At 38.3% G+C, this 115,343-nt stretch carries 104 protein-coding genes and 1 other annotated feature (1 of these 105 cut by a window edge); of the genes, 75 read left to right on the top strand and 29 right to left on the bottom strand.

The features are described 5' to 3' along the window. The 11 genes from AB1I62_RS14215 to AB1I62_RS14165 form a co-directional block, all read right to left on the bottom strand. Positions 1-212 carry the beginning of an NADP-dependent malic enzyme gene (locus tag AB1I62_RS14215; RefSeq protein ID WP_367019365.1) on the bottom strand. The gene continues 961 nt to the left of window position 1, outside the view, so 212 of the gene's 1,173 nt are visible here — the first part of the coding sequence; it begins with the start codon at positions 210-212; its stop codon lies beyond the left edge, outside the window. A gap of 117 nt (positions 213-329) precedes the next feature. Then, positions 330-1,727 (bottom strand): oxaloacetate decarboxylase subunit alpha, encoded by a 1,398-nt coding sequence (locus AB1I62_RS14210; RefSeq protein ID WP_002359205.1) that lies wholly within the window; start codon positions 1,725-1,727, stop codon positions 330-332. After that, complete coding sequence (gene citX, locus AB1I62_RS14205; RefSeq protein ID WP_137274359.1) at positions 1,720-2,256, bottom strand: citrate lyase holo-[acyl-carrier protein] synthase; 537 nt, start codon at positions 2,254-2,256, stop codon at positions 1,720-1,722. The genes AB1I62_RS14210 and citX overlap by 8 nt, the downstream gene beginning before the upstream one ends. Further along, positions 2,249-3,781: a citrate lyase subunit alpha gene (citF, locus tag AB1I62_RS14200; RefSeq protein ID WP_002355996.1), complete on the bottom strand. Its 1,533-nt coding sequence runs from the start codon at positions 3,779-3,781 to the stop codon at positions 2,249-2,251. Before citF ends, citX begins: the two co-directional genes overlap by 8 nt. 2 nt (positions 3,782-3,783) lie before the next feature. Further along, positions 3,784-4,671 carry a citrate (pro-3S)-lyase subunit beta gene (gene citE / locus AB1I62_RS14195; RefSeq protein WP_367019364.1) on the bottom strand — a complete coding sequence of 296 codons (888 nt, stop codon included), beginning with the start codon at positions 4,669-4,671 and terminating at the stop codon, positions 3,784-3,786. Continuing rightward, positions 4,659-4,967 (bottom strand): citrate lyase acyl carrier protein, encoded by a 309-nt coding sequence (gene citD, locus AB1I62_RS14190; protein WP_002355999.1) that lies wholly within the window; start codon positions 4,965-4,967, stop codon positions 4,659-4,661. The genes citE and citD overlap by 13 nt, the downstream gene beginning before the upstream one ends. A 5-nt stretch (positions 4,968-4,972) precedes the next feature. Next, a complete protein-coding gene (gene citC, locus AB1I62_RS14185; RefSeq protein WP_367019434.1) occupies positions 4,973-5,965 on the bottom strand; it encodes a [citrate (pro-3S)-lyase] ligase in 993 nt (330 codons plus the stop codon). Between the two features lie 32 nt (positions 5,966-5,997). Beyond that, positions 5,998-6,132: an OadG-related small transporter subunit gene (locus tag AB1I62_RS14180; protein ID WP_002356001.1), complete on the bottom strand. Its 135-nt coding sequence runs from the start codon at positions 6,130-6,132 to the stop codon at positions 5,998-6,000. Between the two features lie 21 nt (positions 6,133-6,153). Then, a complete protein-coding gene (locus AB1I62_RS14175) occupies positions 6,154-7,269 on the bottom strand; it encodes a sodium ion-translocating decarboxylase subunit beta (RefSeq protein WP_002383526.1) in 1,116 nt (371 codons plus the stop codon). Positions 7,270-7,298: 29 nt separating this feature from the next. Then, a complete protein-coding gene (locus AB1I62_RS14170) occupies positions 7,299-7,700 on the bottom strand; it encodes an acetyl-CoA carboxylase biotin carboxyl carrier protein subunit (RefSeq protein WP_104859379.1) in 402 nt (133 codons plus the stop codon). Next, positions 7,684-8,046, bottom strand: coding sequence for a hypothetical protein (locus AB1I62_RS14165; protein WP_002356004.1), 363 nt, complete (start codon positions 8,044-8,046; stop codon positions 7,684-7,686). The genes AB1I62_RS14170 and AB1I62_RS14165 overlap by 17 nt, the downstream gene beginning before the upstream one ends. Before the next feature lie 404 nt (positions 8,047-8,450). Between AB1I62_RS14165 and AB1I62_RS14160 the strand changes: the two genes are divergently transcribed. Both AB1I62_RS14160 and AB1I62_RS14155 read left to right on the top strand, forming a co-directional pair. Further along, on the top strand, positions 8,451-9,848 hold the full coding sequence (locus tag AB1I62_RS14160) for a citrate:proton symporter (protein WP_104859380.1): 1,398 nt from the start codon (positions 8,451-8,453) through the stop codon (positions 9,846-9,848). 133 nt (positions 9,849-9,981) lie between these two features. Beyond that, on the top strand, positions 9,982-10,677 hold the full coding sequence (locus AB1I62_RS14155) for a GntR family transcriptional regulator (RefSeq protein ID WP_002356006.1): 696 nt from the start codon (positions 9,982-9,984) through the stop codon (positions 10,675-10,677). A gap of 43 nt (positions 10,678-10,720) precedes the next feature. Here AB1I62_RS14155 and AB1I62_RS14150 read toward each other — a convergent pair whose 3' ends face one another. From AB1I62_RS14150 to rpmH, 5 genes are all read right to left on the bottom strand, one after another. Further along, positions 10,721-11,443 (bottom strand): response regulator transcription factor, encoded by a 723-nt coding sequence (locus tag AB1I62_RS14150; RefSeq protein ID WP_010824887.1) that lies wholly within the window; start codon positions 11,441-11,443, stop codon positions 10,721-10,723. A gap of 177 nt (positions 11,444-11,620) precedes the next feature. Continuing rightward, on the bottom strand, positions 11,621-12,397 hold the full coding sequence (jag, locus tag AB1I62_RS14145; protein WP_048738024.1) for an RNA-binding cell elongation regulator Jag/EloR: 777 nt from the start codon (positions 12,395-12,397) through the stop codon (positions 11,621-11,623). A gap of 14 nt (positions 12,398-12,411) precedes the next feature. After that, positions 12,412-13,239 carry a YidC/Oxa1 family membrane protein insertase gene (locus AB1I62_RS14140; RefSeq protein WP_002356010.1) on the bottom strand — a complete coding sequence of 276 codons (828 nt, stop codon included), beginning with the start codon at positions 13,237-13,239 and terminating at the stop codon, positions 12,412-12,414. Next, entirely contained in the window at positions 13,239-13,595 is a 357-nt protein-coding gene (gene rnpA, locus AB1I62_RS14135) for a ribonuclease P protein component (protein WP_048738026.1), read from the bottom strand. The genes AB1I62_RS14140 and rnpA overlap by 1 nt, the downstream gene beginning before the upstream one ends. Positions 13,596-13,798: 203 nt before the next feature. Further along, positions 13,799-13,933, bottom strand: a complete 135-nt coding sequence (gene rpmH, locus AB1I62_RS14130; protein WP_002356012.1) for a 50S ribosomal protein L34 — start codon at positions 13,931-13,933, stop codon at positions 13,799-13,801. A gap of 522 nt (positions 13,934-14,455) precedes the next feature. On the opposite strand from rpmH, the gene dnaA reads away from it, so the two are divergent. From dnaA to AB1I62_RS14060, 14 genes are all read left to right on the top strand, one after another. Beyond that, positions 14,456-15,799, top strand: a complete 1,344-nt coding sequence (gene dnaA / locus AB1I62_RS14125) for a chromosomal replication initiator protein DnaA (protein ID WP_002356013.1) — start codon at positions 14,456-14,458, stop codon at positions 15,797-15,799. Between the two features lie 201 nt (positions 15,800-16,000). Beyond that, the gene (gene dnaN, locus AB1I62_RS14120; protein WP_202495188.1) at positions 16,001-17,131 is read left to right on the top strand and encodes a DNA polymerase III subunit beta; all 1,131 of its coding nucleotides are present in this window, start codon (positions 16,001-16,003) and stop codon (positions 17,129-17,131) included. Between the two features lie 579 nt (positions 17,132-17,710). Then, on the top strand, positions 17,711-17,956 hold the full coding sequence (gene yaaA, locus AB1I62_RS14115; RefSeq protein ID WP_002356015.1) for a S4 domain-containing protein YaaA: 246 nt from the start codon (positions 17,711-17,713) through the stop codon (positions 17,954-17,956). Then, positions 17,943-19,070, top strand: coding sequence for a DNA replication/repair protein RecF (recF, locus tag AB1I62_RS14110; protein ID WP_367019362.1), 1,128 nt, complete (start codon positions 17,943-17,945; stop codon positions 19,068-19,070). The genes yaaA and recF overlap by 14 nt, the downstream gene beginning before the upstream one ends. Further along, entirely contained in the window at positions 19,067-21,016 is a 1,950-nt protein-coding gene (gene gyrB, locus AB1I62_RS14105) for a DNA topoisomerase (ATP-hydrolyzing) subunit B (protein ID WP_002359210.1), read from the top strand. Before recF ends, gyrB begins: the two co-directional genes overlap by 4 nt. 55 nt (positions 21,017-21,071) lie before the next feature. Continuing rightward, the gene (gyrA, locus tag AB1I62_RS14100; protein ID WP_002361457.1) at positions 21,072-23,573 is read left to right on the top strand and encodes a DNA gyrase subunit A; all 2,502 of its coding nucleotides are present in this window, start codon (positions 21,072-21,074) and stop codon (positions 23,571-23,573) included. Between the two features lie 174 nt (positions 23,574-23,747). Continuing rightward, complete coding sequence (gene rpsF / locus AB1I62_RS14095; RefSeq protein ID WP_002356019.1) at positions 23,748-24,050, top strand: 30S ribosomal protein S6; 303 nt, start codon at positions 23,748-23,750, stop codon at positions 24,048-24,050. 44 nt (positions 24,051-24,094) lie between these two features. Next, complete coding sequence (gene ssb, locus AB1I62_RS14090) at positions 24,095-24,661, top strand: single-stranded DNA-binding protein (protein ID WP_002364599.1); 567 nt, start codon at positions 24,095-24,097, stop codon at positions 24,659-24,661. 25 nt (positions 24,662-24,686) lie between these two features. Further along, the gene (gene rpsR, locus AB1I62_RS14085) at positions 24,687-24,926 is read left to right on the top strand and encodes a 30S ribosomal protein S18 (protein WP_002356021.1); all 240 of its coding nucleotides are present in this window, start codon (positions 24,687-24,689) and stop codon (positions 24,924-24,926) included. Between the two features lie 156 nt (positions 24,927-25,082). Further along, positions 25,083-27,107 (top strand): DHH family phosphoesterase, encoded by a 2,025-nt coding sequence (locus tag AB1I62_RS14080; protein ID WP_025192086.1) that lies wholly within the window; start codon positions 25,083-25,085, stop codon positions 27,105-27,107. Positions 27,108-27,112: 5 nt separating this feature from the next. Continuing rightward, positions 27,113-27,565 (top strand): 50S ribosomal protein L9, encoded by a 453-nt coding sequence (gene rplI / locus AB1I62_RS14075; RefSeq protein ID WP_002356023.1) that lies wholly within the window; start codon positions 27,113-27,115, stop codon positions 27,563-27,565. A 273-nt stretch (positions 27,566-27,838) separates the two neighbouring features. Beyond that, positions 27,839-29,206 carry a replicative DNA helicase gene (dnaB, locus tag AB1I62_RS14070; RefSeq protein ID WP_002381331.1) on the top strand — a complete coding sequence of 456 codons (1,368 nt, stop codon included), beginning with the start codon at positions 27,839-27,841 and terminating at the stop codon, positions 29,204-29,206. Between the two features lie 237 nt (positions 29,207-29,443). Next, entirely contained in the window at positions 29,444-30,736 is a 1,293-nt protein-coding gene (locus AB1I62_RS14065) for an adenylosuccinate synthase (RefSeq protein ID WP_002359213.1), read from the top strand. A 124-nt stretch (positions 30,737-30,860) separates the two neighbouring features. Next, positions 30,861-31,730 (top strand): DegV family protein, encoded by an 870-nt coding sequence (locus tag AB1I62_RS14060; RefSeq protein ID WP_367019361.1) that lies wholly within the window; start codon positions 30,861-30,863, stop codon positions 31,728-31,730. 39 nt (positions 31,731-31,769) lie between these two features. Here AB1I62_RS14060 and AB1I62_RS14055 read toward each other — a convergent pair whose 3' ends face one another. Further along, the gene (locus AB1I62_RS14055; RefSeq protein ID WP_002359215.1) at positions 31,770-33,401 is read right to left on the bottom strand and encodes an ABC-F family ATP-binding cassette domain-containing protein; all 1,632 of its coding nucleotides are present in this window, start codon (positions 33,399-33,401) and stop codon (positions 31,770-31,772) included. A 253-nt stretch (positions 33,402-33,654) separates the two neighbouring features. On the opposite strand from AB1I62_RS14055, the gene AB1I62_RS14050 reads away from it, so the two are divergent. The 7 genes from AB1I62_RS14050 (at position 33,655) to AB1I62_RS14020 (ending at position 41,568) form a co-directional block, all read left to right on the top strand. Beyond that, on the top strand, positions 33,655-36,540 hold the full coding sequence (locus AB1I62_RS14050; RefSeq protein ID WP_002370598.1) for a sigma 54-interacting transcriptional regulator: 2,886 nt from the start codon (positions 33,655-33,657) through the stop codon (positions 36,538-36,540). 202 nt (positions 36,541-36,742) lie between these two features. Further along, the gene (locus AB1I62_RS14045) at positions 36,743-37,255 is read left to right on the top strand and encodes a mannose/fructose/sorbose PTS transporter subunit IIB (RefSeq protein WP_002385473.1); all 513 of its coding nucleotides are present in this window, start codon (positions 36,743-36,745) and stop codon (positions 37,253-37,255) included. Between the two features lie 234 nt (positions 37,256-37,489). After that, positions 37,490-38,482 (top strand): mannose/fructose/sorbose PTS transporter subunit IIA, encoded by a 993-nt coding sequence (locus AB1I62_RS14040; protein ID WP_002356030.1) that lies wholly within the window; start codon positions 37,490-37,492, stop codon positions 38,480-38,482. A 34-nt stretch (positions 38,483-38,516) separates the two neighbouring features. Then, positions 38,517-39,320, top strand: a complete 804-nt coding sequence (locus AB1I62_RS14035; RefSeq protein ID WP_002356031.1) for a PTS mannose/fructose/sorbose transporter subunit IIC — start codon at positions 38,517-38,519, stop codon at positions 39,318-39,320. A 22-nt stretch (positions 39,321-39,342) separates the two neighbouring features. After that, positions 39,343-40,254, top strand: a complete 912-nt coding sequence (locus tag AB1I62_RS14030) for a PTS system mannose/fructose/sorbose family transporter subunit IID (protein ID WP_002356032.1) — start codon at positions 39,343-39,345, stop codon at positions 40,252-40,254. Between the two features lie 161 nt (positions 40,255-40,415). Next, positions 40,416-40,793 carry a DUF956 family protein gene (locus AB1I62_RS14025; RefSeq protein ID WP_002356033.1) on the top strand — a complete coding sequence of 126 codons (378 nt, stop codon included), beginning with the start codon at positions 40,416-40,418 and terminating at the stop codon, positions 40,791-40,793. Positions 40,794-41,040: 247 nt separating this feature from the next. After that, on the top strand, positions 41,041-41,568 hold the full coding sequence (locus tag AB1I62_RS14020) for an HdeD family acid-resistance protein (protein WP_002356034.1): 528 nt from the start codon (positions 41,041-41,043) through the stop codon (positions 41,566-41,568). A 46-nt stretch (positions 41,569-41,614) separates the two neighbouring features. Here AB1I62_RS14020 and AB1I62_RS14015 read toward each other — a convergent pair whose 3' ends face one another. Next, entirely contained in the window at positions 41,615-41,818 is a 204-nt protein-coding gene (locus AB1I62_RS14015; RefSeq protein ID WP_002383512.1) for a hypothetical protein, read from the bottom strand. 197 nt (positions 41,819-42,015) lie between these two features. On the opposite strand from AB1I62_RS14015, the gene AB1I62_RS14010 reads away from it, so the two are divergent. The 5 genes from AB1I62_RS14010 (at position 42,016) to mprF (ending at position 48,996) form a co-directional block, all read left to right on the top strand. Continuing rightward, the gene (locus AB1I62_RS14010) at positions 42,016-42,786 is read left to right on the top strand and encodes a MurR/RpiR family transcriptional regulator (protein WP_010773878.1); all 771 of its coding nucleotides are present in this window, start codon (positions 42,016-42,018) and stop codon (positions 42,784-42,786) included. A 148-nt stretch (positions 42,787-42,934) separates the two neighbouring features. Then, complete coding sequence (malX, locus tag AB1I62_RS14005) at positions 42,935-44,503, top strand: maltose/glucose-specific PTS transporter subunit IIBC (RefSeq protein WP_010818093.1); 1,569 nt, start codon at positions 42,935-42,937, stop codon at positions 44,501-44,503. Positions 44,504-44,517: 14 nt separating this feature from the next. Beyond that, positions 44,518-45,732 (top strand): MalY/PatB family protein, encoded by a 1,215-nt coding sequence (locus tag AB1I62_RS14000; protein ID WP_104859528.1) that lies wholly within the window; start codon positions 44,518-44,520, stop codon positions 45,730-45,732. Positions 45,733-45,831: 99 nt separating this feature from the next. After that, the gene (locus AB1I62_RS13995) at positions 45,832-46,212 is read left to right on the top strand and encodes a RidA family protein (RefSeq protein WP_002356039.1); all 381 of its coding nucleotides are present in this window, start codon (positions 45,832-45,834) and stop codon (positions 46,210-46,212) included. A gap of 192 nt (positions 46,213-46,404) precedes the next feature. After that, a complete protein-coding gene (gene mprF / locus AB1I62_RS13990; protein ID WP_002378676.1) occupies positions 46,405-48,996 on the top strand; it encodes a bifunctional lysylphosphatidylglycerol flippase/synthetase MprF in 2,592 nt (863 codons plus the stop codon). A gap of 35 nt (positions 48,997-49,031) precedes the next feature. On the opposite strand, the gene AB1I62_RS13985 is transcribed toward mprF, so the two are convergent. The 3 genes from AB1I62_RS13985 to AB1I62_RS13975 all read right to left on the bottom strand — a co-directional run bounded on the left by AB1I62_RS13985 (position 49,032) and on the right by AB1I62_RS13975 (position 53,175). Then, positions 49,032-51,647, bottom strand: a complete 2,616-nt coding sequence (locus AB1I62_RS13985) for a YfhO family protein (protein WP_367019360.1) — start codon at positions 51,645-51,647, stop codon at positions 49,032-49,034. Positions 51,648-52,190: 543 nt separating this feature from the next. Beyond that, positions 52,191-52,700, bottom strand: a complete 510-nt coding sequence (locus AB1I62_RS13980; protein WP_104859523.1) for a ClbS/DfsB family four-helix bundle protein — start codon at positions 52,698-52,700, stop codon at positions 52,191-52,193. Positions 52,701-52,707: 7 nt separating this feature from the next. Next, on the bottom strand, positions 52,708-53,175 hold the full coding sequence (locus AB1I62_RS13975; RefSeq protein WP_104859522.1) for a VOC family protein: 468 nt from the start codon (positions 53,173-53,175) through the stop codon (positions 52,708-52,710). A gap of 64 nt (positions 53,176-53,239) precedes the next feature. Between AB1I62_RS13975 and AB1I62_RS13970 the strand changes: the two genes are divergently transcribed. Continuing rightward, the gene (locus tag AB1I62_RS13970) at positions 53,240-54,187 is read left to right on the top strand and encodes a YafY family protein (protein WP_002389777.1); all 948 of its coding nucleotides are present in this window, start codon (positions 53,240-53,242) and stop codon (positions 54,185-54,187) included. A 91-nt stretch (positions 54,188-54,278) separates the two neighbouring features. Here the strand turns inward: AB1I62_RS13970 and AB1I62_RS13965 are convergent, their stop codons facing one another. Then, positions 54,279-55,532 (bottom strand): glutamate-5-semialdehyde dehydrogenase, encoded by a 1,254-nt coding sequence (locus tag AB1I62_RS13965; protein WP_025186428.1) that lies wholly within the window; start codon positions 55,530-55,532, stop codon positions 54,279-54,281. Continuing rightward, positions 55,519-56,334: a glutamate 5-kinase gene (proB, locus tag AB1I62_RS13960; protein ID WP_002389550.1), complete on the bottom strand. Its 816-nt coding sequence runs from the start codon at positions 56,332-56,334 to the stop codon at positions 55,519-55,521. The genes AB1I62_RS13965 and proB overlap by 14 nt, the downstream gene beginning before the upstream one ends. A gap of 319 nt (positions 56,335-56,653) precedes the next feature. Here proB and AB1I62_RS13955 point away from each other — a divergent pair, with 319 nt between their 5' ends. The 20 genes from AB1I62_RS13955 to AB1I62_RS13860 all read left to right on the top strand — a co-directional run bounded on the left by AB1I62_RS13955 (position 56,654) and on the right by AB1I62_RS13860 (position 79,489). After that, positions 56,654-57,139 carry a dUTP diphosphatase gene (locus AB1I62_RS13955; protein ID WP_002359232.1) on the top strand — a complete coding sequence of 162 codons (486 nt, stop codon included), beginning with the start codon at positions 56,654-56,656 and terminating at the stop codon, positions 57,137-57,139. A gap of 78 nt (positions 57,140-57,217) precedes the next feature. Further along, positions 57,218-58,588 (top strand): DNA repair protein RadA, encoded by a 1,371-nt coding sequence (radA, locus tag AB1I62_RS13950; protein WP_002356050.1) that lies wholly within the window; start codon positions 57,218-57,220, stop codon positions 58,586-58,588. A 100-nt stretch (positions 58,589-58,688) separates the two neighbouring features. Continuing rightward, a complete protein-coding gene (locus AB1I62_RS13945) occupies positions 58,689-59,834 on the top strand; it encodes a PIN/TRAM domain-containing protein (RefSeq protein WP_002368622.1) in 1,146 nt (381 codons plus the stop codon). Between the two features lie 18 nt (positions 59,835-59,852). Next, positions 59,853-60,326, top strand: coding sequence for a 2-C-methyl-D-erythritol 2,4-cyclodiphosphate synthase (gene ispF, locus AB1I62_RS13940; RefSeq protein ID WP_104859592.1), 474 nt, complete (start codon positions 59,853-59,855; stop codon positions 60,324-60,326). Positions 60,327-60,378: 52 nt separating this feature from the next. Continuing rightward, on the top strand, positions 60,379-61,836 hold the full coding sequence (gene gltX / locus AB1I62_RS13935) for a glutamate--tRNA ligase (RefSeq protein WP_010707928.1): 1,458 nt from the start codon (positions 60,379-60,381) through the stop codon (positions 61,834-61,836). Beyond that, positions 61,835-62,041, top strand: a binding site (T-box leader). Its footprint overlaps the gene before it by 2 nt. Before the next feature lie 64 nt (positions 62,042-62,105). Further along, on the top strand, positions 62,106-62,645 hold the full coding sequence (gene epsC, locus AB1I62_RS13930; RefSeq protein ID WP_002356054.1) for a serine O-acetyltransferase EpsC: 540 nt from the start codon (positions 62,106-62,108) through the stop codon (positions 62,643-62,645). Beyond that, positions 62,638-64,050, top strand: coding sequence for a cysteine--tRNA ligase (cysS, locus tag AB1I62_RS13925; protein WP_010709112.1), 1,413 nt, complete (start codon positions 62,638-62,640; stop codon positions 64,048-64,050). The genes epsC and cysS overlap by 8 nt, the downstream gene beginning before the upstream one ends. Beyond that, positions 64,047-64,445, top strand: coding sequence for a Mini-ribonuclease 3 (locus tag AB1I62_RS13920; protein WP_002356056.1), 399 nt, complete (start codon positions 64,047-64,049; stop codon positions 64,443-64,445). Before cysS ends, AB1I62_RS13920 begins: the two co-directional genes overlap by 4 nt. After that, positions 64,435-65,292 (top strand): 23S rRNA (guanosine(2251)-2'-O)-methyltransferase RlmB, encoded by an 858-nt coding sequence (gene rlmB, locus AB1I62_RS13915; RefSeq protein WP_048738038.1) that lies wholly within the window; start codon positions 64,435-64,437, stop codon positions 65,290-65,292. The genes AB1I62_RS13920 and rlmB overlap by 11 nt, the downstream gene beginning before the upstream one ends. Positions 65,293-65,306: 14 nt before the next feature. After that, positions 65,307-65,837: an NYN domain-containing protein gene (locus AB1I62_RS13910; protein ID WP_002356058.1), complete on the top strand. Its 531-nt coding sequence runs from the start codon at positions 65,307-65,309 to the stop codon at positions 65,835-65,837. Positions 65,838-65,922: 85 nt separating this feature from the next. After that, positions 65,923-66,489, top strand: a complete 567-nt coding sequence (locus AB1I62_RS13905; RefSeq protein ID WP_002356059.1) for a sigma-70 family RNA polymerase sigma factor — start codon at positions 65,923-65,925, stop codon at positions 66,487-66,489. Between the two features lie 57 nt (positions 66,490-66,546). Next, positions 66,547-66,849, top strand: coding sequence for a Veg family protein (locus tag AB1I62_RS13900; RefSeq protein WP_002383497.1), 303 nt, complete (start codon positions 66,547-66,549; stop codon positions 66,847-66,849). 180 nt (positions 66,850-67,029) lie between these two features. Beyond that, positions 67,030-67,881 carry a 4-(cytidine 5'-diphospho)-2-C-methyl-D-erythritol kinase gene (ispE, locus tag AB1I62_RS13895; RefSeq protein ID WP_002379846.1) on the top strand — a complete coding sequence of 284 codons (852 nt, stop codon included), beginning with the start codon at positions 67,030-67,032 and terminating at the stop codon, positions 67,879-67,881. 166 nt (positions 67,882-68,047) lie between these two features. Further along, positions 68,048-69,001 (top strand): metal ABC transporter substrate-binding protein, encoded by a 954-nt coding sequence (locus AB1I62_RS13890; protein ID WP_367019358.1) that lies wholly within the window; start codon positions 68,048-68,050, stop codon positions 68,999-69,001. A 25-nt stretch (positions 69,002-69,026) separates the two neighbouring features. Continuing rightward, positions 69,027-69,719 (top strand): metal ABC transporter ATP-binding protein, encoded by a 693-nt coding sequence (locus tag AB1I62_RS13885; RefSeq protein WP_002356064.1) that lies wholly within the window; start codon positions 69,027-69,029, stop codon positions 69,717-69,719. A gap of 161 nt (positions 69,720-69,880) precedes the next feature. Then, positions 69,881-70,720 carry a metal ABC transporter permease gene (locus AB1I62_RS13880; RefSeq protein WP_002383493.1) on the top strand — a complete coding sequence of 280 codons (840 nt, stop codon included), beginning with the start codon at positions 69,881-69,883 and terminating at the stop codon, positions 70,718-70,720. A gap of 143 nt (positions 70,721-70,863) precedes the next feature. Beyond that, positions 70,864-71,685: a pur operon repressor gene (gene purR, locus AB1I62_RS13875; RefSeq protein ID WP_002381336.1), complete on the top strand. Its 822-nt coding sequence runs from the start codon at positions 70,864-70,866 to the stop codon at positions 71,683-71,685. Between the two features lie 201 nt (positions 71,686-71,886). After that, positions 71,887-73,272 (top strand): bifunctional UDP-N-acetylglucosamine diphosphorylase/glucosamine-1-phosphate N-acetyltransferase GlmU, encoded by a 1,386-nt coding sequence (glmU, locus tag AB1I62_RS13870; protein ID WP_002356067.1) that lies wholly within the window; start codon positions 71,887-71,889, stop codon positions 73,270-73,272. 440 nt (positions 73,273-73,712) lie between these two features. Continuing rightward, positions 73,713-77,675, top strand: a complete 3,963-nt coding sequence (locus AB1I62_RS13865) for a 5'-nucleotidase C-terminal domain-containing protein (protein ID WP_104859593.1) — start codon at positions 73,713-73,715, stop codon at positions 77,673-77,675. Positions 77,676-77,809: 134 nt separating this feature from the next. Then, positions 77,810-79,489 carry a peptide ABC transporter substrate-binding protein gene (locus AB1I62_RS13860; RefSeq protein ID WP_367019356.1) on the top strand — a complete coding sequence of 560 codons (1,680 nt, stop codon included), beginning with the start codon at positions 77,810-77,812 and terminating at the stop codon, positions 79,487-79,489. Between the two features lie 46 nt (positions 79,490-79,535). On the opposite strand, the gene AB1I62_RS13855 is transcribed toward AB1I62_RS13860, so the two are convergent. Then, on the bottom strand, positions 79,536-79,760 hold the full coding sequence (locus AB1I62_RS13855; RefSeq protein ID WP_002386409.1) for a DUF896 domain-containing protein: 225 nt from the start codon (positions 79,758-79,760) through the stop codon (positions 79,536-79,538). Between the two features lie 14 nt (positions 79,761-79,774). Beyond that, the gene (locus AB1I62_RS13850) at positions 79,775-80,761 is read right to left on the bottom strand and encodes an LLM class flavin-dependent oxidoreductase (RefSeq protein ID WP_002386408.1); all 987 of its coding nucleotides are present in this window, start codon (positions 80,759-80,761) and stop codon (positions 79,775-79,777) included. A gap of 218 nt (positions 80,762-80,979) precedes the next feature. Here AB1I62_RS13850 and ruvA point away from each other — a divergent pair, with 218 nt between their 5' ends. Both ruvA and ruvB read left to right on the top strand, forming a co-directional pair. Next, on the top strand, positions 80,980-81,594 hold the full coding sequence (gene ruvA / locus AB1I62_RS13845) for a Holliday junction branch migration protein RuvA (RefSeq protein WP_002359241.1): 615 nt from the start codon (positions 80,980-80,982) through the stop codon (positions 81,592-81,594). Between the two features lie 12 nt (positions 81,595-81,606). After that, positions 81,607-82,623 (top strand): Holliday junction branch migration DNA helicase RuvB, encoded by a 1,017-nt coding sequence (gene ruvB / locus AB1I62_RS13840; protein WP_002381340.1) that lies wholly within the window; start codon positions 81,607-81,609, stop codon positions 82,621-82,623. Between the two features lie 122 nt (positions 82,624-82,745). Here ruvB and AB1I62_RS13835 read toward each other — a convergent pair whose 3' ends face one another. Continuing rightward, positions 82,746-83,183 (bottom strand): hypothetical protein, encoded by a 438-nt coding sequence (locus AB1I62_RS13835; RefSeq protein WP_104859594.1) that lies wholly within the window; start codon positions 83,181-83,183, stop codon positions 82,746-82,748. Positions 83,184-83,395: 212 nt separating this feature from the next. Between AB1I62_RS13835 and AB1I62_RS13830 the strand changes: the two genes are divergently transcribed. The 3 genes from AB1I62_RS13830 to AB1I62_RS13820 all read left to right on the top strand — a co-directional run bounded on the left by AB1I62_RS13830 (position 83,396) and on the right by AB1I62_RS13820 (position 88,072). Then, positions 83,396-84,094 carry an N-acetylmannosamine-6-phosphate 2-epimerase gene (locus tag AB1I62_RS13830; RefSeq protein WP_002370615.1) on the top strand — a complete coding sequence of 233 codons (699 nt, stop codon included), beginning with the start codon at positions 83,396-83,398 and terminating at the stop codon, positions 84,092-84,094. 176 nt (positions 84,095-84,270) lie between these two features. Next, entirely contained in the window at positions 84,271-86,610 is a 2,340-nt protein-coding gene (gene ygjK, locus AB1I62_RS13825; RefSeq protein WP_367019355.1) for an alpha-glucosidase, read from the top strand. A gap of 544 nt (positions 86,611-87,154) precedes the next feature. Continuing rightward, complete coding sequence (locus AB1I62_RS13820) at positions 87,155-88,072, top strand: helix-turn-helix transcriptional regulator (protein WP_104859596.1); 918 nt, start codon at positions 87,155-87,157, stop codon at positions 88,070-88,072. 41 nt (positions 88,073-88,113) lie between these two features. Here the strand turns inward: AB1I62_RS13820 and AB1I62_RS13815 are convergent, their stop codons facing one another. Further along, entirely contained in the window at positions 88,114-88,767 is a 654-nt protein-coding gene (locus tag AB1I62_RS13815) for a Crp/Fnr family transcriptional regulator (RefSeq protein ID WP_002356081.1), read from the bottom strand. Positions 88,768-89,040: 273 nt separating this feature from the next. Here AB1I62_RS13815 and AB1I62_RS13810 point away from each other — a divergent pair, with 273 nt between their 5' ends. The 15 genes from AB1I62_RS13810 (at position 89,041) to AB1I62_RS13740 (ending at position 98,295) form a co-directional block, all read left to right on the top strand. Then, positions 89,041-89,934, top strand: coding sequence for an SDR family oxidoreductase (locus AB1I62_RS13810; RefSeq protein ID WP_002356084.1), 894 nt, complete (start codon positions 89,041-89,043; stop codon positions 89,932-89,934). A gap of 12 nt (positions 89,935-89,946) precedes the next feature. Then, positions 89,947-90,519 (top strand): alkaline shock response membrane anchor protein AmaP, encoded by a 573-nt coding sequence (gene amaP / locus AB1I62_RS13805; RefSeq protein ID WP_104859597.1) that lies wholly within the window; start codon positions 89,947-89,949, stop codon positions 90,517-90,519. A gap of 12 nt (positions 90,520-90,531) precedes the next feature. Continuing rightward, positions 90,532-90,723, top strand: a complete 192-nt coding sequence (locus tag AB1I62_RS13800) for a DUF2273 domain-containing protein (protein WP_002356087.1) — start codon at positions 90,532-90,534, stop codon at positions 90,721-90,723. 12 nt (positions 90,724-90,735) lie between these two features. Beyond that, on the top strand, positions 90,736-91,248 hold the full coding sequence (locus AB1I62_RS13795) for an Asp23/Gls24 family envelope stress response protein (protein WP_002383483.1): 513 nt from the start codon (positions 90,736-90,738) through the stop codon (positions 91,246-91,248). A gap of 58 nt (positions 91,249-91,306) precedes the next feature. Further along, complete coding sequence (locus AB1I62_RS13790) at positions 91,307-91,867, top strand: Asp23/Gls24 family envelope stress response protein (protein ID WP_002356090.1); 561 nt, start codon at positions 91,307-91,309, stop codon at positions 91,865-91,867. Between the two features lie 23 nt (positions 91,868-91,890). Further along, complete coding sequence (locus tag AB1I62_RS13785) at positions 91,891-92,133, top strand: GlsB/YeaQ/YmgE family stress response membrane protein (protein ID WP_002356092.1); 243 nt, start codon at positions 91,891-91,893, stop codon at positions 92,131-92,133. A gap of 165 nt (positions 92,134-92,298) precedes the next feature. Continuing rightward, complete coding sequence (locus AB1I62_RS13780) at positions 92,299-92,814, top strand: hypothetical protein (protein WP_104859598.1); 516 nt, start codon at positions 92,299-92,301, stop codon at positions 92,812-92,814. A gap of 39 nt (positions 92,815-92,853) precedes the next feature. Beyond that, complete coding sequence (locus tag AB1I62_RS13775; protein WP_048738072.1) at positions 92,854-93,369, top strand: hypothetical protein; 516 nt, start codon at positions 92,854-92,856, stop codon at positions 93,367-93,369. A gap of 39 nt (positions 93,370-93,408) precedes the next feature. Further along, positions 93,409-93,924: a hypothetical protein gene (locus AB1I62_RS13770; RefSeq protein ID WP_016626247.1), complete on the top strand. Its 516-nt coding sequence runs from the start codon at positions 93,409-93,411 to the stop codon at positions 93,922-93,924. A 154-nt stretch (positions 93,925-94,078) separates the two neighbouring features. After that, a complete protein-coding gene (locus AB1I62_RS13765; protein ID WP_048738075.1) occupies positions 94,079-94,594 on the top strand; it encodes a hypothetical protein in 516 nt (171 codons plus the stop codon). Next, the gene (locus tag AB1I62_RS13760) at positions 94,594-95,985 is read left to right on the top strand and encodes a DUF2974 domain-containing protein (protein ID WP_202574146.1); all 1,392 of its coding nucleotides are present in this window, start codon (positions 94,594-94,596) and stop codon (positions 95,983-95,985) included. The genes AB1I62_RS13765 and AB1I62_RS13760 overlap by 1 nt, the downstream gene beginning before the upstream one ends. Further along, entirely contained in the window at positions 95,982-96,287 is a 306-nt protein-coding gene (locus tag AB1I62_RS13755; protein WP_016630651.1) for a hypothetical protein, read from the top strand. The genes AB1I62_RS13760 and AB1I62_RS13755 overlap by 4 nt, the downstream gene beginning before the upstream one ends. Positions 96,288-96,296: 9 nt before the next feature. Further along, a complete protein-coding gene (locus AB1I62_RS13750) occupies positions 96,297-96,563 on the top strand; it encodes a hypothetical protein (RefSeq protein ID WP_025189271.1) in 267 nt (88 codons plus the stop codon). A 296-nt stretch (positions 96,564-96,859) separates the two neighbouring features. Further along, positions 96,860-98,095 (top strand): MFS transporter, encoded by a 1,236-nt coding sequence (locus AB1I62_RS13745; protein ID WP_002356101.1) that lies wholly within the window; start codon positions 96,860-96,862, stop codon positions 98,093-98,095. 20 nt (positions 98,096-98,115) lie between these two features. Beyond that, on the top strand, positions 98,116-98,295 hold the full coding sequence (locus AB1I62_RS13740; RefSeq protein WP_002381345.1) for a hypothetical protein: 180 nt from the start codon (positions 98,116-98,118) through the stop codon (positions 98,293-98,295). A gap of 155 nt (positions 98,296-98,450) precedes the next feature. Here AB1I62_RS13740 and AB1I62_RS13735 read toward each other — a convergent pair whose 3' ends face one another. After that, complete coding sequence (locus AB1I62_RS13735; protein WP_367019352.1) at positions 98,451-99,935, bottom strand: helix-turn-helix domain-containing protein; 1,485 nt, start codon at positions 99,933-99,935, stop codon at positions 98,451-98,453. Next, on the bottom strand, positions 99,929-101,416 hold the full coding sequence (locus AB1I62_RS13730) for a helix-turn-helix domain-containing protein (RefSeq protein ID WP_048738082.1): 1,488 nt from the start codon (positions 101,414-101,416) through the stop codon (positions 99,929-99,931). The genes AB1I62_RS13735 and AB1I62_RS13730 overlap by 7 nt, the downstream gene beginning before the upstream one ends. A gap of 710 nt (positions 101,417-102,126) precedes the next feature. On the opposite strand from AB1I62_RS13730, the gene fss1 reads away from it, so the two are divergent. The 6 genes from fss1 to AB1I62_RS13700 all read left to right on the top strand — a co-directional run bounded on the left by fss1 (position 102,127) and on the right by AB1I62_RS13700 (position 115,309). Beyond that, positions 102,127-108,225, top strand: a complete 6,099-nt coding sequence (fss1, locus tag AB1I62_RS13725; protein ID WP_367019351.1) for a fibrinogen-binding MSCRAMM adhesin Fss1 — start codon at positions 102,127-102,129, stop codon at positions 108,223-108,225. 273 nt (positions 108,226-108,498) lie between these two features. Next, entirely contained in the window at positions 108,499-109,413 is a 915-nt protein-coding gene (locus AB1I62_RS13720) for a diacylglycerol kinase family protein (protein ID WP_002407569.1), read from the top strand. Positions 109,414-109,495: 82 nt separating this feature from the next. Further along, positions 109,496-111,001, top strand: coding sequence for a helix-turn-helix domain-containing protein (locus AB1I62_RS13715; protein WP_367019349.1), 1,506 nt, complete (start codon positions 109,496-109,498; stop codon positions 110,999-111,001). A 344-nt stretch (positions 111,002-111,345) separates the two neighbouring features. Next, a complete protein-coding gene (locus AB1I62_RS13710) occupies positions 111,346-111,585 on the top strand; it encodes a hypothetical protein (protein WP_104859475.1) in 240 nt (79 codons plus the stop codon). Beyond that, positions 111,582-114,371, top strand: coding sequence for a glycosyl hydrolase family 28-related protein (locus AB1I62_RS13705; RefSeq protein ID WP_367019348.1), 2,790 nt, complete (start codon positions 111,582-111,584; stop codon positions 114,369-114,371). Before AB1I62_RS13710 ends, AB1I62_RS13705 begins: the two co-directional genes overlap by 4 nt. Before the next feature lie 176 nt (positions 114,372-114,547). After that, on the top strand, positions 114,548-115,309 hold the full coding sequence (locus AB1I62_RS13700) for a formate/nitrite transporter family protein (protein ID WP_164978401.1): 762 nt from the start codon (positions 114,548-114,550) through the stop codon (positions 115,307-115,309). Positions 115,310-115,343 lie beyond the last annotated feature (34 nt).

Raw genomic sequence — 115,343 nt, 5'->3', positions numbered from 1 at the left:
ACAGCTGACCCATCTGTAATAACCGCAATTAACTTACCACTAATGGTCCACTCGCGCGCTAATTCATGATTTTGGGCAATCATTAAACTCAATTCTGCGACACCAGGTGTATACATTTTGGCTAAATCATGATGGTTTAACACCGCTTCTGTTGCTTCAAGACTTAGTACACCAATATTTTTTTGATGAATTGCTAGAACTTCTTCTAACACATTGTCACTTCCTTTCACGGGCTGCCTTTTTTCTATTTGATGAAGCAAGGGTTTGAACAACCGTTATCGTCGCTCAAACCCTTGCTTCTTTATACATTTGCGGAGCACTTGCCCGTTCTATTCTGGCAAGTCAAGTTTGACTGTCACTTTCTGTAACGGTACATCGTAAAAAGGATCTTCACGACGTCCTAAAAAGTCTTTTCCTTGTTGTGGGAACATCGCATATAATAGGACATCCTCTTCAGATTTTGCATATTGTTGGATTTCATTTTCTAAACTATGCAACTCTGGTTTCAATAAATCCGCTGGTCGACAAGTGATTACCTCTTCATCCCCAATGATTTTTTGCTTAATCTCTTCTGCGATAGGTGCTGGTGATTTGCCATATTCTCCGCGCACATAATCTTTGATTTCATTCGGTATTAAGGAATATCTTTCCCCAGAAATCACATTCATTAAGGCTTGTGTTCCAACCATTTGTGAAAGCGGCGTAACTAGTGGTGGATACCCTAAATCTGCTCTTACTTTAGGTACTTCAGCTAAAACTTCTTCATATTTGTCTTGTAAGCCTTGCTCCGTTAATTGACTTAATAAGTTTGATAACATACCACCAGGCACTTGATAAATCAAGGTTTTCGGTTCCGTATCTTTAACTTTAGGGTTTAAAATGCCTTCACTTCTAAAACGATCACGAATCGGATTGAAATAGTCAGCAATCTCTGTTACTTTTTCCATATTTAAACCTGTTTCAAAGCCTAAATCTTCTAACGCAATGGCTACAGATTCTGTGGCTGGTTGACTCGTACCACCAGCGAAAGAAGAGATAGCTGTATCGATGATATCCGCACCTGCTTCAGCAACTTTTAAATAGGTCATCTCAGAAATACCACTAGTCGCATGCGTATGCACCTCTAAAGGTAAATCAATGGCATCTTTCATTTTGCTCACTAATTCAAAACCAGTTTGTGGCGTCAAAACGCCTGCCATATCCTTAATACAAATGGAATCCGCTCCTGTTTGACTTAATTCTTTGGCTAATTTTACAAAGTAATCGATGGTATGAATTTCACTCGTAGTATAAGAAATCGCTGCTTGACAGTGTCCGCCAGCTTCTTTTGTTGTTTGAATTGCTGTTTGTAAATTACGGACATCATTCAAGGCATCGAAAATACGAATAATATCAATCCCATTTTCAACTGATTTTTCGACAAAGGCCCGCACCACATCATCAGCGTAATGACGATATCCTAGTAAATTTTGTCCTCGTAATAACATTTGAAGTTTGGTATTTTTAACTTCTTTGCGAATTTGGCGAAGACGTTCCCAAGGATCCTCGTTTAAATAGCGGACACAGGAATCAAACGTTGCCCCGCCCCACATTTCTAATGCATGAAATCCTGCCTCGTCCATTGTTTTAATAATCGGCAGCATATCTGAGGTTGGCATCCGTGTTGCAATTAAACTTTGTTGTCCATCCCGTAGCACCGTTTCTGTAAAACGAATTTTTTTACTCACTTGGCTGCTCCTTTCGTGTCAAAATTATTTCTGTTATTTTTTCTTGCATTGCTTCAAGACTGTGACGTCGATTTCGTCCACAGACTTTCGCCTCTTCTTGGCAAATAAAACAGCGCCGTGGTGGCAAGCCTAAATCTCCTCGATGAAGGCTTTTTAGTTCCTCATTTCCCCATAAAACATCTAGGTCCACTAAACGACCATAAGGATGTGTTTCTTCAATTTTGACCATTCTTTGTTTTAACTCTTGCGGGGCTAACGAAACCGCCAAATAATATTCAGGCCCTGTCTTTTCATTCCGGTAAAAATTAACAATCGGTACTTGATCCAGCAATTGTTGCTCGACTTCGTCAATTACTTCTAAAAAAACAGCCGTTAAGGTGGGCGAATTTTTTACTTCTCCAGGAATATTCATTGTGGCAGATAAGAGACTAGCTTCTGGTGCTGTTTCTAACAATTCCTTCTGTGTGGTAGCTCTTTGTTCGCGAGCATCCAACATCTCTAAAAGTGTTACTTTTTCCCCATTAAACATTGCGTACCACATCAATTAGACTACCATCTCGGTATTCAATTAACGCAACGACTTTGTCTCCATATTTAATTGGTTCCGGGGTGCCAACAATGTTGTAGGCTTTGTCTTTCAACTCTTCTAACGTAAACTGAGGAACATCTAAGGTTTTAAAACAATCAATTAAGTCTGTTCTTTTTGGATTGATTGCAATGCCGACTTCCGTTACTACGACATCGACACTCGTACCTGGTGTAACGACTGTATTTACTTGCTCAACGATTGTTGGAATCCGTCCACGAACAAGTGGTGCAATCACTAGACTCATTTTACAAGCCATACTTGTATCGGAATGTCCGCCAGAAGCACCACGGATGACACCATCTGAACCAGTAATGACATTTACATTAAAATCTGTGTCCACTTCTAAAGCAGATAAAATAGCTGTGTCTAATTGATTAATAACCGCCCCTTTGCTAAGCGGTGAAGCATACATATTGGCATCAATTTCATAATGATTGGCATTTTCCCCTAAAGAAATAGCTGATGGATGATCAAAGTCTTGGACGTCAATAATTTTTTCTACTAAGCCTTCTTCCAAAAGTTCCACCATTGCATTCGTAATTCCGCCTAAAGCGAAACTTGCTTTAATGCCATCTTTAAGCATTTGTTCTCTCATGAACCGCGTAACTGCTAGTGAAGAGCCACCTGTTCCTGTTTGGAATGAGAAGCCTTCTTTGTAGTAAGGAGAATGTGTAATTATTTTTGCGGCATATTCAGCAATCAATAATTCTTTAGGATTCTTTGTAAAACGTGTCGCGCCTTTGGCAATTCCATCTGGATCACCAATTGCATCAATTTCTACCACATAATCAACATCTGTTTGTGGAATACTAATAGGGGTATTAGGATATGGTACTAATGTGTCAGTAATGATGACCACTTGATCCGCATATTTTGCATCGACCATCGCATATCCAAGAGAACCACAGGTAGCTTTTCCTTTGGTTCCATTCGCATTTCCATAAGCGTCTGAACTTGGTGCACCTAAGAAAGCTACATCAATATGGATATCACCTGCTGCTACTGCCCGTGCCCGGCCACCATGTGAACGAATCACCACAGGATTTTCCATGATACCTGCTGAAATAGCGGCGCCTACTTTATCTCTCAAACCAGAAGAAGTAATGTTGGTGACTACTCCATTTTTAATGTGTTCGATCAAAGGTTCATGAACATTTGCAATTGAACTAGGTGCAATCGAAATGTTTTTCAGCCCCATGGCGGCAATCTCGGCTAAAACTAAATTCATCACATAGTCTCCTTCACGGAAATGGTGATGGAAAGAGATGGTCATGCCATCTTTTAAACCTGTTTTTTCAATTGCTTCACGAATACTTCCTAAAAGTTTTGTCTCCCGAGGTTTCACTGGTTTAATTGCTCGGCTCGCTTCTTGATAAGCATCAATGTGTGCTAATTCTCCTTCATAAATGCCATATTGCTCTGCATAAGATTGAGGAATGTCTTTGCCTACTTTATTTACTACCATGTCTATATTTCCTCCTTGGTAATTAATTTAGCCGCCAATGCTAACGCAATGACCCGTTCAGCTCGTTCAACAATTGGTTTATCAACCATTTTTCCATTTACGGAGATAACACCGGAACCTTTTGCTTCGGCTTCCCGAATGCCCCAGATTACTTCCTTAGCATTCTGGATTTCTTTTTCTGTTGGCGCATAAATAGTATTAACTAATGGGATTTGACGAGGGTTAATCACCGATTTCCCATCGAAACCTAGCTGTTTAATCAAACGAACTTCGGCTTCAAAGCCTTCCGTATTGTCTACATCTGAATAGACCGTATCAATAGCTGCAATCCCAGCTGCTCGAGCGGCATGTAAAATCATGCTACGAGCAAAGAATAGTTCTTGGCCATCTGGATGGCGCCGTGTTTTCATATTGGTAACATAGTCTTCGGCGCCTAACGCGATGCCAATCAAGCGAGCTGAACTTTTGGCAATCGCGGGCGCATTTAGAACACCTTCAGCCGATTCGATGGCAGCCATCATTTTCGTTGTTCCTACGGGAATGTCATTTTGCTGTTCTACTTCTGTAATGACTGCCTCGACATCAATGATATCTTGGGCTGTTTCTGTTTTTGGTAAACGAATCACATCGACACCAGCTAAGACCATTGCTTCAATATCTTCTGCGCCACCGGCATCTAAAGCATTGATTCGAACAACAATTTCAATATTGCCATAATCGAAAGTTTTCAAAGCAGAATGGACTAAAACACGGGCAGAGTCTTTTTCTTTTAATGAAACTGCATCTTCTAAATCAAACATGATTGAATCTGCCCCATACAAAGGTGCATCTCTTAGCATTGCTGCGTTCGCTCCAGGGACAAACATCATTGTTCTTCTTAAACGTTCCATGAGTCCAACTCCTTCCAATCATACGTTTCTTTTTCAGCGCCTCGATGTAAAACTGTAATCATCCGAGCTTTGATTGTACAATCTAATGCCCCTTTATCAATCGCCTTGACCGCAACGCCTTGGACATCTAAATGTTCCAAAGTTGTCGTAATCACCTGACGAATTTGATTGCCAAATTGTTTTTCGACACTACTTTCTAATTCAATGGTATTTTCTGTTGATTCAATGGGTTGGACGGTAATCATAATATCACTTGATTCTACTGTCCCTGCAGTAGCATTTTTGATAATCTTCACTTTCTTCACCTCATTAGTTTCTTGTGTTCTACTAAGTATTGATAACTTGTTGCTGGTAAAAACTTCTTGAGTGTCTCTTTGTCGCCTTCAGCCATCGCTTTGCGAACTTTCGTCGCACTAATCAGCTCTCCATCAATCGCTAATCGCGGGACAATGGTTAGCGTTATCGTTTGTCCGAAAACTTGTTGCATTGCTTGATTGTAGACATCGGTCACTTCTGAATAAGGCTCTTCTCCCACATAACGTTGCTGAATTTCAAGTATTGGCGCAATTCTTTCTTTAAATAACGTTGCATCAAGCGTTGCTTGAATTGCAGCTACCTCTAATGGCGCTTTTTCTTTCAAAAAATAGGTAGGAAAAGTCGCAGACGAAACTAAGTAATCTTCTGTAGATAGGACTGTCACATTGGGTAAATGGGCTACCCCTTTTTGCACCATTGCGAAACGTGCTTCTTTTGAAAACAGCGATTTATCTTCAGATAAAACAAACACATAAACGTGCGGACTTTCTTTGGCTGCTTTTTCGACTAAGTACTGATGGCCTTTCGTAAAAGGATTTGCATTCATGACAATGCTACTGGCTGGCCCTGCTTTTTTATGCTGTGTCAGGTAATCAAGATAATCGGCAAAATCTGGTTTGCCTTGCTCCATAAATAGCACCTCTTGATTCGCAACCACTTTTTGAAAGCTTAGCGACTGAAAAATTTGTTCATTTTTTGGTTTTGTATACAAAAAACTGTGTAATTGGTTTTCTTCTCTCAGTTTTTCAAGTAGATGAACCACCAATTGGGTTAACAAATTTTCAGATTGATATTTTTTACAAACGGCCACGCACTTAATCGTTTTGCCTGAAAGCGAGCCAGAGGCGATTAATGCTGTGTCATCATATATGCCAACGGTGTAATCAAGTGCTTCTGTCGTTTGCAATTCGGCTTTTTCCATTAATTCGCGCCAAGCTTGATAAGCTTTTTTATCTTTTTGCAACCAGATTCTTTTCATTGTATATACGCTGCTCACAGCAATAACCTCCTTTATTTTTTAATTGGAAATAATTTTGTTAGTAATTTAGATGCTAGATAAATGATAAATAAAACAACGAAAACGCCGCCCCAACCAAAACCTAACAGTTCAAAAGCAATTTTTAAATCTTCCATGTTAACAGACATGTATTCGTTCTCCTTTCCGTCCTATGTTAAAAAGGCTAATAGTAAGCCACCAGCAATTACAGAAGCGATTTGTCCTGAAACGTTGGCACCAGCAGCATGCATTAAAATAAAGTTTTGTGGGTCTTCATCTGTAGCCATTTTTTGAATGACCCGACTAGACATTGGGAAAGCGGAAATACCCGCAGCACCAATCATGGGATTGATTTTTTCTTTTCTAAATAAATTCAAGAATTTAGCAAAAAGCACGCCGCCGACTGAGTCCATAATAAAGGCGACTAACCCTAAGCCAATAACCATCAATGTATCGACTTTTAAGAACTCTGCATAGTTCATGCTAACGGAAATAGATAATCCTAGCAAGATACTAATAATATTTACCAATTCATTTTGAGCTGTAATGGATAAACGATCCAAAACGCCACATTCTCTTAATAAGTTCCCAAACATTAAGAAACCAACTAATGGTAATGACACCGGCGCAATTAACCCTGCGACAATCGTAATAACAACCGGGAAAAGAATTTTCGCTGTTTGAGAAACTTCACCGGCCCGATAAGTCATACGGATACGACGTTCGGCTTTCGTCGTCACTGCTTTAATCGCTACTGGTTGAATAATCGGAACTAACGCCATGTAGGAGTAAGCGGCAACCATTATGGCCCCCATGTATTTTGAATGTAAGGTATTTGCTACGAAAATAGACGTTGGGCCATCAGCGGCACCAATAATCCCAATCGAAGCAGCATCGTTTAAATCAAAACCTAATAAAACAGCCATAATAACTGTAAAGAAAATCCCAAACTGTGCAGCGGCACCAAACATCAACATAAACGGATTTTGTAACAATGGCCCGAAATCAATCATTGCCCCAATCCCAATAAATAATAATAACGGGAATAATTCTGTTTTTATTCCAAAATCAAAAAGAACATTAAACGGACCTGGCTCGCCGCCAGCGCTCAATACGCCGGAATTAGGAAAGTTCACTAAAATCGTTCCTAAACCCATCGGCACTAAAAGTGTTGGTTCATACTCTTTTTTTATTCCTAAATACATTAATAGTCCACCAATCAGCATCATCACAATGCGTCCTGGTTCTTGGCCCATTCCTATAACACCTTGAATCAGTGTCTCCACACAAATCACTTCCTCTTCTTAAATTAATTCTAGTTAATTGTTATTAATGGTTCCCCTGGGTTCACAATTTGGCCTTGGGTAACATGAATTCCTGTTACCGTACCTGCTTTTCCTGCAACGATTTCATTTTCCATCTTCATTGCTTCTAAAATTAACAATGGTTGGTTCTCGGACACCGTATCACCAACATTGACTAATACTTTTAACACAGTTCCTGGCATTGGCGCAGGCATTGCATCTGCTCCTGCTGGGGCGGCTGGCTGTGCTGCTGGCGCTGGGGCTTCTTCAACAGCAGGGGCTGGTGTTTCTGTCGTAGCAACTGGCGCTGTTGATTGTGGCGCAACAGGTGCTGGTTGTGGGACGCCACCGATTTCTTCCATCTCGACTAAATATTCTTTCCCATCAATTGAAATTTTAAATTTGCGTAACATAATGATCCTCCTCAAGGTTTTGTTTTGAAATTCTTTTGACAACTAGCTGAGACTCTTCTGAAAGCTCTGCAGCTATACTGGCTGCAATAATGGCAACTTCTTTTGCTTCTGGATTTCGTTTTGCGATTTTTTTGATAACAAAACGACTTTCTGGAAACTCTCCTGCTGCGATGGCAGTGGCCACAATACTTACCAATTGATATTCTTTTGGCTCAGCAGGAATATATGCTGGTATATCTATCCATCGCTTTTCCAAGTTATCCGCTTCACGTTGGATAACGCTTTCATTAATCTCGGTATCCTGCGTGTGTTGCTCTTTCTTGAATAAGGACTTAAATAGGCCCATATTGTCTCTCCTTTCACTAATTCTTGGTATACGTTCATTATAGAAAAAACCGTTAAAAAACCTAGTGAAAACACTAGCTCAGATTGTTCTTTTATTGTTTATTTTGTGAAAAAAACTCTGTAAACATTGGTATATAAGCATTTACCAGCCGTTAAGATTCTATTAATATTATATTAAGTTATTAATAAGAATTTGATTGTTGAATTGTTTTTTTGATGTTCTTTTTGTTTTAGGCTATTTATTCTCTGCGAAAGTTTGTATATTCTCACACTATAGACAAACACAAAAAATATTTTTTGTTGTAAACCAGAATACTGTGAAACATTTCTCATGGCTATTCTTTTTTATTAACACCGGTTGTTAACGCTTACAAAAAAGTTCTAAAAAAAGAAAGGAAGAAAAACATGTTACTCACTATTTTAGCTTATGGTATGATTATCATCTTTATGTATGTAATCATGAAAAAGAAATTGTCACCGTTTACATCTTTAGTAATTATTCCTCTTATTTTTACTTTGATTGCAATTGCAACTGGAGTAGCGAGTCCGCCACCTAGTGCTGACGGTGTTGTCCCTGAAGTCAACATTGGGAATTTCGTCTTAGATGGGATTTCAACTACTTCAAAAACTGGTATTATGTTATTATTTGCCATTCTTTACTTCTCTATTATGTTGGATGCTGGTTTGTTTGACCCAATCACTAAAAAAATGATTTACTTTGCTAAAGGCGATCCAATGAAAGTCTTGATGGCTACTGCGGTAGTTGCTGCTGCTGTTTCCTTAAACGGAGATGGAACAACCACGACCTTGATTTGCTGTTCTGCGTTTATTCCCATCTACAAAAAACTTAATATGAAATTGATGAATTTAGGTGTGCTTGTTATCTTACAAAACACCATTATGAACTTATTACCTTGGGGCGGTCCAACAGCTCGTGCCATGGCCGTACTAGAAGTTGATGCCGACATTCTTTCTTATTTAGCACCTGGTATGATTTTATCTGTATTGTATGTTATCTTCTTTGTTGCTTATCGCATGGGGAAAAAAGAACGTGCTCGCTTAGGCGTGACAACGCTTACTGATAAAGAATTGGAAGAAATGACTATTGTTAACGATCCTGAGTTATTAGAAATTCGTCGTCCAAAGAATTTTGCGTTCAATGGTATTTTAACGATTGTCTTAATCGGTTGGTTAGTCCTAAGTTCATTCGTTGGTCAATTAGGTTTGCCTTCGTGGATTGAAATGCCACCGTTATTATTATTCCTAGTTGGTACTTGTATCGCTTTAATGATCAACTATCCAAAATTAAAAGATCAAAGCAGCCGCATCAGTGCAAATGCTGGTGATGCTGTGCAAGTAGTTATCTTAGTTTTTGCTGCTGGCGTCTTCATGGGCTTATTCCAAGGTTCTGGTATGGCCAATGCCTTAGCAAATAGCTTTGTTAATATTATTCCAAAACAATTAGCCGGCGCTTGGGGCTTAGTGATTGCGTTCATTTCAGCACCAGGAACATTCTTTATTTCAAACGATGGTTTCTATTTCGGTGTCTTACCAGTCCTAGCAGAAGCTGGACGTTCTTATGGATTTGACAATATGTCTATGGCTTTAGCTTCCTTAATGGGGCAAGCGTTCCACTTATTAAGTCCATTAGTGGCATTTATTTACTTGCTATTACGTTTAACTGGTTTAGATATGGGCCAATGGCAAAAAGAATCGGCAAAATATGCCTTAGGAATTTTCGTTATTTTCGTTGTTACAATTGTTGCTTTAGGTCACATGCCTTTATTTATTCCACAAAATTAAACGTCGTCGCTGAAACCGTAGGAGTGCCTTTTCTCCTCGGTTTTCTTTTCATTTTGTCTTTTCTTGCGTTATATTTTCATTTTTAATATTATATTTATTATCTATAAAAATAACCTATAGGGAGGTGCCTCATATGAATCCAACGGTTGAAGCAGTAAAACGGAACTTAGATTTAACCAGCAGTAAACCTCTAAAAATTTGTACCTATGAAGCCTTTAAAAAAACCATTATTTTAGGGGATATTCCTGCAGGTGAACGGATTAACGAAAAAGAATTTTCCGAGCAATTAAACATTAGTCGGACGCCCATTCGCTTTGCTTTACAAGAATTGGTCAAAGAACAATTGGTGGAACATATACCTATGGTGGGTATCGTGGTTAAAGGGATCAGTATGAAAGATGCTTATGAAATTTATGATATTCGTAAATCTTTGGACACTTTAGCAACCATTAAAGCCATGGAACTCATGACACCAGAAGATTTTGATGAATTGGAAGCCTTACTTCTCGAAGGAGAACAATACAATAAAAATAACCAAGTAGATGACTTACTACAGAACTTTTCAGATTTTAATTCCTTTATTTATACTAAGAGTCAGATGCTACGTTTAAAAAAAATTGTGACTGATCTCCATGCTTACTTAATCTATTTCAGAGATATTGCGATTCGTGCCTCAGAACGTCGTAGTATTGCCCTAGAAGAACATTGGTTAATTTTCCGCGGAATGAAAACAAAGAATATTGACCAGATCACACTTTTAACCCATGAACATCTAAATCGTTCGCTTCAATTTATTTTGAAAGAAATGGAACGTCGACAAATTGAATAATCAAAAAAGACCCGCAGTCGCTCGTGCAACTGCGGGCCTTTTTTCATTTTTTTTGTACGCAACCATCTGGCGTAAAGGTATAACCAATGCCCCAAACGGTCCGAAGGTAACAAGGTTCTTTCGGGTTTTCTTCTAATTTACTTCGTAAACGATTAATAAAAACCATAATCGTATTCGCATCGACATCCCCAGTACCCCAAACACTGCTGTAAATTTGTTCTTTAGAGAATACTTGCTCGGGATTCTCCAGAAAAAATTGAATTAATTGAACTTCTTTCGAAGACAATGAAATAGGTAAATCCTTTTTAAATAGTTGATAACGACCATAATCAAAACGGAAATCGCCTACCTGTAGCTCTTCTTTTTTATAAACATTCAATTGTTTTCGAATCATTCGAGATCGATTCAACGAAGCAATCACCTGAGCCTTAAAAACATTCAAGGAAAAAGGTTTCGTTATATAACTATCCACACCCATTTCCAAGGCTGCAATGATATCCTCTTCTTCTTTTTTGCTACTAAAAAAGATAATTGGCACCAGTGGATATTTCTCTCTAATCATTTGGACTAAGTAGTAACCATCGCTGTCATGTTCCAAGTTATCATCTAAAATGAACAAATCAAAGGTAACTCTGGACACGATATCTTTTGTTTTTTCAATTGATTCACTTTGGTAAATAAGAATACCTGTTGATTGTAATGCTTTCCAAATCAAGCGACGAACTGCTGCATCATCATCTACAACCAGTATTTTCTCCGTACGCATACCTGTTGCTCCCCCTACGTCTCTTTACAAAACTTTTTCATTTGAATTTACTACTGGAGTAATTACTGATTATCATAACATAAAAAAAGAAACGGAGACGGCTAAAAAATCATTTAACAAAGAAACGTTGGCAACTATTCAGTCCCTGCTGAGAGTTGCCAACGTTTCTTTGTTTGTTTAAAAATACTTCTTAACTGGTTCAACCACTAAATACCGATAAGGTTCATCCCCTTCAGAATGGGTTTTGATTTGCTCATCTTTACTTAGCGTGTGATGGATTTGTTTTCTTTCAAAAGCCGGCATTGGTTCCAAGAAGACTGGCCGCCCAGTGCGTTTGGCTTTTTCCGCGGTGCGTTTCGCTAAACGTTCCAAAATTTCATGACGTTTTTCACGATAATTTCCGACATTTACAACAATCGATAGCTTATTGCTTGCAATGCGGTGAATAAAGACTTGCGCTAAATACTGTAACGCATTTAACACTTTTCCGTGTTTTCCAATCAAGATGCCTTGTTTTTCTGTTTCTAAATGGAAGATAATATTGCCATTCTCGCGCGCTATGCGAACCATGGCAGGGGCGTTCAGTTCATTTGAAATATTCGTTAAATACATCGCTAATTCAGTAATAGCAGCTTCATCTTCCAGATTTTCTAAAGAATGTGTTGATTCCTCTGAGAGACTAGGAATTGCTTCGGTTAATTCCTCAACTGCTTCTTCCACTGCTTTTGCTTCATCGGCAACAACAATATCTTCCACTGTTTCTTCGACCGCTTCTGTGACTTGCTCACTAATCGTTGGTTCCATTGAAATTTGGGCAAGTTTTTTTCCTAGACCTAAAAATCCTTTTTTTCCTTCGTCTAACACATCAATTGTAACATCCTCTTTGGTTAAACTAAGTGCTTGTAAGCCTTTCTGCGTTGCTTCTTCGATTGTATTTCCTTCATAAATCGGCATCTGAACGACCTCCTTTATTTTTTCTTCCCTTTTTTCTTAGGACTTTTTGCTCGTTCAAGCGCTCGCTCCCGTGCTTTGGCTTGACGTGCTGCTTCCTCCCGCTCTTTACGGATTTTGAATGGATTGTTTAATAACAATGTTTGCCCTGTTTGGAAGGCATTTGAGACCACCCAGTAAAGAGATAAACTGCTGGCTAATGAAATCCCCATAAAGAAGATCATCGCTGGCATAACGTAATTCATAATTTTCAGTGAGGCATTTGTTTCTAGTTGGCTCATACTTGAAAGATACGTACTAGCAAACGTAAAGACAGCCGCTAAAATCGGTAAAATTAAATACGGATCCGGCTTATCGAGGCTTAACCACAAGAACGTTCCTTCTTTTAACTCAGGCACGCGTGAAATGGCTTGATACAAAGCCATCATGATTGGTAGTTGAACCAACAGTGGTAAACAGCCAATGTAAGGATTCACATTATTCTCTGCATACAAACGTTGCTGTTCTTCTCGGAATAAGCGTTGTGTTTCAGGATCTTTTGAAGAATATTTTTGTTGCAAGGCCTTTAATTGCGGTTGCAACTCTTGTGTTTTACGCATACTCTTCGTTTGGAAATGCATCAACGGCAATAAAATAATCCGGATGACTAACGTAAATAGGATAATCCCAATTCCGACACTGCCGCCTAATGATAGGAACTTAATCGCTTGGGCAAAATAATAAACAATGTATCGATCCCAAATTCCTGTACTACTTTCACTTACGGGCGCGGTTCCGCAGGCGGATAAAACAAAGACTAAGGTCACTAACCCAGCCATTAATAATAAGCGCTTATACTTCTTCACTACTCAATTCCCTCTCTTACATCTAATATTTTAGCTAAATTTAACACATGTGTTAAATTAGCTTTCACTTCTTCAGACGATAATTTTTCCAATCCTGGACGTGCAATCACGATAAAATCAATTTCTGGAGAGATACGGTCTTTTAATTGAAATAAACTCGCGCGGATTTTCCGCTTCACAGCATTTCTTGTGACCGCGTTTCCAATTTTCTTCCCAACAGAAATCCCCACTCGAAAATGGTCTTGTTGTGGTTTCTCTAAAACGTACACCACGAAACGACGATTTGCACAAGATTGTTTTTTATTAAACACCTGTTGAAATTCTTTTTCTTTCTTGACACGGTAGGACTTTTTCATCGGCATCCCTTTGTTTCTATATTTTTTTACTTCTTAATAATAATAGCATATTTCCGCTCTTTTTTAGTAGCCTTTTCTATAGAATCCTGCTTTCTTTTATTGAAAACAGAAAAAGAACCCTTAGTTATCTTCACATCTTCCAAAAAATTATGGAGATAACTAAGGGTTCTTAGAAATTGACTGTTTAAAAGACCAGACCATCATTAAGCAGAAATAACTTTTCTACCTTTACGACGACGGCTTGCTAATACGCGACGGCCATTTTTAGTGCTCATACGTTTACGGAATCCGTGAACTTTTTGGCGTTTACGTTTGTTTGGTTGATACGTTCTTTTCATGCAATTACACCTCCTGAAATTGTAACTATCCATCAATATATAGACATACTTTGATAGTATAACGAGTAATAGGGTCTTTTGTCAATAAAATTTAAGAAATATTTCCTGAGAAAGATTCGTTTCAATTATCCACAAATTAAATTTTCCTGTGAGTAGCTTGTGGATAGTTTTCCACATTTTTTTCTGTTCACAGCCATTTTTCCACTAGTTTTACACAAAAAAACAGCCTGTTAAAAAGTTTTACACAGGTGTTTTTTTGACTGTTGATAAGTTCTTGAAACATGATTGTGTCAAGCTTAATTATTCTCAACTTTTTGTGGATAACTCATTCAACAACCACTTTCTTCCGCAAGTGTCGACACCCTGTGGAAAACTTTTTTCACCCTTGTGTACTTTTTTTCCACATTGAACAATTGCTTGTGGAAAAAGTTTTAAAAAAATGCTAAAATCGACTATGCTCATTCTTTTAAGTTATCCACATTTTTTAGATAACCAAAATTTAAACATATAGGAGGTCACTGTATGCCCGACGTGGAAAGTTTTTGGCATAGCCTTGAAGAAGCCTATCAAGCGATTTTGTCGGCGCCAAGTTTTGATGCTTGGATTAAAACCACACGCCCTTTGAAATTAGACAACAATCAATTGTGGCTAGAAGTCCCTTCTGCAGTTCATCGTGATTACTGGGAAAAAAATCTTTCGGCAAAAATTGTCGAAACTGGATTTAAATTGACCGGTGCAGAAGTGATGCCCCATTTTGTTGTTGCCGATGAAAAAGACGCAGCACTGGCACAAGAACTCGAAGAACCTGCCGAAGAAGAAGTTGTTTTTAGTGAACAAAGTAAAAAAGCGATGCTTAATCCTAAGTACACTTTCGACACCTTCGTTATTGGTAAAGGAAACCAAATGGCTCACGCTGCAGCGCTTGTTGTTGCCGAGGATCCGGGTTCGATTTACAATCCCCTTTTCTTCTATGGCGGTGTAGGGTTAGGGAAAACCCATTTGATGCATGCCATTGGTCATCAAATGTTAGTGAATCAACCAGATGCCAAAGTCAAATATGTTAGTAGCGAAACGTTTACGAATGAATTTATCAACTCAATTCAAACAAAGACATCCGAACAATTTCGGAAAGAATATCGCAATGTTGACTTATTATTAGTCGATGATATTCAATTTTTGGCGGAAAAAGAAGCAACATTGGAAGAATTTTTCCATACCTTCAACGATCTTTACAATGAAAATAAACAAATTGTTTTAACAAGTGATCGCCCGCCGAATGATATTCCAAAATTACCTGAACGATTAGTTTCTCGCTTTGCTTGGGGTTTGTCTGTCGATATCACCCCGCCTGATTTAGAAACACGGATTGCAATTTTGCGCAAAAAAGCAGATGCCGAGCGTTTAGAAATTCCGGATGATACACTAAGTTATATCGCTGGTCAAATCGATTCCAACATCCGTGAATTAGAGGGTGCTTTGGTCCGCGTTCAAGCCTTTGCAACTATTAATGGAGAAGATATTACCACTAGTTTAGCGGCGGACGCCTTGAAATCTCTAAAATCAGTTGGTAGTAAAAATCAATTGTCCATCTTACAAATTCAAGAAGAAGTATCCAAATATTATCATGTGCCTCTTAAAGATTTAAAAGGGAAAAAACGGGTGAAAACAATTGTGGTTCCTCGTCAAATCTCAATGTATCTTGCTAGAGAAATGACCGACAATTCCTTGCCAAAAATTGGTGCCGAATTTGGCGGCAAAGATCATACCACGGTGATTCATGCGCACGAAAAGATTCAGCAATTATTGGAAAAAGATCCAGCGATTCAAAAAGAAGTCAGTGAAATTAAAAATTTATTGAACTCTTAGGATGTGGAAAACTAAACAAAAAAGAACAAAGTTATCCACAACTTATACACAAGTGGATAACTTAGTAAAATCAATGCTCTTTTGACTTTTCCACAGAATCAACATGTCCTATTACTTTTATTATTTATTTATATATAATATACAAAACAGTGGCGTACAAAATTAGAACGTATTGAAAATACTTAAAAAGGAGTTTACATTATGAAATTAACGGTCAAACGAAGTGTCTTTTTACAAGAATTACAAACTGTTCAACGAGCAATTTCTTCTAAAACAACGATTCCAATCTTAACAGGTGTTAAAATTGTGTTATCAGAAGATGGCTTATCACTTACTGGGAGTAACGCGGATATTTCAATTGAAAGTTTTTTAAGTAAAGACGATGAAAAAGCTCAAATGACCATTGAACGCACAGGTAGCATCGTTTTACAATCTCGTTTCTTTGGCGAAATTATTCGTAAATTACCAGAAGATATGTTCACAATGGAAGTTCTAGATAACAATCAAGTTGCAATTACTTCAGGAAAAGCTGATTTTACGGTCAATGGATTAGATGCTGATAATTATCCGCACTTACCAGTAATTGATACTCAAAACCAAATGAAATTACCTGTTCATTTATTGACAAAAATTATTAGTGAAACAGGTTTTGCTGTATCGATGCACGAAAGTCGTCCAATTTTAACTGGGGTCCACTTTATTTTAGAAAATCAAAAATTACTTGCCGTTGCGACAGATTCACATCGTTTAAGTCAACGTGTGATCCCGACAGAACAAGCAGTAGAAGACTTTAACATTGTAATTCCAGGAAAAAGTATAACTGAACTTTCTCGTTCATTAACCAATGAAGAAGAAATGGTTGAAATCAGCATTATGGAAAACCAAGTGCTATTTAAAACAGAAACAATGTACTTCTATTCTCGTTTGTTAGAAGGAAATTATCCTGATACCAACCGTTTAATTCCAACTAGCCATAACACGCAAATTGAATTTTATGTACCAGAATTGCTTTCAGCAATCGAACGTGCCTCTTTACTTTCTCATGAAGGACGTAACAATATTGTTCGCCTTTCAATTTCACCAGATTCTGTTGTTTTATATGGAAATTCACCTGAAATTGGAAAAGTCGAAGAAGCGTTAAACTATGAAAATGTTTCTGGTGAAGCGTTGGATATTTCTTTCAACCCAGATTATATGAAAGATGCGTTGCGAGCGTTTGGCGATATGAATATTACCGTGAAATTCCTTTCTCCAATTCGTCCGTTTACATTGGAGCCAACCGAAACAGAACTAGATTTCATTCAACTAATTACACCGGTTCGTACAAATTAATCATGTTTAAAAAAGACCTTCGGAAAATCACTATGATCGCCGAAGGTTCTTTTTTGTCGTCTGTTTAAAGCCGATAAACGCTGCTAGATAAGCTTTTTAAAACTAGAATAGCTTTTACGCTAATATGATTGTGAATGTTTGAACTATCGTTTGACGAATAAATTCTGCCTTTTTTTTCGTGGATAAAGAAAAAAGCCCTTTAATTTTTCGTTTAAGGGCTGTTCATTTTTTTATGAATATTTACTAGTGAAAGAAGTTTACGTTGCTTAAAACGACGCTCAGACCTCTACAAGCTACTTTTCTTCATTGCGCGCCCTCTTCGTTTGTCTTTGAGTTACCCCTAATTGTTTTTTAGTTAAACGCTACTCGTCATTTCTGCCAAATCAGGCCCCTTTTTTCTCAAGAAAATATCAATTTCCGTTTTAAAATGCTTTTTAAGAGTTTTTTTATCCTAATAATATTTTCGGTCATTTAGAATTAAAATTGCTTAGAATGAAAATTAGACAGATAAATTTGTTTTCTCTTATGAAAAAGGGTATAATATATATGAGAACGTATTAGAAAAAAGAGGGATGCACATTGAAAAAAACGTTTGTTTTAGCAACTGAGTATATAACGCTTGGTCAGTTTCTTAAAGAAATCAACGTCATTGGTAGTGGCGGCCAAGCCAAATGGTATTTGGCAGACAATAGCGTGTTTGTTGATGGCGAGTTGGAAAATCGTCGCGGACGGAAACTTTATGCGGGCATGATGATTGAGATACCTGAAGAAGGTACTTTTTTTATGGTGAAAAACGGAAACGAGTCCGACGATGCGGCTGAATGAGCTGACACTTCAGCATTATCGTAATTATGAAACAGTCAGCTTAGATTTTCCAAAAACGTTAAATCTTTTTTTAGGCGAAAACGCCCAAGGAAAAACCAACTTGTTAGAAAGCATTTATGTTCTAGCAATGACACGAAGTCATCGAACCAGCAATGAAAAAGAATTAATTGGCTGGGAACAAGCAGCAGCTAAAATTAGCGGTGTGGTTGAAAAAAAGACAGGCACCGTACCGTTGGAAATTTTAATTTCCAACAAAGGACGTAAAACCAAGGTTAACCACATTGAGCAAAAAAGGCTCAGTGCGTACATTGGGCAACTGAATGTTATTTTATTTGCCCCAGAAGATTTATCTTTGGTGAAAGGCTCACCTCAAGTCCGCCGGAAATTTATTGACATGGAACTCGGACAAGTGAGTCCTATTTATCTTTATGATCTTGTCCAATATCAGTCTGTTTTAAAGCAACGGAACCAATACCTAAAACAACTAGCTGAAAAGAAACAAACAGATACTGTTTATCTGGATATTTTGACAGAGCAGCTAGCTGAATTTGGCGGGAAAGTTCTATACGCTCGGTTAGGTTTTCTTAAAAAATTAGAACACTGGGCAAACTTACTCCATCAAAAAATTAGTCATGGACGCGAAACGCTCACCATTGACTACGCATCAAGCATCCCAATTGACAACACGAATCTTTCCTTAGAAGCACTTCAAAATCAATTGCTCCAACAATTAATGAACAATCGTAAGCGTGAATTGTTTAAAGCGAATACTTTTTTAGGCCCTCATCGTGACGATTTGCTATTTATTGTCAATGGTCAAAATGTTCAAACGTATGGCTCACAAGGCCAACAGCGGACGACAGCTTTAAGTATTAAATTGGCAGAAATTGATTTGATGCATTCAGAAACAGGAGAATATCCTGTGTTATTACTAGATGATGTCATGAGTGAATTAGATAATGAACGTCAAATTCACTTGTTAGAAACGATTGAAGGCAAAGTTCAAACGTTCTTAACGACAACTAGTTTAGATCACATAAAAGACAAGCTAACAGTTGAACCAGATATTTTTTATGTTCAACAAGGCAAGATAGAAAGGAATTCAGCGATATGACAGAAGAAGAAAAAAACATGAGAGAACGTGCGCAAGAATATGACGCTAGTCAGATTCAAGTTTTGGAGGGCTTAGAAGCTGTCCGGAAACGTCCTGGTATGTACATAGGTTCTACTAGTGGCGAAGGGTTACACCACTTAGTATGGGAAATCGTTGACAACTCTATCGACGAAGCCTTAGCAGGATTTGCTAAATCAATTCAAGTAATTATCGAACCAGACGATAGTATTACTGTTATTGATGATGGTCGTGGAATTCCAGTCGGAATTCAAGCCAAAACAGGTCGTCCAGCTGTGGAAACAGTGTTTACAGTGCTACATGCCGGCGGGAAATTTGGCGGTGGCGGCTATAAAGTATCAGGTGGCTTGCACGGTGTTGGTTCCTCTGTTGTTAATGCTTTATCGACCAGTTTAGATGTTCGTGTTTATAAAGATGGCAAAGTGTATTACCAAGAATATCGTCGTGGTGCGGTTGTTGATGACCTAAAAGTTATCGAAGAAACGGATCGTCACGGAACCACTGTTCACTTTATTCCAGATCCTGAAATTTTTACAGAAACAACCGTTTATGATTTTGATAAATTAGCAACACGGGTTCGTGAATTAGCCTTTTTAAATCGAGGCTTACACATTTCAATTGAAGACCGTCGTGAAGGACAAGAAGATAAAAAAGAGTATCACTATGAAGGCGGGATTAAGAGTTATGTTGAGCATTTAAATGCCAATAAAGACGTTATTTTTCCAGAGCCAATCTTCATTGAGGGAGAGCAACAAGATATTACAGTGGAAGTGTCAATGCAGTATACAGATGGCTACCACTCAAATATTTTAAGTTTTGCCAACAATATTCATACTTATGAAGGCGGAACGCATGAATCTGGTTTTAAAACTTCTTTAACACGTGTGATTAATGACTATGCACGTAAACAAAAATTGATGAAAGAAAACGATGAAAAATTAACTGGGGAAGATGTTCGTGAAGGCTTAACCGCAGTGGTTTCCATCAAACATCCCGATCCTCAATTTGAAGGACAAACGAAAACGAAATTAGGGAACTCAGAAGTACGGACCGTTACGGATCGTCTATTCTCAGAATACTTTACAAAATTTTTAATGGAAAACCCAACAGTCGGCAAACAAATTGTCGAAAAAGGCATGTTGGCTTCAAAAGCTCGTTTAGCCGCTAAAAGAGCCCGTGAAGTCACCCGTCGTAAAGGCGCGTTAGAAATTAGCAACTTGCCAGGGAAGCTGGCTGATTGCTCAAGTAAAGATCCGGAAAAATGCGAATTATTTATCGTCGAAGGAGACTCGGCCGGCGGTTCAGCAAAACAAGGCCGTAGCCGTGAATTCCAAGCCATTTTACCAATTCGTGGGAAAATCTTGAATGTCGAGAAAGCCAGCATGGATAAAATTTTAGCCAATGAAGAAATTCGGTCATTATTTACAGCTATGGGAACAGGCTTCGGCGAAGATTTCGATGTTTCTAAAGCACGTTATCACAAACTAGTGATTATGACCGATGCCGATGTCGATGGTGCGCATATTCGAACGTTGTTATTAACCTTGTTCTATCGCTTCATGCGTCCAATTGTTGAAGCTGGTTATGTGTATATTGCTCAACCACCACTATATGGTGTGAAACAAGGGAAAAACATCACCTACGTTCAACCGGGCAAACATGCTGAAGAGGAACTAGCAAAAGTGTTAGAAGAATTACCTGCTTCACCAAAACCAAGTGTTCAACGTTACAAAGGGTTGGGTGAAATGGATGATCACCAACTTTGGGAAACAACAATGGACCCAGAAAAACGATTAATGGCGCGAGTGAGTGTCGATGATGCCATTGAAGCTGACCAAATTTTTGAAATGCTAATGGGCGATCGTGTGGAACCACGTCGTGCGTTTATCGAAGAAAATGCCCATTACGTGAAAAACTTGGATATTTAATGTGTCGCAACGTTGTAAGAGACGCTAGAACATATATTTAGAGGGGAAAAAATTCATGAGTGAAGAAATTAAAGAAAACATTCAAGACGTCAATCTGACCAGCGAAATGAAAGAATCTTTCATTGACTACGCAATGAGTGTTATCGTAGCCCGCGCGTTACCTGACGTTCGTGACGGTTTAAAACCTGTTCATCGCCGAATCTTATATGGAATGAACGAATTAGGGGTAACCCCTGATAAACCACACAAAAAATCAGCCCGGATTGTTGGGGATGTTATGGGTAAATATCACCCCCATGGGGACAGTGCGATTTACGAATCAATGGTGCGGATGGCACAACCTTTTAGTTATCGGGCTATGTTAGTTGACGGCCACGGAAACTTCGGTTCCGTCGATGGTGACGGCGCTGCCGCTATGCGTTATACCGAAGCACGTATGAGTAAAATTGCTTTAGAAATGCTACGAGATATTAACAAAAATACAGTCGATTTCCAAGGAAACTATGATGATTCAGAACAAGAACCAGTAGTTTTACCTGCTCGTTTTCCAAACTTACTAGTTAACGGAACAACGGGGATTGCGGTGGGGATGGCAACAAATATTCCACCACACAATTTAAGTGAAGTGATTGATGCAACAAGTTTATTGATGGACAATCCTGATGTAACGACGAATGAATTGATGGAAGTGTTACCTGGACCAGATTTTCCAACAGGCGGTTTAGTGATGGGGAAATCAGGGATTCGCCGAGCATATGAAACAGGGAAAGGTTCGATTACTGTTCGTGCAAAAGTTGAATTGACTGAAATGCCGAATGGAAAAGAACGTATTTTAGTAACTGAATTGCCTTATATGGTGAATAAAGCCAAATTAATCGAACGAATTTCTGAATTACACAGAGATAAACGAATTGAAGGAATTACTGATTTGCGGGATGAATCTTCTCGTGAAGGCATGCGGATTGTCATCGATGTTCGTCGAGATGTGAGTGCCTCTGTTGTGTTAAACAACTTGTACAAAATGACTGCCTTACAAACATCTTTTGGTTTTAACATGTTAGCCATCGAAAAAGGCGTACCGAAAATTTTAAGCTTGAAACGTATTTTAGAAAATTACGTCGAGCACCAAAAAGAAGTCATTACTCGCCGGACGATTTTTGACAAAAACAAAGCAGAAGCACGGGCGCATATTTTAGAAGGTCTACGAATTGCCTTAGATCATATCGATGAAATCATTGCCATTATCCGTGGATCACAATCAGATGACGAAGCAAAAGCAACGTTAATTGAACGCTTTGAATTTTCAGATCGTCAAGCGCAAGCAATTTTAGATATGCGTTTACGCCGTTTAACAGGCTTAGAACGCGACAAAATTGAAAATGAATATCAAGAGCTATTGAAATTCATTGCGGACTTAGAGGACATTTTAGCCCGCCCAGAACGCGTCATTGAAATCATTAAAACAGAGTTAAATGACGTTCGCACAAAATTTGGTGATGCACGACGCACAGAACTATTAGTAGGTGAAGTCCTCAGTCTTGAAGATGAAGATTTAATCGAAGAAGAAGAAGTCGTGATTACATTAACCAATAACGGCTACATTAAGCGGATGGCAAACTCCGAATTCCGGGCGCAACGCCGCGGCGGACGTGGTGTCCAAGGGATGGGCGTTCACGATGATGATTTCGTGAAAAACCTAGTTTCTTGTTCAACACATGACACGTTATTATTCTTTACGAACACTGGGAAAGTTTACCGAGCAAAAGGTTACGAAATCCCTGAATACGGTAGAACAGCAAAAGGAATTCCAGTGATTAACTTACTGGGAATTGATTCTGCAGAAAAAATTCAAGCGATTATTTCTGTTGAGGGCAAAGCGGAAGCAGGTAAATACTTGTTCTTCACAACCTTAAAAGGAACCGTCAAACGGACAGCCGTAACAGCCTTTTCTAATATCCGTAGTAATGGATTAATCGCCATTAGCTTAAAAGAAGATGATGAGTTAGTTAACGTGGTAACGACTAATGGCAATCAGAAGATGATTATCGGAACACATGCAGGATACTCTGTCACATTTGATGAAAATACTGTACGTGATATGGGCCGGACAGCATCAGGCGTTCGGGGAATCCGTCTCCGCGAAAATGATTATGTGGTCGGTGCAGCGATTCTGGATGAAAATAAAGAAGTCCTAGTCATTACTGAAAATGGTTATGGTAAGCGTACAAAAGCTTCTGAATATCCAGTTAAAGGACGTGGCGGTAAAGGGATTAAGACAGCAAATATCACTGAGAAAAATGGTCCATTAGCTGGTTTAACCACGGTCAATGGGGATGAAGATATCTTATTGATTACGAACAAAGGCGTCATTATCCGCTTTAACGTTGATTCTGTTTCTCAAACAGGACGCGCAACATTAGGAGTTCGTTTAATGAGAATGGAAGATGGTGCCAAAGTGGTAACAATGGCTGTTGTAGAACCAGAAGAAGTGGAAGAAGAAATCGTTGAAGTTGTAGAAACAACAGAAAACGAAACAACATCAGAAACAGAAGAATAACATAAAAAAGTTTCGCCAACTGGCGAAACTTTTTTATTGGGGCTTTTCAAAACTATTTCTTGCTTTTGTCTATCAATTAGCATATAATTAGAGATTGTGAACTACCTTTTTAGGTATGTTCTCCTTGCTCTTAGCCAACTAAGAGCCTTGAAGTCCATAGGGAGGTGAAAATCAATGAGTCAAGATACGAAGTACGAAATCATGTACATTATTCGTCCGAACATTGATGAAGAAGCAAAAACTGCTTTAGTAGAACGTTTCGACACAATCTTAAAAGATAACGGAGCAGAAGTTATCGAATCTAAAGATTGGGAAAAACGCCGCTTAGCATATGAAATGAACGGATTCCGTGAAGGCATCTATCATATCGTTAACGTTACTTCTCCATCAACAGCTGGCGCAATCAACGAGTTTGATCGTTTAGCAAAAATCAATGACGATATTATCCGTCATATGATCGTGAAGGTAGAAGCATAATTTGTTTCACATGAAACATTTATTGACGAAAGGAGATGTTTTGAATGATTAATAACGTTGTATTAGTCGGAAGATTGACAAAAGATCCTGACTTACGTTACACCGCTAGTGGTTCAGCTGTTGCGACCTTTACACTTGCTGTAAACCGTAACTTTACGAATCAAAATGGTGACCGTGAAGCAGACTTTATCAACTGTGTGATTTGGCGTAAACCCGCAGAAACAATGGCTAATTATGCCCGTAAAGGTACATTATTAGGTGTTGTCGGAAGAATTCAAACTCGTAATTACGAGAACCAACAAGGTCAACGTGTCTACGTAACTGAAGTGGTTTGTGAAAACTTCCAATTGTTAGAATCTCGTTCTGCTTCAGAACAAAGAGGAACTGGCGGCGGTAGCTTTAATAACAACGAAAATGGTTATCAATCACAAAATCGTAGCTTTGGTAATAACAATGCCGGTTCTGGATTTAATAACAACAACAATAGTTTCAATCCATCATCTTCTCAGTCGCAAAACAACAACGGTATGCCTGATTTCGATAAAGATTCTGATCCATTTGGTGGCTCAGGTTCATCTATCGACATTTCAGATGATGATTTACCATTCTAAACGAATTTGATAGGAGGGAACAAGAATGGCACAACAAAGAAGAGGCGGACGTAAACGTCGGAAAGTCGACTACATCGCAGCAAACCACATCGAATACATCGACTATAAAGATACTGAATTGTTAAAACGATTCATTTCAGAACGTGGCAAAATTTTACCACGTCGTGTTACAGGTACTGGCGCTAAAAACCAACGTAAATTAACGATTGCTATTAAACGCGCACGTATCATGGGATTATTACCATTCGTTAGTGACGAACAATAATTTTATGACAATTTCCAGAACCAAAGAGCTTGCTCTTTGGTTCTTTTTTATCTTGACTAGTGTTTCACGTGAAACATAACAAGGTTCGCAGAATGAAGTGTTTTGTGATAAAATAAAGGATGAAATAACTAGTGAATCACCAGAGCAATATGCTCGTTGGAACAAGTCGCCTCAAAGGTCTGCAGAAAGATTGGAGGCAAAAAAATGCAAAAGAAGAGAATTCAAAAAAACGGTTTCTTAATTGTTGTGGGTCTTCTCTTAGTAGAATTTCTCCTCTATTTCTTACTAACAAATAAATGGCTGCTATTGGCGGTAATTATCGCATTAGATATCTTTCTCTTAGTGGTTATTCGGCTGTTGATTAGAGATGTAGAAATTACAAACGTAGAAAAGATTCAAGAAGCAAGTTCCATTGCTGAACAATCGTTGGATTATGTTGTAAATGAAGTACCTGTGGGAATTATTACGTATAACGGGGAAACACGCGCGGTAGAATGGCTTAATCCTTATGCTGCTTCTATTTTTAATAAAGACAATCAGCTAACGTTAACCGCTAGCCAAGTTACGTCTTATTTAGAATTAGCAGAACGAAACCAAGATATTTTTACGATTGACGAAAATACCTATCGCTTTAGCGTCAATAAAGAACAACATACAATTACTTTTGAAGATATCACTAAAGAAAGTAATTTGTATCAAGAAAAAGTCGAAATGCAAACGGCTATTGGCATTGTGTCTGTCGATAATTATGATGATGTCACCGATACAATGGACGAGAAAGAAATTTCTTATTTGAATAGTTTCATTACGACGATGGTTTCTGATTGGATGGACCAATACAAAGTTTTTTATAAGCGAATCAATGCAGAACGTTATTTTTTCATTGCCCAATGGGAAGATATTCAAAAAATGATGGACGAAAAATTTTCTATTTTGGATACGATCCGTAAGGAATCAGCTAACCATGAAGTAGCCATTACGTTAAGCATGGGGATTGCTTATGGGGGGGCAACCTTAGATCAAACCGGGACCACGGCTCAAACGAACCTAGATACAGCTTTAGTTCGTGGTGGTGATCAAGTGGTTGTAAAAGAAGCCAAAGATGAAGCGAAGCCGTTATTTTTTGGTGGAAAAACGGCAGTAACGACGAAACGTTCCCAAGTACGTTCTCGCGCAATGAGCATGGCAATTAAGGGAATTATTGCGGAATCTGCTGACATCTATATTATGGGCCATCGTTATCCAGATATGGATGCGTTAGGTTCAGCATTTGGTGTTGCTCGTTTAGCTTCGTTTAATAATCGAAAAGCGTGGATTGTTTTAGATGAAAATGAAATCATTCCCGATGTCAAAAGAGTGTTAGAGGCGATTAAAGAGTACCCAGAATTAGAAGAGCGTATTATTAGTCCTAAAGAGGCCATGAAGCGCAAGAAAGAAAGTAGCTTATTAGTTATGGTAGATTACCATAAACCGTCTCTATCGATCTCACAAGAGCTCTATGAGCGTTTTGATAAAGTGGTAATCATTGATCACCATCGACGAGGAGACGAATTTCCAGCAAAACCCTTGCTTTCTTATATTGAATCTTCTGCCTCTTCTGCTTCAGAATTAGTCACAGAATTGATCGAATACCAAAGTAATAGCGCAAATAAACTGCAGGCCTTTGAAGCAACCATGATGTTGGCGGGAATTGTGGTTGATACGAAAAGTTTCAATACACGAACGACGGCGCGAACATTTGATGTGGCTAGTTATTTACGAACTTGTGGAGCAGACTCATCTTTAGTACAATATCTATTAAGTTCTGATCTTACAAGCTATCTGGAAATGAACAACTTAATCTCTAAAAGCGAATATGTCACAAAAGATACCGTCGTTGTTGCCGGGAGTGAAGACAAAGAATATGATAGTGTCACAGCTGCCAAAACAGCGGACACATTACTTTCTATGGCAGGGATTAATGCAGCATTTGTCATTACCAAGCGGACGGATCAACAGATTGGCATTAGTGCTCGGAGTAATGGTTCAATTAATGTCCAAATTATTATGGAAAATTTAGGTGGTGGCGGTCACTTTACTAATGCGGCAGTACAATTATCAAACGTAACAGTAGCAGAAGTAAAAGAGCAACTACTTGATGTAATTCGTCAAAATATTAATGAAATGTATGAACAGGAGTGAAGGAAATGAAAGTCATTTTTTTACAAGATGTTAAAGGAAAAGGAAAAAAAGGGGACGTAAAAGAAGTGCCAACTGGTTACGCCCAAAACTTTTTAATTAAAAACGGCTATGCGAAAGAAGCCAATAAAGGAAGCATGAGTGCGTTAGCGGGTCAAAAGAAAGCTCAAGAAAAACATGAAGCAGAAGTTTTAGCACAAGCAAAAGAAATGCAAGCCTTTTTAGAAGATGAAAAGACTGTTGTAGAGATCAAGGCAAAAGCTGGAGAAGATAGCCGTTTATTTGGCTCAATTCCTTCAAAACAAATTGCAGAAGCCTTAAACAAACAATACAATGTAAAATTGGATAAACGCAAAATCGAATTAGCCAACCCAATTCGTTCTCTAGGCTACACTAACGTACCAGTCAAACTACATCATGAAGTTACAGCGAAAATTAAGGTTCATGTCGTAGCGGAATAATACAATCGATAAAAAAGAAGCCGATTTCTCCGGCTTCTTTTTTTATACCAAATAAATTACTCGAATTATTTTTATAATATTTAAAAATCAAATATACAACACTTTAAATTAACGAAAGCATTATATTTTTATTAGTTGTATATTTTTTGAAATTGAAAAGTGAACTAAAAATAGAGAAATCAGCAGAGAAAAAATGTACTTTTTTTAATGAAATTGTGTTAAAATGGATAGACTAAATGAACCAGAAAGTAAGACATCGTAGGAGAGAACAAAATGAATGAATTATTGCAAGATAGGGTACCGCCACAAAATATTGAAGCGGAACAAGCCGTTTTAGGTTCTATTTTCTTAGATGCAGATGTGCTAATAGAAGCGATGGAATATGTGGAACCTAAAGATTTCTATCGTCGTAGTCATCAGTTGATTTTCCAAACGATGATGACCTTAAGCGACCGAAATGAAGCGATTGATGTGGTAACAATCAAAGATCGCCTAGAACAAGAGAATTTGTTAGAAGATGTTGGTGGACTAAGTTATCTGTCAGATTTAGCTTTAGCTGTACCGACAGCTGCCAATGTCATTTATTATGCAAAAATTGTTGAACAAAAATCGTTGCTGCGCAACTTAATCCAAACCGCTACAGAGATTGTAACTAAAGGCTTTGAGCAAGGTGAAGATGTTGAATCTATTTTGGATGATGCAGAACGAAGCATTTTAGAAGTCTCTGAAAAGCGGAATCGCAGTGGCTTTTTATCAATTTCAGATGTTCTAAATACAACTATTGCGAATATTGACCAATTATACCAAAATGATGAAGAGATTACTGGTTTACCTACAGGCTATCAAGCATTGGATAAAATGACTGCTGGCTTGCAAGCGGAAGAGCTAATCATTTTAGCGGCCCGTCCAGCGGTAGGGAAAACCGCTTTTGCATTAAATATTGCCCAAAATGTCGGCACCAAAACAGATAAAGCTGTCGCTATTTTTAGTTTAGAAATGGGGGCAGAATCATTAGTGAACCGGATGCTTTGTGCAGAAGGATCCATTGAGGCCAGCCATTTAAGAACAGGGCAATTATCTGAAGAAGAATGGCAAAACTTAATTATTGCGATGGGTAGTTTGTCCCGTGCGAATATCTATATTGATGACACACCAGGGATTAAAATTACCGAAATTCGTGCGAAATGTCGTAAATTAGCACAAGAAAAAGGCAACTTAGGTCTAATTTTGATCGACTACCTACAATTGATTGAAGGAACTGGAAAAGAGAACCGCCAACAGGAGGTTTCTGATATTTCACGTCAATTAAAAAAATTAGCGAAAGAATTAAAAGTCCCGGTTATCGCTTTGTCACAGCTTTCTCGTGGCGTGGAACAACGTCAAGATAAACGTCCTGTGTTAAGTGATATTCGTGAGTCAGGTTCCATTGAGCAAGATGCCGATATCGTTGCCTTTCTTTATCGTGATGATTACTACGATCGTGGTGAAGGAGAAGACGGCGATCATGAGCCACCAGAAGTGGACAATGTTGTAGAAGTTATCATTGAGAAAAACCGTAGTGGTGCGCGTGGAACGGTCGAATTACTTTTCATTAAAGAATATAATAAATTTTCTTCGCTTTCGCCGAGGACAGAATTTTAAAAAAACGAACTCATTTTTTGAGTTCGTTTTTTTGCTTATTAAGGGATTAAAATCAGAGAGTAAAACACGAACAATATTCGTATATTTTATTATTTTACAAAAACATAACTAAAAATGTTCGTATTTTTGACAGAAACGCTTTTGATTGTGAAAGAATATTCGATTTTTACCCTTGAAAGGGACTGGTTTTACTGGTACAATGATTCAGGACAAAAAAATTATGAACGAGGTGTTCGAATGTCATCAGTAGTAGTTGTTGGAACGCAATGGGGCGACGAAGGTAAAGGAAAAATTACAGACTTTCTAAGTGAAAACGCAGAAGTGATCGCTCGTTACCAAGGCGGAGATAACGCCGGACATACCATTAAATTCGACGGCGTAACGTATAAATTACATTTAATTCCTTCAGGGATTTTCTATAAAGAAAAAATTAGTGTAATTGGTAACGGCGTAGTTGTGAATCCAAAATCTTTAGTAAAAGAATTAGCTTATTTAAAAGAAAATAATGTTGCCACTGATAATTTACGTATTTCAGATCGTGCCCATGTCATCTTGCCGTATCATATTAAATTGGATCAATTGCAAGAAGATGCGAAAGGTGAAAACAAGATTGGGACAACGATTAAAGGAATTGGCCCAGCCTACATGGATAAAGCAGCACGGGTGGGAATCCGTATCGCTGATTTATTGGATAAAGAAATTTTTGCGGAACGTTTGCAAATTAACTTAGAAGAAAAAAATCGTCAATTCGTTAAAATGTTTGATAGCGAAGCCATTGAATTTGATGATATTTTTGAAGAATACTATGAATACGGACAACAAATTAAACAATATGTTACAGATACTTCGGTTATTTTAAACGATGCATTAGATGCTGGAAAACGGGTTTTATTTGAAGGGGCACAAGGTGTCATGTTGGATATCGATCAAGGAACCTATCCATTTGTTACTTCCTCTAATCCAGTAGCTGGTGGCGTAACTATCGGTAGTGGCGTTGGTCCATCAAAAATTAATAAAGTGGTTGGTGTCTGCAAAGCGTACACTTCACGTGTCGGTGACGGCCCATTCCCAACAGAATTATTTGATGAAACAGGAGAAACCATTCGTCGTGTCGGTAAAGAATACGGAACAACAACAGGACGTCCGCGTCGTGTCGGTTGGTTTGATTCAGTAGTTATGCGTCATTCAAAACGTGTATCAGGAATTACAAACTTGTCATTAAACTCGATTGACGTGTTAAGTGGTTTAGAAACGGTGAAAATTTGTACAGCTTATGAACTTGATGGTGAATTAATTTATCATTATCCAGCAAGCTTGAAAGAATTAAGCCGCTGTAAACCAGTTTATGAAGAATTACCAGGTTGGTCTGAAGATATCACTGGTTGCAAAACTTTAGCCGATTTACCAGCTAATGCTCGTAACTATGTGCATCGGATTTCAGAATTAGTTGGTGTGCGCATTTCAACATTCTCTGTAGGTCCAGACCGTAACCAAACGAACGTTTTAGAAAGCGTTTGGGCACAAATTTAAGCAGATTTTTAAGGGAACGTAAAGGATGGCTTATGCCAGTTCAGCCTTTACGTTCTTTTTTAATTTTATATAAAAATGAAAAACTATGGTAAAATAAAAGAAAACATGAAGGGGGCAATTGTCCGTGAATTATCAATTAGTGACAGATTCTTGTTGTGACTTGCCGTATACATACTTAAAAGAAAACCAAGTACCTTTTATTAGCATGAATATTCAAATTGACGGGAAAGAATATCGCGATGATTTAGGTGAAACGTTTGATTATCAGAACTTCTTAACGGCTATTAAAAATGGAAGTATGCCCACTACCTCTCAAGTTAATGTGGGACGCTACAATGAATTTTTCCGTCCTTTTGTGGAGCAAGGGTTACCGGTGATTTATTTAGCTTTTTCATCTGGGTTAAGTGGCTCTTATCAAAGTGCGTTGCAATCAGTAGAGATGTTAAAAGAAGAGTACGATAATGTAGAAATTCATATTATTGACACAAAAGCAGCTAGCTTAGGTCAAGGGATGTTAGTCCGAGAAGCCATTCGATTACAAACAGATGGTCATTCATTAGGAGAAGTTGTTGCCTATCTTGAAGAGCAAAAAATGAAACTTCACTCGTGGGTAACGGTAGATGATTTAAAACATTTAGAACGTGGCGGACGGATTTCTAAAACAGCGGCATCACTTGGTGGCTTAATGAACATTAAACCAATTATTCGCGTGGATGCGGCAGGCAAACTAGCATCCGTTGGTAAAACTCGTGGACGAAACAAGTCCTTGCAAAAGATTGCGCAAGAAACGATTCAAGGCATTGTAGAGCCAATGAAACAAACACTGTTGATTGCATATGCGGGAACGAAAGATGACGCGGAAAAAGTCAAAGAATTAATTGAAAAAGAAATAGAGGTTAATGAGATACTGATTTATCCTCTAGGACCCACCATTACTAGTCATACCGGAATAGGTTGTATTGCTGTGTTTTCTTTTGGTGAAAAAAGAAAATAAAAAATAGAGAAGTCATTTTTTAATGACTTCTCTATTTTTTTAATAATCTGAACTGAATAAAACGTCCATTTGTTTTTGAATTTCTGGGTTTTCCAAGAATTCATCATAGGTTGTTTCTGCCCGATCAATAACCCCTTTATCAGAAACAGCAATAATTCGGTTCGCTAATGTTTGGATAAATTGGTGGTCATGTGAAGCAAAAAGAATTGAACCAGTGAAAGCCATCAACCCATCATTTAACGCAGTGATTGATTCTAAGTCTAAGTGGTTCGTTGGATCATCTAAAACTAAGACATTGGCTTTGGAAAGCATTAATTTTGAAAGCATGACACGCACTTTTTCGCCTCCGGAAAGAACATTGACTGGTTTTAGTACCTCTTCACCAGAGAATAACATCCGACCTAAGAAACTACGTAAGAACGTATTGTCATCTTCTTCTTTACCAGCAAATTGACGTAACCAATCTAAAATGGTTAATGGCTCTTCAAAGTCTTTGCTGTTGTCTTTTGGTAAATAAGCTTGGCTAGTTGTAACGCCCCAACGAACAGAACCTGTATCGGGAGTAATTTCGCCCATAATCACTTTGAATAACGTAGTCGTTGTAATATCTGAGTCAGCGATGAATGCCACTTTATCATCTTTTGTTAAGTTGAACGAGATATTATCTAAGATTTTTTTGCCATCAATCGTTACAGAGACATTTTCAACTTGTAATAAGTCATTGCCGATTTCACGTTCTGGTGTAAAACCAACGAATGGATAACGACGAGAGGAAGGTTGAATGTCATCTAAGGTAATTTTATCTAACATTTTTTTACGAGACGTTGCTTGTTTTGATTTTGAGGCATTGGCGCTAAAACGAGCGATAAAGTCTTGTAATTCTTTGATTTGTTCTTCTTTTTTGGCATTAGATTGTGCTTGCAATTTTGTCGCTAGTTGGCTTGATTCCAACCAGAAATCATAGTTACCAACGTAAAGTTTGATTTTACTAAAGTCTAAATCTGCCATGTGAGTGCAGACTTTGTTTAGGAAATGACGGTCATGGGAAACCACGATAACGGTATTTTCAAAGTTGATTAAAAATTCTTCTAACCAATTGATTGAGCGGGTGTCTAAACCATTTGTCGGCTCGTCTAATAGTAAGACATCTGGTTTACCAAAAAGAGATTGAGCTAATAACACTTTGACTTTTTGACCAGCTGTTAATTCGCTCATTTTTTGATCATGTAATTCTTCTGGAATGTTTAGCCCTTGGAGTAAAACAGCTGCTTCAGGTTCTGCTTCCCAACCGTCAAGTTCAGCAAATTCGCCTTCTAGTTCTGCGGCACGAATCCCATCTTCATCTGAAAAATCTTCTTTCATATAGATAGCATCTTTTTCTTTCATTACTTCGTAAAGACGTTTATGTCCCATAATTACAGTTTCTAAAACAGTGTAGTCTTCGTAGTCAAAGTGATTTTGTTTCAGCGTTGCTAGTCGCTCATTAGGACCCATTGAAACCACGCCAGTTGTCGGTTGAATCTCACCTGATAAAATTTTAAGAAACGTTGATTTTCCTGCACCGTTTGCGCCGATTAAGCCGTAACAGTTGCCAGGAGTAAATTTAATATTCACTTCTTCAAAAAGTTTACGATCTGGAAATTGTAAACTTACATCATTAACAGTAATCAATTGTTTTCCTCGCTTTTAATATATTCTTGAACCTCTCTGCATTATATCGGCTACAGAACCTTTTTTCAAGGAGTTTCAATCTTTTTACAGAAACGAATAAAAAGGTGGGTTTTTTATAGAAAAAAAGGCGTTTTTTCAAAATGTTTCATGTGAAACAGAAATTTTTTTCATGAAAGGGTTTTTAGTGTATTTTTTTAATGATACACTGTATCATGTAAATTAATTAGTGTATCGATTAAAGGAGCCATCAAAAATGAAGCGGATTGAAAAAATCTATCAATATGTTAAAGAGCAAACGAAGAATTTAACGCCAATGACCTTAACAAGTGATGCGGGAGTCACGACACAAGAAATTTCAGAACGTTTAAACATTCAGCGGACCAATGCTAGTAAAGATTTGAATCAACTCGTTCGTGAAGGGCGCTTGAAAAAATTATCTGGTCGACCAGTAAAATATGTCGCGCAGGTGGCGTTTCAGCATCGACCATTAACCAAGCCAGTTAAAAGTTATCGGGAAAAATCAATGGATCACTCCACAAAAACTTTTATCGAACCATTGGTTGAACCAGTAGTCACGACCAGTAAAACCCCAGAAGTTGAAGATATTTTCAAAAAAATTATCGGTTCAGCTGGAAGCATGAAAACGCCGGTGGAACAAGCCAAAGCAGCGATTTTATATCCGCCAAAAGGCTTGAATTGTTTAATTACTGGACCAACAGGTTCTGGGAAAACTTATTTTGCTCATGCCATGTTTCAATTTGCGAAGCTGAACCAAATTGTGGCCAAAGAAAAAGAGTTTGTGGTGTTTAACTGTGCAGACTATGCGCATAATCCAGAACTTTTGATGTCGCATTTATTTGGGTATGTAGAAGGGGCCTTCACAGGCGCTACGAAAGCGAAAGAAGGGATTATTGATGAAGCAGATGGCAGCATTCTGTTTTTAGATGAAGTACATCGGTTACCACCCGAAGGACAAGAAATGATTTTTTATTTTATGGATCACGGCGTGTACGCGCGTTTAGGTGAAACAGTGAAATCACATCATGCGGATGTTCGGATTATTTGTGCTACGACGGAGAATCCTACTTCTTCTTTATTGAATACTTTTGTGCGACGCATTCCGATTATCATTCAATTACCGAACTTTAGTGACCGTCCTGCGAAAGAAAAAATTGACCTCCTAAAAGTGATGGTTTCAATGGAAGCAGCACGGATTCAACGGCGAATCTCTTTGTCAGAAGATGTGGTCAAAGCGTTAATTGGAAGTGTTTCTTATGGAAATGTCGGTCAGCTAAAATCGAATGTGCAACTTGTGACTGCGCGAGGGTTCCTTAATCAGATGGAACAAGAGGAATTAATGATTACGATGGACGAATTAACGGACAATATTAAAGAAGGCATTATGCAACTTGCCAGTAATCGAGAAGTATTGTCGGAGTTGTCGAAATATCTGGAACCGCAATTAGTGGTATCACCAAATGAATCTTTAGTAGCTATTCAGTCAGATGCCTATGAATTGCCTTACAATCTATATGAGATTATTGGAGATAAAGCGGCTCTCTTAAAAGCAGACGGCTTGGACCAAGAACTAATTAATAATTTTATTACAACGGATATCAATGTTCATTTAAAATCTTTCTACAAAGATTATGGATTCACCTTTGATACAGAAAATAAATTGGCTGAAATTGTTGACCAACGAATTATTGATGTCACTAAGAAAATTTATAATTTTGCAGCGAAGCGGTTATCGTATTCGTTTCAACCCAATTTTATTTATGCAATGAGTTTACACATTAGTTCTTTCTTGAAACGCATCCAATTAGGCAAAGATCCTAAGCATCCTTTAAATGAAAGTATTCGAAATATGGTTTTAGATTATCCAACAGAGTTTGAAACAGCGAAAGAAATTAAAAATATTATTGAAAGTAGTTATCAGATGGAGATTCCTGAATCTGAAAGTTACTATTTAGCTGTTTTGCTCATTTCTTTAAGAGAAAATCCTGAGGCTGGCCGGATTGGCATTGTCGTGGCTGCGCACGGAAATAGTACCGCTAGCAGTATGGTACAAGTGGTCTCTCAATTGTTAAATGTTGATAATTTGAAGGCTGTGGATATGCCTTTAGATATGCCACCGAAAGAAGCTTTGCGTAAAATCGTTGAAGCAGTTGGTGAAGTGAATGAAGAAAATGGCGTACTATTATTGGTGGACATGGGTTCATTAAGTACGTTTTCAGAAGAAATTGTACGCCAGACAGGCATTGATGTGCGGACAGTAGACATGGTGACCACGCCAATTGTTCTTGAAGCGGCCCGCAAAACCGCATTAATTGATACGCAATTGGAAACACTTCACGAGTCTTTAAAAAACTTTCATGGCTATGCCGATATTCGCCAAAGTGAAACGAAACAAATCATTGAAAATTGGAAAACAAGAGCAATTATTGCTATCTGCGCTTCTGGAGAAGGAACTGCGCGCCGAATGAAAGAGCTTATTGAGGAAGCTGTCTTGCCACAAATAGACTGGCATTTAGAAGTGATTCCTTTGTCCATTGTAAATATGAAAGAAGTCTTGCCTAAAATTCAAGAAGACTATGAAATTATTGCGACAACTGGGATTACCAATCCCAAAATTGGAGTTCCTTATATTTCCATGGAAAATTTCTTTTCCGGTGAAGCAGAAAAAATTATTCAGCAATTACTAGCAGAGCGGAAAGAAGAAGTAATGAATAAGCCGTTGGACGAAGCGGCAGCAAAAGAAATTTGTCTAAAATATATGGAGCAAAGTTTCACTTTCATTAATGGAAAAAAAATCATTGATCTGTTGTGGTCATTCGCTAAAAATATCCAAACCCAATTAGCGATGCCAGAAGAGTACACATTTTACATCAATTTGATTATGCACACATCGGGCATGTTGGAGCGTATTTTACGGAATGATACACTGACGGTTTCAGAAAAGGAACTTGGTCGATTGGTTCAAGAACCAATTTATCCAGTGATTGTGGCCTCAATTGAGACTATGGAAGAAGCTCTTAATATGGATATTCCAGCAGAAGAAGTTTATTTTATCGCACAGTTAGTCAAAAATGCCCAGTGTATCGAAGATAAAATCACCGAAATTGATACACTAGATTAATACAGAAAAATCGATACACTATTTATTAGTGTATCGATTTTTTGATTTTCTTAAAAAAACCTATAATTTTCTAGGTTTCAAACCGATACACTAAAGTTGGCACGAAACTTGCTTATAATAAGGTGTCCCTTTTTACCTAAAATTTTTAAGTAAAAAGACAAAGGTCCTAACCTTTAAAAATGAATTTAAAGGAGCATTCCCGATGGTAATGGATATTCGTTTAGCTCGAATTGATGATCGATTAATTCATGGCCAAGTAGCAACTGTTTGGGCAAAATTGACGAACATTAATCGCATTTTAGTGGTTAGTGATTCCGTTGCTCATGACAATTTGAGAAAAGCCTTGTTAGTTCAAGCTGCTCCACCTGGTGTCAAAGTAAATGTCATCACTGTTCAAAAAATGATTGATGTTTACCCTGACCCTCGTTTTGATTCGTTTCGAGCCATGTTGTTATTCACTAATCCTTTGGACGTGAAACGAGTGGTCGAAGGCGGTGTACAACTCACTTCTGTGAATATTGGCGGAATGAGTTTCAGCACAGGCAAGCGAATGATTACGAATGCAGTCGCAGTGGATGCCAACGATTTAAAAGCATTTCTGTTTTTAAATGAACAAGGTATTGAATTGGAAATTCGAAAAGTCGCAGCAGACAGCCAAGTGAATTTGATGGATTTACTGAAAAAAGAGCGTAGCAAAGAAAATAACGCCAGCTGACGTTCATTTTTACAGACGAAAGACATTGAAAGGATGTGGTGGCCTAGGACCAACATCATTGCTTCATGAACTGTATTGATAAAGGCAAGTGCTGATGTTGAAAAAAATCAAGAACTATTGAAATTTTTTCATTTATTTTTGTCAGAATCTGATTTATCTGATTTTTTTCAAAAAGTGAAAGCGTTTAGCAGTACAACCATGAAAAAAAACATCAATTATACAGGAGGTATAAAAATGGTAGGAATTATCCTAGCAAGTCACGGTGAATTTGCTGAAGGGATCTTGCAATCTGGTGCAATGATCTTTGGCGAACAAGAAAATGTAAAAGCAGTTACGTTAATGCCTAGCGAAGGTCCCGATGATGTAAAAGCAAAAATGCAAGAAGCCATTGCATCGTTTGACAATCAAGACGAAGTACTATTTTTAGTTGACCTATGGGGAGGAACACCATTTAACCAAGCGAACTCATTGTTAGAAGATCATAAAGACAAATGGGCAATCGTTGCAGGTATGAATTTACCAATGGTTATTGAAGCATATGCTTCTCGTTTCTCTATGGAATCAGCACAAGAAATTGCGACACACATTCTTGAAACAGCAAAAGATGGTGTCAAAGTTAAACCAGAAGAGTTACAACCAGCAGAAGCACCAAAAGCTGCTGCGACAGAAGATGCACAGCCAAAAGGTTCGTTACCACCAGGTACAGTTGTTGGCGATGGCAAAATTAAATTTGTGCTAGCACGTATTGATTCACGTTTATTACATGGTCAAGTAGCAACAGCTTGGACAAAAGCAACACAACCAAACAGAATTATTGTTGTTTCTGATGCCGTTGCAAAAGATGACTTACGTAAGAAATTAATCGAACAAGCAGCTCCTCCAGGAGTAAAAGCCAATGTTATTCCAATTAGTAAAATGATTGAAGTAGCAAAAGATCCACGTTTTGGCAATACAAAAGCATTATTATTATTTGAAAATCCTGAAGACGTCTTAAAAGTGGTTGAAGGCGGCGTAGAAATCCCAGAAGTAAATGTTGGTTCAATGGCTCACTCTGTTGGAAAAGTCGTTGTAAGCAAAGTATTATCAATGGGTCAAGAAGACGTTGATACGTTTGATGAATTAAAAGCCAAAGGCATCAAATTTGATGTGCGTAAAGTGCCAAATGATTCAAAAGCGAATATGGACGAAATTTTGAAAAAAGCAAAAAATGAGTTAGCAAACGCGTAACTCGCCAAATACAAATCAAAATAGGAGGCTTATCATGTCTGTTATATCAATTATTTTAGTTTTACTCGTTGCCTTTCTAGCTGGTATGGAAGGGATTTTGGATGAGTTCCAATTCCACCAACCGTTAGTAGCATGTACATTAATCGGATTAGTTACTGGTAATTTAGAAGCCGGAATTGTTTTAGGTGGTACTTTACAAATGATCGCGTTAGGTTGGGCGAACATCGGGGCTGCCGTTGCGCCGGATGCCGCTTTAGCATCTGTTGCCTCAGCAATTATTTTAGTTTTAGGTGGCCAAGGTGTTAAAGGTGTTCCTTCAGCGATTGCCATCGCAGTTCCTTTAGCGGTTGCAGGTTTGTTCTTAACAATGATCGTTCGGACAGTTGCGGTTCCAATCGTTCACATGATGGACGCGGCTGCTGAAAAAGGCAACATTAAACAAGTTGAAATGTTACACATTTTCGCTGTATGTTTACAAGGTATTCGTATTGCGATTCCAGCAGGTGCGTTACTATTCATTCCTGCTGACACTGTTCGTAATTTCTTAGAATCAATGCCAGCTTGGTTAACTGATGGTATGGCTATCGGTGGTGGTATGGTCGTTGCCGTAGGTTATGCATTAGTAATCAACATGATGGCAACAAAAGAAGTATGGCCATTCTTCATTATCGGTTTCGTAGTCGCAGCGATTTCTCAATTAACATTAATCGCATTAGGTGCTTTAGGTGTCGCTTTAGCTCTTATTTACTTGAACTTATCTAAAATGGGCGGTTCTTCTAACTCAAATGGCGGAGGCAACTCTGGCGACCCATTAGGCGATATTTTAAACGACTACTAATTCTGAAGGAGGAGCAAAGAAAATGGCAGAAAAAATTCAATTAACTAAAAAAGATCGTTTAGCTGTAGCTTGGCGTTCAACATTTATCCAAGGTTCTTGGAACTATGAACGTATGCAAAACGGCGGCTGGGCATTCTCAATGATTCCAGCAATCAAAAAATTATATAAAACGAAAGAAGAACGTTCAGCGGCGTTAAAACGTCACTTAGAGTTCTTTAATACACACCCATACATTGCCTCACCAATCCTTGGTGTAACATTAGCTTTGGAAGAAGAACGTGCCAATGGCGCACCAGTTGATGACGTAGCGATTCAAGGGGTTAAAGTTGGGATGATGGGTCCTTTAGCCGGTGTCGGTGACCCAGTTTTCTGGTTTACTGTTCGTCCAATGTTAGGCGCTTTAGGTGCTTCCTTAGCAATGGGTGGTAACATCTTAGGCCCAATCTTATTCTTCGTTGCTTGGAACTTAATTCGTTGGTCATTCATGTGGTATACACAAGAGTTTGGTTACAAAGCAGGTTCTAAAATTACTGATGACCTTTCAGGTGGTTTACTACAAGATATTACAAAAGGTGCTTCTATTTTAGGGATGTTCGTACTGGCCGCATTAGTTCAACGTTGGGTATCGATTAAGTTCTTACCAATTGTCTCACAAGTTAAGTTAGACAAAGGTGCTTATATCGAGTGGGATAAACTTCCTGCTGGCGGTGAAGGAATGCATAAAGCCTTTGAACAAGTGAACCAAGGCTTGGCGCTTTCACCAACGAAAGTTACTACTTTACAAGATAACTTAGATCAATTGATTCCAGGTCTAGCACCATTACTACTTACATTCTTATGTATGTGGTTATTGAAGAAAAAAGTTAGCCCAATCGTTATCATTCTTGGTTTATTCGTAGTCGGCGTTGTCGGCCACTTAATCGGCTTATTATAAGAATGACGAGGTAAGTTTATTACTTCTAATCAAAAAAAGCGGAAGAGAAGTCGAGAAACTTTTCTTCCGCTTTTTTAAACAAAGATGTAATTTTGTTTGTTTCGATCAGGAAAGAAACGTATAATAAAGAGGAATTAGTCGAATGAAATGGAGCAGATAACATGGTACAATCATTAAACACAAAAGTTGATTTAGTTATAGATGCGACGGCATTTACAGGATTAACAGATTATGGACAAATTATGATAGGTGACCGCGGGTTTGAATTTTACCATGCCAAAGATCCACGTAAGTTTATCCAAATTCCGTGGGAAGAAGTCGATTACGTGTTGGCTTCAGTAATGTTCAAAGGAAAATGGATTCCTCGTTATGCGATTCAAACCAAGAAAAATGGGACGTATACGTTTGCTTCAAAAGAGCCGAAGCGAGTGTTACGAGCTATTCGTGAATATGTTGACCCAGATCATATGGTCCAATCTTTGAGTTTCTTTGATGTCATAAAAAGAGGGATTCTCTCGATTGGGAAAAAGAAAAAATAATTTATAACTGTTACTTTTTTATAAACTAGATGAAAAAGTAGCGGTTTTTTTGTGGGAAAACGAGGGACTTATTTATACAAAAAAGGCACAATTGTGCACCAAAAAAGAGACAATCAAGTGATACGTTGTTTTTAATGGAGTTATCATTGAAATGGTTTTCAGAAAGCACGATGAAAATATTTGACACCTTGTAAAATAGTAGTAACATAATAAGTGTAATAAATTATTTTATAGAGGAGTGAGTGTCATGGAACAACGACAACATCATGGAATGGACTGGGGTTCATTAGTATTAGGAATTCTATTTGTTCTGACTGCATTAATTTCTTTCCAAAATCCTGCCGGTAATTTAATTGCCATTGTGATGGTTTTTGCGATTTTTGCTATTATTAAAGGGATTTTCGAAATTTTTGTACGTAATCGTATGAAAGAATTGCTAGGCTACAAAGCTTATGCACCAATCATCTTAGGGATTATTGATATCCTAATTGGTGTTTACTTATTGTTTAACTTAAATATTGGTGTCGCTGTGTTACCATTTGTTTTTGCAATTTGGTTTTTATTCGACTCAATTTTCGGCTTATTTACTTTAGATTTTGCTAAACGAGTAAGCACAGGTTACTTCTGGTTCACATTAATTGTTGATGTTTTAGGGATTATCTTAGGTGTAATGTTATTATTTAATCCATTGTCTTCAGCATTAACTTTAAGCTTCTTAGTTGGCTTTTACTTTATGATGTTTGGTATTAGCAATATTGTATATGCTTTTAGATAAAAGAAGTAAAAAAACAGGTTTTCCGAAAAGGAAAACCTGTTTTTTTTTAATAACGACGGTGGCAGTTGCCATTATTTCCCGAAATTGTTCGAACAAGCCACACGATAATCGCTACGGGAACTAAAATTTTTACTGCTAGCCACAATAAGCTTCCCACGATACCGACAACGGCACTAAAGAGTGAACCGACAACTAAAAATAAAAGGACCACTAAAAGAATATTTATAAACATTGGTCGTTGATTATTCATACGTACTACCTCCAAATTTTTCCTGTTTTCTATATACAGAGTATAGCAAGAAAGCGCAACAAGCACCTCCATCGGAAGGCTGATTTTTTTCTCTGGCGAATGATGGAGCCGCTGTTGGTTATTTTGGACTTTCTTATTGAAATAATCAGAATATTCTGGTGTATAATTATAAAAAAGGATTTAAAGTGAGGGATTGGATGACGACTGAGGGATTAATCGCTTTGTTAGAAAAGAAACGAAATCATTTAAGTAAAATTGAAAATCAAGTACTGGATTATATTTTAACGCATATGACGGAAATTAGTTCACAAACCATTTATGAGGTGGCGCAGGCGTTGTTTGTCTCAACAGCCACTATTTCTCGAACAGCAAAACACTTAGGTTATCGAGGCTTCCAAGAATTAAAATACGCAATCGTCCAATCAGTGCAGAGCGAGAGCACAGAAAGCGATAGTCGTAGTTTTCAAGCTATTACGCAACAGTTGATCGCCAATGTGCAAGACAGTTTTCAACAAATGGATGAAGCCAAAGTCGCGGAAATGCTTAAAATGATTGAGCGTGCGAATACGATTGAAGTGTTCGGTGTTGGTGGCAGTTTTCCTATTTGTACTGATTTTGCACGAAAGCTAACATTTTTAGGAAAAAAAGCCTATGCACGATCTGATTGGGATGAACAAGCGGCAGCAGTTAAGAATCTGGACGGACAGGATTTAGCCATTTTTGTCAGTTATACAGGAGAAACTAAGGGGATTTTAGCGTATGCACGTGTAGCGCAGGAACAGCAAGTGCCGATGATTAGTTTGATTTCGACTAAAGGAAGCACCTTGGAAAAATTGTCGACGACGACGTTATTTGCCAAAGGGACGACACGTTATCATCAGCGCGTGGATTTAAGTTCAAGAATTGCTGTCATTTGTTTGTTCGATACGGTTTTATTAATGTATGCAGAGGCAAAGCAGCCGCGGTAATTTTATGCAACACCATACTAAATGATGTAAGGGGATACAGAAAGAGTGTAGCCTCTTTTTTCTTTGTTTTGGGCTAGTTATAATGAGGGCAATGAATGTAAACGCAATCATTTTTAGTTTTGTAAAGAATGAATGGAGGAGTTAAGAAATGGCAGTAAAGAAAAAGAAAGCGACTTTCTGGGAGTTTTTCCAAGGATTAGGTAAAACGTTTATGTTACCAGTGGCTTTATTAGCTTTTATGGGGATTTTGTTGGGATTAGGAAGTTCTTTTTCCAGTGAATCCATGATTGAAACGATCCCGTTTTTAGGAAAGCCAGCAGTGAAAATTATTTTCCAATTTATGTCGACAATTGGTGGTTTTGCGTTTGCCTATTTACCTGTCATGTTTGCAATGGCCATTCCGTTGGGGTTAGTTCGGAAAGAAAAAGGAATTGCTGCGTTTTCAGGTTTCGTAGGCTATACGGTGATGAATTTAGCGATTAATTTCTATTTAGTGCAGACGAATCGCCTCGTGGATCCTGAGCAGTTGCGGGAAGCCGGCCAAGGAATGGTTTTTGGGATTCAAACGATTGAAATGGGCGTTCTTGGTGGAATTATCGCTGGGCTTATTGTCTATAAGTTGCATAATCGATTTTATACGGTGCAACTACCAGATAGTTTTGCCTTCTTTTCTGGCGCACGGTTTGTGCCAATTATTACTTCATTAGTAATGGCATTCGTGGGCTTAGTAATTCCGTTAGTTTGGCCACTTTTCGCGCTAATGATTATGGCGATTGGCCAACTTATCCAACGTTCTGGTATTTTTGGGCCTTTTCTGTTTGGGTCAGGGGAACGTCTACTGTTACCGTTTGGGTTGCATCATATTTTGGTTTCCATGATTCGTTTTACTGAAGCAGGGGGTTCAGCGGTGGTGGCTGGCAAAGAAGTGTTTGGTGCGTTAAATATTTTCTATGCAGAATTGCAAAATAATTTACCGATTTCACCAAGCGCAACAGCTTTCTTGTCACAAGGGAAAATGCCGACCTTTATTTTTGGCTTACCAGCGGCGGCGCTTGCGATGTATCATACTGCAGCTCCGGCGAATCGACATAAGATTAAAGGCTTACTCCTTTCGGGTGTAATTGCTACGGCTATCACTGGCATTACAGAACCAATTGAATTTTTATTCTTATTTATTAGTCCATTATTATGGCTGTTTCATGTCATTATGACTGGTCTAGGTTTCATGGTAATGGCTTTATTGGGTGTTGTGATTGGGAACACTGATGGCGGGCTACTGGACTTTGTTATTTTTGGCTTGTTACAAGGAACTTATACAAAATGGTGGTGGGTTCTCATTGTCGGCGCTATCTGGTTTGTTATTTATTATTTCGTCTTTAAAACAGTCATTGTAACCTTTGATTTAAAAACACCTGGACGAGACAAGGTCTTAGATGAGACTGAATATACCGATCAAGAAGTTCAATATAAGAAAACGGGTGGCTATGATGCGCCTGGGATTTTAGCGGCTTTGGGTGGGCAAGAGAATATTCAAGCTATTGATAATTGCATTACGCGTTTACGTTTAGTGTTAGCAGATGCTAATAAAGTAGATGATGACAAATTAAAGCAATTAGGGGCTTTAGGCGTTGTACATTTAGATGCGCAGAATGTACAAGTGATTATCGGAACCAAAGTGACAACGGTCCGTAATCAATTAGAGATGATTTTAGGTTAGAAAAAAGACAGAAGGTGAAGAGTGTGTCGTTTGATAAAGCAATTGATCGACGAGGAACGTATTGTACACAGTGGGATTTTGTAGAAGACCGATTTGGGGAAGCGGACTTGCTTCCCTTCACTATTTCCGATACGGATTTTGCTGTGCCAGAGGCAGTTCTGGCAACATTACAGGAGCGTTTGAAACATCCCGTATTTGGCTACACGAGGTGGAACCATCCGCAATTAAAAGAAGCAATTCAAACGTGGTACCAGACAAGATTCCAGACGAAGATTGAAGAACACTGGATTATGTATACCCCGACTGTTATCTATGGTATTTCTGCTTTGATTCAATTATTGACTAACGAAGGGGAGGGCATTATTTTACAAACACCTGCCTATGATGCATTTTTTAAAGTCATTCAGGAAAATAAGCGGCAAGTAGTGGCAAATGAACTGATTTATCAAGAGAAGCGCTACAGCATTGATTTTATTGATTTAGAAAAAAAACTAGCGCAACCAGAAAATCGCTGTTTGCTTTTATGTTCTCCGCATAATCCAACAGGACGTGTTTGGGAGCAATGGGAATTAGAGCGAATGGTTTCATTGTGCCAACAGTATGATGTGTTTTTACTTTCTGATGAAATTCATATGGATATCGTTAATAAAGGCCATGTTCATCGACCAATTACGCAATTTAATTATAAAAAATCTGCCATTATTACCAGTGGCACGAAAACTTTTAATTTTCCAGGGCTGATTTTTGCTTACGCTTTAATTCCAGATAACGAATTACGTGACGCTTTTCAGCTCAAATTAAAAAACGCCGATGGTTTATCATCAACAAGTATTTTGGGAATGCTAGCAACCATGACGGCCTATCAAAAATGTGGTACTTGGGTTGACGAGTTGAATGATTATTTAGCGGAGAACCAACGTTACGTGAAAGATTTTTTACAGACATATTTGCCAAAAATTAAAGTGACGGAGCTGGAAGCCACTTACTTAATGTGGTTGGATATATCAGCGGCAGTTCCAGATGTGGCCCGCTTACAAGAGACTTTAGTTTCTGTGGGGAAAGTCGCCATTATGGACGGCTCGATTTATGGCGGTAATGGACAACAATTTTTACGGTTAAATATTGGCTGTTCGCAAGCAAAACTACACGAAGGACTTGAAAGGATGCGCCAAGGTTTTGAAGCTGTTTTACAAAAGGATGGCACAGCATCAGCGCTTGGGAATAATTGAGAAAAGATAGCATTCCGAAAATGGTTGCAGTACAATGGAAAAATAGAAACAAATAAAATAACAAAAAGTAACAACTTGTCATTTACTGGGGGAAAAGAAATGAAAACAATTAAAACAAAGCAAGCACCACAAGCAATTGGGCCATATTCACAAGCAAAAATTGTGAATGGTTTATTGATTACTTCTGGTCAGATTCCACTGGATCCTGAAACAGGCAAGGTGGTTGGGACAACGATTAAAGAACAAACCAATCAAGTACTGAAAAATATTCAAGGGATTTTAACAGAAGCTGGTAGTGATTTTGCTCATGTAGTCAAAACGACATGCTATTTACAAAATATGGCGGATTTCACGGCATTCAATGAAGTCTATGCTGAGTATTTTAGTGCGGAATATCCTGCACGCACAACGATTGAAATCTCTAAATTACCGATGGATGTGTTGGTGGAGATTGAGATTATCGCAGAAGTAGTGGCGTAAAAAATACAGTTAAAAGAGTGAGAAAAAAATCTAAGACGATTTTTTTCTCACTCTTTTTTTTCAATAAAACAATACGATTCAGCCAAAATGTCTAGCCGTGCTGGAAAATTTTCAGCAAATAGGCTACCATGGAAGAAAATCGATAAAACGAAAGTTAAATGAATAGAAAAGAGATATGAAAGAGGCTATAAGATGAAAAAAAATATTAGCCAACTAACGCAGTGGTTGAAAGAACACAGTTTATTATTGAAACTAATTTTTCTTGGTTCTGTATTAGTTTTCGTGGCTAACCAAGTGACACATATCGCTCAAGGCATGACCTGGGCGGATATTTTTTCCACGATGGAACAACAAAGTACGGGGCGTTTAATTGGTATGGTCTTGGCAGGACTATTAGGGGTTATTCCGATGCTCCTTTATGACTATGTAGTCGTTAAATTATTGGAAAAAGAAGGTAAGCCACCAATGAAACGAATGGATTGGTTAACTTCGGCTTGGGTCACCAATACCATTAATAACTTAGCGGGTTTTGGCGGCGTGGTTGGGGCAACGCTACGGATTAATTTTTACGGAAAAGATGTACCGCGGGGCAAGGTTGTAGCAACGGTCTCAAAAGTTGCTCTGTTCTTGATTTCAGGGTTATCTATTTTATCTTTTGTGGCGTTTGTTGATTTATTTTTTATTCGAACCCAAAATGTTTTTCGTGAATATTGGGTTTGGTTATTATTGGGCAGCCTGATTGCGCCAGCGCTCTGGTTTTTCACGTATTTAAAACGGCGAACATTGTTTAAAACATTTTTTCCAAAAGCAGTGCTCCTATTATTCGGCGCTTCATTAGGTCAATGGCTAGGTGGGATGTTTGCTTTCTTGATGATAGGTCGCTTGATGCAGGTGCCAGTTTCGATGGTTTCTGTTTACCCAATGTTTGTTATCGCTACGTTAATCGGTATGTTAACCATGGTTCCTGGTGGTATGGGAACGTTTGATGTCTTAATGATTTTGGGCTTGTCACAATTAGGGATTGATCGATCACAAGCGGTCGTCTGGTTGTTGTATTATCGTTTGTTCTATTATGTGACGCCTTTTATGACAGGAGTTATTTTGTTCTTGCAACAAGCAGGCATGAAAGTCAATCAATTTTTTGATAATTTACCTCGGTTATTTTCACAAAAAGTGGCGCATTTTATTTTGGTGGCGGCGTTATATTTTGCAGGAATTATGATGGTTCTATTGTCGACTGTGACGAATTTGTCGAATGTCAGTCGTTTATTCCAAGTGTTACTTCCCTTTTCTTTTAATTTTTTAGATCAAACATTGAATTTATTTGTAGGATTCTTGTTATTAGGTTTAGCTCGAGGCATTTCTATGAAAGTGAAAAAAGCTTATTGGCCTACAATTATTTTACTAGGATTTTGTATTGTAAATACGGTGGCACGAACGACTTCGTGGCAGTTAATTGCTGTTTATGCTGTTATTTTATTGGCGGTTATTTTGGCTCGTAAAGAATTTTATCGTGAAAAGTTTGTTTATTCATGGGGCGCTTTAACGGTAGATAGTATTTTGTTTGGCTGCTTGTTTATCGGTTATGCGGTTGCTGGCTATTACGCCGCACGACCAGCTGGTGGCAATCAAGTTATCAATCACTTTTTGTTGTTTCCGTCAGATGATGTTTGGTTTAACGGATTGATTGGTTTAAGTATTTCCTTGATTGGTTTATTCTTTTTGTATCAATATTTAGCCGAAACAACTGTTACTTTAGGTGAGGGGTTTGAGGAAGCGCGGTTGACACGCTTTTTGGAAAAATTTGGTGGCAACGAAGGCAGTCAATTTTTGTATTTAAAGGATTATGGTCATTTTTACTACCAAGAAGAAGGCGAAGATCAAGTACTTTTTGGGTTTCAAATGAAGTTTAATAAATGCTTTGTCTTGGCGGATCCAATTGGGCAACGAGAGAAATGGACAGCGGCGACACTGGCGTTTATGGATCAAGCTGATTTGTTAGGCTATCAATTAGTTTTTTATCGTATCTCGGAAGAATATGTTATGAATCTTCACGATTGCGGCTTTGAATTTATGAAAGTTGGGGAAGAAGGCTTGATTCAATTTGATGAGCCGTCAACAGTGAATCAAACAGCCTGGACGGAAACAGTGACTGAAAAAATAGCAGCAGAAGCAGCGGATTTTCAGTTTGAATTTTATCCCGAAACGATTAGTGATGCCTTATATCAAGAGTTAGAACGAGTTTCTGCGGACTGGTCACGGAATCAAAAAGAGCGCTACTTTATTGGTGGACGGTTGGATCCCGAGTACTTGAAATGCAGTAGCGTGGGCTTGGTGAGACAGAAACAAACGGTCATCGGTTTCATTACTGGAAAAGAAATGGAAAAAGGCAAAAGTATTTCGTATGATTTGTTACGTATTCGTTCAGAAGCACCTGCTTTTACTAGAGAATATTTGTTCACTCATTTTATTGAAACTTATCAACAGCAGGGCTATCAATTAATTGATATTGGGATGGCGCCGTTGGCTAACGTAGGGGAGAGCAAGTACTCTTTCTTAAAAGAACGCTTTGTTAATATTTTTTACAAGTATAGTTATCAAATTTATGCGTTTCAAGATACACGCAAGCGCAAAGAACAATATGTCACTAGTTGGCAACCACGTTATTTTGCTTATCCTAAGCGGACCAGTGTGCTCTTTGCTTTTGTGCAACTTTCCTTGTTGATTACGAAAGGAAGACATCAAAGTGTTTCGCTTGTGGAAGAAGCAATGACTGAAATTTAAAAAATCACGCGATGACTTAGCCATCGCGTGATTTTTTATTTGTCTTCTTTTTTACGGTTTCGTCTAGCAGGAATCAAGGTTACGTAGGCAACGAAACCACCAGTACATAGAACGAATAACACGATGCCAGGAATCAATCCTTCTGGTAAATAAGAGAACTGAATAGTATGGGTTCCAGCGCTGACAGGAACGCTTAGAAAGGCATCTTTAAAGGCTTTTGGGGTAACTTTTTTGCCGTCAATTTTGATACGCCAACCTTTGTCATAAGGAATTGTAGTGACGAGTACTTGATCTTTGTCGGCGGTAAAGGTACCTGAAGCAGAGCGTTTGCCAGTTGTTAAATCAACGCCTTTTTCTTGCACGGCGGAAATGGCTTTTTCAAATGCATTGGTATTTAAGCCAACCACTTGCGGCTGAACAAAACTTACTGCTTTGGTTCCATAAAAACTTACTTTGAAGTTAACAGTTGTATCTTTTGGATAGTAGCCTAAATTATAATATTGGCCAGTAATGCCAATTTGTGATTGCTGACTTGAGCCGTTCACGGTGACCGTCGCAGTGGAACTTTCCAATTGAGCAAAATCCGTTGGGAATAAACTCAAATAAGCTTGCGTATTGGCGGGCACATTGACTGTATAAGAAATCTCTTTGGCTACGTTATGTTGTTTCTCCGTAAAAGTTACGCCAGCTGTATTTTGCGTAATTGTCACGTTATTTTGAAGCGTCATCGTTGGTTGATAAAAGGTAAAATACCGTTCATTGGTATTGGCTAAAGCATTTAGTAAATTTGTTTGACTACCTAAATTATCATTGAGAGGTTGCCGAACATTGTAAATCTCTTTGTCTGCTAAAAATCCTAACGGCAAAGCATTTTCGTTACGATAAAGCTGATATTTACCAGCAGCTGCTTGCCGTTCAAAGCCGAATTTCATTGGATTATTTTCAGCAATATTGTATTTAATGCCCATCAAAGCATCCATTAACAAGGTATTATTTTGGTAACGAATATTTAAATTCGTGCCTCGCGAGCGGAAACCTAAGGCGTTTAGGTACGTTGAAGAATGTCGGTTCCGTACGGAAGAAAACATGCTAATGCCACTGTAGCCATAGTTAATGCCGTCATTGGCCGAAACACCATTTAAATTTTCCAAGCGGTAAAAGGTATCATTTTCTTTTTTTGTTTGATCGACTAGATTTTTTAAGTCAGGATAAGGCTCAGAATACAAGCTTCGTGATGCGTAGTTCCAATCATCTAAAATACCAGTGACCATCGCCCGTGTGTTAATGATTGCTTCACCAGAAACGAGCAGCAATAACAAAATCACTAAGTATTGCATAGGCGCTTTTTTCAATTGATAAAAAGCAATCCCGAAAAAGTATGATAGTAAAAAAGTTGCCGTTAATACGAAAGAGGTTAAAGTCACATACGTATAACTAGTAGCACCTTTTGTGCCCATTGCAAGAGCAAAAATTGCTAAAAGAATCAAAATCAAGCCGCTTAAGACGCCGAGATCATCCTTTTCAAATTTTTCCCAACCATAACCAGCAAGCAAAATAACTAGGAATGAAAAGAGGAAACTATAGCGAAAAAGAAACATGTTCGGCGCATGCATGCCGTGCCAGAATAAATTTAAGGGCGTGATGTAAAAGCTAGCAATCAATAGGACAAACAAACTGCCAAAAAGTAGTTTGTTTTTCAATGGAACTTCTTTCGTAACGAAATAGAAGAGACAAAAAATCAAAGGCAACAACCCAATGTAAATAAAAGGAATGGACCCATATTTGGTTGTATCGTAAACGCCAATCATATTTTTCATAATAATATCTAAAAAGGCAGTCGCTTCTGTTTTAAAGGTTGTAATTTCAGAAAGAGTTTCACCATTGGTTCGTAAATCTAAGACAGCAGGTAAAACCATAATCATAGATGCTCCACCAGCTAAAAGAGAAGTAGTAAAATACGCAACGATTCGAGATTTATATCGTTGCCAGTCTGTAAACGTTCGTGCAAAATAGTACAGGAAGGAAAACAACCCAATCATAAAGCCAAAATAATAATTTGTAATGAAAAGCAAGAAATAACTGACAAACAATAATGTCGGTTTTCGTTGGTCCATTAAACGATGAATTCCTAAAATTACGAGTGGCAGATAAATAAAGGCATCCAGCCACATAATTAATTCTGAATGGGCCACAATGAAGGACATTAGCGCATAAGACACACTTAAAGTCACATGGGACCATTTAGGAATCTTAAAGGTTTGTTTTGCCAAGAACCAAAAACTCAAGCCAGCACTCCCAATTTTCAACAATGTTAGGAAATAGAGCGCATCAGGCATGTTTTGATTGTTAAAGAAAAAGACGAGCGGCGTAAATAAGCCACCAAGATAATAGGAAATTAAGGACAAGTAGTTTAGTCCCAAAGAAGCATTCCACGTATAGAAAAGACTTTGTTTTCCATGAAGAACATTGTTAAAGCTTGCGTGAAAGTTTGAAAATTGAGAAAAGGCATCGCTGGCTAAAACACTGCGACTACTTCCTGGATAAATCCCAATACTCAAATAGATAATTGCCATAATTAAAAATGGAATGAAGAAACTGGCTAACATATAAGGCCAGTTGTTTTTTAAAAACTGCCTACTTTTATTTTTCATAAATAACCTCACCTGATTTTTCGAAAGTACCTATAGTTTATCATACTCTTTATTTGATGTACCAATAGAAGAAAAACTTTAAAATTTTATTAGGATCCTAAGGGTGGAGTGAAGAAGAATTAGTAGTAAGGGATTGACATTCAAATGCTAAATCACCAGATTAAACAACGAATATTCTCCGAAAAATTGCTGAAAACGCCCTGTGGATAACTTTGTGCATAACTCTGTTGAAAACCACAAAAAAGCTTTTTATCTCGGTTTATCCACAAGGATAAGTTTTCGAGTTGCTAAAAAAAATAGACGCAAGTTCAGAAGTCCTGCTTGCTAAAAGAAAAGGAAGCCCTAAAGTTGAAAGAAGATGAAAACGTTATTAAAACAACGTTTTCATCTTCTTTTTTCTAGAATTTACAAAGATTTAATGTCGAACAAATAAGCACTGTGGAAAAGTTTTTTGGAAAAAATAAGAAATTTCATCCACAAAGTTTTCTGTGGAGAATTTAAAAATGCTTGTCAAGCTTTTTTTGAAAAAATGTGGATAACTTTTTAAAGACACGCTTTTTTCCATTTGCGAATTTGCGTTCGGAAACTAGTAAAAGGGGCAACGCTATTAATGTGAATCCATTTCCAAAGAGGCCATTGTGCTTTGGTGGTCGCCCAAGCCCGTTGTTGAGGTAAAAATAATTCGTCTTCGGAAAGCGAGTCAATCCAATGAAGTAATTTTTCTAAGGTGTCTTGCAACGCAATCAGCTGACTTTCTAAACTCATTTGTCCATAGGTTTGATAAAATGATTGATAGAGAGAGCCCAGTTGATTCCATTTATAGCCTTCAGCTGGCGTTTGAACGGTCAGACCACGTTGTTCTTGTTCTTCCCAAGAAAGCAGCAAGTTGAGCCAACCTAATTGATAGGCTAAGTTCTCTGAAGGTGTTTTAGCTACTGTTTCAATTCGGTGATCTTTAAGTGTTTCAGGAATTTCTGCAAATTCAGCTGAATATTTTTGTGAAGCTATTTGAATGGTCTCAATCAAGGCTTCTTTTGATTCATAGGTTCGCATTCTTCGGCTAACTTCCTTTCTTGGTAGGATCTGCTTGTTTTTCTTGAGTAATTTGAGTGACTAAACCAAAAGGATCTTTCACAATCGCATAAAATGTTGCAAATTCATTTTCAATTGGTTCTTGGATAATACAGGATTCGGGATGGCGCGTGAGTTTTTCAAAAATTGTTTTGGCAGAGTGACGGCTATTGACGGTTAAGCTGAGGGTCAATTGTTCTGTGGGCGTGGTATTCATTCCTGCAAACAAAGGATTATCAGCTAGTTGTAATTGAAAAGTGTCCATTTGTAAAATCGAGTGAGAAAGCCAGTGTTCTTCGTCAGCGGGAATGGTCAAAGAAGGATTTAAACGCTCTTTAAATTCTTGATTAGTAATTTTAAAAAGAATATCACCAGCAAAGGCTTCTTGGTAAAACGTCAAGGCTTCCGTTGCTCGTCCATTTAAGACCATAAAAAGGGCAAATTGTGTGTTTTTCATTGTTTGAACCTCCTAAGATTGATAAGATAAGCATAACAATAAAAGGTGTCAAAAAGTGACACCGATGGAGGGAAAAATGAAAAAATCAGAACGTTTAAATCAGGAACTTTTTTTCTTGAGAACCCATCCTCAGTTTAATTTAAATCAGTTAATGAAAACTTTTGGGATTTCTAAAAGCACAGCTTTGCGGGATATTGAAGCTTTGGAAAATTTAGGCGTGCCGCTATATGTGGAGAATGGTCGTTATGGTGGCTATCGAGTTTTAAACAAACCGTTGTTGCCGCCGATTTATTTTAACGAAAATGAAGTGTTAGCGATCTTTTTTTCGTTACAATTACTGAAATTAGTCGCAGAGTCACCGTTTGGTCATTCCTATCAGCAAATTAAGCAAAAATTATTGCATTCTTTAGATGAACCAACCCAATTTAAAATCAGTCAAATGAGTAAGGTCGTCTATTACGAAGGAATTGAACAAGTAGAAGCACCAGGCAATTTAGAGCAGCTGTTTCATTGTATTTTGGCGCAACAAGTAATTCAGTTTAACTATACCAGATATGAAGCAACAACGAAAAAAATCTTACCAACCCGGTTAACTATTTTAGAAGGGTATTGGTATTGTTCAGGCTATGATGTGACTAAAAAGGCTTGGCGTACTTACCGCTGTGATTTTATGGAGGCTATTCAGCAGTTAAACCAAACACTGGATTTTACGACTGAAGAACTGAAAGAATCGTATCGCCATCAACAAACGACGGCACGTACGATTCCATTTAAAGCAATCATTACAGAAAAAGGCAAAGAATTTTTTTATAAACATCGCTTTGACAATATTCAGTTGGAAGAAACGCCCACGCAGTGTTTTTTAGTTGGACAGATTCATCCAACAGAAACACAATTTTTAGCCAACTATTTTATGGGCTTTGGTGAAGAAGTGACAATTTTAGAGCCAGTTCAAGTGAAACAAGCGTATGTAGAAAGTATAATGAGGATTCAAAAAAAATATCAAGAATAGATTGTGGGACTGTGAACAATCCTATGTGTAAAAATGCACATTGGAGAGGAGAAAGAAAAACCCTTGATTTAAAAATCAAGGGTTTTTCTTTCTAAGAACGTGCTTGCCCATTTCCATAAATAACGTATTTTGTCGAAGTAAGCTCTGCTAAGCCCATAGGTCCACGGGCATGTAATTTTTGCGTACTAATGCCGATTTCGGCGCCAAATCCAAATTCAAAACCGTCCGTGAAACGAGTTGAAGCATTCGCATAAACAGCGGCTGCATCCACTTGTTGTAAAAATTGTTGTGTGGCAAAGTAATTATCACTAATAATACTTTCAGAATGTTTTGTATTGTAGCGATTAATATGCTGGATGGCTTCGTCTAAAGAATCAACGACTTTCACTGCTAAGATAAAGTCGAGAAATTCCGTTTCCCAATCTTGTTCAGTCGCTGGAATGGCTTCTTCAAAAATTGCTAACGCACGTTCATCTGCCCGAAGTTCCACGTGAAACTCCTTCAAGGCTTTTTCAATTGTTGGTAAAAAGGCTTCAGCCACCTCTTGATGAATTAATAACGTTTCGGCGGCGTTACAGACAGAAGGACGTTGACATTTAGCATTGACAATAATTTCAGTTGCCATTGTTAACTGGGCGTCTTTGTCCACATAAATATGACAATTGCCCGTGCCCGTTTCAATAACAGGAACAGTTGCTGTTGTCAAAACAGTTTTGATTAAGTTGGCGCCGCCACGCGGAATGAGGACATCCAAGTAGTCATTTAAGCGCATAAGTTGTTGGGCTGTTTCTCTAGAAGTATCATCAACAAATTGAATGAGATGGGGAGAAACGGCTTGTTGGATTAGCGCTTCTTGTAAAATTGTCACCAATATCTGATTGGAGTGAAACGCTTCTTTTCCGCCTCGAAGAATAACAGCATTTCCCGATTTGAAACAAAGGCTAGCGGCATCTGTTGTCACGTTTGGCCGCGATTCATAAATGATTCCAATAACACCTAAAGGCACGCGTTGTTGCCCAATTAACAGCCCCGCTTCATTGCGCCACATTTTATCTACTTCCCCAATTGGATCGGGTAAAGTAGCGACTTGGCGTATGCCCTCGGCCATCGCTGTGATCCGTTCTTCTGTTAAACGTAAGCGGTCTTGCATTGTTTCAGAAATTCCGTGGGTAGCGGCTTGCTCTAAATCTAATGCGTTTGCTTGTAAAATGCGGGGTGCATTGGCTTCAATGGCTGCGGCCATTTTGTTTAACAAAGTATTTTTTTGACGAGTATCCATCAAGCCTAGCGTATAAGAGGCTTCTTTAGCTTGTTGCCCTAGTTGCTTTAAATCAGTCACTTTCATGCCCTCCTTTAATAAATAACGTACCGATATCTTTTCCTTCTAAAATTTCAAAAATGATTTTTGGCTGCTTTCCGTTTGCTAAAATCATCGCCTGTTGATTAGCTAACACACGTTCAGCAGCTTTTAATTTACTAGACATCCCACCAGTGCCAAAGCGGCTCCCCTTACCACCGGCTAATTGGAACAAGTCTTCATTAATTTCATTGATTTCAGAGAATAACGTGGCTTCTTTGTTGACAGTAGGGTTATCTGAAAAGAAACCATCAATATCTGATAACATAACTAACAAGTCAGCTTGAACAATTTGGCAGACAATGGCAGACAATTGATCGTTATCCCCGAACTTGGTTAAGTGATCCAATTCTTCAATTGCGACAGTATCATTTTCATTGACGATAGGAATAATATTCATTTTTAACAGTTGTTCAAAAGTATTAGTAACATTATTGCGACTTTCAGGATATTCAATAACATCACGTGTTAATAAAACTTGTGCCATTTGTTGGCTATAGGTTGAAAACCGCTGATTATAAATGTTCATTAATTCTGCTTGTCCGACTGCAGCGACTGCCTGTTGTTCGGGAATTGTCGTTGGGCGCACAGATAGATTTAATTTATTCAGTCCGACACCAATTGCGCCAGAAGAAACTAAAATAATTTCTTTGCCTTGGTTGCTTAAATCACTCAAAGTAAAGGCTAATTGATCAATTGCTTTTAAGTTAATATTGCCATTGGGATAAATCAGAGAACTGGTTCCGACTTTTATCACAATTCGTTTGGCCTGTTGGAGTTTGTTTCTCATAAGTGCCTCGTTTCTTTTTACAGTAAAATTTGACACTCATTATAACAAAATCAGCGGCTACTAGAAAGTGCTAAATAATGAATAGTAAAGAAAGTTTAATGAAAGTGTGAACTTTTTGAGGGAATCTTGGGACTTTTTGGGATTTGGTCTGTTTATTTTAAGAGAAGATGATAGACTAAAAGAAGGAAAATAAACAAAAATTCTCCTCTTTTTTGCGTAGTCTAGATTAACTGGGCTTTTAGAAATGAGAAACTTACTAAAAACAACCAGAGTATCAGAGATTATGGTAAAATAGGAGTAGTTTAGACAGTAGGGGAGAATGGATATGAAACAACGTGGTTTTGAGATTATTTCTAAGTATCAAGAAGAGGGCTTGAGTGTCCCACAACGAGCAACAAAAGGTGCCGCGGGGTATGATTTTCAAGCAGCCGAAACGGTCGTTGTACCAAGTCTTTGGAAGTTACAACAAGCTGGAGAAAATCCCAAACCAATTTTAGTTAAAACAGGAATTAAGGCGTATATGCCTGATTCTGAATATTTAGAATTGGTGAGTCGTTCTTCGAACCCGCTAAAACGGTTCCTACTTTTAGCGAATGGTGTCGGAGTCATTGACAGTGATTATTATAATAACGAGAATAACGAAGGACATATCATGTTCCAATTTTTAAACTTTGGATATGAAGATGTTGTCATTGAAAAAGGCGAACGAATTGGCCAAGGGATTTTTAAGCCGTTTTTATTAGCGGATGATGACCAAGTCGAGGCAGAAAGAACGGGCGGTTTTGGTTCGTCTGGACAAAAATAAAGCCCATTTTTTCAGTAGGCAACGTTATTCAAACCATTTAATAAATGTTAAAATAAACAACAGATAAGGAGATTCTACATGGCAAAAAAAGCAAAAGTTCAATTTGAATGTCAAAGCTGTGGGTATGTGTCTCCAAAATATCTCGGCCGCTGTCCTAATTGTGGACAATGGAATTCGATGGTGGAAGAGGTTATTCAAGATACTTCTGATCGTCGTGCTAGAGTAAGTTTGACTGGTAAAAAGACACAACCACAACGGCTATCTGAAGTCGTACCTAAAAAAGAGCCTCGTGTAAAAACTGAATTAGTGGAGCTGAATCGGGTTTTAGGTGGTGGCGTTGTTCCAGGTTCGTTAGTTTTAATCGGTGGCGATCCCGGAATAGGTAAGTCAACATTGCTCTTACAAGTATCGCAACAATTAGCAGCCACAGGTGGCACGGTTTTATATGTTTCTGGTGAAGAAAGTGCTGAGCAAATTAAATTACGAGCGGAGCGTTTAGGCACCGTCAACGAGACATTTTACTTATACGCAGAAACAGATATGCACGAAATATCACGAGCCATTGAAAAATTAGAACCAGACTATGTCATTATTGACTCGATTCAAACAATGACGCAGCCAGATGTTACCAGCGTTGCTGGTAGTGTCAGTCAAGTCCGAGAAACAACTGCCGAATTATTGAAACTGGCAAAAACGAATGGGATTGCCATTTTTATTGTCGGACACGTAACGAAGGAAGGGTCTATCGCAGGGCCACGGATGTTGGAACATATGGTAGACACGGTTCTTTATTTTGAAGGAGATAAGCATCACACCTTTAGAATCTTACGGGCTGTCAAAAATCGGTTTGGCTCAACGAATGAGATTGGTATTTTTGAAATGCAGACACATGGATTGGTTGAAGTTATGAATCCTTCTCAGGTCTTTTTAGAAGAACGTTTAGAAGGAGCCACCGGATCTTCAATTGTGGTAGCAATGGAAGGTTCACGCCCCATTTTGGTGGAAATCCAAGCGTTAGTTACCCCAACGATGTTTGGCAATGCCAAGCGAACGACCACCGGGTTGGACTTTAATCGCGTTTCTTTAATCATGGCGGTTTTAGAAAAACGGGCAGGCCTTTTATTACAAAACCAGGATGCGTATCTAAAAGCGGCTGGTGGAGTCAAAATTAATGAACCAGCTATTGATTTAGCGTTAGCAATCAGTATTGCTTCTAGCTATAAAGAAAAAGGAACCTCATCTTCGGAATGTTTCATTGGTGAGATTGGTTTAACTGGTGAAATTCGCCGCGTGAATAGTATTGAACAACGAGTGCGTGAAGCGCAAAAACTAGGCTTTACAAAAGTCTATGTCCCTAAAAATAACCTTGGTGGCTGGGAAGCGCCTGAAGGTATTGAAATTATTGGCGTTTCAACAATTGGTGAAACGTTAAGAAAAGTTTTTAAATGATGAAAGTAGAAATAATCCGTTTAGGTTGTTGGTGGCGTATGATTTTTGTACGCCCCACAACACTAGACGTCTTTATTAAATAAACGAGGAGGATGGCTATATGCAAAAACGAATCATCACGTTGCTGATGATCATTGCTGGTGCAAGTTTAGGAATTTCTCTTTTCCCAATGGCTTGGGAAATGGCTAAGCAAGGCAATAACAGTTGGTTAAACAATAACTTTACGAACGGATTAATCGGTGCAATTATTTTCTTTATTTTATCTTTAGGGTTAGCAAAGTATATTGTTTCCGCTGTCAAAAAAATCGAAGCAGCTTTAAATGAAATGAGTTTAACCTATTTATTATTTGGAAGTATTGGTGCCATCATTGGTTTAACAATTGGCGTTATTATCTCCATTCCAATGTACAACTTACAAATTCCTGTCGTGAATAGTTTACTGCCAATTCTAGTTATGATTATTCTGGGTTACTTAGGTTTCCGAATGGGAACAACACGGATTGAGGAGTGGAAAAAAGTTTTTACACCTCGCCAAAAGAAAGCAAATACGGAAGACACCGAAGGACAAATGTTGGAACGTAAAGTGGAAGACAACTTCCATAAATACAAAATTTTAGACACCAGTGTCATCATTGATGGCAGAATCTACGATATCGCTAAAACAGGCTTTTTAGAAGGTGTTTTGCTCATCCCTAACTTTGTTTTATATGAATTACAATACATTGCTGATTCTGGAGACAGTTTAAAACGGGTGAGAGGTCGTCGTGGCTTAGATATTTTAAATGCTTTACAAAAAGAAGAAGGTATCTCCGTTGAGATGTATGACGGAGATTTCGAGGATATCTCTGAAGTAGACAGTAAATTAATCAAATTAGCAAAATTATTAGATGGCGTGGTTGTGACCAATGACTACAACTTAAATAAAGTCTCTGAATTTCAAAATGTGCCTGTTTTAAACATTAATGCTTTAGCTAATGCTGTGAAACCAGTGGTGATTCCAGGTGAAACGATGAATGTGATGGTTGTAAAAGCCGGAACAGAGCGTCAACAAGGGGTCGCTTACTTAGATGATGGCACAATGGTTGTGGTAGAAGATGGCCAGCATTACATGAATGAGCAAATCGAAGTGGTTGTTACAAGTGCTTTACAAACCGCAGCTGGGCGTATGATTTTTGCCAAACCGGCGCACGCGGGTCGCGGGATTAATGATCGCAAGGATAACCATCCTAAAAACGATAAAAATTAAGCAAAGTGAGGACTTAGTATGATTCGAATCGGTCAAGGTTTTGATGTTCATCAATTAGTTCCGCAACGACCTTTAATTATTGGTGGGGTTACTCTTCCTTATGAAAAAGGTCTGTTAGGTCACTCAGATGCCGATGTTTTAACACATGCAATTATTGATGCAATCCTTGGTGCCGCTGGTCTGGGTGATATTGGACAACTGTTTCCCGAAACCGATCCGCAGTTCAAAAATGCGAATTCTGTAAACTTATTAAAAAAAGTAAATGAAAAAGTTGGGCGGTCGGGCTTTACTATTGGCAATATTGATTGTACAATTTTAGCGGAAGAGCCAAAGATGAGCCCATACTTGGCAGAGATGAAAAATAATCTAGCCGCGAGTTGCCACTTAGCGGTCACACAAGTGAACATTAAGGCAACGACCATGGAAACGATGGGCTTTGTTGGTAAAAAAGAAGGAATCGGCGCAATTGCCGTTGCTTTATTGGAAAAATAACTGAAAACGACGTTAAACCGTCTGTTTTTAAAAAATGGAAAGAGGAATGAACATGACGAAAGTTCGTGTGCGTTACGCACCAAGTCCAACTGGACACTTGCACATTGGGAATGCAAGAACAGCATTATTTAACTACTTATTTGCCCGCCACAATGACGGAGAATTTATCATTCGTATCGAGGATACCGACCAAAAACGGAACATCGAAGACGGCGAGAAAAGTCAGTTGGAAAACTTAGCATGGTTAGGGATGGAATGGGATGAATCACCTGCTCATCCGGGAGAATATGGTCCATATCGTCAATCAGAACGTAAAGAAATTTACCAACCATTGATTGATCAATTATTAAGTAGCAATCGTGCGTATAAGTGTTATTGTACGCCAGAAGAATTAGAAGCAGAACGTGAAGCACAACAAGCTCGTGGGGAAATGCCTCACTACGCAGGCACTTGTGCGAATTTAACACCTTCTGAACAAGCAGCCAAAGAAGCGGCTGGTCTAGAACCAGTGATTCGTTTCCGTGTGCCACGTAATACAGAATACAAATTTGATGACATCGTGAAAGGTGAAATTACTTTTGAGTCAGATAACATTGGTGGCGATTTTGTCATCCAAAAACGCGATGGGATGCCAACGTATAACTTTGCCGTTGCAGTAGATGATCACTTAATGAAAATTTCTCATGTTTTACGTGGCGATGATCACATTGCGAACACACCAAAACAATTAATGATTTACGAAGCGTTTGAATGGACACCACCTGTCTTTGGCCATATGACCTTAATCATTAATTCAGAAACTGGCAAAAAATTGAGCAAACGTGATGAAACAATTTTACAATTTATTGAACAATACCGTGAATTAGGTTACTTACCAGAAGCCATGTTCAACTTTATTGCTTTACTAGGATGGTCTCCTGTTGGCGAAGAAGAAATCTTCTCACAAGAAGACTTGATTAAATTGTTTGATGAACAACGCTTAAGCAAGTCACCAGCGGCCTTTGATGCGAAAAAATTAGAATGGATTAACAATCAATACATGAAACAAATGGACTTAAGTGAACTAACAGATATGTGTATTCCTTATTTAGTCGCTGACGGTCGTGTTGAAGAAAATCCATCTCCTGAAAAAATCGAATGGTTAAAACAATTAGTTAGCTTGTATCAACCACAAATGAGTTATGCAGCTGAAATTGTGGAACTATCAAACTTGTTCTTTAATGAACATCCAGTTTTAGATGATGCTGCGAAAGAATTCTTGCAAGGAGAAACAGTGCCAACTGTGTTACAGGCGTTTAAAGAACAATTAGAAGCCTTGGACGTTTTCGATGTCCCAAGTATTAAAGCAGCGATTAAAGCCGTCCAAAAAGAAACCGGCGTTAAAGGCAAAAACTTGTTTATGCCAATTCGAATTGCTGTTTCTGGACAAATGCATGGTCCTGAATTAGGCGAAACCATCGAATTATTAGGCAAAGAAAAAGCATTAGATCATTTAAATAAAGTGTTATAAAAACACAAAGAATAGAAGAAGTAGACAATCAGATGGATTTCAGAGACGCTGTGGGTGGTGAGAACAGCGAGCATCTTTTGTCGAAATGCATCTATGAGTGGCTTCGGTGAAAAAAGTAACCGAAGACGTCGGCAGGCGTTAACTGTATCGAGGCAAGAGCTAGTTCTTGTGAAGAAAAGTGGAACCACGCATGGGCGTCTTTTAAGCAACGTTTTTTTGTTGCTTAAAAGACGTTTTTTATTTTTGTATAATAGAAAGGAGTTCACCCTATGAGTTGGTTGAAACGTAGCGTCGCAGCTGTTAAAAGAAACGATCCTGCAGCGCGGACCACACTAGAAGTTCTTTTAACGTATCCTGGCTTGCACGCCCTGTTTTGGCATCGCTTGTCTCATTTCTTATATAGGCATCAGTTGTTTTTGTTGGCGAAGATTCATGCACAATTTTGGCGTTTCATAACGGGCGTAGAAATTCATCCCGGGGCCACAATTGGTGCGGGGGTTTTTATCGATCACGGCATGGGCATTGTGATTGGGGAAACCGCGGAAATAGAAGAAGATGTTGTTTTGTTTCACGGAGTGACGTTAGGTGGGACCGGTCGTGATACGGGTAAACGCCATCCAACAGTGAAAAAAGGAGCGATGATTTCGGCACGAGCTCAAATTTTAGGGCCAGTTGTGATTGGTGAACGTTCAAAAATTGGGGCGGGTGCTGTTGTTATTTCAGACATCCCAGCAGATGCTACAGCTGTGGGTGTTCCTGCGAAAGTCGTTCGTCTAAATGGAAGAAAGGTGGAAAAAGGGCATGATTAAAATTTATAATACATTGACCAGAGAAAAAGAAGTATTTACGCCAATTGAGGCGCATAAAGTTCGGATGTATGTCTGCGGACCAACCGTGTATAATTATATCCATATCGGTAATGCGCGCAGTGCGATCGCCTTTGATACAATTCGTCGTTATTTTGAATATCGTGGGTATGAAGTGAATTATGTCTCGAATTTTACAGATGTCGATGATAAAATTATCAAGGCAGCTAAAGAATTGAAAATTACTGCGCCGGAAGTGGCGGAGCGTTTTATCAAAGCCTTTGAAGAAGACACGCAAGCATTGAATGTCCAACCAGCAACGTTACATCCTCGGGTGATGGACCACATGCCTGATATCTTAGCTTTCATCGAAGTTTTAATTGAAAAAGGTTTTGCTTATGAGGTCGCAGGTGATGTGTATTATCGCACCCGTAAATTCCCTAATTATGGTAAATTAAGCCATCAATCGATTGATGAATTAGAAGTGGGGGCAAGTCAACGAACTGGCGTTGAACAACAATTAAAAGAAGACCCATTGGATTTTGCTCTTTGGAAAAGTGCCAAAGAAGATGAAATTTCTTGGGATTCTCCTTGGGGTAAAGGACGTCCCGGCTGGCATATTGAATGCTCTGTCATGGCGACAAAACACTTGGGAGAGACGATTGATATTCATGGCGGTGGACAAGATTTAGAATTTCCACATCATGAGAATGAAATTGCACAGAGCGAAGCCAAAACAGGCCATACCTTTGCCAATTACTGGATGCATAACGGCTATGTCACAATTGGTGAAGACGATGAAAAAATGAGCAAATCCCTAGGTAACTTCATTACTGTTCATGAAATGATTCAAAAAGTGGATCCGCAAATTTTACGTTTCTTTATGTCCACCACCCAGTACCGTCGCCCGATTCGTTATAGCGAAAGCACTCTAAAAGAGGCAGCAGCCAATTATCAAAAATTGAAAAATGCGTTTGAAAATTTACGTTTTAGACAAGCAGATGCGGTCGCAAGTTTGCCAGAGGATGAACACTATTTGGCTCAATTAAACGAATTAGAACAACGTTTTATTACGGAAATGGACGATGATTTCAATGCAGCTAACGGGATTACGGTCGTTTATGAATTAGCGAAGATGATGAATCAGTATAGTGAACAAGCGACAGTTTCGGAACCAATTCTAGTGGCGATGGATAAGCTTTTCAGTGGCTGGTTAGCTATTTTTGGTTTATTCTTTAAAAACGAAGAATTAGTGGATGCACAAGTCGATGCGTTAATTGAAGAACGGAACCAAGCACGGAAAGACCGTGATTTTGCCCGAAGTGATGAAATCCGCGATTTATTAAAAGAACAAGGCATTGTTTTAGAAGATACTCCGCAAGGAACGAGATGGAGAAGAAGTGAATGAGAGATTACAAACAATTAAACGGTTTAGCTTTGGCCTATGTTGGCGATGCGATTTATGAAATTTACATTCGTGATTATTTAGTTTCCTTAGGACAAACGAAACCGAATGTTTTGCATCGCATGGCGACACACTACGTGTCAGCAAAAGCCCAAGCAAGCTTAATGCAAGCGATGTTAGCGGGAGAAATGCTAACGGAGGAAGAAGAAGTGATGTACAAACGCGGTCGGAATGCGAAAAGTCACACCTTTGCCAAAAATGCTGATGTGACGACCTATCGGGTAGCGACCGGTTTCGAATCCTTGATGGGTTATTTACATTTAACACAACAAAAAGAACGTTTAGAAGAATTAATTAACTGGTGTATCAAGAAAGTAGGTGAAACCAATGAAAAATGAAAAATCTCGTCCTTTTAAAAAAGGTAAGAAACGTCCAGAACGTTCAGATAAGCGTTCAAAAGAACGGAACCCACGACCAGCGACAGCAGGTCCTGATGGAACCTCAGAAGAGCTAGCAGATAACTTTGTCTTTGGTTTCCATGCCACTGTTGAGGCGTTGCAGCAAGGACGCGGGAATAAATTGTTTTTACAAGAAGATGCTCGTGGCGAAAAAATTGAGCAATTAAAACAAGCAGCGAAAGAGCAGGCTGTTCCAGTCAAATGGGTGCCTAAAGCAAAATTAGATACGATGAGTGATCACGGCGTGCATCAAGGCATGGTTTTAGCAATCACGGCGTATCAATATTTAACTTTAGAAGAATTATTGGAACAAACAAAAGAAAAGACAGAAACACCATTTTTCCTAATTTTAGACAGTCTAGAGGACCCACATAACTTTGGCTCAATTTTGCGAACAGCTGATGCGACAGGCGTAGACGGTATTATCATTCCGAAACATCGTGCAGTGGGAATTACACCAACCGTAACCAAAGCATCAACAGGGGCCGTGGAACATATTCCAGTGGCTCGTGTAACGAATCTAGCGCAAAGTATTGCAACGCTAAAAGAGAATCAATTTTGGATTTTTGGTACAGATATGTCTGGGACGGATTATCGTCGCTGGAATACACAAGGCGCAATTGCCTTAATCATCGGAAATGAAGGTCGTGGCATGAGTCAAGGTCTTCATAAAGAAGTGGATGAATTATTAACGATTCCAATGACTGGACACGTTCAAAGCTTAAACGCTGGTGTGGCTGCAGGCTTGCTAATGTATGAAGTCTATCGTGGCCGCAACCCATTATAGAAGAAGGCGATTGTATGAAAAAACAATTGTTAATCGTTGATGGCTATAATATGATTGGTGCTTGGCCAGAATTGGTCCAGTTGAAAAAGCAAGAGCGTTTAGAGGATGCGCGTGAACTGCTTCTTAGTCGTCTGTCCAATTATGCCAAATATGAAGGGTTGGAAATCATTGTGGTCTTTGATGCCCAATTAGTCCCAGGTATTCAGCAAACGTACAAAAAGTACCTTTTGACCGTGGTTTTCACCAAAGAAGATGAAACAGCAGATAGTTATATTGAACGTCTAGCTGGTGAAAAAAATGATCGTTTAACGCAAGTAACAGTCGCAACGAGTGATTTGGCTGAACAATGGGTGGTCTTTTCACAAGGTGCATTGCGGACTTCGGCCAATGAACTTTACAAAGCTGTCCAGAAAACAGAAAAGACGATTGCCATTCATGCAACAGATATCCATTTCCAGCAATTTCGTCGAAATTCTCCATGGAACGTGGAGCAGTTATCAAAACTTTCTGAGAAGCTAGAAGAATTGTCTCAAAAAAAAGATTAAACAAATGTTCGCTTAAGTCATAAATTTCTAACATGCTATGCTCTCCTAAATCATTCGATACGTTTATCGAAAAGGAGGGCTTTTTATGTTAGAACAGATTCAACAAGCATTAGCAGGAGACCAAGAACAATTTCAAGCCTTATATGGGCAATATCAGCCAGTGATTTATAAGTGCATGAAAAAATACTATTTAAAAGATTATGATACTGAAGACTGGCTTCAAGAAGGACGAATTGTCTTCTTTCGGACGTTAGAACGATTTGATTCAGAAAAACAAGCATCATTAGGAAAGTTTTTTAAACGAAATTTTGAAAATCACGTACATAGCTTAATTCGCCATCAATGCGCCTATAAGCGGCGAACAGATACCTTGTCTATTTCTCTGGAACAACGATTAGAAAGCGCTGGTGAAGAGTTAGTGGACTATTTAGGGACAGCGGCTACCGACCCATTAGGTCAATTAATGATTCAAGAAAAATTGGCAGCTTTTCCGACACGTCTTTCCTCGTTGGAACAACAAATTTTAAACGCATACTTAAAAGGCTACACGTTAGAAGAAATCGCTAAAGTGCGTGGGGGAACTTTTTCAGCTGTCCGAAGTGCCTATGATCGTGCCAAAGCAAAAATGAAATATACATTAGAAAATGAATAAAAATTCGACAAAACAGCCGGTTTGTCGAGCAAAAGTAGTTGCAAACAGACTTCTAGTATGATAAACTTGAAATTTTTTAAAAAAAGTGATATAATGTTTCTCGAGGTGAATGCAATGCCAACAACGTTATCGTCAATTAAGAAAGATTTGGAAGGCCGTATCGGCAGTGAAATTATGTTAGTTGCTCAGACTGGAAGAAAGCGCCAAACAGAACGTAAAGGAATCTTAACGGAGACTTATCCATCTGTTTTTGTTGTTGACTTGGATCCAGACGAGAACTCATTTGAACGTGTATCTTATAGCTATTCAGATGTTTTAACACGCACCGTTGAAATCGAATTCATCGGTCAAGCCGTATAATTTAGAAAGTCCGCTTAGGAGTGAAGGAAGAGCCCTTCGTTCCTAAGCTCTTTTTAATTTCAGCCATCTGTCGTCAGAGAAAGATCAATCTTCGGTGTACTTCTTCATGGACATATGATAGAATCTAAAAGATTAAAATGTTGGTAGACAAAAGATTAAGGAAGGTGAATCAGGGAACCGATGGAAATAATCGAACGAGCTCCTGCGAAAATTAATCTTGGGTTAGATGTTCTGCATAAACGTGTGGATGGCTATCATGAAGTTGAATCTATTTTTGCAAGTGTAGATTTAGCCGATCATTTAACTTTTGAAAATCTAGAAGAAGACATCATTCGTATTGAAACGGACAGCTCTTTTTTACCCGTGGATCGACGGAATCATGTCTATCAAGCAGTTGACTTATTAAAGCGTACCTATAATATTCATAAAGGAATTAAAATATATATTGAAAAACGTATCCCCGTGGCAGCTGGTTTAGCAGGGGGGAGCAGTGACTGTGCCGCAGCATTACGAGGCTTGAACAAACTGTGGAATCTGGGGTTGACGATGGACGAACTCTGTGAAATTGGCAGCCAAATTGGTATGGATGTTCCTTATTGTTTAAGGGGCGGAACAGCCTTTGCAAACGGACGTGGGGAGAAAATTGAAACATTACCGACCATGCCTCAATGTTGGATTGTGTTAGTTAAACCAAGAATTAGTGTATCCACTAGTACCGTTTTTAATGATTTAGCGGTAGATGAATTGCACCATCCAGATATTGCTGGACTAAGAATAGCCATCGAAAATGGTGATTATACTGGGATGACCCAGACGGTCGGCAATGCGTTGGAAAGTGTCACGATTGCCAGACATCCGATCGTGCAACAAATCAAGGATCGCATGCTGAAGTACGGCGCTGATGCAGCGTTGATGAGCGGCAGTGGACCGACAGTCTTTGCTTTATGTGAAAAGAAAACACGAGCACAACGGATTTATAATGGACTCAAAGGCTTTTGCGAAGAAGTTTATTTGGTTCGGACATTGAAATAAATAAAAACAACAGAGCGTGGAGCAAAAACCCAAAGTGATTTTTGTCCCACGCTCTGTTGTTTTTTTAAATTTATTCCTTGACGTCCCGTGATCCATTTGGTACATTATTCCTGGCAAATCGTAAATATTACGGTTTATAATAGGTAAATCGAAAAGAGGACAGAACATGACGAAAATCTACCGCCGTTTGATAATCGGCGTTACTTTAGCAATCAGTGCTTTTCTTTTAGCTAGCTGTGGGCAACCCACACAATCGTCAAAAGAGAAGAAAGAGCTCACGGTAATGACTACTTTTTATCCGATGTACGACTTCGCAAAACAAGTCGTTGGTGATGAGGGAGAGGTTGAGCTGTTGATTCCAGCTGGAACGGAACCACACGATTATGAACCAAGCGCAAAAGACTTAGCGAAAATTACTGATGCGGATGTCTTTGTTTATAATAGTAAAGAGCTAGAAACTTGGGTTCCGAATGTTATTGAAAACTTGGACACGAAAAAAGTTTCAATCGTGGAAGCCAGTCAATCCATTCAATTGATGCAAGGAACAGAAGAGGAAGAATCTGGCGAAGAAGGTCATGAAGGCCATAACCATTCCCACGAACTGGATCCGCATGTCTGGTTAGATCCCGTGTTAGCGCAAAAAGAAGTAACAGCGATTCGGGATGCGCTTATCAAAAAATATCCTGAGAAAAAAGCCGTATTTGAAAAAAATACCGCTGCTTATTTGGAAAAATTGACTGCGCTAGATAAGGAATACCAAGCTGCATTTGCAGACGCTAAAAATCGGACCTTTGTGACGCAACATGCTGCATTTGGCTATTTGGCGAAACAATATGGCTTGACCCAAGAACCGATTGCTGGGATTTCTCCAGACCAAGAACCTTCGCCAAGTCGTTTAGCCGAATTAAAAAAATATATTAAAACAAACAATGTTTCTGTGATCTATTTTGAAGCATCGGCTTCTACAAAAGTAGCCAAAACATTGGCAGACGAGACAGGCGTCGAATTAGCCGTATTGAATCCTTTAGAGAGTTTAACTCAAAAAGAACAAGAAGCAGGCGAGAACTACGTGTCTGTCATGAAAGAAAACCTCGCTGCTTTACAAAAAAGCATTCATTAATCTGGCAACAGAAAGGAGCCAACTTATGCATTATATTGAAGTCGAAAATTTAACCTTCTATTATGATGATGAACCTGTTTTAGAAGATGTTTCTTATTATGTTGATCCAGGGGAATTCGTTATTTTAACAGGAGAAAATGGCGCTGCCAAGTCAACGCTGATCAAAAGTACCTTAGGGTTATTAAAACCAACAAGTGGCAAAATTACGGTCGCTAAAAAAAATAGTGCTGGTGAAAAAATCAGCATTGGCTACATTCCACAACAAGTCGCTTCTTTCAATGCGGGCTTTCCTAGCACCGTCATTGAATTAGTACGTTCAGGTCGCTTTCCCAGAAATCGTTGGTTCAAACCGTTGACGAAAAAAGATCATCTTCATGTGGAAAAAGCTTTGAAATCAGTGGACATGTGGGAAATGCGCCACAAACGAATTGGCGAGCTTTCTGGAGGGCAAAAGCAACGAATTAGTTTAGCACGAGTGTTTGCGACCGATCCAGATTTGTTTATTTTAGATGAGCCAACAACAGGTATGGATGAACAATCGCGAAACGAATTTTATCAATTGTTGCAACACAGTGCGCATGAACATGGAAAAGCTATTTTGATGATTACGCATGATCATGAAGATATCAAAACCTATGTGGATCGTCAAATTCGTCTTGTCCGCAAAGAAGATTCGAAATGGCGTTGTTTCCATATGAGTGAAGAATCGTATACGTAAAGTTTCCAATAAAACGTTATCTGGCTCGATCATAACGAAAGCCAAGGAACGGCTTAAAGAAATGTTGGAAAAATTTAAAAAATAAGCAGGAATTAAAAAATTAATTCGCTTAAACGTCGCTACAATGGTAGTGTTCATTTTAGCGGTAAGGAGTGAATCGTATGGCAGAAATGCTTTCTTATGCATTTATGCAAAAGGCCTTTTTAGCAGCACTGTTTATCTCAGTGATTGCTCCAATGCTCGGCGTCTTTCTAGTTATTCGCCGACAATCTTTAATGGCAGATACCCTTTCACATGTGTCATTAGCCGGTGTGGCTCTAGGCTTCTTTTTTAATTGGAATCCTAATTTAATGACCTTAATTGTCGTGATTGTGGCTGCAATCATTCTAGAATATTTACGAATGATTTATAGCACCTATTCAGAAATTTCGATTGCTATTTTAATGTCAGGCGGTTTGGCTTTGGCGTTAGTTTTAATGAATTTAACAGGAGGCAATTCAGCTGCTAGTATTCAATCGTATTTATTTGGTTCCATCGTCACGATTACGTGGGATCAAGTGGTTATGTTGGCAATTTTATTCGTAGTTTTAGTTCTATTGTTTATGTTATTTAAACGTCCAATGTATGTTTTAACATTTGATGAAGATACTGCTCATGTTGATGGGCTACCTATTCATTGGATGTCGATGCTTTTTAATGTAATTACTGGTGTGGCGATTGCTGTGATGATTCCGATCGCGGGAGCCTTGTTAATTTCAGCAATTATGGTCTTACCAGCTGCGATAGGTATGCGAATTGGTAAAGGCTTCAACACGGTGATTATCATCAGTGTGTTTATGGGCTTGATTGGCATGCTAACAGGGTTGACTAGCTCGTATTATTTGGAAACACCACCGAGTGCAAGCATTACCCTAATTTTTATTGGTTTATTCTTATTAGTCAATATTTATCGCCGAGTGGTTGTCATGGTCCAACGAAAACAAAAAATGCAAAGAAACTAAGGAGAAAAACGAAAGTTTTTCTCCTTTATTTCTTTTTTTTAAAAGAAATGGCGAACTATTTTCAGTTATTTGAAAAAAATCCTCGAATTTTTCGGTTAAACCCCTTATAATAAGGAACGATAGAATGAAAAGGAGTGACGAATTTGAAAATTCGGAGAAGTGAACGATTAATCGATATGACCCAATATCTTTTAGATCATCCCCATACATTGGTTTCTTTGACATATTTTGCTGACCGATACCAATCTGCCAAGTCTTCCATTAGTGAAGATTTAGCAATTGTTAAAAAAACATTTAAAGAACGTGGAACAGGTATTTTAGAAACGATTCCAGGCGCTGCAGGCGGTGTCCGCTTTATCCCTGAAATTCCTTATGAGGAAGCGGAGCAGTTGATTATGGATTTATGTGATCGTTTGTCAGAACAAGATCGCTTATTACCTGGGGGCTATGTTTATCTTTCAGATTTACTTGGGGAACCGAATTTATTAAGACAAGTGGGCCGGATTATTGCTTCTAAATATTTAGGCAAACAAATTGATGCGGTAATGACCGTTGCGACTAAAGGAGTGCCAATTGCGCAAGCTGTGTCTTATTACTTAAATGTTCCGTTTGTGATTGTTCGTCGCGATTCTAAGATTACTGAAGGTTCAACGGTGAGCGTGAACTATGTATCAGGGTCTTCAGAACGTATCGAAAAAATGGAACTTTCAAAACGCAGTTTAAAACGCGGATCAAAAGTTTTAGTCGTGGATGACTTCATGAAAGGCGGCGGCACCGTCAATGGTATGAAGAGTATGATTGAAGAATTTGAAGCAGAACTTGTGGGCATTACCGTTTTTGCTGAGTCAAAATTCAATGGCCGTCGTGCAATCGATGACTACACTTCGCTATTATATGTGGAAGATGTGGATACACAAACAAAAACGATTAGCGTAGTCCCAGGAAACTATTTCACAGAGAAATAATTTGAAAAAGAACCTGAAAATGGTCCATTCCATTTTCAGGTTCTTTTTTTCTGTTTTATTCCTTTAAAAAAAGATGAGAAAATAAATTGGTCTACCTTTTAAATGCCTTATTTTGTTGAAAAAGACAAAAGAGTAAGATAAACTAGAAAAGGTATAATGAGGACGATTTAGAAGAAAATCAAACAATTTAGTTAATTTGAGGTGGCAAACGTGGAAAATAGATACGCAATTATTTTAGCAGCTGGTAAAGGAACACGCATGAAATCTAAACTTTATAAAGTATTGCATCCAGTTGCTGGTAAACCAATGGTCGAACATATTTTAGATCAAGTAGAACAAACAGAACCAACAGAAATCGTGACGATCGTTGGACACGGGGCGGAAATGATTAAAAGCCATTTAGGCGAACGTAGTCAATATGCCTTACAAGCTGAACAATTGGGAACTGGGCATGCAGTCATGCAAGCACAAGAGTTATTAGGTGGCAAACAAGGAACAACATTAGTTATTACAGGGGATACGCCGTTATTAACTGCGGAAACCTTGAAAAATTTATTCGATTACCATCAAGGTAAGAATGCAAGTGCGACTATTTTAACAGCGCATGCGGAAGACCCAACAGGCTATGGTCGAATTATTCGTGACCATGTGGGCATTGTTGAACGAATCGTGGAACAAAAAGATGCCAGTGAAGAAGAAGCACGTGTTCAAGAAATTAATACAGGAACCTTCTGTTTTGATAATGAATCATTGTTTGAAGCGTTAGCGAAAACAGATACAAACAACACACAAGGGGAATACTATTTAACAGATATCATTGAAATTTTGAAAAAAGAAGGCAAAGCTGTCGCTGCTTATCAAATGGCAGACTTTGACGAAGCAATGGGTGTAAATGATCGTGTCGCTTTATCCACTGCTAATAAAATTATGCATCGTCGTTTAAATGAAATGCATATGCGAAATGGTGTTACATTTATTGATCCAGATACAACGTATATTGATGAAGGCGTGGTAATTGGTTCAGACACAGTCATTGAAGCGGGAGTCACTATCAAAGGAAAAACAGTGATTGGCGAAGATTGCTTGATTGGCGCACATTCAGAAATCGTTGATAGTCACATCGGCAATCAAGTGGTTGTTAAACAGTCTGTGATTGAAGAAAGTGTGGTTCGCGAGGGGGCCGATGTGGGTCCGTATGCACATTTACGTCCTAAAGCAGATGTGGGGGCAAACGTACACATTGGTAACTTCGTGGAAGTAAAAAATGCAACAATCGATGAAGGCACAAAAGTGGGCCATTTAACATACGTTGGTGATGCAACATTAGGCAAAGATATTAATGTCGGTTGCGGCGTTGTTTTTGTTAATTATGATGGCAAAAATAAACACCAAACAGTCGTGGGTGATCACGCGTTTATTGGCTCTGCAACGAACATTGTTGCGCCAGTCACGATTGGTGATCATGCGGTGACTGCTGCTGGTTCAACTATCACAGAAGATGTCCCTTCAGAAGATTTGGCGATTGCCCGGGCACGTCAAGTGAATAAAGAAGGCTATGCTAAAAAGTTACCTTATATGAAGGATTAATCTCAAATAAAAAAGAACGCTCTTTTGCTTAAGCAAAAGAGCGTTCTTTTTCCTCCTTAAAGACTAGACCAATTGCTGCTAGTACTTGTTTAGAGACGTCCAAGGACTAGACCAATGCTGTTTATTCGGTATTTTTAGTTATTTTTTTCAAAAAAATAGTTTTTGTTCCGCTTTTCCAATATAAAAAGACTTTCTTTTTTATAAAGTTCGTGTTTTGGTCAAAATTACTATTTTTTTCACAAACAAATCCGCTATATTGTCCAAAAATAAAAACAATTTACAGGAAAAACATCTTATTTTAACGGAATTTACTGTTTTTTATTTAACGGATATATTATGATAGGAAAAGAAGAGCAGCGTGATGGGGGAAGGCTCTTTTTGTTGTTTGTTACTTTGACAATTGTTTGTTGCAAATGGGTTGAAACACAAGGAGGAAATTTGTGAAAAAGTTGAGCTTTAAAAAAGTGAAGTGGGGCATGCATTTTTTAATGGCTGTTGCGTTGATAGCGCCAAGCGTTACTAGTACGGCATATGCAGTAGAAACAACGAGTCAACAAAGTTCAGAAGCAGTAACAAGTACCACCGATTCAAGTAGAAAACAAGAACCAGTCATCACACAGGAAACAACAGACATCAAACAAGAAGCACCAAATCAGGCTACGAGTGACAGTGTCAAGCAGTCACAAGAAACCACGGCACCAGCAGAAACGACGAATTTAGAAACGTCAACCGCTGAAAAAGAAGAAACGAGCACACCACAAAAAATAACAATTTTAGGTACGTCAGATGTTCATGGTCAATTATGGAATTGGTCTTATGAAGATGATAAAGAACTACCAGTTGGTTTGTCCCAAGTAAGTACAGTCGTCAACCAAGTCCGGGCACAAAACCCAGCAGGCACCGTTTTAATTGATAATGGCGACAATATTCAAGGCACTATTTTAACAGATGACTTGTATAATAAAGCACCTTTAGTGAATGAAAAGACCCATCCAATGATCACCGCCATGAATGTGATGAAGTATGATGCAATGGTTTTGGGGAATCATGAGTTTAATTTTGGTTTACCGTTAATCAAAAAAATTCAACAAGAAGCCACTTTTCCAATCTTGTCTGCGAATACCTACAATAAGGATGGTGGTCGTTTTGTTGAAGGGACTACCACGAAGGAACTTGATCTTAATCAAGATGGGCAGCCAGATTTAAAAGTTGGGATTATCGGCTTAACAATCCCGCACATTCCTTTGTGGGATGGCCCTCGTGTTACTTCGCTTAATTTTTTACCTTTGAAAGAAGAAGCAGAAAAAGCAGTTGCTGAGTTGAAAACTAACGATCAGGCTGACATTATTGTTGCTTCGATTCATGCGGGACAACAAAATAGTGATCCGGTTGCCAGTGCCGACCAAGTAATTGAAAATGTCGCGGGGATTGATGCGTATATTCTAGGTCATGACCACCTTTCTTTTACCAAGCAAGGAGCAGCGCCGAATGGAAAAACTGTACCGGTAGGGGGACCGAAAGATACGGGGACAGAAGTTGTCAAAATTGATCTTTCAGTTGCTAAAAATGCCGATAAGTGGGAAGTGCAAGAAGGTACAGCAACGATTGTACCAACAACGAATGTTCCAGCAGATGAAGCAGTTAAGGCAGCGACAAAAGAATACCATGAGCAAACGCGAGCGTTTATTCAGGAGGAGATCGGCACAGCAACAGCTGATTTTTTACCAAAACAAGAAATTAAAGGAATTCCCGAAGCACAATTACAACCAACAGCGATGGTTTCTTTAATTAATAATGTTCAAAAAGAAGTAACAGGCGCACAATTAAGTGCGGCAGCGTTGTTTAAATACGACAGTAAATTACCTGCGGGGAAGATTTCCTATGCCACGATTTTTGATATCTACAAATACCCGAATACCTTAGTGAGTGTTCCCATTAACGGTGAAAACTTACTGAAGTATTTAGAAAAACAAGGGGCGTACTATAACCAAACACAGCCAGATGATTTGACCATTAGTTTTAATCCAAACATTCGTGTATATAACTATGACATGATTTCTGGAGTGGACTACAAGATTGACATTTCAAAACCAGTGGGTGAACGAATTGTAGATGCGAAAATTGACGGCCAACCACTGGATCCTGCCAAAGAATATACGATTGCTATGAATAATTATCGTTACGGCGGTTTAGCTAGCCAAGGGATTCAAGTAGGAGAACCTATTAAAAATTCTGATCCAGAAACCTTACGAGGAATGATTGTTGATTATATTAAGAAAAAAGGAACGCTTGATCCAGAACAAGAAATCGAACGAAATTGGTCAATTATTGGGACAAATTTTGATGAAAAATGGCGTGCCAAAGCAATCGAATTAGTGAATGACGGCACTCTTCAAATTCCGACTTCTCCTGATGGACGTACACCAAACGCCGCCGCTATTACGAAACAAGATGTCCGTAATGCGGGCTTTGATTTAGATAATGCATATACCATTATGCACACAAATGACGTTCATGGCCGACTAGAAGCAGGGAAAGGCGAATTAGGTATGGCGCGTCTAAAAACCTTTAAAGACCAAGAAAACCCAACCTTGATGGTGGATGCAGGGGATGTTTTCCAAGGATTACCAATCTCCAATTTCTCCAAAGGCGCGGATATGGCCAAAGCAATGAATGAAGTTGGTTATGATGCCATGGCGGTGGGAAATCACGAGTTTGATTTTGGTTTAGAGATTGCACTAGGTTATAAAGACCAACTGAATTTTCCGATTTTATCTAGTAATACGTATTACAAAGATGGCAGTGGACGGGTTTTTGATCCGTATACAATCGTAGAAAAAGCCGGGAAAAAGTTTGCCATTGTAGGTGTGACAACCCCAGAAACAGCAACGAAAACACACCCGAAAAACGTGGAGAAGGTGACATTTAAAGACCCGATTCCAGAAGTAGAAGCAGTGATTAATGAAATTAAAGAGAAGTACGCGGATATTCAAGCTTTCGTGGTTACTGGGCATTTAGGCGTAGATGAAACGACGCCGCATATCTGGCGTGGTGATACGCTAGCAGAAACCCTTAGTCAAACATATCCTGAGTTAGATATCACTGTGATTGATGGTCATTCGCATACAGCCGTCGAAAGCGGCAAACGTTATGGCAAAGTGATCTATGCTCAAACAGGTAATTATTTAAATAATGTTGGGATCGTCACAGCACCAGAGAGTGAACCAACTAAGAAAACAGCAAAATTGATTTCAGCAGCAGAGTTGCTAGAATTGCCAGAAAACCCGGCAGTTAAAGCCATCGTTGATGAAGCACGTACGAATTTTAACGCTGAAAATGAAAAAGTAATTGTCGATTATATTCCATTCACATTGGATGGACAACGAGAAAATGTGCGCACACGAGAGACCAACTTAGGGAATTTGATTGGTGATGCGATTATGTCATATGGCCAAGACGCGTTTAGTCAACCTGCTGATTTTGCAGTAACTAATGGTGGCGGCATTCGCGCTGATATTAAACAAGGGCCAATTAAAGTTGGGGATGTCATTGCTGTGTTACCTTTTGGCAATAGCATTGCGCAAATTCAAGTAACCGGCGCTCAAGTTAAAGAAATGTTTGAAATGTCTGTTCGTTCGATTCCACAAAAAGATGAGAATGGCACAATTTTACTAGATGATGCTGGCCAACCAAAACTTGGCGCAAATGGTGGTTTCCTACATGTTTCAAGCTCCATTCGTATCCACTATGATTCCACAAAACCAGGTACTCGCTTGGCTAGTGACGAAGGCAATGAAACAGGACAAACGATTGTCGGTAGTCGCGTATTAGGAATAGAAATTAAAAATCGGCAAACACAAAAGTTTGAACCATTGGATGAGAAGAAACAATACCGGATGGCTACCAATGATTTCTTAGCTGCTGGTGGTGATGGTTACGATATGCTAGGTGGTGAACGAGAAGAAGGGATTTCACTAGATGCTGTCTTAATTGAATACTTGAAAAGTGCAACCAGCTTGCGGTTGTATCGTGCAGCAACGACGATTGATTTAGCACAATATAAAGAACCATTCCCAGGCGAACGAATTGTTTCTATTTCGGAAGAAGCTTACAAAGAGTTAATCGGTGGAGGAGAGACGCCAAAACCAGATCCAAAACCAGATCCAAAACCAGACCCGAAACCAGATCCAATACCAACACCAGAAACACCAGTAGCAACCAATAAACAAAACCAAGCGGGAGCAAGACAGAGCAATCCATCCGTAACAGAGAAGAAAAAGTATGGCGGCTTTTTACCTAAAACGGGTACAGAAGCAGAAACGCTTGCATTATATGGTTTACTGTTCGTTGGACTTTCTTCTTCTGGCTGGTATATTTATAAACGACGTAACAAAGCTAGTTAGTCATTTTTTAAGAACCGTCCTTCGGGATTGGTTCTTTTTTATTTTAATACTTGTCATTTGTTTTTAATTTTAGTATTATAAGAATATTCTAAAAATTAAAAAATGAAGAGTTTTTTCTGTGAAGGGAGAAAGGCATGAAAAGTAAACGTATAAAAGGACTTATCGGGTTAAGTTTAACAACGCTGTTAGTTTTAGCTGCTTGTGGTGGTGATGGGGGAGCTGGCGCCGAAAAAGCAAAGGGCGGATCAGAGAAAACTGCCGCTAAACAAGAATTTAAAGTAGTAGTTCAACAAGAAATGCCTTCTGCAGATTTATCTTTAGGAACAGATACAATTAGTTTTACGGCACTGAATAATGCGTATGAAGGAATTTATCGTTTAGATGATAAAAGCAAGCCGCAACCAGCAGGGGCTAAAGAAAAAGTGCAAGTCAGTGATGATGGTTTGACGTACACAGTGAAACTAAGAGAAGAAGCAAAATGGTCCAATGGTGATCCTGTCACAGCTGCCGATTATGTTTTTAGTTGGCAACGTACAGCAGATCCTCAGACTGGCGCTGAGTATGCTTATTTTCTAGAAATGATTGAAAACGGTGCAGACATTGTAGCTGGTAAGAAACCAGTTTCTGAATTAGGCATTAAAGCAAACGGAGATTACGAGCTAGAAATTAAACTGGCAAAACCAACACCATATTTTGATTATTTACTGGCCTTTCCACTATTTTTCCCGCAACATCAAGCAACCGTAGAGAAATATGGCAAAGATTACGCTGCTTCCAGTGAAAAAGCAGTCTATAATGGTCCGTTTGTCTTAGCTAACTTTGAAGGGGCTGGCTCAGATACCAATTGGACTTTGGAAAAAAATGAAAACTATTGGGATAAAGACAATGTCAAATTAGATAAAATCAATTTTGATGTTGTTAAGGAGGCACCAACTGCCTTGAACTTATTCCAAGATGGCCAAGCAGATGATGTTATTTTAAGTGGCGAATTGGCCCAGCAAATGGCGAAGGATCCAGAATTGGTTATCGAAAAAGAAGCACGAACCAGCTATTTGGAATTTAATCAGCGAGATAAAAATTCACCGTATAATAATGTGAATTTACGCAAAGCAATTTCAGCAGCGATTGATCGCAACGCATTAGTAGATAAAATTTTAGGCGACGGCTCAGTAGCCGCTACCGGCTTAATTCCAGAAGGGATGTCGTATTCGCCGACAGATGACAAAGATTTTGCTGATGAAAATAAAAAAATTGTTGAATATAGCCCAGAAAAAGCAAAAGAATATTGGGCAAAAGCGAAGAAAGAATTGGGCATAACAACACTCAAAATGGATATTGTTGCCGATGATGTCGATTCTACGAAAAAGTTAGCGGAATATATTCAAGGTACGTTAAAGGATACTTTAGAGGGCATTGATGTAACAGTGAGCCCAGTGCCGTTTTCAGTTCGAATTGATCGAGGTAGTCGCGGCGATTTTGAGACAATCTTAGGTGGTTGGGCTGCGGATTACGCAGATCCAAGTAGTTTCTTAGACCTTTTTGTTACTGGTAATAACTATAATCGCGGGCGTTTTTCAAGTAAAGCCTACGATGAGTTGATCGAGGCTTCAGCCACAAGAGATGCTTCAGATCCTGAAAAACGTTGGGAAGATATGGTTAAGGCTGAGAAGTTATTGATTGGTGAAGAGACCGCTTTAGCACCACTTTATCAAAAGGCGACTGCCCATCTACGCAGTAAAGAAGTGAAAGGCGTCGTTGCCCATGGTGCTGGCGCACAATATGATTATAAGTGGACATATGTAACAGAAGAGTAGTTAAAAAGAGACACAGAATAGTCAAATCGACTGTTCTGTGTCTCTTTTAATCAAAATATTTCTGCTGTTCTTCTTTTAATTTTTCTGGGGTTACATCTTCACCAGTAGGATCATAAATAGTGACGCCCATTAATGTTTTATTGAATTGTTCACGAATGGTCCGCAAATATTCTTGTCGCAAATCGACACGAAGAGCTTGTTCTTCAGATGTTAAGCCTTGTTCACGCTCTTTTTGTGCAAGCGTATTAATTCTTTTTAAAACATCTAACATTTCTCATTTCCTTTCTATAATAATTCTTTTGCTAGGCGTTCAAACGATTGAAAGCGCGTTTGTTTGTCATAACCTGGGGTGATTAGCATCGCTTCTGTCAACCCTAGTTCTTCTTGTTGGTGGAAAAACTCCGCAACTTCTTGGCTACTGCCAATGACAAAGCGTTGTTTATTTTGTTCTAAAACCAGTTTGTCCATTTCACTGTAAGGGAAAGCTAGGGCTTCTTCTGGCGATAAAAATTTATTAGGAAGCCCATGTTCGGTGGCAAAGATATAATGCTCGAAACTAGCCGCATGGTATTCTGCTTCTTCTTTCGTGTCGGCGGCAAAAGTGAAATACGCAGCGCTCACTTGAGGCTCTTGTTGTTCAGTTACTGGTCGGAAATGCTTGTAATATGCGGACAATACTTCTTTGGGCAAATGTCCATGAATAAACTGCGCAAAGGAAAAATTAATGCCATATTCACCAGCTGAACGTGCGCTTTCTTTACTAGCACCTAGTAACCAGGGTTGTGGTAATAGAACTTCCCGCGGAACAGCTGAAATTTTAGAATATAAATGATCTTCAGGAAATTCCTCTCTTAAAAAGAGTAAAATTTCAGGTAATTTATCAAATTGATCTAGTTGTGGTGGCTGACCATTATTTAACGCCAACGTAGTTAAAGGGCTGCCACCAGGCGAGCGGCCCATGCCTAAATCGATTCGATCAGGATATAAAGCTGATAACGTTTTAAACGTTTCTGCGACTTTAAATGGCGCATAATGCATGGTCATGATGCCACCCGCGCCAACACGAATTTTTTCGGTGGCACTAGCAATATGTGCAACTAAAATTTCTGGCGTTGCACTGGCAAAGGCGTCTGAACCGTGATGTTCGGCATACCAAATTCTTGTGTAGCCAAGTTTTTCCGCTAATTGAGCGAGCTCTTTGGCTTCTTGTAATGTGTCGCTTGCTGATTGATTTTTAGGAACCGTTAATTGATCTAAGATACTTAATTTCATGTATGTAGTCTCCTTTTTGGTTATTTTTTTGAAGCTACCGCTATTATTACGCAAGCATGTCAAAAAAAACAGTACGCACTTTTTAATTCCCTAGTGAGCGAAAAGTAACAAATAGATGTAGCCAAGGTCGATGATAAAAAATTCTCCGCTATGGCTTTTTGATGCTTTGTGTTAAAATGGAACATATGTACGCAATCAGCAATTGGAAAGGTGACAACATGTACGAATATATTATTGGAAAAGTAACGTTTGTTAGCCCATACTATATTGTCGTTGAAACAAATGGCATTGGCTATCAGATTTCAGTCGATAACCCGTATCGCTATTCAGGAAAAATGGATACGGACATTAAACTATATCTTCACCAAGTCGTGCGGGAAGATGCACAACTTTTATTTGGTTTTGGCAGTTTAGAAGAAAAACAATTGTTCTTAAAATTAATCAGTGTCTCTGGAATTGGCCCTAAAAGTGGCTTAGCTATCATGGCTTCTGTGGCTGATCATGGTGGTTTAATCAATGCAATTGAAGGGGAAGATGTTACATATTTAACGAAGTTCCCAGGTGTTGGCAAGAAAACAGCCCAACAAATGATTTTAGATTTAAAAGGAAAACTAGGCGAATTAGAGTCTTCCGAAGCAGCGGTGGCGGCCATGACCGCAACCGAAGCGGTGACAACAAGCAATCAAGCATTGGCAGAAGCGTTAGAAGCATTAAGTGCCCTAGGCTACAGTGACCGAGAGATTAAGCGTATCACTAAGCAATTGGAAGCGTTAGGTGAGACAACGACAGATGTTTATTTGAGCAATGCGTTAAAATTCATGATGAAACGCTAAGGAGGAATAACGATGACAGAAGAAGAACGGTTGCTTTCAGCTGCAAGTCAAGAAGCAGAAGCTTCAATTGAAAAATCGTTACGTCCACAATTTTTAGCACAATATATTGGTCAAGACAAAGTAAAACAAGAACTAACGATTTATATTGAAGCGGCGAAAAATCGGAATGAAGCGTTGGATCATACCCTTCTTTATGGTCCGCCAGGTTTAGGGAAAACGACAATGGCGATGGTCATCGCCAATGAAATGAATGTGAACATTCGTACCACAAGTGGACCAGCCATCGAACGGGCGGGAGATTTAGTCGCTATTTTGAACGAATTAGAGCCTGGCGATGTGTTATTTATCGATGAAATTCATCGTTTGCCGCGAGTTGTGGAAGAAATGCTGTATTCCGCAATGGAAGATTTTTACATTGATATCATGGTCGGTCAAGGAACCACGGCACATCCCGTTCATTTTCCGTTACCGCCTTTTACTTTAGTGGGCGCTACCACACGGGCAGGGATGCTTTCAGCGCCATTACGAGATCGTTTTGGGATTATTTCTCACATGGAGTATTATCAAGAGCAGGATTTAAAAGAAATCGTTCTTCGTTCCGCGGATATTTTTCAAACGGAGATTTTTGAGGAAGGTGCCTTTGAAATTGCGCGCCGCTCAAGAGGAACCCCCCGAATTGCTAATCGTTTGTTAAAACGTGTCCGTGATTTTGCCCAAGTCCAATCAGATGGCAAAATCGACCGAGCGATTGCAGACAAAGCGTTAACCTTACTGCAAGTGGACCATCAAGGCTTGGATTATGTCGATCAAAAATTGTTGAAAACAATGATTGATTTATACGGCGGCGGTCCAGTTGGTTTAAGTACCTTGTCTGTAAATATCGGTGAAGAAACCGAAACGGTGGAAGATATGTATGAACCCTATCTTATTCAAAAAGGTTTCATTAAACGAACACCACGAGGACGAATTGCAACGCCATTTGCGTATGCACATTTTGGGTATGATTATTTAGAGGGTCGTAAAAATTAAAGGGTTAAATAAGAGAGAAGGGCCTTCAACAGGATATGGTATGTTGAAGGTCTTATTTTTCATTTTTTCAAAGTTTATGTAACGGAATAAATATTCTTTTTTTGATAGACCACTAAAGTATATTAACGAATAATTTTTAAAAGTTTCATCTCTTGATAATATAAATCTTTGTAAGATAAATCAGACAGTTTGCGAGTAACTGTTTTTGATATCGGTTTGTTTTCAAAACCATTTAAAGCGGACAAAATATATAACTTAGTTGTGCAGGTATTTTTAAAATGATTTCGGATGTAGCCAAGAAGAGCGACTGCTGAGGGTGTTTCAATATTTTGATTATCTGACGGTAGAGAACACATAGAGCAAACCTGATAATTCAATGTTTTTAAATAGTTGCTGTATGAAAATTTACCTGGTGGATCACCTTCAAAATCATTTATAAAAAAGAAGAACGCTTTATTTAATAGATTGCCAGTGGGCTTGCTCAGTCCGTTTAAAGTTGTACTGCCTGTAGATAAAGGTTGTTCGCTAGCTAAGTAGATGTATTCTGTCAATTTTATCACCTCTTTCTTATCGATATGAATTATCGTATCATGATATAATCAAATCCGCTATATTTTAAGGTGAAATGCTAAATGGAAACAAAAGAAAGCAAGCGGTTAAGGCTTGCTTTCTTTTGTTTCACGTGAAACGTTTGTTCTTATTTGGGAGAGTGGCATATTTCAGCTGTTGTAGGTATACTGTGTTTGTAATCGCTTTTAAATTGGAGGGATCAATGTTGAATAAAGAAATCAAAGGGGCATTAATTGTTTCTTGCCAAGCGTTGGCAGACGAACCGTTGCATAGTTCTTTTATCATGTCCAAGATGGCTTTGGCCGCTAAACAAGGAGGGGCTAAAGGTATTCGAGCAAATTCTGTGGTAGACATTCGAGCAATCCGGAAAGAGGTTGATTTACCAATCATTGGGATTATTAAACGAGATTATCCTGATGCAGAAGTATATATTACTGCAACTATGCGTGAGGTAGATGAATTAATGGCTGTTCAGCCAGAAATTATCGCTCTCGATGCAACCCATTCGAAACGACCAAATGGCGAAACGTTAGCCACATTTTTCAAAAGAATAAAAGAAAAGTATCCTAACCAAGAATGGATGGCGGATTGTTCCACACTGGAAGAGATGATTGAAGCGGCGGAGTTAGGTTTTGATTATATTGGCACAACGTTAGTCGGCTATACGCCGCAAAGTGAAAATCAGCGGATTGAACAAAATGATTTTGAACTGTTAAGAGAAGCAAAGAAGCATTTTACTACACCAATTATTGCAGAAGGAATGATTGATACGCCAGCAAAAGTCCAACGTGTTCTGGAGCTAGGTGCTTATAGCGTGGTGGTGGGATCTGTTATTACACGACCGCAAAAAATTACTGAAAAATTTGTGGAAGCTACGAAAATAAAACAGAATCAAGCATAAACTAAATACACTATCGATACACTCGTTATTTTTTGATCAATACACTTCGATACGGTCGCTTTTTTCTAGAGAAAGTTGAATCTTTCAATAATAAAAAGGGATACACTCCATTTGGCATAGTCCTTGCTGATAATAAATCAGTGTATAAAGCGCTATCATTTTATAGGAGGGGTTTTATGAAGGGTTTATCAAAAAAGAAACGGGTGTCTACTTGGTTAGCGTTAGGAATCACCGTAGTCAGCTGTTTTGCGTTAAGCGGGGAAGTGCAAGCAAGTGTTGAAAGAACAAAAGTTGATGAATTTGCAAATGTTTTAGATGTGAGTGCATCACCAACCGAACGGACGAATGGCGTATACGATACCAATTATTTTAATAATTTTTCTGATTTAGGTGCATGGCATGGCTACTATTTACCTGAAAAAAGCAATAAAGAGCTACTGGGTGGTTTTGCGGGGCCATTGATTATTGCGGAAGAATATCCAGTAAACTTGGCGGCAAGTTTAAACAAATTAACGGTCAAAAATAAAAAAACGGGAGAAACCTATGATTTAAGCCAAAGCAACCGCATGGACCTGTCTTATTATCCTGGGCGCCTAGAGCAAACCTATGAATTAGACGATTTAACGATTCATTTAGCTTTAATTTTTGTCAGCAATCGAACGGCGCTTATCCAAACGACACTTGAAAACACTGGTGAAGAGCCCTTGTCACTTGGAGCAAGCTGGACAGGTGCGGTCTTTGACAAAATTCAAGAGGGAACGGAAACCTTAGATATTGGCACTCGTTTAACTGCTAAAGACAATGACATTCAAGTGAATTTTGGTGAAGTCAGAGAAACGTGGAATTATTTTGCTACGAAAGACATAAAATATACGATTCATCATGCGGATAAAGTTTCAACAAAAATTGATAATCGGAATTATACAGCAACCGCTGAACCAATTGAATTGAAGCCTAAACAAACGTACAACACCTATACGACAGAAAGCTATACTTTTACAAAAGAAGAAGAGGCAAAGGAACAACAACAAGCACCCGAATATACCAAAAATGCGGCGCGCTATTTCAAAGAGAACAAGCAAAGATGGCAAGGATATCTAGATAAAACGTTTGATCAAAAGAAAACAGCAGAATTTCCTGAATATCAAAATGCGCTAGTCAAATCGATTGAAACGATTAATACCAATTGGCGAAGTGCGGCAGGTGCCTTTAAGCATGACGGGATTGTTCCGTCCATGTCTTATAAATGGTTTATTGGTATGTGGGCTTGGGATTCGTGGAAAGCGGATGTAGCAACGGCTGATTTTAATCCTGAGTTAGCTAAAAATAATATGCGGGCCTTGTTTGATTATCAAATTCAAAAAGATGATACCGTACGTCCACAAGATGCAGGAGCGATCATTGATGCTGTCTTTTACAATCAAGACAGTGCGCGTGGTGGTGAAGGTGGCAACTGGAATGAACGAAATTCTAAACCACCATTGGCTGCATGGGCAGTTTGGCATATTTATCAAGAAACCAAAGATAAGGAATTTTTAAAAGAAATGTATCCCAAACTTGTGGCTTATCATAATTGGTGGTATACCAACAGAGACCACAATAAAAATGGGATAGCAGAATATGGAAGCATGGTCAGTGATGCTCACTGGCAAAAAGACGACAAGGATCAAATCATTAAAGATAAAAATGGCCAACCTAAAGTGGATGATGATGCTGTTATTGAAGCAGCCGCGTGGGAAAGTGGCATGGATAACGCTACACGGTTTGACAAAGAAGGTGTGGGCAAAGGCGACGTTGGAGTTAAAATTTTTGAAAACAAAAATAAAGGAAAAGTAGTGGGGTATTCGATTAATCAAGAATCAGTGGATTTGAATGCGTATCTCTACGCTGAAAAGGGCTATTTAGCTTCGATAGCAGAAGAACTAGGCAAAAAAGAGGACTATAAGAACTATCAAAAAGAAGCGAAGAAACTAAAAAAATATATTCAAGAAAATATGTTTGATGAAAAAACGGGCTTCTTCTATGACTTACAAATAAATGAAGACGGCTCGAAAACAAAATTGTTAGTCAATCGTGGTAAAGGAACAGAAGGCTGGTTGCCGCTCTGGGCAAAAGTAGCGACCAAAGAACAGGCGGCGGCAGTTAAGAAAAACATGATGAATCAAGAAATGTTCAATACCTTTATGCCATTCCCAACGGCATCCAAAGACAATGAAAAATTTGCTGCAACAAAATATTGGCGGGGACCAGTTTGGCTTGATCAAGCCTTGTTTGGTGTAGAAGCTCTTCAAAACTATGACTATACAAAAGAAGCGAAAGAAATGACACAAAAACTCTTCTTACATGCCGAAGGATTGATGGGAGAAGGACCTATTCATGAAAATTATGATCCACTAACAGGGAAGGGCCTAAGTACGAAAAACTTTAGTTGGTCAGCGGCAGCGTACTATTTACTGTATAAAAACACCTTATTAAGTAATAACCCCACAACGCAAACCGCTTTTGAAATAAAATAGAAAAACAGCTCTTGAGAAAATATCTCTCAAGAGCTATTTTTTTTCTTCACTTGCTACAATCTGTTTCCCTCTGATTTAATTAAATGTAATTTATTTGTTTAAATAAATATATTTCATATAATTAAATAAAATATCTAAAAATAAACGATATGTACTTTTATTAAAAATGTTATTTAATAAAAATGAAATATATATTCAATGGAATTGATTGTACAATGGTTAGTGAAGAGTGGGTTTAACGGAACCGAGTAATAAGAAATAAACTAATATTGAAACCAAACATTGCGACACCTCCTGCTCTAAGTTATATTGAATTTCATTATAAGACAGATATCTTAGTTTCTTCAAGAACGAATTAGAAAAGTTTTTTTTAATTTGTTGACGCCTAACAATTATAATGTGCAAAAAAATAATTCAAACAAATATATTATTTGATTGTTTGGTAATATTAAAGTTTGTAAAAATAATTTTTTATAAAATGTTATATTTTAGTTAATAAAAAAATAATACTTAATATTAACTTATTAATAGAAAGGAGCATATTATGGATGTGTTAGAGGCATTAAAGTATTTTAGAAAAAAGAAAAAAATTGCTCAGAAAGATGTTTTACCAAAAAAAGGGAAACAAACCTATCGAAGAATCGAAATTGGTGAAGCCAAGCTAAGTTACGAGGATTTAATGACAGCACTACAGTCACTGGGGATTACCTTTAATGAATTTTTTCATATGGTCTCTGAAACAAGAAGTACGGCTTCATCTAAAATTATGCATCAAATTGAATGTTGTCAAATAGGAGTGAACAATACAAGTGAAAAAAAGAACCTGATTCATTACTTTTATCAATTAGAGCGCAATCCCCACAAAAACGCAGTAGAGATGTCTATTTATACAGATATTAAGCTAACTTTTAGTAATGATTGGGAGGAAATTCCAGAATTTGATGAAACTGATCGAATAGCAATTCTCGCACTTATCTCTAGCAAAAGCTACTATACATATTACGATTATCAAATGGTGACTAATACAGGGGCGTTATTTTCTGAAAACGAAGTCCTTCAGATTCTTGAGCAGATGTTTCCTGTCAAAGATGCTGAATTACGTGATACCCAAACATTAAATGTCGCCTATGGTTTTTACCTAAATATCATTACAGCGCAACTTTATAAGAAAAATTATGCGAAAGCCCGGGAATATTTAGCGCTAGTGAGTGTTACCACGATTCCTGCCGAAATCTACTATATTCATTTTAACTTACGTTATTTAAAAAATCTTACGTATTATCTGTACACTGGCAAAATGAGATATTATAAAGAAGTAATCACCGTTATTGATATGATTGAAAGTTTTGGGGATGCACGTTTGGCGGAAGGCATGAAAAAAGAAATGCTTCAGCTGACGGCTGGTCGGACATTTAATTTAGATTATGGACAATTTCCTGTGAATATTGTCACTGAAAAATAAAAAGCACCCCCGCAAGGTCAAACTTGCGGGGGGTGCTGATGTTAAACAATAATGTTATCTCTAATCATATCTAAATCTTTAATCAAAATTTTGCGGTTACGTAGTTCAATTGCCCCTAACTCTTTTAGTTGCTGCATCATCCGGTTAACGCTACTAGCAGAAGTTATCCCACAAAAATGCGCAATTTCTTCATTGGTCACCACGAAATCAATTAAAATACCTTCCTCTGTTTCTACGCCAAATGAATCGTACATTTCATAGATTTGTGTACAAACGGCCCCAAATTTGCCATTCATCAACATTTGCTGCATCTTTTTCATGGAATGCATTAAACGGTCCCGATAGTATTCTTTGACATACATTTGCAAGTCTTTACTATTATTGATATCCCGCCAAAATTGAACACGGTCGATTTGGTAAAGTTCTGCTTGTGGAGATTCGATGCGAATATTAAAAGGTGCATCAATAAATTCTGAATATTCATCACGTAGCAATGAAACAATTTCCAAATTGTTGATATAACGTAAATTAAATTCACGACCGTCTTTGGAAATAACGCTAGTTTTGATGATGCCACTTTTTAAAATATAGGCATAACGATCTTGCAGTCCTTCATAAGTTAAATAATTTTTCTTCTTTTTTACAACGACTCGAAAGGAATGTTCATCTAAGTAGTCTTGTAAAACATTTCTCATTGGCGGTAACTCCTCAATTATCTCTAAATATTTTTGTTTTTGCCTGTTGGGCTTCTTTCTTATTTAAGCGAATTGGACATCATATGTCAATAACAAATGTTGATAAAAAAGGTCAATTAAACGCTATTTTGAAAAATAAAATCAGCTTTTAGATAATTTTGCCAAAAATTTCGCTTAATGAGTATTAAAAATATTTTTTTTATTTTATGTGCTCAAATATTTTTCAAAAAGAAAAAATTGTATTAAGGTAATAGTAGAAAGGGAGGAGATTTAATGACAGAACCAAACTTAAAAGACCCAAGAAAGTTATTTTATAGTGATGGATTTCCGCAACAAGATCAAGAAACTCCCGCATTACAGGACAAAATGGTCCCTAAACCAGATTGTGGGGAAGACAGCTATGTCGGAAATCACAAATTAGAAAATCGTCGGGTATTAATTACAGGCGGTGATTCTGGGATTGGACGAGCGGCGGCGATTGCTTTTGCTCGTGAAGGCGCAGATATCGCCTTACATTTTTTCCCAGGTGAAGAAAAAGACGCCGAAGAAGTGGCGCACTATATACGAGAAGCTGGCCGAAAAGTCGTTCTTTTGCCAGCAGATTTAAGAGATAAACAAGCACCTGAAAAATTGGTTGCACAAGCTCATGAAGCATTAGGCGGCTTGGATACCCTCGTTTTAAATGCAGCCCAACAAATTTCCTGTGCCGCTATTGAAGAATTACCAATGGAACAAGTGATAGACACTTTCCATGTCAATATTATTGCGATGTTTGGCATTGTCAAAGCAGCAGTGCCTCACTTGCCTGCCGGAAGTAGCATTGTGACAACGACTTCCGTCCAAGCCTTTAATCCCAGTGAGCATTTGTTGGATTATGCAGCAACGAAGGCATCAATTGCCAACTTTACCGTTGGTTTAGCAAAACAACTGGCACCAAAAGGCATTCGGGTAAATGGCGTGGCTCCAGGACCAATCTGGACACCGTTACAGTTAGATCATGGACAACCAATTGAAGAGTTGCCAGAATTTGGGCAACATTCTTTACTGGAACGTGCGGGTCAGCCTGCTGAATTAGCCCCTGTTTATGTTTTCTTGGCGTCCAATGATGCAAGTTATGTTACGGCTCAAGTTTATGGCGTAACTGGTGGAGAAGCAATTAATCTTTAGGAGGGATGTTCCGTGAATAAAGTTGTTAAAATACTTTTGCTTCTAGGTTCACTGATTTTAATGGCATTATTTGGCGCGGTGGCCATCACCACTTGGTCAGCCGATACAGCTTGGCAACCACCAGATAATGTCCAATGGTTCTTGCAAGACAACGAGTACGCACGTCAAGCAATCTTTTGGGTAGCGCTAGTTTTACTAGGAATTATGCTCTTTCTATTTTTATTCATTCTTTTATTCCCAAGAAGAGAAGGCACGTTTGAATTAAAAGAAGAGCAAGGAAAGTTAGTGTTACACCGTAAAGCCATCGAAGGATTTGTACGCTCTAGCTTGCAAGACAGTGACTTTCTGGAAGCACCAACCATTCGTGTAAAGGCGACAAAACGGCGCATTAAGGTCAATGTTAAAGGCACACTGAAACGAACGGCAGATTTAATTGGACAAACAGAAGCTTGGTCAAAAACAATGGAAGAACGGCTTGCTCGTTTGGTGGGAACTGGTCACAAGATTACGATTGATGTTCATTTTGAAGATATTCAATCAATGAAACGACCACAACAACAGCAAACACAAGCACGTGTGGAGTAGGAGGGATGTACAATGGTTGAATGGATAAAACAATATGCCGTTCCGTTAATTGGTGGCCTAGTCGGCTTAGTTTTTGCAATCTTGTTTCTGTCAATCGGCTTCTTTAAAACATTGTTAGTAGTACTCCTGACAGGACTAGGTATTTGGCTAGGTTTGTATTTGGAACAGACAGGCATTGTCAAAAATTATTTTCATCATAAATAGGAGGTTTTGGCTATGGAAAATGCAAATGTATCGATTGTTAAAGGTGAGTTGACGTTTGAGGATAAAGTAATCCAAAAAATTATTGGCATTGCTTTGGAAGAAGTCGACGGTTTGTTAACTGTGGACGGCGGTTTTTTCTCGAATTTACGAGATAAAATGATTAACAGTGAAGATGTTACAACAGGCATTCACACCGAGGTCGGCAAAAAACAAGTCGCAGTGGATATGGACATTGTAGCCGAATATGGGAAAGATATCGAGACCATTTATGATCAAATGAAAGAGGTTATTACTCGTGAAGTCCAACAAATGACTCACTTGGAAGTAATCGAAGTCAATGTCAATGTAGTAGATATCAAAACACAAGCAGAGTACCAAGAAGAAAGTGAAACGGTCCAAGATAAACTTGGCAACGCCGCTGAAGCGACAGGTAGTTTTATGTCAAAACAAACCAACAAAGCCAAACATGCGGTAACTAAAGGCAAGACAAAAGTCAAAGAAAACACGGCACCTCGTGTTCAATAATGGGTTATTATTTTATTAAAAATAAAGCAATAATAGAAGAAACTAGGAGGAATGAACCATGAGTAACGAAAAATTCAATAATGTACCAAAACCAGCAGGAAACGGACCACACACACCAGAAGATCATGCAATCAAAGGTGAATTAACATTTGAAGATAAAGTCGTTCAAAAAATTATCGGTTTAGCCTTAGAAAATGTCGATGGTCTATTAACAGTCGATGGCGGCTTTTTCTCAAATATTGCTGAAAAATTAGTAAACACAGATAACGTCACAGCGGGTATTGATACCGAAGTTGGTAAAAAACAAGTCGCTGTTGATATGGATATCGTGGTAGAATACGGCAAAGATATTCAAGACATTTACGAAAAAATGAAAGAATTAATCAGCCGTGAAGTGAAAAAAATGACCCACTTAGATGTGATTGAAGTGAATGTTAACGTAGTCGATATCAAATCAAAAGAAGAATACGAAGAAGATAGCGAAACGGTTCAAGATAAAGTCACAGGCGCTGCCAAAAGTACCGGTGAATTTGCTTCTGAACAAACAGAAAAAGCAAAAAAAGCTGTGAATAAAGGAACAGAACAAGTCAAAGAAAATATGGAACCACGTGTAGAATAAACAGTTAAAGGGAGGAAACAATCATGGGCTTTATTTGGGCATTAATTGTCGGCGGGGTCATTGGGGCAATCGCTGGAGCAATTACTAAAAAAGGATCATCGATGGGCATTATTGCCAATATCATTGCAGGGTTAGTTGGTTCAACAATTGGTCAAGCCATTTTAGGCACATGGGGACCAAGCTTAGCTGGGATGGCTATTGTGCCATCGATTATCGGGGCAGTGATTTTAGTTGCCATCGTTTCATGGATTTTAGGACGAAAATAGAGAAGATTTTTCAGAAGAGTTTGGGCGATTGTCCAAACTCTTTTTTTTATATTCTTTAATATCATTCAGTTTATTAAAATTGGATTAAATATAGCTTTCCTTTGATAGGTGGTTTTGTTAAAATTTAATTAAAAAGTCGTTGCGTGGCAAAAAGGAGGTGCATCAGTGAAACATAGGAAACAATGGTTAATCGGACTACTCATTATTTTAATCATCGGAATTGGAGGGAAATGGTACATGGACGAACAAGAAAAAGCAAAACTACACGAAATCCAAACAGACTTAGCGAACTATTTGTATAATAACTATCGGATTTATACAAAAAATAAAGAAAAATCGGAAGAAATAAAGAAAAAATATAATCGAGGAAATGGTTCAATAACAGAAAAAGAGTATCTACAAAAAATGAAAAGTATTAGAGAATACTCTGATATCAACAAAATAGAATTTACAAGTTTTTCAGTGGGACCAATGAATAGTTTGGATGTCGAATTTATTATCAATGATGTTTATCCAGATTATACAATATTAGGTACTATCTCAGCAGAAACAGGAAAATTTCGCTATAGTTTTAACACAGGCAACACGATAAATAATTATGTTTTGGAAAGAAAAGAACAGCCAACTTCTGTAACAGTGCTAAAGAATAAAATTATTTATTATGAAGGAGGAATAAAGTAGTGGGCAATTATCGTACATAAAGAACAAGGAGGTGAACAAGTGAGACATAGGAAGCAATGGTTAATCGGACTACTTATTATTTTATTCATAGGAATTGGAGGGAAATGGTACATGGACGAACAAGAAAAAGCAAAACTACACGAAATCCAAACAGATTTAGCGAACTATTTGTATAATAACTACAGACTTTACACAGTAGATGAAGCAAAGGATGAACAGCTAAATAAGGAATACAACAGAGGGGAAGGTAGTTTAACTACGGAAGAATTTCTAAAAAAATCAGATGAATTAAAAGAATACAGCGATATTAAAAAAGTAGAATTTACAAGTTTTTCAATAGGCCCAGTAAACACGTTGAAAGTTTATTTTACCATCAACGATGTTTATGAAGAAGAGGTCAGTTTAGACACAATATCGTCAGAAACTAAGAAATTTATCTATCGAATAACGAATAGTACAGGAAGAGGTCCCTATTATATTGAACAAAAAGATAACCCGACAGAATTAACGATTCCGGAAAATTTAATTATGTATTATGAAGGAGGGATAAAGTAATGGATAACTATCGTACATAAAGACCAAGGAGGTGAATCAGTGAGACATAGGAAGCAATGGTTAGTTGGAATACTCATTATCTTAATCATAGGAATTGGAGGAGCAATGTATATGAACGAAAAAGAAAAAGCAGAATTACACGAAATCCAAACAGACTTAGCGAACTATTTGTATAATAACTATCGGTTATATACAGTGAACGAAAAAGAAGAAGAGAAAATTTTTAAAGAATTTAATAGAGGTAAAGGTTCCCTGACAGAACAAGAGTTTTTTGACAAGCTTGAAAAACTAAAAGAATACTCTGATATCAATAAAATAGAATTTACAGGATTTTCGGTAAGTCCAATGAAAATGTTGAAAGTACACTATACAATAAATAAGAAGCTAAATAAACAGACGTATCTCAACACTATTTCCGCAGAGACAAATAAGTTAGTATTCAAAATCGGTGAGCATGAGGGCGAGGGACCCTATTATCTTGAGAAAAAGCCAACAGCAACCAATTTACCTGTACCAGAAAGTTTGGTTACGTACGATGAAGGAGGGATTCGTTAATGGATCAGAATAGAATCTTATCAGATCAGTCTACGGCGTTCAAAAGAATAAAATAAATACTAAGCTTGAAGGTACTGAATTTATTGTAATCGATGACATATAAAGGAACAAACCAATAAAAATTATCGTACATAAAGAACAAGGAGGTGAATCAGTGAAACATAGGAAGCAATGGTTAATCGGATTACTCATTATCTTAATCATAGGAATTGGAGGAAAATGGTACATGGATGAACAAGAAAAAGCGAAACTACACGAAATCCAAACAGATTTAGCGAACTATTTGTATAATAACTATCGAATTTATACATTTGATGAGCAAGAAAGAGCACAATTAGAGAAGAAATATAATAAGGGAAATGGAGAATTGAGTTATCGAGAGTATTCAAATAAATTAGATGAAATTGTCAAATACTCCGATATTAAAAAAGTAGAATTTACCAGTTTTGCAGTAGGGCCAATGAAAGGTTTAGAGGTCGAATTTATTATTAACGATGTGTATGAAGATAATACAACATTAAGTACTATCTCAGCAGAAACAGGAAAATTTCGCTATAGTTTGGATCCAGGAAATACGAGAAATAATTATGTTTTAGAAGAAAAAGAACAGCCAACTTCTGTAACAATGCCCAAGAATAAAATTATTTATTATGAAGGAGGGATAAAGTAATGGACAATTATCGGAAATTTTCTGAAATAGTATACGGAGTGGAGAAAGAAACAACAAATTCAGGAGATGTTATTAAATACAAAGGGGCGAAGTATCTTGTAATCGATACTATCGACACCGATAAAGATACACTCAGATACGAACATGAACCAAGAAGCAACAGCATGCAAGCTATGACAGTGGCAGAAATCAAAGATGAATATAAAAATGATAAAAATATAAAGGGTGTACCAGGCTATCCCCAATCCGTAATCAACCAAAATCTCACCATTGTCTACGCTGGTACCAAATCATGGCAAGATTGGAAAACCAATTTTCGAGAAATTGGCTTTAATGACAAACACCAAGCTGGAGCGTTCCAATCTGCTTTAACATATGCCAGTCAGATTGAGCGCCAATATTCTCCTGAAGCTGGCTATACAATTAACACGACGGGTCATTCTCTTGGTGGTGCCGAAGCAATTTACGTTGCGGTTTTGAAAGGCTACAATGCCATCACGTATGGTGCGGCTGGTTCAGGATTGACAGACGAACAAATTAAAAACTACAAAGGTCAAATTATTAATTTCTATGATACTTCAGATGCGGTCACCAGCAGTTTTGTAACAGGTGGACAAGGGAAAATTCCTTTTTATAGTTTTGGAGTTGATAATTATAGTGGTGTAATTGTCGGTTGGGTTAAAAAGACGTTCGGCCATGATTTGGATATGTTTAAAACTGATGATGCCGGTAATTATATTGATAAATTTGGCGATATTGCTGTCTATTCAGATGGGCATGGTGGCGTTGCAATCGAGCAAACCATCTTGGCGCAGCAGATTTTAGAAAATAAAAATAGAATCCGTGGGCTGGAGACTTACGACGGCACGAATCCTGAGACATTGGCAGAAATCAACCGTTTAAAAAAAGAAAACAAATGGCTTCAAGAACAACTAAAACAATTTAATCAGTTGAATGAATTACGTGTTTCTTTAACGGCGAGCGGTGGCGGATTATCTAGTAATGAACGGATTTATTTAGAAGATAGTCAAGCTTTAGCGGTTGTTAAAGTCGCCGCATCACAATTTGATGTAGCGATGGAAGAGTGCCTACATATTTACAAAAAAGTGATGCAAGAATTACAAGAAGATTGGGAAAACGGATTGCAACTCATTCAACGACATACACCAGAACTTTCGTATGCAGAAATGAGAGAGGCGATGGATCAAGTCCAATGTACGAAACAAACGATGGTTGACCAAGATCTGGAATATTTCCAGAAAAAATTCAGCAAAATCAATCGTATTAGAACTTCATTTGTTCAATTAACCCAACAAATTACCGCTAAAATAAATGAATTGGTTCAGAGAGATCAAGAATTAGCGAACCAACTGAAAGGAGCCTTAACATGACGACAGCCGATGAGCTAGAAAGATGCCGCAGACAATTGCGGGAGTTAGATGAGCAAGAAATGCTCTTAGCTTCTTATCAGAGAAAAAGCCAACAACTCGCTGAAGAAACCTATTATAACATTCAGTCTGCTATTCGAATGATTGCCGAAAATCAGCAACCACTACAACAAGCGAGACAAGCGCTTGGCCGATTAGAATATGACTTTTCAGAAGAAGTAAGTCATGCTAAGAGAAAACTTTACCGTCAGAGGGAAGAGTTAGAAATAACGTATAGAAAATTAAATGCACAGCGGGAAAGTTAACGAAGGAGGATGTTCATGGAGTTATTGGAGAAATTATGGAAAGAATACCAAAAGAATCTGCAAAAAGTAACAGCGCAGTCTCTCGGTTTATCGCTGTTACAACAACAGAGTAAAAAAGTACAGAAAAGCAAGCGAAGGGAAAAAAATGCTTTAGCACAAGCCAAACGCTCAATAGAAAATGCAAATACTGGCTTAGAAAAGTCGATCCAAGGACAATTTGGCCAAAAAGTAACCGATGTCTTAGACATACAGAGTCAAACTATAGACAGTTTGTAATAGATGTGAACTTATTTTTAATTAAAAGAAAGAGTCCTCAACCATTCGATATTTTGAGAATAGTTGAGGACTCTTTCTTCAACAAAAATCAACAACATTTGTTGAAGTTATTTGTAGATAACGTTTATCATTCACAAATTTACATTTTTTTGTAACGGATATCTCGTATAGTAATAACTGCAAATGAATTTCAGAAAATTTTTTGATAAGTCATCAAAGTGAGGGGATAGCGGTCTTTTATTGAAAAATAGCAACACAAAATAAACAGAACAAAAGAGAGAGGAATCCAAAGAATTATGACAGAACAAACACCAACAAAGCTTTTGAATAAAGGCTTTATCAGTATTACAGTGATTAATTTCATTGTCTATCTTGTTTATTATTTATTAATGGTTATTATTGCGGTGATTGCGCAAGATAGCTTACACGCTACTTTAGGTCAAGCTGGTTTGGCCTCAGGAATTTACATCATCGGGACATTGCTTGCACGACTTTTCATGGGGAAACTCCTTGAACTGATTGGGCGCAAACAAGTCTTACGTTATGGGGCTTTGTTTTATCTTTTAACGACTGTTGCGTATATGTATATGCCAAGTATGGGCATTCTTTATCTGGTCCGTTTTTTAAATGGGTTTGGTTACGGAACCGTTTCGACAGCGACCAACGCAATTGTTACCGCCTATATCCCTAAAAACAAAAAAGGGGAAGGAATCAATTATTATGGGTTGAGTACTAGTTTAGCAGCCGGCATTGGGCCATTTATTGGGATGTTATTGTTAAATGTTTCCAACTTCCATGTCATTATTAACTTTTCAATTATTTTAATTTTGTTAACAACCATTGCTTGCTTCATTTTCCCAGTGAAAAATATTGAGTTAACACCTGAACATCGTGAAGCTTTATCTAAATGGAATTTTGATAGTTTTGTTGAAAAGAAAGTTTTATTTATTACATTTATCGCCTTTTTAATGGGGCTTGCTTATTCAAGTGTCTTATCTTTCTTATCTTCTTATGTCAAAGTAATCGATTTAGTTGACGTCAGCACCTTCTTCTTTATCGTCTATGCGGTCGTGATTACCTTAACACGTCCATCGACAGGTCGGATTTTCGATGTCAAAGGTGAACGCTACGTCATGTATCCGAGCTACATTTTCTTAACACTAGGCTTATTCTTATTAAGTATGACTACGTCTGGTTGGATGTTATTAGTTTCAGGTGGGTTAATTGGCTTAGGTTATGGTACTTTCATGTCAAATGGCCAAGCGGTTTGTCTTCAAGAAAGCCCAAGTCCTCACCGTATCGGGATTGCTTTATCGACTTATTTCATCGGTTTAGACCTTGGATTAGGGGTTGGTCCGTACGTTTTAGGTGAATTACGTAACTTTATGTCATTCCAACAAATGTACTTCTTAGCAGGCTGTATCCCAATCGTTTGTACCATTTTATATATGGTCTTCCACAAAGCTAAAAATGATGCCAAAGATTTGTCTCTTGAAACGATTGAAGAGATTGAACACGGCTCAGAACTATAAATGGACAAGGAGTGATTTCAATGCCTAACGATGAACGGATTTTAAACGTTTTACAACAAACACTAACGGAAATTCAACGCATGAACACGCGTTTAGCTAAAATTGAAACAGAGTTAGCCGATGTCGATCAACATCACGCGACTTTGGATCATTACTTGCAAGAGCTAGAATTGGTGACAGAAAATAACAACGTCATGTAAAGTGAGTAGTTAGTAAATGAATGTTCTACGTTTCGGTATCACTAGAGTGGAACATTGAAAATTTTCGTAAAAAACGCCAAAAGGTAGCAGTTTTTCTGCTACCTTTTGGCGTTTTTTGTAATTTTTATCACTTAAAATGTTTCACGTGAAAACTTTTAAAAGTGGCGTGGACTTTGTTTGGTGACAATTTGTGTATTTAAATTTTCTAAGCTTTGCGCTAGTTCACCAATGCTAGCAGAAAAATCAACATAATAAGTGGGAACCGTTGATTTGACACTAACTTCTGAAAAGATATCTGTAATAATTACATCGAAAGGCTTTTCTGGTGAAGCGACAAAAATTAATTTTTTATCCACGGCTTTACTTAGCTTTTCATAAAGGGTATCTAAAATTAAATTACTTTGATTGGTCCTTACTAAGACACGAATCGGTGGTAAAGATTTCGTTTTCAATGTACAAAAAAGAATAAACAAGCAGTCAACTAACAATTTTTCATTGCCCATCAATGTTGGAAGCATTTCGATTGTAAGTCGCTTCACATCTTTGTAGAGACTTGGATTTTTTTGAAGTGCTTCTTTTAAAAAGCTTTCTTGCACAAATGGATTGGCAATCGTGACAAAGGTCTTAAAAAAGACACTTAAATTTTGGATAGAAGTATATAGATAAAGATACTCGTGAAATGTCAATTTAATTTGATAAAAAGACGTTAGTTGATAAATGATCTCTTTAATGGGTGAGCCTAATAGCTGGACCATATGCATCCGTGCTGCAGGAATTTCCAAGACATCTTGTGTGGCGTAGCTGACACTAATCGTCAATAAGAAAAAGGCAAAAAGTCCTTCTTTTTGTATAAATTTTGTTGGAACTTGGTGTAAGGCTTCTTCTTTAAAAAACAATTCAAACTCACTCAGATTAACAAAGGGATTAACAATCGCTTCTTCCTCCACGAAAGTTTCTTTGATAAAAAAGCCCTCTTTCCAACGCGCTAAAATCACCGCAGAAAAAATTAAGTCTTTTGTAAAATCTTGTGTTGTATTGAAAGAAACAGAGTGTTTTAAACGTCGAAAGAGACTATGGACTTCTTTTTTAGTAATCGTGTGCAACGGCCAATCCCCTTCAGAGTAATTGTTCCAAAAAAGCATCATAAAGAAAATCCGGATATCTTTTTCTTTGCCCACCAACACATTGGTACGTTTTAAATTGATTTCAATCTGATATTTTTGAAGCCATTGATTTAGTTGACCAATTTTTCGTGTAAAGGTTGACGAAGAAATTTCTAGGACTTTTTCAAAATGTTTGCTATCAATTGCATTATGGTTAAAGGCGTAGGTCAACACTTGATATGCGAAACTTTTTTTGACAAAGTAAGGCATCAAGAACGATAGTTGGAAATAGGGTGCAAACCAAAATGTGATTTCTTTGGCGTTTGCCGACAAAGAAAATAAGTTCTCCCAGCCGTTCTTTTCAATTTCTGTTTGGAGCAAAGCCACGGATTGTAGAATGGTAGTTTGTTGCATTTTTAATTGAGTCGCTAAAGTAGAAATCGCCAATGTTTGCTCTTCTGCTTCACAACGTTCGAGTAATTCTTCTAAAAGAGCAAAACTTTTACGATAAGGTACATCAAGTAACCCTGTTAACATCCGATTCCCTCCAAACTGTTTTCCCCACGTAATTTGGCAAAATAAATTTTGCGAACTACTTGTTTTAGGTTATAGTACTCGTCTAAATAAGGAACAGGATGCCAATAAAAGGTTTTGCTGGCGTGAAAAAGCGGATTATTTTTGTCAGTAATGACTAGGTCAGGCACTTCTTGAATATGATTGACGAATTTCAAAGGAACATCGCAATAATTATTGATTTCCTTCGCTAACCAATTTTCTTGTATCTGATTAATAGATGAATGAAGTAAAATTTTAACAGGAATTTGTTTGTTTAATAAAACACTCCGAATAATTAAAAAAATGGTTTCTTTAAATAATGCATCTAGTGGGTGCTCTTTGTCAAAAGGCAAACGCTTTAAGAAATAGTTGGTTGTTCGCGAAACATTTGGGTATTGCTTTTCATACAAAGAGACGTTAGCAACCTCATAGCTCAATTCCTCTTCCACAGGAAAATGAATTAGTCGTTCACTGGCATTGGATAAATTAACCAACAAAAAGACAACTTCTATTGCGCTTAAATCCAACTGTAATTGCGTACATTTTTCAAAAATCCAGGTGACATGGGGACTTTCATCCATGCCCATAATCGCTAAGTTGGCAAAGTTGACCGTTTCTATTTGTTCAAGTGAATACATCGTTAATGTACTGAAAAAATCATAGTAGAAACGAATTTCAGCCCGCCATGTGTCGGGTTCTTTTTGTTCATTAATAAAACAATCATTCACTAATAATTGAAATTCTGAATAAGGAAAGGCTAAATTGATCGTAGCAATTTCAGGATAATCGCTGATTGTAAAATCAGATTGGTAACGGAGTAAACCTATGGACATAATTAATTTTAATTTGCGTAAATCGGTATATGTAAAGTAAGGATAACGGTTTTTGATGATTTCAATGAAGTTCTGCAATTGCGCTTGATTAGTCTTAGATAAAAATGGTACTAGAGAAGTTCCTGAAATGAAGAATAAGGAATAAAAGAAACTGCGAAAATCTTTCTCGTTACCACAAATTTTTTCTCGTCTTTTTAAGTTTAAATAACAATTAAATCTAGCTAGATGATTATTTAAACGGTCACTGACTTGTTTAAAAATAGAAAAGTTAATAAAGTGCTCTTCACAAAAATCTTTGGCTGAAGTGTAGCGTTTTAAAAGTAAATCCAGGGCTAACATATAGGTTAGTGACCCGCGGACAACAGCTTCTTTCATTAACTCAATCGGGATATTTTCATCGGCGACTAATTCTATGGACTGTTGATTATTAATAATACGAATATGTACATTTTCATGTGTATTGACTCGAGAAATTAACAAAGTTAATTGATTCAATAAATTGTTGATATTGTAATGGGAAAATTCATATTTTCGTCGGAGTACTTGCATGGGGACTTTTTCTTTACTGTCATACAAGTATTCAATTAGGGAAAGTAACTGAATTTCCTGTTTGGTTAATAAGTTATGCATAATAACCACCTTTCTAATTGGTTATGATTGTTTGATTTTTCAGATAATACAGATAGGGCATTCTTTTCTAAATGACATTTGACAATTGCCAGTGAAAGAACTAGTTGTTCTTATGCTACTGTATCTATTCTTAAAAATCAAGAAGAACTGAATGTGTCAAACGGAAGAAAACATGGACAAAAAATGGTAGAGCAAAAAATTATTAAGAAAAACAACCAGTTTATATAAAACATTTAAATAACAAAAATGATAATTTGAGTCTATTGATTTTTTAGCTTAAATAGCTTATACAAATAGGCTTTTTTGTCTGGTTAGTTCTTATGAAAAAAATTTAAAAAAACGGTATAGTGGAAGGAGGAATAGTAAAAATAAGAAAGGATAAGGGCGTGTCTTCATAAAGATGAAAAGGGTTTCTTGGATTTTATCAACTTTTTCTATTTGGAGGAGAAGTTGTTGATAATTTTTGCTGAAAAATCTCGTTATACTCTTCTTATTCTTATAGAAGAGTCTATAGGAAAAAGCAGAAAATGAATCCGCATTCGAAGTAAGAGTGCGTTTTGAGGAGATAAAAAGAAAAGGTGTGTTGGCTGTCTGTTTTAGCAAGGAAGAAAGACAACAGAAGAGCACTCACTTATTTGGTTTAAAATAAAAAATTGGTACGAAGTGAACGTTCTCTTCTATGTGTCGTTAGTAGAGGAAGGATGAAAGAAATGAGAAAGAATGGACCAATGGTAAACCGTTGGCTCTACGGGTTGATGTGTTTGTTACTTGTTCTAAATTATGGCACACCACTCATGGCTTTGGCGGAAGATGTTAACAGCGATGGCCAGTTAACGTTAGGAGAAGTGAAGCAAACCAGCCAACAAGAAATGACCTTAGCGCTTCAAGGAAAAGCACAACCAGTAACACAAGAGGTTGTAGTGCATTATAGTGCCAATGTGTCAATCAAAGCTGCACATTGGGCAGCGCCCAATAATACGCGCAAGATTCAAGTGGATGACCAGAAGAAACAGATTCAAATTGAATTGAATCAGCAAGCGTTAGCAGATACGTTAGTCTTAACGTTGAACCCTACAGCTACAGAAGATGTGACGTTTTCTTATGGACAACAGCAACGAGCGTTGACGTTAAATACTGGTACTGATCCGACAGAATCAACGGCAATCACGAGTTCGCCAGCCGCATCAGCGAATGAAGGTTCAACAGAAGAAGCATCTACAAACTCCTCTGTTCCTCGTTCGTCCGAAGAAACTGTCGCCAGCACGACAAAAGCGATAGAAAGTAAAACAACCGAGTCTACGACTGTCAAACCGCGCGTAGCAGGACCAACAGATATCAGTGACTATTTTACAGGTGATGAAACAACGATTATCAATAATTTTGAAGATCCGATTTATTTAAATCCTGATGGCACACCAGCAACACCGCCGTATAAAGAAGATGTGACCATTCATTGGAACTTTAACTGGTCGATTCCAGAAGATGTGCGGGAACAAATGAAAGCAGGCGATTACTTTGAGTTTCAATTACCTGGCAATTTGAAACCTAATAAACCCGGTTCAGGTGACTTAGTTGATGCAGAAGGCAATGTCTATGGAACCTACACAATTGGTGAAGATGGTACGGTTCGTTTTACCTTTAATGAGCGAATCACGTCTGAAAGTGACATTCACGGGGACTTTTCTTTAGATACTCATTTGAATGATTCAGATGGGCGGGGCCCAGGAGATTGGGTGATTGATATTCCTACACAAGAAGATTTGCCGCCTGTAGTGATTCCGATTGTCCCAGATACCGAACAACAAATTGATAAACAAGGCCATTTTGATCGAACGCCCAATCCTAGTGCGATTACTTGGACGGTAGATATCAATCAAGCGATGAAAGATCAAACAAATCCAACTGTGACGGAAACATGGCCAACAGGGAATACCTTTAAGTCCGTGAAAGTCTATGAGTTAGTGATGAATCTTGATGGAACAATTAAAGAAGTGGGTCGCGAACTTAGTCCAGATGAATATACCGTTGATAAAAATGGCAATGTGACGATTAAAGGTGACACCAACAAAGCGTATCGTCTTGAGTACCAAACGACGATTGACGAGGCGGTTATTCCAGATGGCGGCGGCGATGTGCCTTTTAAAAATCACGCGACGTTAACAAGTGATAATAATCCAAATGGGTTAGATGCTGAAGCAACTGTTACCGCCACATATGGCAAAATGTTAGACAAGCGCAATATAGATTACGACGAAGCCAATCAAGAATTCACTTGGGAAATTAACTACAACTATGGTGAACAAACCATTCCAAAAGACCAAGCAGTCATTACAGACACAATGGGCGATAATTTAACGTTTGAACCAGATTCTTTACATTTATATTCAGTGACGTTTGATGACAAAGGAAATGAAGTCGTTGGAGCAGAACTTGTGGAAGGAAAAGATTACAAAGTGGTAATCAACGGAGACGGTTCCTTTGCAATTGACTTTTTACATGATGTGACTGGTGCAGTCAAGATTGATTATAAAACCAAAGTTGATGGAATTGTCGAAGGCGATGTTGCCGTGAATAATCGTGTGGATGTTGGCACTGGTCAGCATTCAGAAGGTGATGGCACAGCCAGTCAACAAAATATTATTAAAAACACTGGTGCAGTGGATTATCAAAATTCGACGATTGGTTGGACGTTAGCTGTGAATCAAAATAATTATTTGATGGAAAATGCCGTGATTACGGATACGTACGAACCAGTTCCTGGCTTAACCATGGTACCCAATTCGTTGGTTGTCAAAGATACAACCACTGGTGCTCAGTTGACGTTAGGTAAAGATTACAAGGTAGAAATAACTCATAATGCAGATGGTGAAACAGGCTTTAAGTTAAGTTTTATAGGGGCGTATGCCAAAACAAGTGATGCCTTCCACATAACCTATACTACCTTTTTCGATGTTACCGAGTTAGACGCTAACAATCCCGCGTTAGACCATTACCGAAATACTGCTGCCATTGATTGGACGGATGAAGCAGGAAACAATCATCATTCAGAAGATAGTAAACCGTTTAAACCTTTACCTGCTTTTGATTTAAATGCGCAAAAAAGCGGTGTTTACAATGCCGTTACCAAAGAAATCACTTGGACGCTTGCGGTTAATTTAAGTAATAATCGTTTAGTCGACGCCTTTTTGACGGATCCAATTTTAGCCAATCAAACCTATTTGGCTGGGAGCTTGAAAGTCTATGAAGGCAATACAAAACCAGATGGTTCGGTTGAAAAAGTGAAACCAACGCAACCGTTGACGGATATCACAATGGAAGAACCAAGCGAGAAAAACCAAAATACTTGGCGTGTTGATTTTCCTAATGATAGTCGTACGTATGTGATTGAATTTAAGACGTCTGTTGATGAAAAAGTTATCGAAGGTTCGGCTAGCTATGACAATACCGCATCTTATACAAACCAAGGTTCTTCACGTGATGTGACAGGAAAAGTTTCTATTCAACATGGTGGCGAATCAGTGAAAAAAGGTGGCGAATACCACAAAGATGATCCAGATCATGTGTACTGGCATGTAATGATCAATGGCGCCCAATCGGTTTTAGACGATGTGGTTATTACTGATACACCCTCACCAAACCAAGTGCTAGATCCCGAGTCATTGGTGATTTACGGTACCAACGTAACAGAAGACGGAACTATTACGCCAGATAAATCTGTTATTTTAGAAGAAGGAAAAGATTACACACTGGAAGTTACCACCGATAATGAAACAGGACAACAAAAAATTGTCGTTAAAATGGCCCATATTGAAGCACCTTATTATATGGAATATCGTAGTTTAGTGACTTCTTCAGCGGCGGGGAGTACAGACACGGTATCCAACCAAGTGTCAATTACTGGAAATGGTTCAGAAGTCGTTCATGGGGATGACAATGGCGATGTGGTCGTTGACATTGATCACAGTGGCGGGCATGCCACAGGGACTAAAGGCAAAATTCAGCTGAAGAAAACAGCCATGGATGGGACGACTATTTTAGCAGGCGCCCATTTCCAAATTTGGGACCAAGCCAAAACACAAGTCCTACGTGAAGGTACAGTAGACGCCACTGGGGTTATCACATTTGGTGGGTTGCCGCAAGGGCAATACATTTTGGTGGAGACAAAAGCACCAGAAGGCTATACAGTTTCGGACGAATTAGCTAAAGGCCGAGTCATTACTATTGATGAAGAAACTTCAGCCGAAGGAGCACAACCAACCATTATTAAAAACGATGTAAATAAAGTAATTTTAGAAAAAACAGATGAGAAGGGCAAAAAATTAGTCAATGCACGCTTTAAATTAGAGCATGCTGTAACCACGCCGTTTACTCATTGGGAAGAAGTTCCCCTTGCGCCGGATCGAACCAACGCAAATGGCCAGTTAGAGGTGGATAGTTTAAAACCAGGGCTTTATCAGTTTACAGAAATCGAAGCACCGACAGGCTATCTTTTAGACACGACACCCAAACGGTTCATTGTGACACAAAACACGAGCGGACAAATTCGTGATGTTCATGTTAAAATGCTTAATTACCAAGGTTCTGCTGAACTAATTAAAAAAGACCAAGCAGGCAATCCATTAGCAGGTGCTGAATTTTCAGTCCTTGACACCACAGGACAAGCAGTTCGAGAACACTTAGTTTCGGATGCAAACGGAAAAGTCACAGTGACGGATTTAGCCCCAGGAAAATATCAATTTGTGGAAACCAAAGCGCCAGCAGGGTACCTTTTAAACACTGAACCAAGTGCTTTCACGATTGCAGCAAGCGATCGGGGCAAACCAGCAACAGTTATAGCAACGGCTAACTTTGTTAACTATCAAGGCACGGCTAAATTAATCAAAAAAGATGTGAATGGACACTTATTAAGTGGTGCGACATTTAAAGTGCTTGATGCGAAGGGAGAAACGATTCAAACAGGCTTGACGACAAATAATCAAGGGGAAATTGTTGCAGAGCACTTAGCCCCAGGAAAATATCGCTTTGTAGAAACCAAAGCGCCAACAGGCTATTTATTAAATACCACGCCAGTCCCATTTGAAATTGCTGAGAAAAATGCTGGTAAACCAGCGGTCATTGTTGCTAGTGACAACTTTGTGAATTACAAAGGGGCTTTCCAAATCGTGAAAACGAATAGCGCAGACCAACCATTAGCAGGTGCTGTTTTTGAACTATATGATCACAATAAACAATCATTAGGGATTACAGCAACGAGTGGCAAAGATGGCAAAATTATCTTTAGAGACTTGGCGCCAGGTACCTATTATTACAAAGAAATCAAAGCACCAAAATTACCAGATGGCGCAGATTATATTATTTATCCTGAATTAGTAAAAGTAGAAATTCGTGGTGATTTCAAAGGCGACCCGGAGATCTTCCAATTAGGGGCCTTCGCCAATTTCAAAGGACGTGCCGTCTTTAAGAAAATTGATGCCAATGCGAACCCACTTCCAGGAACGATTTTTAAATTGTATCGAATAGAAAACGGGGAAAAAATCTTTGAAAGAGAAGTAACTGCTGAAAAAGATGGTTCATTGGCTATGGAGGATTTAGGCGCTGGTAGCTATGAATTAGATGAACTGGATGCAACGGATGGCTATATCGTCAATAAACAACCCATTTATTTTGTAGTGAAGAAGAATTCAAATGATAAACAACCATTAGATGAGTTAGAGTTTGTAAATTATCAAGCGGAAGTAACGGGATGTAAAGTCAATGAGCAAGGTCAAGCCTTAGCGGGTGCAGTTTTTGCAATTTACAATGCCGATGAGCAGAATCAGCCACAAGGTTCATCGATAACATTCTTGAATCGTGTAGGAGAAAAAGTTTCTGAAATAACAACGGATAAGACTGGCGAAATTTACGCTAAAGGGCTGAATGAAGGGCATTACGTTTTAGTGGAAACGAAAGCACCAACAGGCTATCTGTTAGACACAACGCCACATCCATTTGATGTAACCGCCCAATTAGGAAAAGAGCAGCCAATTGCTTTAGGCGATCTTATCAATTATCAAGGAACTGCTCAATTAACCAAAGAAAACGAAACAGGTGAAGCATTGGCTGGTGCGGTGTTTAAGGTCATTGATGAAGCAGGGCAAACCGTGTCTGGACAAACCAATCTGATGTCCGACAAGCAAGGCAAAGTCATTGCGAAAAACTTAGCAGCGGGAACGTATCGTTTTGTGGAGACACAAGCGCCAACTGGCTATCTTCTTAATGAAACGCCAAGCGCAAGCTTTACGATTGCGAAAGACAACCAAGGCAAACCAGCCACTGTGGTACTTAAAGCACCTTTTATTAATTACCAAGGTGCTGCCAAGCTGGTGAAAATTGATCAGCAAAAGAATGCCTTAGCAGGTGCTGAATTTAAAGTGACGGATGCAGAGACAGGGCAAACTGTCGCTCGTTCATTACGTTCTGACAACCAAGGGTTAGTTCAAGTGAACCACTTACAACCAGGAAAATATACCTTTGTGGAAACAAAAGCACCGGATGGTTACCAACTGTCTAAGCAAGCTGTCGCATTCACTATTGCGGCAACAGCGAAAGACAAACCTGAACTCGTGGATGCGGGCACGTTTGTTAACGAAAAACAACCTGTATCCAAAAAAACAAAACCAAATCAGCCAACAACGAAACAAGCAGCTAGAGAGACAGGTTGGCTTGGTTTACCGAAAACCAACACACAAGTCAATTACTTCTTTGTCTTTATCGGCCTCCTGTTGGTCGGTTTGGCAAGTTGGCTCTTCTATAAAAAGAGCAAGAAATAAGCAAAAGCTATAAAAAAACAGGCCATCCGTCCTTTCGACGGATGGCCTGTTTTTTCATCTTAAGCTAATCAACTGAACAAAAGTAGCTTCTTCTTATTGACATTCTCAGGTAACCCTTCATCGCAGTTTAGCCTTTGAACAGAACTTACGGGGTTCTTGAAGATAACCGCTTGTGCCTCAGCCTTTGTTTTTCGATGCTATCTTTAGGTATTTTGGCTAAAATATTGTACACTTTACATGTGCAAGAAATTTAGTTAGAGATATGAGGATAGAATGATGAAAAAGATGATGGTTTTATACAACGAAACTTCAGGAAGTAGTGAAAGTAAAGAGATTGCAGAACGCTTTAAAAAAGCTGCAGAAGCGAAAGGGGAAGCGGTTATTTTGCAACCTTCCAATCCAGACATTGATCCTGAAGAAATGCGGAAAAATGCCAAAGAAAATCAAGTGGGTGTCTTGGTCGTCATTGGTGGTGACGGGACCATTCATCATGCCGTTCAAAATTTTAAAGACACCATTCGTGACTATCAAATAGGGATTATTCCAGGTGGAACAGTCAATAATTTTGCACGTGTGTTAAGTATTCCTTTGAAAGAAGAAGACGCCTTTGAGACCATTTTGGCAGGACAGACCACGCCAGTTGACTTTGGGATGGTAAATCAAGATGTGATGATTTCGACCTTAACGATTGGACTATTAGCAGATACAGCAGCAAATGTGACCCAACAGGAGAAACAAAAATATGGTCCTTTAGCCTTTACAAAGCAATTTTTCCGCTTATTAATGAAAAAGAAAAAATACAAACTAAAAATTGATGGCGATGAAAGACGTTGGCATGGCAAAGCCCAATTATTAACGATGACCATGACGAATTCTGCTGGCGGCTTTACCAATTTCGATGCCAATGCCACGCCAGATGACGGCGAAGTCCACATTATCATTTTACCTAAGTTAGTTTTTTACAAGTTTGTCTATTATTTACCTAAAATTATCAGAGGACAATTAAATGAAATTCCTGGTGTCGTGTATTTCTCTGGGAGTCAATTTAAAATTAGTGGCGAAAAAGACAAGAAAGTCCAAACACGAACAGATGGCGACCCTACCGATGATTTACCGATTAAAGTAACGGTGGAAGCTGGGGGACTCAACGTGTTTGTTCCTGAAACGTCCACATCTACGAAAGAATAAAAGAAACAACTGTTATTTTTTTCGTGGAATAGATTTCTCATTTTGTGTACAATAGAACAGAAGAGAGGCAGTTGAGTGAACAGTGAAATGGGATGAATATGTTGATATATTCGATACAGATGTCGTTTCTAAAATTATTATTTTAAGAAACTTGCCAATTAATGAAGGCTGGATTGACATCAATGAGTTAGCAGAAGAATTACAATTAAACAAAAAATCAGTCAAAAAATACGTAGAACTTCTAAAAGATGACATTACGTATTATGCTGTGGATAATGATGCTTCTTTGGCTTTTGAAAAGGGGCATGGTTATCGCTTGAACTTGGCGTCTAGCCAAGCGTTCCAGAAACTTTATACAGCAATTTTTCGGGATAGTTTAACTTATCAAGTAATGGAAGATTTATTCTGGGGTCGATTTAATGGAATTGTGCCAGCGACAGCAAAGTATCATACCAGTGATGCCACGATTCGGCGCTTGCTTAAAGGGTTTACAGAAATTTTAGCGCCATTGGGGCTAGTGATTAATAAAAGCACCTGGAAAATTGAAGGCAATGAAGCGTATTTGCGCCATTTTGCTTACACTATTTTTATGGACTTAATCCGTGATACTTGGCCTTTTGACTATATACAAGAAACGGAAGTCGCACAAACCGTCCAAAAAATGATGGCTTTTTTCAACGTAGAAGTTGCGGAAACGGTGACACGCCGAGTTAAATATATGGTCGCTATCTCAAAAGTCCGGAGTGCGCAAGGCGCCGAATATCGACCTTCAGCCGAGCAAGAAACTTATTTAGAAGGTAATAAACATTACCAAGCCTTTATAGAAGAGATGACAGCTACAACCCTTTTCCTTAATAAAAACGATTTAACTTTTGTGTACTTTTTCTTGTTAGCCAATGACCAATTTTATCAAGACGAAGCCACTGCACAAGCAATTTTAGCGCATTTTGATGAGACTGAAGCGCCTGTTTACATGTTGACTCATTTAGTCCAACATTTCTTATTAGAAGAAATACACATGACGCCGCAATTGGAGAAAATTCGTCCGCAAATTTTTTATTATTTGTTTGCTACACATTTATTTGCCGAACTTTACTATGTCCAAAATGTGAAAATGTACAATGTCTTTTGGAATAAAGTTAAAGAAAAATATCCGGTTCTTTTAGAAGAATTAAGCCAAGGCTTAAATCAACTTTACGAACAAACAGGCAATGAATTATTTACAAATAAAGAATTTTTGGCTCTGCGTTATTCTAGTGTTTTGGCGCTTTCCGATGATTTAATTCATCGCGAACAAAAAATTGTTTTAGGTTTAAAATCAGGCTTGCCAGTACTGGAAGAAGAACGGGTGAAACTTTCGATTGAAAATAATTTTCGTCGGTTCTATGCATTGGAAGTTTTACGATACAGTGAAGCAAGCAAAGAAGAATGGCAAAATATTGATTTACTATTAGTGACTTCTTTGGCAGATGTGGAAACGGGTCATCCAGAGATCTTTTTACTTTCAAGTGAGTTAAGGTTTGAGCAATATAATCGTTTGAACCAAAAAATAGTAAAAATTAACGAGAAAAGAACCACGTCACTTTAATAAAAAATCAAAAAAATGGGCTTTTTTGATGCATATGTCCGATAAATTGTAAAAAAATTTTTCTAAAAAGTAAAAAAAGACAAGAAGAAAACGTCAATAAGTAGGTAATCAACACCTACTTATTGACGTTTTCTCGTTGTTTTTTAATAAATACTGCGTCAATTCTTCTGAAAATTATGTCAAAAAGGTACTTTTTTTGCTTTTTTTATCGTAAATAATAGATGATTAGCTATTGATAGTAAAGGAACTACTACTTTTTTTAACAGTCAGTTAAAAAATATTGAGGGTTCTCACAAGAATTTTTCTATATAATAGAAAGAGCAAGGGAAGGAAGGCGGGATAGAATGAAAAAACGGATGGAACAAATTGAAGAAATCTTAAGTTGTGAAGAAAATAGTGCCGGTGTTCGATTAAAGGAATTGGTTGAGGCCTTAGAATTAGAAGTCACAAATCAAAACTTGTTAAAGGTAACAAGTATCTTACATATGAATCCAAAATTAAAAAAAATTTATGCATACGAAGACAGTCGTGTTATTACGCTGTATCAACTTTTACAAAATAAGCCGTTGGAAGTAACGGAATGAAAAGAGGAAAACACATGAAGAAAACAATACTTATTCTTCTATTTGGTTTATTGACGGTGGTTGGTCTACCAATGGTGACTGAAGCGGCTGAACCAGTTGATGCAACAGATGCAACAATTTTTGGTGCGCAAGCGATGGTACCTAATAGCACAGAGGATCAAACAGAGAAGTTACAGACATTACTGAGTCAGACAGCAAAGGAAGGACGGGCATTATTTTTACCACAGGGAAGTTATGCTCTGTCAAAAGATATTGCGATTTCTTCAAATTATCAATTAATTGGCGATACAACAGGAGCCACTATTTTACATAATGCTACAGGTGCACCGATTCAGCTAACAGACACAACGTACGGGACGAAAACCAATGTACGACTTCAAAATATTGCTTTTGACGGCATCAATGTGACCTTAAAATTGACGAATCAATTAACGCTAGCAAACAATATCTTTTATAATCCATTAAAAGGATTCGTGGTCAATTTAAATGCAGATATTGGTGTTAAGATTTCAGGCAATATTTTCATGCGAGACACAGCACATATGCAGCCAGGGATTGATTTTAACCGAGCGATTTACATTGGTGGTTATTCAACACCAAGTCGCTTCCAGTATATGTCAGATGTAGACATCGTGGACAATTTATTTGGGTTAAAAGTGACGGAATTAGATGCGATTAAAAGCACCAGTCGTTCAGACTTAGCAGCGACTATTACACGTTTACAAACAGCCATTGAAGCAGGTGCTATTTCAGTACCTAATGAACAAAATTATCTATCCACCGGGGTTAATTCTTTTAATATGTTGAAGGATGTAACTGTTCAACATAATTTTTTCTATTCACCTTATGATAATGAAGACTTGAATGGTCTGGTAGGAGATCATGCAATTTATTTCCGTGGCGCCCAAAACATCACGGTAGTAGGGAATCATTTACGCGGACTACAAAATGGTCCAGCTGGCGGATTTAAGTTTAAATCAGGCCGTAATATTACGATTATGAATAATTATTTGCGAAATACAGGTCTCATTATGTATGGAACACCAGAGATTGGTTTGGCAGAAACGCAAGCAGAGGGAGCTATTTCAGAATTATCCAACTGGCTAGTGGCTAATAACATTTTTGATTGGAAGTATTGGGACAATCAATATGCAATTGGAATGGAATACAATCGACATACAGGAAATAACAATGTGTTCAATGGCGTATTTATCAACAATCAGTTTGTTAACTACCACAATATTCCGCAAAACCGACGTCGGGAATTGTTAATCGCTAGTGGCGGTGGTTTCCGACCAGAAACGAGTTTTGTGAAAGACAATACTCGAGATGATGGCCTTAAAAACGGCCAATTATTGGTAGAAAATTGGACAGAGGCCGACTATCGCTTAATGCCAGCAACATGGGAATCGTTAATTCCACCAACACTTTATGAGCAATATAAAAATACGCCAATTCCGGTTAGAAATACTTTAGCAACCCCTGTGGCTACAACGATTGTGCAAGGACAATCAATCGATCCGCAGCAACTGGTTGCTAATACAAATGACGCGGATGAAGCAGTCCCAACTGCTAAAATCGTCAATCCAGAGGTTTTAAATGAAATCGGCCAACAAAAAGTGACTGTTCAATTAACTTATGAAACAGGTTCATTGGTAACAGTGAACGTACCGGTGACGGTAGAGGCTCCGGCAAAAAAGCTTGATTTGTCCCAACTACAAACCGTTTATGCTTCGATTGGTGAAGCAAACCAATATACGGTTTACTCTTGGCAGCTATTCACTGCCATTGGGCCTAAAACGATTGTTTCTTCCTATTATCAGCAGGCGACACAATTGTTAGCAGAAGGTCAGGTGAGTGGGGACAAAACTCAAGAACAAGTGGATCAGTTAACAAGTAATTTGCAATCTGCAATGAAAGTATTAGTCAAAAAAGCCGATATCACGCTAGAGCGTGCAGAAGCAGAAAATGAACTGGCAAGCGTTCATAAATTAGACGAATCTGTATATACCACAGACTCTTGGCAAGCCATGCAAGAAGCCTTAATAGATACAACAACTGGCGAAAGAAGCTCTAAGCAGTTACAACAACTGCTTGCTTGGTCAGATGAAGAATTATTAGAGCCAACACTTGGTGGCTTTAAAACGCCTGCAGATGCACAAAAGCGTATTAATCAATTAACACAAACCATAAAAACGGCGTTACTTCTGTTAGTTGAAAAATCAACAGAGACAACTAGTAACACAAGCGAAAGCAGCACCTCAAGCACAACCAGTGAAAGCAGCACGCCAAGCACAACTAGCGAAACCAGTAATACCAGCGAAAGCAGCACCTCAAGCACGCCAAGTGAAAGCAGTAGTACCAGCGAAAGCAACACGCCAAGCACAACCAGCGAAAGCAGTGCTTCAAGTACGACCAGCGCAACCAACAGTACAAGTGAGAGTAGCACCCTAAGCACTGTAAACGAAAGTAGCCAAAACAAAGGCCAAAATTCTGTCATTTACGCGGTAGAGTCTAATCAAGATCCTAATGACGCTCAAAGTAATTCAAAGACCTCTGCCAAGGCTAGTCAAACAAAGGAATCAGTAGCAGAAAACCAAGCAACTAAACAGATACAGACAAATCAAGAATCGTCAGGAACAGTCAAAAAAGCGGATAATACGACCAAAATTGCCAAGAAAAAATTCCCCAAAACAGGGGAACAATCTTCAGCAGTTGGGAGCTTCCTAGGCCTGAGCTTTTTATCGTTAGCCATAGCAACCTATTGTTTTAAAGTGAAAAGATAACTCTTTAAAAACGGATAAGTAAACATCCTGAAACAAGAAATAGGACTTGTTTCAGGATGTTTTTATATAAAATTAAAAGAACTACAGTTTTTAGTGAAAAAATACACAAAAGTACTTGAATTTCTGTGATATAAGGGTAAAGTAAAGGAGGACAAAAAACAAAGGAAGTGAAATGTTTGTATACACCAGATGAAATTTTAAGTATTAGTATTGAAAATGGTCAGAAAAAAATTCAAAAGCCTTTGGTAGCAAAACTCATTTTAGGATTTATCGGCGGTGCCATGATTTCCCTCGGCTATTTGGCTTATGTGCGTGTTTCCGCCTCTATTCCAGCAGATTTAGCCAGTGTTCAAGCTTTAGTGGGAGCTGCGGTTTTCCCAATTGGTCTAATTGTTATTTTAATGGCTGGTGGTGAGTTAATCACAGGAAATATGATGGCAGTGAGTACGGCTTGGTTTGCTAAAAAGGTCTCTTTCAGAGAATTACTCGTGAACTGGGTCACAATCACATTGGCAAATATGGTTGGCGCCCTATTTGTTGCCTGTTTTTTTGGTCATTATTTAGGTTTAACCAGTAGCGGCGCCTATTTAAATCAGGTTCTTTCTCTTGCAGAACATAAAGTTGCAGCAACTTGGCTTCAAGCAATTATTTCAGGTATTGGCTGTAACTGGTTCGTAGGTCTGGCCTTATGGCTTTGTTATGGTGCGAAAGATGCAGCGGGGAAACTATTAGGCATCTGGTTTCCAGTAATGATTTTTGTTGCAATTGGCTTTCAGCATAGTGTGGCGAATGCATTCATCATTCCAGCCGCAATTTTTGAAGGCGGCGTTCAGTGGGGGGATTTTTTCCGTAATTTTGTTTTTGTTTATTTAGGTAATATCATTGGTGGCGCCATTTTTGTTTCTGGCTTTTACTATTTAAGCTATCGCAAACATTAAATCCATTTAGCAGATAAAAACCTGCACAAAGGCT

The organism is Enterococcus sp. AN402 (genome assembly GCF_040719405.1).
GTDB lineage: Bacteria > Bacillota > Bacilli > Lactobacillales > Enterococcaceae > Enterococcus > Enterococcus faecalis.
This window is presented reverse-complemented; position numbering and strand designations above follow the sequence as displayed.

Bases quoted from the DNA above. Each gene is read 5' to 3' on its own strand.
- cysS (WP_010709112.1), top strand. From the start codon at position 62,638: ATGATTAAAATTTATAATACATTGACCAGAGAAAAAGAAGTATTTACG.
- fss1 (WP_367019351.1), top strand. From the start codon at position 102,127: ATGAGAAAGAATGGACCAATGGTAAACCGTTGGCTCTACGGGTTGATG.
- AB1I62_RS14010 (WP_010773878.1), top strand. From the start codon at position 42,016: ATGACGACTGAGGGATTAATCGCTTTGTTAGAAAAGAAACGAAATCAT.
- AB1I62_RS13985 (WP_367019360.1), bottom strand. From the start codon at position 51,647: ATGAAAAATAAAAGTAGGCAGTTTTTAAAAAACAACTGGCCTTATATG.
- rnpA (WP_048738026.1), bottom strand. From the start codon at position 13,595: ATGAAAAAGTCCTACCGTGTCAAGAAAGAAAAAGAATTTCAACAGGTG.
- gyrB (WP_002359210.1), top strand. From the start codon at position 19,067: ATGACAGAAGAAGAAAAAAACATGAGAGAACGTGCGCAAGAATATGAC.
- AB1I62_RS13900 (WP_002383497.1), top strand. From the start codon at position 66,547: ATGATAAACTTGAAATTTTTTAAAAAAAGTGATATAATGTTTCTCGAG.
- AB1I62_RS13920 (WP_002356056.1), top strand. From the start codon at position 64,047: ATGAGAGATTACAAACAATTAAACGGTTTAGCTTTGGCCTATGTTGGC.
- dnaA (WP_002356013.1), top strand. From the start codon at position 14,456: ATGCCCGACGTGGAAAGTTTTTGGCATAGCCTTGAAGAAGCCTATCAA.
- AB1I62_RS14165 (WP_002356004.1), bottom strand. From the start codon at position 8,046: ATGGGCCTATTTAAGTCCTTATTCAAGAAAGAGCAACACACGCAGGAT.
- malX (WP_010818093.1), top strand. From the start codon at position 42,935: ATGGCAGTAAAGAAAAAGAAAGCGACTTTCTGGGAGTTTTTCCAAGGA.
- dnaB (WP_002381331.1), top strand. From the start codon at position 27,839: ATGAATGAATTATTGCAAGATAGGGTACCGCCACAAAATATTGAAGCG.
- AB1I62_RS14155 (WP_002356006.1), top strand. From the start codon at position 9,982: ATGAATCCAACGGTTGAAGCAGTAAAACGGAACTTAGATTTAACCAGC.
- citC (WP_367019434.1), bottom strand. From the start codon at position 5,965: ATGAAAAGAATCTGGTTGCAAAAAGATAAAAAAGCTTATCAAGCTTGG.
- rlmB (WP_048738038.1), top strand. From the start codon at position 64,435: ATGAAAAATGAAAAATCTCGTCCTTTTAAAAAAGGTAAGAAACGTCCA.
- AB1I62_RS13885 (WP_002356064.1), top strand. From the start codon at position 69,027: ATGCATTATATTGAAGTCGAAAATTTAACCTTCTATTATGATGATGAA.
- AB1I62_RS13965 (WP_025186428.1), bottom strand. From the start codon at position 55,532: ATGAAAGTGACTGATTTAAAGCAACTAGGGCAACAAGCTAAAGAAGCC.
- jag (WP_048738024.1), bottom strand. From the start codon at position 12,397: ATGCCGATTTATGAAGGAAATACAATCGAAGAAGCAACGCAGAAAGGC.
- AB1I62_RS14035 (WP_002356031.1), top strand. From the start codon at position 38,517: ATGTCTGTTATATCAATTATTTTAGTTTTACTCGTTGCCTTTCTAGCT.
- AB1I62_RS13850 (WP_002386408.1), bottom strand. From the start codon at position 80,761: ATGAAATTAAGTATCTTAGATCAATTAACGGTTCCTAAAAATCAATCA.
- AB1I62_RS13820 (WP_104859596.1), top strand. From the start codon at position 87,155: ATGGATGTGTTAGAGGCATTAAAGTATTTTAGAAAAAAGAAAAAAATT.
- AB1I62_RS13800 (WP_002356087.1), top strand. From the start codon at position 90,532: ATGGTTGAATGGATAAAACAATATGCCGTTCCGTTAATTGGTGGCCTA.
- AB1I62_RS13740 (WP_002381345.1), top strand. From the start codon at position 98,116: ATGCCTAACGATGAACGGATTTTAAACGTTTTACAACAAACACTAACG.
- gyrA (WP_002361457.1), top strand. From the start codon at position 21,072: ATGAGTGAAGAAATTAAAGAAAACATTCAAGACGTCAATCTGACCAGC.
- AB1I62_RS13810 (WP_002356084.1), top strand. From the start codon at position 89,041: ATGACAGAACCAAACTTAAAAGACCCAAGAAAGTTATTTTATAGTGAT.
- AB1I62_RS14065 (WP_002359213.1), top strand. From the start codon at position 29,444: ATGTCATCAGTAGTAGTTGTTGGAACGCAATGGGGCGACGAAGGTAAA.
- AB1I62_RS13945 (WP_002368622.1), top strand. From the start codon at position 58,689: ATGCAAAAACGAATCATCACGTTGCTGATGATCATTGCTGGTGCAAGT.
- ssb (WP_002364599.1), top strand. From the start codon at position 24,095: ATGATTAATAACGTTGTATTAGTCGGAAGATTGACAAAAGATCCTGAC.
- radA (WP_002356050.1), top strand. From the start codon at position 57,218: ATGGCAAAAAAAGCAAAAGTTCAATTTGAATGTCAAAGCTGTGGGTAT.
- AB1I62_RS13955 (WP_002359232.1), top strand. From the start codon at position 56,654: ATGGATATGAAACAACGTGGTTTTGAGATTATTTCTAAGTATCAAGAA.
- ispE (WP_002379846.1), top strand. From the start codon at position 67,030: ATGGAAATAATCGAACGAGCTCCTGCGAAAATTAATCTTGGGTTAGAT.
- AB1I62_RS14170 (WP_104859379.1), bottom strand. From the start codon at position 7,700: ATGTTACGCAAATTTAAAATTTCAATTGATGGGAAAGAATATTTAGTC.
- AB1I62_RS14180 (WP_002356001.1), bottom strand. From the start codon at position 6,132: ATGTCTGTTAACATGGAAGATTTAAAAATTGCTTTTGAACTGTTAGGT.
- AB1I62_RS13855 (WP_002386409.1), bottom strand. From the start codon at position 79,760: ATGTTAGATGTTTTAAAAAGAATTAATACGCTTGCACAAAAAGAGCGT.
- AB1I62_RS13730 (WP_048738082.1), bottom strand. From the start codon at position 101,416: ATGCATAACTTATTAACCAAACAGGAAATTCAGTTACTTTCCCTAATT.
- rpsR (WP_002356021.1), top strand. From the start codon at position 24,687: ATGGCACAACAAAGAAGAGGCGGACGTAAACGTCGGAAAGTCGACTAC.
- AB1I62_RS13705 (WP_367019348.1), top strand. From the start codon at position 111,582: ATGAAAAGAGGAAAACACATGAAGAAAACAATACTTATTCTTCTATTT.
- AB1I62_RS13830 (WP_002370615.1), top strand. From the start codon at position 83,396: ATGTTGAATAAAGAAATCAAAGGGGCATTAATTGTTTCTTGCCAAGCG.
- gltX (WP_010707928.1), top strand. From the start codon at position 60,379: ATGACGAAAGTTCGTGTGCGTTACGCACCAAGTCCAACTGGACACTTG.
- AB1I62_RS13880 (WP_002383493.1), top strand. From the start codon at position 69,881: ATGGCAGAAATGCTTTCTTATGCATTTATGCAAAAGGCCTTTTTAGCA.
- AB1I62_RS13720 (WP_002407569.1), top strand. From the start codon at position 108,499: ATGATGAAAAAGATGATGGTTTTATACAACGAAACTTCAGGAAGTAGT.
- AB1I62_RS13710 (WP_104859475.1), top strand. From the start codon at position 111,346: ATGAAAAAACGGATGGAACAAATTGAAGAAATCTTAAGTTGTGAAGAA.
- AB1I62_RS14030 (WP_002356032.1), top strand. From the start codon at position 39,343: ATGGCAGAAAAAATTCAATTAACTAAAAAAGATCGTTTAGCTGTAGCT.
- AB1I62_RS13785 (WP_002356092.1), top strand. From the start codon at position 91,891: ATGGGCTTTATTTGGGCATTAATTGTCGGCGGGGTCATTGGGGCAATC.
- recF (WP_367019362.1), top strand. From the start codon at position 17,943: ATGCGGCTGAATGAGCTGACACTTCAGCATTATCGTAATTATGAAACA.
- AB1I62_RS13910 (WP_002356058.1), top strand. From the start codon at position 65,307: ATGAAAAAACAATTGTTAATCGTTGATGGCTATAATATGATTGGTGCT.
- AB1I62_RS14025 (WP_002356033.1), top strand. From the start codon at position 40,416: ATGGTACAATCATTAAACACAAAAGTTGATTTAGTTATAGATGCGACG.
- AB1I62_RS13745 (WP_002356101.1), top strand. From the start codon at position 96,860: ATGACAGAACAAACACCAACAAAGCTTTTGAATAAAGGCTTTATCAGT.
- rpsF (WP_002356019.1), top strand. From the start codon at position 23,748: ATGAGTCAAGATACGAAGTACGAAATCATGTACATTATTCGTCCGAAC.
- AB1I62_RS14150 (WP_010824887.1), bottom strand. From the start codon at position 11,443: ATGCGTACGGAGAAAATACTGGTTGTAGATGATGATGCAGCAGTTCGT.
- citF (WP_002355996.1), bottom strand. From the start codon at position 3,781: ATGGTAGTAAATAAAGTAGGCAAAGACATTCCTCAATCTTATGCAGAG.
- mprF (WP_002378676.1), top strand. From the start codon at position 46,405: ATGAAAAAAAATATTAGCCAACTAACGCAGTGGTTGAAAGAACACAGT.
- AB1I62_RS13750 (WP_025189271.1), top strand. From the start codon at position 96,297: ATGTTCATGGAGTTATTGGAGAAATTATGGAAAGAATACCAAAAGAAT.
- rplI (WP_002356023.1), top strand. From the start codon at position 27,113: ATGAAAGTCATTTTTTTACAAGATGTTAAAGGAAAAGGAAAAAAAGGG.
- AB1I62_RS13980 (WP_104859523.1), bottom strand. From the start codon at position 52,700: ATGCGAACCTATGAATCAAAAGAAGCCTTGATTGAGACCATTCAAATA.
- AB1I62_RS13890 (WP_367019358.1), top strand. From the start codon at position 68,048: ATGACGAAAATCTACCGCCGTTTGATAATCGGCGTTACTTTAGCAATC.
- AB1I62_RS14045 (WP_002385473.1), top strand. From the start codon at position 36,743: ATGGTAATGGATATTCGTTTAGCTCGAATTGATGATCGATTAATTCAT.
- dnaN (WP_202495188.1), top strand. From the start codon at position 16,001: ATGAAATTAACGGTCAAACGAAGTGTCTTTTTACAAGAATTACAAACT.
- AB1I62_RS13815 (WP_002356081.1), bottom strand. From the start codon at position 88,767: ATGAGAAATGTTTTACAAGACTACTTAGATGAACATTCCTTTCGAGTC.
- ruvB (WP_002381340.1), top strand. From the start codon at position 81,607: ATGACAGAAGAAGAACGGTTGCTTTCAGCTGCAAGTCAAGAAGCAGAA.
- AB1I62_RS13795 (WP_002383483.1), top strand. From the start codon at position 90,736: ATGGAAAATGCAAATGTATCGATTGTTAAAGGTGAGTTGACGTTTGAG.
- citX (WP_137274359.1), bottom strand. From the start codon at position 2,256: ATGTTTAATGGGGAAAAAGTAACACTTTTAGAGATGTTGGATGCTCGC.
- AB1I62_RS13760 (WP_202574146.1), top strand. From the start codon at position 94,594: ATGGACAATTATCGGAAATTTTCTGAAATAGTATACGGAGTGGAGAAA.
- ispF (WP_104859592.1), top strand. From the start codon at position 59,853: ATGATTCGAATCGGTCAAGGTTTTGATGTTCATCAATTAGTTCCGCAA.
- AB1I62_RS13755 (WP_016630651.1), top strand. From the start codon at position 95,982: ATGACGACAGCCGATGAGCTAGAAAGATGCCGCAGACAATTGCGGGAG.
- AB1I62_RS13735 (WP_367019352.1), bottom strand. From the start codon at position 99,935: ATGTTAACAGGGTTACTTGATGTACCTTATCGTAAAAGTTTTGCTCTT.
- ygjK (WP_367019355.1), top strand. From the start codon at position 84,271: ATGAAGGGTTTATCAAAAAAGAAACGGGTGTCTACTTGGTTAGCGTTA.
- AB1I62_RS14160 (WP_104859380.1), top strand. From the start codon at position 8,451: ATGTTACTCACTATTTTAGCTTATGGTATGATTATCATCTTTATGTAT.
- AB1I62_RS13860 (WP_367019356.1), top strand. From the start codon at position 77,810: ATGAAAAGTAAACGTATAAAAGGACTTATCGGGTTAAGTTTAACAACG.
- AB1I62_RS13970 (WP_002389777.1), top strand. From the start codon at position 53,240: ATGGAGGGAAAAATGAAAAAATCAGAACGTTTAAATCAGGAACTTTTT.
- AB1I62_RS14015 (WP_002383512.1), bottom strand. From the start codon at position 41,818: ATGAATAATCAACGACCAATGTTTATAAATATTCTTTTAGTGGTCCTT.
- AB1I62_RS14020 (WP_002356034.1), top strand. From the start codon at position 41,041: ATGGAACAACGACAACATCATGGAATGGACTGGGGTTCATTAGTATTA.
- proB (WP_002389550.1), bottom strand. From the start codon at position 56,334: ATGAGAAACAAACTCCAACAGGCCAAACGAATTGTGATAAAAGTCGGA.
- AB1I62_RS13790 (WP_002356090.1), top strand. From the start codon at position 91,307: ATGAGTAACGAAAAATTCAATAATGTACCAAAACCAGCAGGAAACGGA.
- AB1I62_RS13905 (WP_002356059.1), top strand. From the start codon at position 65,923: ATGTTAGAACAGATTCAACAAGCATTAGCAGGAGACCAAGAACAATTT.
- rpmH (WP_002356012.1), bottom strand. From the start codon at position 13,933: ATGAAAAGAACGTATCAACCAAACAAACGTAAACGCCAAAAAGTTCAC.
- AB1I62_RS13975 (WP_104859522.1), bottom strand. From the start codon at position 53,175: ATGAAAAACACACAATTTGCCCTTTTTATGGTCTTAAATGGACGAGCA.
- ruvA (WP_002359241.1), top strand. From the start codon at position 80,980: ATGTACGAATATATTATTGGAAAAGTAACGTTTGTTAGCCCATACTAT.
- citE (WP_367019364.1), bottom strand. From the start codon at position 4,671: ATGGAACGTTTAAGAAGAACAATGATGTTTGTCCCTGGAGCGAACGCA.
- AB1I62_RS14050 (WP_002370598.1), top strand. From the start codon at position 33,655: ATGAAGCGGATTGAAAAAATCTATCAATATGTTAAAGAGCAAACGAAG.
- epsC (WP_002356054.1), top strand. From the start codon at position 62,106: ATGAGTTGGTTGAAACGTAGCGTCGCAGCTGTTAAAAGAAACGATCCT.
- AB1I62_RS13995 (WP_002356039.1), top strand. From the start codon at position 45,832: ATGAAAACAATTAAAACAAAGCAAGCACCACAAGCAATTGGGCCATAT.
- AB1I62_RS14040 (WP_002356030.1), top strand. From the start codon at position 37,490: ATGGTAGGAATTATCCTAGCAAGTCACGGTGAATTTGCTGAAGGGATC.